Raw genomic sequence first — 115,343 nt, 5'->3', positions numbered from 1 at the left:
GGCGGTGGACTGCTGCCTGATGGTTATCGATGCGGCAAAAGGTGTTGAAGATCGCACCCGTAAACTGATGGAAGTTACCCGTCTGCGCGATACGCCGATCCTGACCTTTATGAACAAACTCGACCGTGACATCCGCGATCCAATGGAATTGCTGGATGAAGTGGAAAACGAGCTGAAGATCGCCTGCGCGCCCATCACCTGGCCGATTGGCTGCGGTAAGTTATTTAAAGGTGTTTACCATCTTTATAAAGATGAAACCTATCTTTATCAGACCGGGCAGGGCCATACGATTCAGGAAGTGCGTATCGTTAAAGGGCTGAACAACCCGGATCTCGACAAAGCGGTGGGTGAAGATCTGGCGCAGCAACTGCGTGATGAGCTGGAACTGGTACAGGGCGCGTCCAACGAGTTCGATAAAGAGCTGTTCCTGAGCGGTGAAATCACCCCGGTCTTCTTCGGCACCGCGCTGGGTAACTTCGGCGTTGACCATATGCTGGACGGCCTGGTTGAGTGGGCGCCAGCGCCAATGCCGCGTCAAACGGATCTGCGCGAAGTGAAAGCAGACGACAGCAAATTTACCGGCTTCGTCTTCAAGATCCAGGCGAACATGGATCCGAAACACCGCGACCGCGTCGCATTTATGCGCGTGGTGTCAGGCAAATACGAAAAAGGGATGAAGCTGCGTCAGGTGCGCACCGGTAAAGATGTGGTTATCTCTGACGCGCTGACTTTTATGGCCGGCGACCGTTCTCACGTTGAAGAAGCTTATCCTGGCGACATTATCGGGCTGCACAACCACGGCACCATTCAGATTGGCGATACCTTTACTCAGGGCGAAATGATGAAGTTCACCGGTATTCCGAACTTCGCCCCGGAGCTGTTCCGCCGTATCCGTCTGCGCGATCCGCTGAAGCAGAAACAGTTGCTGAAAGGCCTGGTACAGCTTTCGGAAGAGGGCGCGGTGCAGGTATTCCGACCCATCGCCAACAACGATCTGATTGTGGGTGCAGTCGGTGTGTTGCAGTTTGACGTGGTCGTGTCGCGCCTGAAGAGCGAGTACAACGTAGAAGCGGTGTATGAATCCGTTAACGTGGCGACAGCGCGCTGGGTTGAAAGCAGTGACGTGAAGAAATTCGAAGAGTTTAAGCGTAAGAACGAGATCCAGCTGGCGCTGGATGGCGGCGATAACCTGACCTATATCGCGCCGACGATGGTGAACCTGAACCTGACACAGGAACGCTATCCGGAAGTGACTTTCCATAAAACTCGCGAGCATTAATCCCCCACGGAGCACGGTATTCGCCGTGCTCCGGCACTTTTCCTGTCTTTTTAGCCCCTTGCGGAATGTTCTTAAAACCCACCCTTTTTCCCCTCTCTGCTCGTTTTTTAACCTGTGAGCCAGGATTTTTGTCGATAGTGTTCTATATTTAACAAAGTGATGACATTTCTGGTGGATAAAAGTCCTGTTCATTGCGTGTTTAATGGTCTTTTATCCACCAAAATCTCACTAATGGAGATTAATAACTGCCTCAGCCAGATAAGTAGCGGCATTGTATCCGCGACTATCCGACGCTGGATTGGGTGATTTTTCGCCACGGCAGTTAAGCAGCCTGAGTTGCTGCAAGCGGCCCAAATTGTGGGCAAACCAACAGGAACGACATCGATGACTATGACAAAACTGAAGATTTCTAAAACTCTGCTGGCCGTCGTGCTGGGCTCTGTAGTGGCAAGTGGCTCCGCTTTTGCGGCAAACACCACCACTGACAAAGCGCAAAACGCCGCATCCAGCGCGGGGGAAAAAATCGACAGCTCGATGACTAAAGTCGGTGGATTCATGGATGACAGCTCCATCACTGCAAAAGTGAAAGCGGCGCTGGTGGATCATGAAAGCATTAAAAGCACCGATATTTCCGTCAAAACGGACAACAAAGTAGTCACGCTGAGCGGCTTCGTTGAAAGCCAGGCGCAGGCCGAACAGGCTGTCTCTGTGGCCAAAGGTGTGGAAGGCGTGGCTTCGGTAAGCGACAAGCTGCATGTCCGTGACGGGAAAAACCAGTCAATGAAAGGTTATGCGGGCGACACCGCTACAACCAGTGAAATCAAAGCCAAATTGCTGGCCGATGACCTTGTACCGTCTCGTAAGGTGAAAGTTGAAACCACCGACGGCGTCGTGCAGTTGTCCGGTACGGTTGATTCTCAGGCCCAAAGTGAACGCGCCGAAAGTATCGCAAAAGCGATTGAAGGCGTTAAAAGCGTCAAAAACGATCTAAAAGTTAAGTAACCATTCCTGAAAACGTCAGCGCCCGCGTGGACGGGCGCGACGAATACGTGCCGGGAAAACATCGCAGATGAGCAACCTGAGCGCTCATCGCAAGCGGTCGACATTAACTATGGTAAAGGAGAGTCTTATGTTTCGTTGGGGCATTATATTTCTGGTTATCGCGTTAATTGCCGCCGCTCTGGGCTTTGGTGGTCTGGCGGGGACGGCAGCAGGCGCAGCGAAAATCGTCTTTATCGTCGGTATCATCCTGTTCCTGGTCAGCCTGTTTATGGGCCGTCGGCGTCCATAGCATAGTTAGCGCTTAAATTTCGCTTACATTAAAGCCAGTCCTCGTGACTGGCTTTACTATTTCGGCCCGGCAGAAATTGCGTTACTTTGACAGATACAACGCAGCCAAAAGGAAAGCAGGGTGGGGCAATATATTCCAATAACGCTGGGCAATATTGCGCCCCTGGCGATAAAACCGTTTCGTCCGGGCCGTCTCGCACTGGTGTGTGAAGGCGGAGGTCAGCGTGGTATTTTCACCGCCGGGGTGCTTGACGAGTTTATGCAGGCAAACTTTAACCCCTTCGATCTCTACTTTGGTACCTCTGCGGGCGCGCAAAACCTTTCGGCTTATGTATGCAACCAGCCCGGCTACGCCCGCAAAGTGATCATGCGCTACACCACCACGCGTGACTTTTTTGATCCGGTGCGCTTTGTGCGCGGCGGTAACCTTATCGATCTTGACTGGTTGGTGGATTCGACATCCCGCCAGATGCCGCTGGCGATGGATTTTGCCGCGCGTTCTTTTGATGCCGGTAAGGCGTTCTATATGTGTGCCTGCCGCCAGGATGATTACACCGCGGAATATTTTGCGCCGACCCACCAGACATGGCTGGATCTGATCCGTGCCTCCAGCGCGATTCCGGGTTTTTACCGTTCTGGGGTGTCGCTCAATGGCGTGAACTATTTCGATGGCGGCGTCAGCGATGCGATCCCGGTTCAGGAAGCGGCTAAGCGCGGAGCAAAAACCATCGTGGTGATCCGCACCGTGCCTTCTCAGACGTACTACACGCCGCAGTGGTTTAAACGTATGGAACGCTGGCTGGGCGACAGCAGCTTGCAGCCGCTGGTTAATCTGGTACAGCACCACGAGAAAAGTTACTCGGCGATTCAGCGGTTTATCGAAACGCCGCCGGGAAAACTACGCATACTTGAAATCTATCCGCCGAAACTTTTGCATAGCATGGCGCTGGGCAGCCGGTTACCGGCGCTGCGTGATGATTATAAAATTGGTCGGCTGTGTGGACGTTATTTCCTGGCGACGGTAGGAAAACTGCTGGCGGAAACCCCGCCGCTGATTCGTCATACTGTGGTGCCGGCTCCCCTTATTGTGCCGCCCGAGGTCGTTGCCGCGCCCGTTCCTGCCACCCGCGTGGTTCCGCCTGCCGCCGTCGCCAATGATGTGCTGGATGCGCCGCTGGTTAACGCGGTACAAGCCAACGACTTACCCATTAATAAAGAGGATACGGCGTGAGTTTCCGCTTTATCGATACGCACTGTCATTTTGATTTTCCGCCCTTCACGGGCGATGAAGTCGCCAGTATTGCCCGCGCGGCAGACGCTGGCATCGGGCGCATTATCGTACCCGCCATCGCCGCGCGTTATTTTGATCGCGTTTGTTCTCTGGCGCGCGAGCATTCTGCGCTGTATGCCGCGCTGGGTCTGCATCCGATTGTGATTGAAGAACATACGGCACAAAGCCTTGAACGGCTTGAGCAGGCGCTGGCCACCAGGCCGGAAAAAGTGGTGGCAATTGGCGAGATTGGCCTTGATCTCTATCGCGATAATCCGCAGTTTGAGCGCCAGCAGCAGGTACTGGATGCGCAGCTAAAACTGGCGAAACGCTTTGATTTACCAGTGATCCTCCATTCGCGGCGCACGCATGACAAACTGGCGATGCACCTGAAAAAGCAGGCTTTGCCGCGCACCGGCGTGGTTCACGGCTTTTCCGGTAGCCTGCAACAGGCGCAGCGTTTTATCGAACTGGGGTATTACATTGGCGTCGGCGGAACGATCACTTATCCACGCGCCAGTAAAACCCGTGATGTAATGGCGCAGTTGCCGCTATCCGCATTGTTGCTGGAGACCGATGCGCCGGATATGCCGCTGAACGGCTTCCAGGGGCAGCCTAACCGGCCGGAACAGGCGGCGCGGGTTTTTGCCACGCTGTGTGAATTGCGCCCTGAAGCCCCGGATGTGATCGCCCAAACGTTGCTGGAGAATACGCAGCAGCTTTTCGCTTTACAGATATAGCGCCGGACGAAGCACAGTGGTGACGCCGCGTTGTTGCAGCGCTTCCGCCAGTGGTTCGATATCTTCCTCGGTTGCGCTGCGCCAGTTTTTTGCCTCGCCGTAAACGCCGTGAGCGTGGAATGCGTTGAGCCGCACCGGAATACGCCCAAGTTCACAGATAAACACCGCCAGCGCGTCGATATGCTGCAAATAGTCGCTATGTTGCGGGATCACCAGCAAACGCAATTCGGCCAGCTTGTTCTGTGCCGCCAGCAGGCGCAGGCTATTTTTCACCGGTGCATTATCCCGCCCGGTGAGAAAACGGTGATGTTCGCTGTTCCAGGCTTTAAGATCGATCATTGCCCCGTCGCAAACCGGCAGCAACTTATGCCAGCCTGTTTCGCTCAGCATTCCATTACTGTCGACAAGGCGGGTCAGATGGCGTAGCTGCGGATCGGCACGCAGCGCAGAAAACAGCGCGAGCAGAAACGGCAGTTGTAACGTGGCCTCGCCGCCGCTGACTGTGATGCCTTCAATGAATAACGCGGCTTTGCGGATCTTCGCCACCACCTCTTCTACAGACATCATTTGTGCCATCGGCGTTGCCTGTTGCGGACACATTTGCAGGCAGGTATCGCACTGCTGGCAGGTTACGGCGTTCCACTGTACTTGCCCGCCGTCAAACGCCAGCGCCTGATGCGGACAACCTGGCACGCAGTCGCCGCAGTGGTTGCAGCGGCCGATCGTCCACGGATTGTGGCAGCTCTTACAGCGCAGATTACAGCCCTGTAAAAACAGCGCCAGGCGGCTGCCCGGCCCGTCGACGCAAGAGAAGGGGATCAGGTTACTGACGAAAGCGCATCTGCTGCTCATGGCTTACCACTCGGGGTTGTCGCTCAAGAATATGCGTATTGCGCGCGGCTTCTTCACCCAGCCAGGTAGTGTTGGTGCGCGAACCTTCGGCGCGGAATTTCTCCAGGTCCGACAGGCGCACCATATAACCGGTAACGCGCACCAAATCATTGCCCGCGACGTTGGCGGTAAACTCGCGCATTCCGGCGTTAAACGCGCCAAGGCAGAGTTGCACCACGGCCTGCGGGTTGCGTTTAACGGTTTCGTCGAGGGTTAAAATATCGCTGATCCCGGCTTTGTACCAGGCGTGGTGCGGCGCAACGGCCAGCAAATGGGTAATCGGATCGGGTTCATCGCCATAAGGCAGACGCGCGCCCGGTGTGGTACCGATATCGGAACTGATGCCGGACTGCGCATGCAGCAACGCGCGTTGTTTCCATCCATGTTTGACCGGTGTGTTTTCAACAAACGCCGCCAGTTGCTCGCTGATGCGGTAGCCGAGAGCATTCGCCTGCTCATCTTTACCGTAACGTCCTGCAATGTTCGCTTTCTCGCACAGAATATTGACCGCTTCAGCCAGCCCGTAGATGCCGAACATTGGCGCAAAACGATCGGCGGCAATCAGCCCCTCCTGCACAAGGAAGCTATGCTCAAAGAAACCGGATTGTTGATACAGGAAGTCGCAGCGCGCATCGATAATGGCCAATTGTTGCTGGCAATAATGGGGCAGCCGCCGGGTAAAGAATTCCTCCAGAGAACGGCTGCCTTCAGCGATGACTTTCAGGTTCAGCCGTACCAGCGTACTGCCGCCACCACCCAGTGGCAGCGAGTTGTAACAACTGACAATGCCATAACCACCTTTTGTGAAAATATTATCATGCAAAGGTCCATTGGCGATATGCGGCTTGCTGCACGCGCAGATGTTACAAGCAACTTCCAGCAGCAGATCATCTGGCGTGATCTGCGGATCATAAATAAACGTCAGATTCGGCGCGACCTGCTTTAGCTCAGCATCGGCGCGTAAGATAGCCCGAGTGACTGGCGTGTCATAAGGGCCGATATTGGCGTGGACAAAGGCATCCGGTAAGGTTCTGTCGAGATAGCGCCAGAAGCGTTTTATTCGAATATCGATTTCTTCTTGTGTTAGAATTATAACATATGGTTGCAGTAACGCATCTAGTTGCCCGAGGTAAACCGGCAAGCCGGTAACAGAGGGAACATGGTGATAAAGAATGGTCAGCAAAGAGAGCGCATCATCGAGATCCTTTGCCCCTTCCAGCTCCAGCCATGCGGATCCGTTAGCCAGAAATTTGGCGTAATCCGGCAGGACATAGCGCGGTTTGTAGGGCGCGTGCCCTTCAAACATATCGCAAATTGCCCCTTCGTCGAGCGCCTCCTGCGCGGCTTGCGGCAGCGCCGGATAGGGGAGGCTATTTTCCGCCTCCAGCGCGAGAAAATGGTGTTTCTGCTGCGGCGTGAGCGTTGGGCTGGTAACAATCTGCTGGCAGCGTGTCTGTAATCCTGGATTAACCGGTATCGACATGATCTTCCTCTTTATCCCGTGCATTCAGGACGAAGAGTGTAAGACACCGGCGGATAACCACTTTTGATCCATGCGCACCTTAGCGGTAATCACGACCGCTTTTGCGTTTTAAAGTTTGATGAATGTCTCATTATTGTTTTGCAAACGTGAATTAAGTTTTCATTAACTGTGATGAGTATCGAAGTGTAATCGTGGGTTGATGTTAGAATATTAACAAGCCCGAACAGAAAATCGGCATTACGCCGTCGGAGAGAATATGAGTGATTTAACGGCAAGCAGCCTGCGCGCGTTGCAATTAATGGATCTGACCACCCTGAACGACGATGACACCAACGAGAAAGTCATTGCGCTGTGTCATCAGGCCAAAACCCCGGTAGGGAATACCGCTGCCATTTGCATCTATCCGCGTTTCATCCCGATTGCGCGTAAGACGTTGAACGCACAGGGAACACCGGACGTACGTATTGCGACGGTAACCAACTTCCCGCACGGTAACGATGATATCGACATTGCGCTGGCAGAAACCCGCGCGGCGATTGCCTACGGTGCTGATGAAGTTGACGCAGTATTCCCGTACCGTGCGCTGATCGCCGGTAACGAGCAGGTCGGTTTTGATCTGGTCAAAGCCTGTAAAGAGGCGTGTGCCGCAGCCAACGTGCTGTTGAAAGTGATCATCGAAACCGGCGAATTGAAAGAAGAAGCGCTGATCCGTAAGGCGTCAGAAATCGCGATTAAAGCGGGCGCTGACTTTATCAAGACCTCAACCGGAAAAGTACCGGTTAATGCCACGCCGGAAAGCGCGCGCATCATGCTGGAAGTGATCCGCGATATGGGCGTTGAGAAAACCGTGGGCTTTAAACCGGCGGGTGGCGTGCGCAGCGCGGAAGACGCGCAGCACTATCTGGCGATTGCCGATGAACTGTTTGGCGCTGACTGGGCCGATGCCCGTCATTATCGCTTTGGCGCATCCAGCCTGCTGGCAAGCCTGCTGAAAGCGCTGGGACACGGCGACGGTAAGAGCGCAAGCAGCTACTGATGGCTTCATTTACCGGGCCTGCACCTCTACCTCGCAGGCCGGGTAAGATATTGCCGCCATTCGGCGGTATGGGCCGATAACACCATGTTTTGCCGGGTCGCTTTGGTTGCCCGGCCGTATCATTCTTCAGGGGGTTACCTTGTTTCTCGCTCAAGAAATTATTCGTAAAAAACGCGATGGTCTCGCGCTGAGTGATGAAGAGATCCGTTTCTTTATCAACGGAATTCGCGATAACACCGTTTCTGAAGGCCAGATCGCCGCGCTTGCCATGACCATCTTTTTCCATGACATGACCATGCCAGAACGCGTGTCGTTGACCATGGCAATGCGCGATTCCGGTTCGGTTCTGGACTGGAAACACCTTAATCTCAATGGCCCGATTGTTGATAAACACTCTACTGGCGGCGTCGGGGATGTGACCTCATTAATGCTTGGCCCGATGGTTGCCGCCTGTGGTGGTTATATTCCGATGATTTCCGGGCGCGGCCTGGGGCATACCGGCGGCACACTCGATAAACTGGAGGCCATTCCTGGCTTCGACATTTTCCCGGACGATAGCCGCTTCCGCGACATTATTAAGGATGTTGGCGTGGCGATTATCGGCCAGACCAACTCACTGGCCCCGGCCGATAAACGTTTTTATGCCACCCGCGATATCACCGCGACGGTAGACTCGATTCCGCTGATCACCGCTTCCATTCTGGCGAAAAAACTGGCTGAAGGCCTTGATGCGTTGGTGATGGATGTGAAAGTTGGCAGCGGCGCGTTTATGCCGACTTATGCGCTCTCCGAACAACTGGCGGAGGCAATTGTGGGCGTGGCGAATGGCGCAGGCGTGCGCACGACCGCACTGCTGACCGATATGAATCAGGTGCTGGCTTCCAGCGCGGGCAATGCGGTGGAAGTGCGTGAAGCGGTGCAATTCCTCACCGGAGAATACCGTAACCCGCGCCTGTTTGATGTCACGATGGCGCTGTGCGTGGAGATGCTGATTTCCGGCAAACTGGCGAAAGATGACGCGGAAGCCCGGGCGAAACTGCAAGCGGTGCTGGATAACGGAAAAGCGGCAGAGATCTTTGGCCGCATGGTCGCGGCGCAGAAAGGGCCGACGGATTTCGTTGAGAACTACGCCAACTATCTGCCCTCCGCCACGTTGAGCAAAGCCGTTTACGCCGACGACGAAGGCTTTATTACCGCAATGGATACCCGTGCGCTGGGCATGGCGGTGGTGTCGATGGGCGGCGGCCGTCGCCAGGCGACGGACAGTATCGATTACAGCGTTGGTTTTACCGATATGGTGCGTCTGGGCGAGCGCGTGGATGGGCAGCGTCCGTTGGCCGTCATTCACGCGAAGGATGAAGCCAGCTGGCAGGACGCCGCGCAGGCGGTGAAGGCTGCCCTCGTTGTGGACGACATCGCAGCAAAAGAGACACCAACGGTCTATCGCCGTATTACTGAATAACGGTATACTGATCTGATCGCTTTTTTACAAAGCACAAGGTACGGAGAACATATGAAACGTGCATTTATTATGGTGCTGGACTCTTTCGGCATCGGCGCGACTGAAGACGCGGAGCGCTTCGGCGACGCGGGTTCTGACACGCTTGGCCACATTGCTGAAGCCTGTGCGAAAGGTGAAGCCGATACCGGGCGTAAAGGGCCGTTGCATCTCCCTAATCTGACCCGTCTGGGGCTGGCGAAAGCCCATGAAGGCGCGACCGGTTTTATCCCGGCCGGGATGGACGGTAACGCAGAAATCACTGGTGCTTACGCGTGGGCGCATGAGCTCTCTTCCGGCAAAGATACGCCGTCAGGCCACTGGGAAATCGCCGGTGTGCCGGTGCTGTTCGATTGGGGCTATTTTAGCGATACCGAAAACAGCTTCCCGCAGGCGCTGCTGGATAAACTGGTAGAACGCGCAAATCTGCCGGGTTATCTCGGCAACTGCCACTCTTCCGGGACGGTGATCCTCGATCAACTGGGCGAAGAGCATATGAAAACCGGTAAGCCGATTTTCTACACTTCTGCGGATTCTGTCTTCCAGATCGCCTGTCATGAAGAGACGTTTGGTCTCGATAAGCTGTATGAACTGTGCGAAATCGCCCGCGAAGAGCTGACCGAAGGGGGTTACAACATTGGTCGCGTGATTGCGCGTCCGTTTGTCGGTGATAAGGCGGGTAATTTCCAGCGCACCGGTAACCGCCATGACCTGGCCGTGGAGCCGCCGTCAGCCACCGTGCTGCAAAAACTGGTGGAAGAGAAAGACGGCCAAGTGGTTTCCGTGGGCAAAATCGCCGATATCTATGCCAACTGCGGCATCACCAAAAAAGTGAAGGCTACCGGGCTGGATGCGCTGTTTGACGCCACCGTGAAAGAGATGAAAGAAGCGGGCGATAAGACAATTGTCTTTACCAACTTCGTTGATTTTGACTCATCATGGGGCCATCGCCGCGATGTCGCCGGTTATGCGGGCGGGCTGGAGATGTTTGACCGCCGTCTACCGGAACTAATGGAACTGGTGGGCGAGGACGATATCCTGATCCTTACCGCCGATCATGGCTGCGATCCGACCTGGAAAGGCACTGATCATACCCGTGAGCACATTCCGGTGCTGGTTTACGGCCCGAAAGTAAAACCCGGTTCGCTTGGCCACCGTGAAACGTTCGCGGACATTGGCCAGACGCTGGCGAAATACTTTGGCGTTTCTGATATGGACTATGGCAAAGCCATGTTCTGATGATTTTGGGCGGGAGCTTCCCGCCCTTTCTGTTCTAACGACATAAAGGAATTAACGATGGCTACCCCACATATTAATGCAGAAATGGGTGATTTCGCGGATGTTGTGCTGATGCCGGGCGATCCGCTGCGTGCGAAGCACATTGCCGAAACATTCCTCGAAGATTACCGCGAAGTGAACAACGTGCGCGGCATGCTGGGTTACACCGGTACTTACAAAGGCCGCAAAATCTCGGTAATGGGCCACGGTATGGGCATTCCGTCCTGCTCCATCTATACCAAAGAGCTGATCACCGATTTCGGCGTGAAGAAAATCATTCGCGTCGGTTCCTGCGGTGCGGTGCGTATGGATGTGAAACTGCGTGATATCGTGATTGGTATGGGTGCCTGTACCGATTCCAAAGTAAACCGCATGCGCTTTAAAGATCACGACTTTGCGGCGATTGCTGATTTCGACATGGTGCGTAACGCGGTCGATGCGGCGAAAACGCTGGGCGTTGACGCGCGCGTGGGGAACCTGTTCTCTGCCGATCTGTTCTACTCTCCGGACGGCGAAATGTTCGATGTGATGGAGAAATACGGCATTCTCGGCGTGGAAATGGAAGCGGCGGGTATTTATGGCGTGGCGGCAGAATTCGGGGCGAAAGCGCTGACTATCTGCACCGTTTCCGACCATATCCGCACCCACGAGCAGACCACCTCTGCTGAGCGTCAGACGACGTTTAATGACATGATCAAAATTGCGCTGGAATCTGTCCTGCTGGGCGATAAAGCGTAACTCTTTGTTGTGCCGGGTGGAGGCGATGCCTTACCCGGCCTGCATTCCTCTGGCCTGATAAACGCAGCGCCATCAGGCATTTGAAGTTAACGCACCGCTTTGACAATCCACGCCGACAGCTCGCGCAGTTCCTGTTCCTGATCCGGAAAATCCACCAATAACGCATCGCACTCCTGCGCCAGCATATCCGCCCGGTACAGACAGCCCTGCAGACGCGCTGCTAGCGCTTCGAGCGGCGCCGGGTTCAGGCTGTCGGTAAACACCTGCGTGCGGGTGATATGGCCTTTCTCAACGTCAAAGTGCAGCTCCACGCCGCCCCAGGTAAAACGCTCATCCAGTAAATGGCTGAAGGCTGGCGCCTGACCGAAGTTCCACTCCCAACTGCTCTGGCGGGCAAAGGTTTCGGCGAAATTGGGCAGATCCGGCGTTTTCTCCGGCGAGATAATTTCGGCTGTAACGCGTTCGCCATAGTGGCTGAAGAAGGCCTCCGTTACCGCCTGGCAAATCTGCTCGTGGGTGATGCCCGGTAGTAATTCCACCAGGTTGGCGACGCGTCCGCGTACGGAGGTAATGCCTTTTGCTTGCAGTTTTTTCTTGTCCGGATTGAGGTAGTTAGCCAGACGGCTGAGATCGGCATTTAACAGCAGCGTGCCGTGGTGGAAGCCACGATCGCGGGTTTCACGGTAGGCAGAGCCAGACACTTTGCGGTCGCCTTCTGCGGTCTTCACGACCAGGTCGTTACGCCCGGAGGCTTCCGCCGTTACGCCGAGTGCATTCAGCGCCGCGAGCACAATACCCGTAGAGATGGTTTTGTCGTATTCGGGTTTCCCGGCCATAAAGGTAAAGCAGGTGTTACCGAGATCGTGGAAAACCGCGCCGCCGCCGCTGCTACGGCGAGCCAACCGCACGTTGTCTTCTTCCATGCGCCGCGTATTGCACTCTTTCCATGGGTTCTGCGCCCGGCCGATAACCACCGTATCGGCGTTACGCCATAAAAACAGCACGCGCTGTGTTGCGGGCATCTGGCGGAAAATACACTCCTCCACAGCCAGGTTGAACCACGGATCGTAAGATTCAGAGATAAGCAGACGAAGCGTCGACATAGCCGATTTCCTTTCTTTGACTTTTCAACAGATTACCATTAGCGGTAACTGCTACTCTTTCTTTTCGTGCTCTTCTTCTTCCGGCACGGATTTGTTAGCCGTCAGCAGGAACGGCGATTGTTGCCAGCGAGTGCGTTTGCCCTGCAGAAGCGTACGTGTTAGCACAACGCCAATGGCCAGCGACAGTAGCAGCATCAGGCGCAGAATATTGGTGGTGTTATCCACCTGGCGGGCTTCCGTCGCCAGCGTGTGGGTATCCAGCGTCAGGCGCAGATAACCCAGCGGGCCGCTTTTCCCCCGAATGGGTTCGACAATTTGTTGATTGAAATAGCCGCCGGCTTTCTTGCCGTCGAGCGCCAGCCGGTCGCGAACGTCAATGCTTTCGCCCGAACGTGCGATGAGATCGCCCTGCGCGTCATACACGCCGGCATCGAGGATCCGGCTCCCTTCCGTAAGCTGGCGTAACACGACACCAATACGTTTTTCATCCGGCGTTTCGGTACGCAGCAGCGGCGTAAGGTTGAGCGTCACCTGACGCGCCAGGGTTCTGGCCAGCTCTTCAAACTGTGGATTGCGCTGGCGTTGATGGTTCTGGCTGAACCAGGATGCGCCCTGCATCAGCGCGACCAGCAATGCCAGACAGATGAGGACTGTTACGGCGCGGTGCAGCCGAAATTTAAGTTTTGCGCGAGCCATATTCCACCTGTTGAAAATTTGAGGCTTAATGTTGCCAGAAGCGCTGGTTACAAGGTAGCCTCATGCGTTATTTTCCCCTCCGATGCTTTCTGGCGCGAACGTTTTTACAGGAGCTTTAATGCTTAACAGTTTGACCTGGTGCGATCTGCCCGACGATGTTTCTCAGTGGCCAGGATTGCCGCTCTCTTTAAGTGGTGATGAGGTCATGCCTCTGGACTATCACGCCGGTCGAAGCGGCTGGCTCCTGTATGGGCGCAATCTTGATAAAACGCGTCTTACGACCTACCAGCGCAAACTGGGCGCGGCAATGGTGATTGTGGCGGCCTGGTGCGTCGATGATTATCAGGTGATCCGTCTGGCCGGTTCGTTAACGCCGCGCGCTTCGCGTCTGGCGCATGACGAAGGCATGGATGTTGCGCCGCTGGGTAAAATCCCACATTTGCGCTCGCCAGGGCTGCTGGTGATGGATATGGATTCCACCGCGATTCAGATCGAGTGCATTGACGAGATTGCGAAGCTTGCCGGTACGGGCGAGATGGTGGCGGAAGTGACCGAACGCGCGATGCGCGGCGAGCTTGATTTCACCGCCAGCTTGCGCAGCCGCGTGGCAACGCTGAAAGGGGCGGATGCCAATATCCTGATGCAGGTGCGAGAATCGTTGCCGCTGATGCCGGGCCTGGTGCAACTGGTGTTGAAGCTGGAGACGCTGGGCTGGAAAGTGGCGATTGCCTCCGGCGGCTTTACCTTCTTTGCAGATTACCTGCGTGACAAGCTGCACCTCACAGCGGCAGTGGCGAATGAGCTGGAGATCATGGACGGCAAATTCACTGGCCAGGTGCTGGGCGATATCGTCGATGCCCAGTACAAAGCCAACACATTGAAAGCTCTGGCTGAGAAGTACGAGATTCCGGTCACGCAAACCGTCGCCATTGGCGATGGCGCGAATGACCTGCCAATGATCAAAGCCGCCGGGTTGGGGATCGCCTTCCACGCTAAACCTAAAGTTAATGAGAAAGCGGAAGTCTCCATTCGTCACGCCGACCTGATGGGCGTATTTTGTATTCTTTCCGGCAGTATCAATAAGAAGTAGAGGTGATTGTGGCGAAAGCTCCCAAACGTGCGTTTGTCTGTAATGAATGCGGCGCGGATTATCCGCGCTGGCAGGGGCAGTGCAGCGCCTGCCATGCATGGAATACCATTACTGAAATCCGTGTGGCCGCTTCGCCCACCGTGGCGCGTAATGAGCGCCTCTCTGGCTATGCCGGGAGCGCGGGCGTCTCGAAAGTGCAGAAACTTTCGGAAATCAGTCTGGAAGAGCTGCCGCGTTTTTCGACCGGTTTTAAAGAGTTTGACCGCGTGCTTGGCGGCGGTGTTGTGCCGGGGAGCGCCATTCTGATTGGCGGTAACCCGGGCGCAGGGAAATCAACGTTGCTGTTGCAGACGCTGTGTAAGCTCGCCGAACAGATGAAAACCCTGTATGTCACCGGTGAAGAGTCGTTGCAACAGGTGGCGATGCGCGCCCATCGCTTGGGGCTGCCGACGGCCAACCTGAATATGCTTTCGGAAACCAGCATCGAGCAAATCTGCATGATTGCCGATGAAGAACAACCTAAATTGATGGTGATCGATTCGATTCAGGTGATGCATATGGCGGACATTCAGTCGTCGCCCGGTAGCGTTGCCCAGGTGCGTGAGACGGCAGCATATCTGACGCGGTTCGCCAAAACCCGCGGCGTGGCGATTGTTATGGTCGGCCATGTTACGAAAGATGGTTCGCTGGCGGGGCCAAAAGTGCTGGAGCACTGTATCGACTGCTCGGTGCTGCTTGACGGCGATGCCGACTCCCGTTTTCGCACCTTGCGTAGCCACAAAAACCGCTTTGGCGCAGTGAATGAGCTCGGCGTGTTTGCGATGACCGAACAGGGACTGCGTGAAGTCAGCAACCCTTCGGCCATTTTTCTTAGCCGCGGGGATGAAGTGACCTCCGGTAGCTCGGTGATGGTGGTATGGGAAGGGACGCGCCCGCTACTGGTTGAGATCCAGGCGCTGGTGGATCACTCGATGATGTCGAACCCGCGCCGCGTGGCGGTTGGCCTGGAGCAGAACCGGCTGGCGATTCTGCTGGCGGTGTTGCATCGCCACGGCGGCTTGCAGATGGCGGATCAGGACGTATTCGTGAATGTTGTCGGCGGGGTGAAAGTAACCGAAACCAGTGCCGATCTGGCGCTGCTGCTGGCGATGGTTTCCAGCCTGCGCGACAGACCGCTGCCGCAGGACCTGGTAGTGTTTGGCGAAGTGGGGCTGGCCGGTGAGATCCGTCCGGTGCCGAGTGGCCAGGAGCGTATCTCCGAGGCGGCCAAACACGGTTTCCGCCGCGCGATTGTTCCGGCGGCAAACGTGCCGAAAAAAGTGCCGGAAGGAATGCAGATTTTCGGCGTGAAGAAGCTCTCGGATGCGCTAAACGTCTTTGACGACTTATAATTGGCTAAAGATTTTTGCAGGAGGCAACAATGTCGTCATTTGATTATTTAAAAACCGCGATTCGCCAGAAGGGCTGCACATTACAACAAGTGGCAGATGCCAGCGGTATGACCAAAGGCTATTTAAGCCAGCTGCTGAATGCCAAGATTAAAAGCCCCAGCGCGCAAAAGCTGGAGGCGTTGCACCGCTTCCTCGACCTTGAATTTCCCCGGCGGCAGAAAAATATTGGCGTGGTATTCGGTAAGTTTTATCCGCTGCATACCGGCCATATCTATTTGATCCAGCGCGCCTGTAGCCAGGTTGATGAATTGCACATTATCCTCGGTTACGACGAAACGCGCGATCGCGAGCTGTTTGAAGACAGCGCAATGTCGCAGCAGCCGACGGTCAGCGATCGGCTGCGCTGGCTGCTGCAAACCTTTAAGTATCAGAAAAATATTCGTATTCATGCTTTTAATGAAGAGGGCATGGAGCCATATCCGCACGGCTGGGATGTCTGGAGTAAAGGCATCAAAGCGTTTATGACAGAGAAAGGCATCACGCCAAACTGGATCTACACCTCGGAAGAGGCTGATGCGTCGCAGTATCTGCAACATTTGGGCATTGAGGCCGTGCTGGTGGATCCGCAGCGTACGTTTATGAATATCAGCGGCTCGCAGATCCGCGAAAATCCATTCCGCTACTGGGATTATATTCCGACGGAAGTAAAACCCTTCTTTGTCCGCACGGTGGCTATTCTGGGCGGTGAATCCAGCGGTAAATCGACGCTGGTGAATAAACTCGCCAATATTTTTAATACGACCAGTGCGTGGGAATATGGCCGGGACTACGTATTTTCTCATCTCGGCGGCGATGAGATGGCGCTGCAATATTCTGATTACGATAAAATTGCCTTAGGCCATGCGCAATATATCGATTTCGCGGTGAAATATGCGAATAAAGTGGCTTTTATCGATACGGATTTTGTTACCACGCAGGCGTTTTGCAAAAAATATGAGGGGCGTGAACATCCCTTCGTACAGGCGTTAATTGATGAATATCGCTTCGATTTAGTGATCCTGCTGGAAAATAATACGCCGTGGGTGAATGATGGCTTAAGAAGTCTGGGCAGTTCGGTTGACCGGAAAGAGTTTCAGGATCTGTTGGTTTCCATGCTACGGGAGAACCATATTGATTTTGTTCGCGTTGAATCGGCCGACTATGATTCGCGGTTTCTGCAGTGTGTCGAATTGGTTAAGAAGCTGATGGGCGCATAAGCGCGGCTACTGGCCGGGTATTTCACTTTACCCGGCAAGCGGATAACTGGTCGGCTGGTTACACAAACTTTCCCAGTGATAGTAAACCTGATTCAGCGTCGCGACAGAAGGCTGGTTCACTTTCTTCAGCATATTGTATTTATGAGTGCTGAACGTTTTCACATCCATTTCGCCGTTGCTGAATATATCGGTCTGCGCTTCTCTGTTAATAATATGTTTGAGCAGCACCCTTTCTTTTCGGGTTAGTGCTAATTTCCCTTCGCGCCTCTTTTTATTTCTCCAGGACTTCTGTTGTAAGGTTCGCTGGAAGACGTCGATTGGCAGGCTTTTACTTATTTTGAAAAAGGGATACAGCAGAAATTTTTCAAAAGAATTATCGCCTTCCGTAATTTCATTCAGCGTTGTCAAGGTGGTAATAACAAGCAGGTGATTATCAAAATCTATAATCACATCATCCGCATTCAGTTTTATCGCATGCTGCTGAATAAGCGTGCGCAGACCGCATTTTAAATATGCATTTTCCGTAATGATCTGCATTGAATATAACCACGTATTGATTCGGCTTAAAGGGTAATCAATGTTATCCGGTGGCTTTTTCGTTAAGCAAGAGCGTGGTTTTTTCATTAGTCATCAAAATATAAAACTATTTATTTGTATTTTTTGTATTTTTTATTCTGTATCTATGGTTTTTGGTGTGCTTTTGCTTTGATTGGCCGTGAGCGGTGAATGCACAAATGCCTGGGTTTGATGCGAATATTATGCAAAAACGAAAACACTTTTTTTGCTCAGCGTTGCAGATGAATTCTCTGCGCGTTTCGGGGGAAGCGTGGTAGGGAAGGGGGAAAAAGCGGATGGGAAATCCATCCGCTTTGACGGTGCTTATTTAGCGATACGTTTGTATTTAATACGTTTGGGCTCCAGCGCTTCAGCGCCAAGCGTACGTTTTTTATACTCTTCGTATTCGGTGAAGTTACCTTCGAAGAACTCGACTTTACCTTCATCCTGGTAATCCAGAATGTGGGTGGCGATACGGTCAAGGAACCAGCGGTCGTGCGAGATAACCATCGCGCAACCCGGGAATTCGAGCAGGGCGTTTTCCAGCGCGCGCAGCGTTTCGATATCCAGGTCGTTGGTTGGTTCATCGAGCAGCAATACGTTGCCGCCGACCTGCAGCAGCTTCGCCAGATGCAGACGGCCTCGCTCACCGCCAGAGAGTTCGCCAACGCGTTTACCCTGATCGGTGCCTTTAAAGTTAAAGCGACCCACATAAGCACGGCTCGGCATTTCGGTATTGCCGATGCGCATGATATCCAGCCCGCCGGAAACTTCTTCCCATACGGTTTTGCTGTTATCCATCGCGTCACGGAACTGGTCAACTGAGGCCAGTTTCACGGTATCACCCAGGGTGATGGAGCCGCTATCTGGCTGCTCCTGACCGGACATCATACGGAACAGCGTCGATTTACCCGCGCCGTTTGGACCGATGATGCCGACAATGGCGCCTTTCGGTACGGAGAAGGACAGATTATCAATCAACTGGCGATCGCCGTAGGATTTGCTGAGGTTGCTGACCTCAACCACTTTGTCACCCAGACGTGCTCCAGGCGGAATAAACAGTTCGTTGGTTTCGTTACGTTTCTGGTATTCCGTGTTGTTAAGTTCTTCAAAGCGCGCCAGACGGGCTTTGCCCTTCGACTGACGGCCTTTCGCACCCTGACGAACCCACTCCAGCTCTTTCTCAATGGATTTACGGCGAGCTGCTTCCTGAGAGGCTTCCTGCGCCAGACGCTGATCTTTTTGTTCCAGCCAGGAGGAGTAGTTGCCTTCCCACGGAATGCCTTCGCCACGGTCGAGCTCGAGGATCCAGCCTGCGACGTTATCAAGGAAGTAACGGTCGTGGGTGATTGCCACCACTGTGCCTTCGAAGTCGTGCAGGAAGCGTTCCAGCCACGCAACGGATTCAGCATCAAGGTGGTTAGTGGGTTCGTCGAGCAGCAGCATGTCCGGCTTTTCGAGCAGCAGACGGCACAGCGCGACGCGGCGGCGTTCACCACCGGAAAGATTCGCGACTTTGGCATCCCAGTCCGGCAGACGCAGGGCATCCGCCGCGCGCTCCAGCTGCACGTTCAGGTTGTGACCGTCGTGCGCCTGGATAATCTCTTCAAACTTACCTTGCTGCGCGGCCAGCTTGTCGAAGTCCGCATCCGGTTCCGCGTACTTCGCGTACACTTCATCCAGACCTTTCAGCGCGTTAACCACTTCGGAAACGGCTTCTTCAACCGATTCACGGACGGTATGTTCCGGGTTCAGTTGTGGTTCCTGCGGCAGATAACCAATTTTGATGCCGGGCTGCGGGCGGGCTTCACCTTCGATGTCTGTATCGATGCCGGCCATGATGCGCAGCAGGGTAGACTTACCGGCACCGTTAAGACCCAGCACGCCGATTTTTGCGCCCGGGAAGAAGCTTAGCGAGATATTTTTCAGAATATGACGTTTCGGCGGGACAACTTTGCCGACACGATGCATGGTATATACGAATTGAGCCACGTTGGACTTCGCCTCTTTGTCATGAGAGTAGTATTCAACAGCGGAGTGTAGCGGTTTTCGACGCTTAATCCCAGCCAACAGCGCCCACACTGTTAAATCACCACAAAAAGGTAAAAAAGTGTGCAGAACATGGCGCGTAGCGGCATGCCCGGTTAGCATTAACTCATTACGCGGCATGATGCTGCCAATAACGTGACAGAAAGAGGAAAGAGCTGTGCAGAGAGCTAAACATGCCGCCTGGCGATTTGCGGCGGCCTGCGTTTGTTTGCTGTCCCTCAGCAATATGGCGCGCGCAGATTCACTGGATGAACAACGTAACCGTTATGCGCAGATCAAAAGCGCATGGGATAACAAGCAAATGGATGTCGTGCAGCAACTGCTGCCCACGCTGACTAATTATCCGCTGTATCCCTATTTACAATATCGCCAGATTACCGACGATTTGATGAATCAACCGGCCATCACGGTGACCAACTTTGTGCAGCAGAACCCGACACTGCCGCCAGCTCGCACTCTTAAATCCCGTTTTGTTAACGAACTGGCGCGGCGTGAAGACTGGCGCGGGCTGCTGGCTTTCAGCCCGGAGAAACCCGCCACTACCGAAGCGCAATGTAACTACTATTTCGCCAAGTGGAACACCGGGCAGGCAGATGAGGCGTGGGCGGGAGCAAAAGAGCTCTGGTTGAGCGGTAAAAGCCAACCGAATGCCTGTGACCGGTTGTTTGGCGCCTGGCGCGCTTCCGGAAAGCAGGATCCGCTGGCATTTCTTGAACGCATCCGGCTGGCCATGAAAGCCGGTAATACGCAACTGGTGACGCTGCTGGCCGGGCAGATGCCCGCTGATTATCAAACTATCTCCCAGGCCATCATTAACCTTGCGAACAATCCCAACAGCGTCATGACGTTTGCCACTACCACCGGCGCGACCGACTTCACCCGGCAAATGGCGGCGGAAGCGTTTGAAAGTGTTGCCCGGCAGGATGTGGAAAATGCCCGTTTGATGATCCCTTCGCTGGCGCAGGCGCAGCAATTGACGGAGGATCAAATCCAGACGCTGCGTGACATTGTCGCCTGGCGTTTGATGGGGAATGACGTGACCAGCGAACAGGCGCGCTGGCGCGATGATGCGGTGATGCGCTCGCAATCCACATCGCTTCTGGAGCGGCGGGTGCGGATGGCGATCGGTGCCGGCGATCGTCGCGGTCTGAATACCTGGCTTTCCCGTTTGCCGATGGAGGCGAAAGAGAAAGATGAGTGGCGTTACTGGCAGGCTGATTTGTTGCTGGAGCGTGGCCGCGATGAAGAGGCCAAATCGATCCTGCATGCGCTGATGCAGCAGCGCGGTTTTTACCCGATGGCGGCGGCGCAACGCTTAGGGGAGGATTACCAACTTCAGATCGATAAAGTGCCTGGTAATCCCGATCCGGCGTTGGTTCAGGGCTCTGAAATGGCTCGCGTGCGCGAATTGATGTACTGGGGGCTGGATAATACCGCCCGCAGTGAATGGGCGAATCTGGTCACCAGCCGCTCGCAGCAAGAGCAGGCGCAACTGGCGCGCTATGCATTCAACCAGCACTGGTGGGATCTCAGCGTGCAGGCCACCATTGCCGGTAAATTGTGGGATCATCTGGAAGAGCGATTCCCGCTGGCCTACAGCGATTTGTATGCGCGTTACACCAACGGTAAAGCCATTAGCCAGAGCTATGCGATGGCGATTTCCCGCCAGGAGAGCGCGTGGAATCCAACGGCGCGTTCGCCGGTCGGCGCGAGCGGGTTAATGCAGATTATGCCCGGCACTGCCACCCATACAGTGAAGATGTTTAACATTGCCGGTTACCGCAATGCCAGCCAGCTTTTCGATCCGGAAACCAACATCAACATTGGCACCAGTTACCTGCAATATGTTTATCAGCAGTTCGGCAACAACCGGATTTTCTCCTCGGCGGCGTATAACGCCGGGCCGGGCAGGGTACGTAGCTGGTTGAACAACAGCGCCGGAAAACTGGACGCCGTGGCGTTTGTAGAAAGTATCCCGTTCTCGGAAACCCGCAGCTACGTGAAAAACGTCCTCGCTTACGATGCCTACTACCGTTATTTCCTCGATGGTGGCAAACCTGTCATCTTTACTGACGCCGAGTTGCAGCGCCGTTACTGATTTCTAAGGTTTATGCTATGCTGTGTACTCTTTAACGAGTACACTCTTTTCGGAAGCCTGTCTAAAGGGCTTCCGAAACCAACGAATGGCGGAAAACTATGACTCAGCAATCTCCTTATTCAGCAGCAATGGCCGAACAGCGTGACCAGGAGTGGCGACGCTTTGTCGAGTTGGTCAGGCAGTCATATGAAAAGGATCTGCATCTTCCGTTGCTTAATTTGATGCTTACGCCGGATGAGCGCGAGTCGTTGGGGACGCGGGTGCGAATTATCGAAGAGTTGTTGCGCGGCGAGATGAGCCAGCGCGAACTGAAGAGCGAACTGGGCGCGGGCATTGCGACCATTACCCGCGGCTCAAATAGCCTGAAAGCAGCGCCTGCCGATTTGCGCCTGTGGCTGGAGCAGACGCTGCTGAACGATCAGCGGTAAACCGCGTTATGAAACGGGCTTAGCGCCAGAATTACCGCCTGATGGTAAACGCTCTCGCGGGTGAGTTTACCGGCAGTGAAAACACCAATCGCCCCCTCTTTCCGGCCAATCTCATCAATGCCGGTGTAGTTTGACATCACCGGTCCGAGCGCTTCACCGGCACGCACTCTCTGCAAAATGATCTCTGGCAGCGGCAGCGTGGCTGAACGCGCTTCGCCCTGCATTTGAGGGTTTTCGATGACTACCCAGCTAAACGTACTGCCTTCATCAATACCTGCTTCAATGGCAACCCAGAAATCGGCGTCAGGCCGTAGCTTGCGGGCATTGTTCACGCGATTACGTGCGCCAGCCCGCGTTTCCTGACTGCCAAACGGCTGTTCAGGCACGCCGCTATCGACGGAGACAGATTCTATATGGCAGGATCCTTCGCCGAAGATCTCGTTAAAAGCGTGCAGAATAGCCCGAATTTTCGCGGGATTTGTGGTAGCTGAGACAACATGGTGCATAATCTATAATTGGCTTGTCCGAAACGAGACGCGTTCTTTATCCCGGACAAAGACCTTCCTCAGATAATAAATTCATCGCAGTATAATGGATAAAAAAGCATGTTACAGGTATACCTTGTTCGCCACGGTGAAACGCAGTGGAACGCCGAGCGTCGTATTCAAGGCCAGTCAGACAGTCCGTTAACCGACAAAGGGGAAACGCAGGCGTGGCAGGTGGCTGAACGCGCGAAAGCGCTGGGCATCACCCATATTATTGCCAGCGATCTGGGGCGTACCCGTCGCACGGCGGAGATCATCGCTGATGCCTGCGGTTGCGAAATTACGCTTGAGCCACGCCTGCGCGAGCTGGACATGGGCGTGCTCGAACGCCGCCATATCGATTCCCTGACGGAAGAAGAAGAGAGCTGGCGTCGCCAGTTAGTGAATGGCACGGCAGATGGCCGTATTCCTGACGGTGAGTCGATGCAGGAGCTGAGCGATCGTATGCACGCCGCGCTGGCTACTTGTCTGGAGCTACCGGAAGGAAGCCGCCCGATGCTGGTCAGTCACGGTATGGCGCTGGGCTGCCTGGTGAGTACCATTCTCGGGCTTCCGGCTTATGCTGAACGCCGTCTGCGTCTGCGCAACTGCTCCATCTCCCGCATCGATTACCAGCACAGCCCGTGGCTGGCATCCGGCTGGGTGGTGGAAACTGCAGGCGATGTTTCGCATCTCGACGCCCCTGCGCTGGATGAATTACAGCGTTAACGGCGGATAGGCACCAGATATTCGCAGCGAATGTGTAACGGCGGCTCACGATCGCGTGAGTCGTCATGCTGCGGGTAGAAATGCTCAATATCCTGACCTTTGCGGCGCGTAAGGTTGAGCATTGGCATGCACGTGCCATAAACGGTCAGAATAAAGTCCTGTAGCCCGTCCGGAGAGCCTTCAAAAGAGAAAGCCACGTAATCGCCGCCCTCCAGTAATACCGGCTGCGCATTGCTCAAATAACCATTCGCCATTTCCGGCGTCAGCGCCGTGGTGTAAAACACCTCCTGCTCATCATCTTTCTCGAGGCTGGGGCGCGGTTCGTGCAGCCCGTACAATTCCTGAGGAAGCGTCGGCGCATTGCTTAAAAATTCACGCCAGAACTGGATGCGCATTTGGTTGCGGAAATCGGAGATCTCCTCCAGCGAGCAGGTATAGCTCTGCGTTGTGCCGATCAGGTGCATTTGCGGCAGCGTTACAAATTCATGTTTAGGCAAGGTAAACTCGCCAAGACGCAGCGGCGGGCGGATGCCAAAGGCGCTCCAGTCCGGCGAACGGCGATAGAGCGCTGGCGTGACGGTAAACTGTTTTTTGAAAGCACGGGTGAACGTTTGCTGTGAATCGAAACGATACTGTAGCGCAATATCAAGAATAGGACGGGCGGTAAGCCGTAATGCGACTGCGGATTTTGACAGGCGACGAGCGCGGATGTAAGCACCAATGGCGTGGCCGGTGACGTCTTTGAACATCCGTTGCAAATGCCACTTGGAATAGCCCGCTTTTGCCGCCACATTATCTAATGAGAGCGGCTGATCCAGATGGCCTTCCAGCCAGGCGAGTAGGTCGCGAATGATCCCAGCCTGATCCATACAATATCCTCTTCCTTAATACAGCGATGAACACCTGATACCAGGGGACGGATAATAGCGGGTTTTTAAGGCTTTAGCATTCGGTGTTTTTTTTGTGCACAAATCCGCATTGTGACTGATTTTCATCATAAATTTTGTAAATCGGTGATCTGCAAACAGTTTCTCATTTGAAAACTGAATAGTTGCTAAACGTAATATTCAAAAATGGTAACAATATGAAATACACGAAGTTATGCATTCCTGCGTTGATATTGATGGCGTGGAGTTCAGCCCAGGCGGAACAGATTGGTTCTGTGGATACGGTATTTAAAATGTTTGGCCCGGATCACAAAATTGTAGTTGAGGCGTTTGACGACCCGGACGTTAAAAACGTGACCTGTTATATCAGCCGGGCGAAAACCGGCGGTATCAAAGGCGGGCTGGGGCTGGCGGAGGATACTTCAGATGCTGCCATTTCTTGCCAGCAGGTTGGGCCGGTTGAACTGAGCGATAAAATTAAAAACGGCAAGGCACAGGGCGATGTGGTCTTCCAGAAACGGACTTCGCTGGTATTTAAAAAATTGCAGGTGGTGCGTTTCTATGACGCAAAACGTAACACTTTGGCATATTTAGCCTACTCCGACAAAGTCGTCGAAGGTTCGCCGAAGAATGCCTTAAGCGCAGTTCCTATCATTCCGTGGAGCAAATAGTGGAAATAAAAAAGCGGCGCCTGAGCGCCGCTTTTTTTATCAATCTTCGCTTATTCCTGCAGGTCGCCGCAGAAACGGTAACCTTCACCGTGAATGGTGGCGATGATTTCCGGTGTGTCCGGCGTGGATTCAAAATGTTTGCGAATGCGGCGAATCGTCACGTCCACGGTACGGTCGTGTGGTTTCAGCTCGCGGCCTGTCATTTTTTTCAACAGTTCGGCACGGGACTGGATTTTCCCCGGATTTTCGCAGAAGTGCAGCATCGCGCGGAATTCACTGCGCGGCAGCTTATACTGTTCGCCGTTTGGGCTGATCAGTGAGCGGCTGTTGATATCCAACTCCCAACCGTTGAACTTGTAGCTGTCAACGCTGCGGCGTTCTTCGCTGACCGTGCCCAGATTCATGGTACGGGACAGCAGATTGCGTGCGCGAATAGTCAGTTCACGTGGGTTGAACGGCTTCGTGATGTAGTCGTCGGCACCAATTTCGAGGCCCAAAATCTTATCGACTTCGTTATCACGTCCGGTCAGGAACATCAGGGCGACGTTCGCCTGCTCACGCAGTTCGCGCGCCAGCAAAAGACCGTTTTTACCTGGCAGGTTAATATCCATAATCACCAGGTTGATATCATTTTCAGAAAGAATCTGATGCATTTCAGCGCCATCAGTCGCTTCAAAGACATCGTAGCCTTCTGCTTCGAAAATGCTTTTTAACGTGTTGCGTGTTACCAACTCGTCTTCAACAATAAGAATGTGCGGGGTCTGCATGTTTGCTACCTAAATTGCCAACTAAATCGAAACAGGAAGTACAAAAGTCCCTGACCAGCCTGGTGCATGTCGAAAATTAACATGACGGCATAACATGACTAAAGTACGTAATTGCGTTCTTGATGCACTTTCCATCAACGTCAACAACATCATTAGCTTGGTCGTGGGCACTTTCCCTCTGAACCCGACAGTGTCAAAAACGGCTGTCATCCTAACCATTTTAACAGCAACATAACAGGCTAAGACGTAAATGACACCCAATAAAACTACGCTTCGTTGACATATATCAAGTTCAATTGTAGCACGTTAACAGTCTGGCGAAATCCTCACAGCCAAATGCCAGCGCTTGCGACTATTTATCAATAAACCAACTAGTTGCGCATATTAATTGATAAATATGATGAATCCAATACAAGAACGAAATACTGTAATAAAATACTATGTATAAACATAGGGATAAGCCCCTTCTGTTAACATCTTAGCAGGTACGATTGCTGATAAACAGTTTAGCTTTTTTTAATTGTGCGTAATCTGAAAATCAGTGATTCGTGTTAGAAAATTGTAAATTCGCTCTGCGTAGTATGTTGATGTCTGTCACATTCTCCTGCGGAATCAGTAAGAAGAGAAAGTAAGATGCAATTGGCTGTTGTACTCGTTTGCCCCGCAAGGCCCGAAAATGTCGGCGCCGCTGCCCGGGCGATGAAAACCATGGGGTTTCATGACTTGCGCATTGTCGATAGCGATGCGCATTTACAGGAAGGTGCGCGCCGTGTTGCCCACGGTTCCGGCGATATCCTTGATAATGTTAAACGTTATGCGGCGCTTGCCGACGCGCTGGCGGATGTTCAGTTCACCATTGCGACCACGGCGCGTAGCCGGGCGAAGTTCCATTATTACGCGACGCCAGCAGAACTGGTGCCGCTATTGCAAGAGAAACGCACGTGGCTTGGCAGTGCTGCGCTGGTTTTTGGTCGCGAAGATTCCGGTTTAACCAATGAAGAGCTGGCGCTGGCGGACATCTTAACCGGCGTGCCGATGGCTGCGGATTATCCATCGCTGAATCTGGGGCAGGCAGTAATGGTTTTTTGCTATCAATTAGCGTCATTAATGCAACAAGCACCTCAGCAAGCGGCTCCGGTTGATGATAATCAGTTGCGCGCATTGCGTTTGCGGGCTCGTGAATTATTGGAGAAACTTGGCGTTGCGGACGATATAAAAATGGCGGACTGGTTGGATCAGCGTCTTGGTCTGCTTGAACAGCGCGACACGGCAATGTTGCACCGATTGCTGCATGATATTGAAAAAAAACTCTCCGAGTAAGTCACTGCGATAAGTTTGTTTTATAGTTAAAGCCGCTGAAATCTATTGTTGTAATGACCCTGTCGCGCTGAAATTAACTGTCGTTTCAGCGCAGCCGGGAAGGCGAATAAAAATGTAAAAAATAAAAATAAATTGACTTAAGCGGGCAGATACTTTAACCAATATAGGCATACAGCACAGACAGATAATATTACAGAGCACACAACATCTATGACACGCATCAGCACCATTACCATTATTACAACCATCACCATTACCACAGGTAACGGTGCGGGCTGACGCGTACAGGAAACACAGAAAAAAGCCCGCACCTGAACAGTGCGGGCTTTTTTTTCGACCAAAGATCAAGGGGTAAAACCATGCGAGTGTTGAAGTTCGGCGGTACATCAGTGGCAAATGCAGAACGTTTTCTGCGTGTTGCCGACATTCTGGAAAGCAATGCCAGGCAGGGGCAGGTAGCGACCGTACTTTCTGCCCCGGCGAAAATTACCAACCATCTGGTGGCGATGATCGAAAAGACCATCAGTGGCCAGGATGCAGTACCGAATATTAGCGATGCAGAACGTATTTTCGCTGACCTGCTGCAAGGGCTGGCCGATGCGCAACCTGGATTTCCCCTCACACAGTTAAAAAACTTCGTCGAACAAGAGTTCGCGCAGATCAAGCATGTCCTGCATGGTATCAGCCTGCTGGGCCAGTGCCCGGACAGTATCAATGCGGCGCTGATCTGTCGTGGTGAAAAACTCTCTATCGCCATCATGGCCGGTCTGCTGGAAGCGCGTGGTCATAAAGTCAGCGTTATCGATCCGGTGGAAAAATTACTCGCCGTTGGTCACTATCTGGAATCGACTGTTGATATTGCAGAATCAACTCGCCGCATCGCTGCCAGCCGCATTCCGCAAGATCATATGGTGCTGATGGCTGGTTTCACTGCCGGTAACGAAAAAGGTGAGCTGGTGGTGCTGGGGCGCAACGGTTCGGATTACTCTGCCGCTGTGCTGGCCGCCTGTTTACGCGCCGATTGTTGTGAGATCTGGACGGATGTCGATGGCGTTTATACTTGCGACCCGAGGCAGGTACCGGACGCCAGGCTGCTGAAGTCCATGTCGTATCAGGAAGCCATGGAGCTTTCCTACTTCGGCGCCAAAGTTCTTCACCCCCGCACAATTACCCCGATTGCCCAGTTCCAGATCCCTTGCCTGATTAAAAATACCGGTAACCCGCAAGCTCCCGGCACACTCATTGGTGCAACGTCGGACGAAGATGGTCTGCCGGTGAAAGGGATCTCCAACCTGAACAACATGGCGATGTTTAGCGTTTCAGGCCCGGGCATGAAAGGCATGGTCGGCATGGCTGCCCGCGTATTTGCGGCGATGTCACGCTCAGGGATTTCCGTCGTCTTGATCACCCAATCCTCCTCGGAATACAGCATCAGCTTCTGTGTGCCGCAGTCCGATTGTGTTCGCGCTCAGAAAGCGATGAATGAAGAGTTCTATCTGGAACTCAAAGAGGGGCTGCTGGAACCGCTGGCAGTGATGGAGCGTCTGGCGATCATCTCCGTGGTCGGCGATGGCATGCGTACCTTGCGTGGTATCTCGGCGAAATTCTTTGCCGCTCTGGCACGCGCCAATATCAACATTGTGGCGATTGCTCAGGGCTCCTCTGAACGCTCTATCTCGGTTGTGGTGAGCAATGATGATGCGACGACTGGGGTGCGCGTTACTCACCAGATGCTATTTAACACCGACCAGGTGATTGAAGTTTTTGTCATTGGCGTTGGCGGTGTCGGCGGCGCGCTGCTGGAGCAGTTGAAGCGTCAGCAAGGCTGGTTGAAAAACAAGCATATCGATCTGCGCGTCTGCGGCGTGGCGAATTCAAAAGCGTTGATGACCAATGTGCATGGCCTGAATCTGGAAAACTGGCAGGCCGAACTGGCGGAGGCGAAAGAACCTTTCAATCTGGGGCGCTTGATCCGTCTGGTGAAAGAGTATCATCTGCTTAACCCGGTGATTGTTGACTGTACCTCCAGCCAGGCGATGGCCGATCAATACGCGGATTTCCTGCGGGAAGGTTTCCACGTTGTCACGCCGAATAAGAAAGCCAACACCTCGTCGCTGGATTACTATCACCAGTTGCGTCGCGCAGCGGAGAAATCTCGCCGTAAATTCCTGTATGACACCAACGTTGGTGCCGGCCTGCCGGTGATTGAAAACCTGCAAAACCTGCTCAATGCCGGTGATGAGTTACAGCACTTCTCCGGGATCCTTTCTGGCTCACTGTCGTTTATTTTCGGCAAACTGGATGAGGGAATGAACCTCTCGGAAGCCACGGCACTGGCGCGCGAGTTGGGTTACACCGAACCGGACCCGCGAGACGATCTCTCCGGGATGGATGTCGCGCGTAAACTGTTGATTCTGGCTCGTGAAACCGGACGAGAACTGGAGCTTTCTGATATTGTCATTGAGCCCGTCTTACCCGCAACGTTTGATGCGTCCGGCGATGTTGAGAGCTTAATGGCGCGCCTGCCACAACTGGATGACGAGTTCGCCTCTCGCGTGGCGCAAGCCCGTGATGAAGGAAAAGTGCTGCGTTATGTCGGTAATATTGAGGAAGATGGCACCTGTCGGGTGAAGATCGCCGCTGTTGACGGTAATGATCCGCTCTACAAAGTGAAAAATGGTGAGAATGCGCTGGCGTTCTACAGCCACTATTATCAGCCGTTGCCGTTGGTATTACGCGGTTACGGCGCGGGTAACGATGTAACAGCAGCTGGCGTATTCGCAGACCTGCTGCGTACCCTGTCCTGGAAGTTAGGAGTCTGACATGGTGAAGGTGTATGCTCCGGCTTCAAGCGCCAATATGAGTGTTGGCTTTGATGTGCTGGGCGCGGCGGTGACGCCGGTAGATGGAACTTTGCTGGGCGATAATGTTTCGGTGGAAGCCGCTGAACATTTCAGCCTGAAGAATATTGGCCGTTTTGCCAGTAAATTACCGACTGAACCGCAGGAAAATATCGTTTATCAGTGCTGGGAACTGTTCTGCCAGACGATTGGCAAGCAGGTTCCGGTGGCAATGACGCTGGAAAAAAACATGCCGATTGGCTCGGGGCTCGGCTCCAGCGCGTGTTCCGTTGTTGCCGCGCTGGTGGCGATGAACGAGTATTGCGGTAAACCGCTGGATGATACGCGCATGCTGGCGCTGATGGGCGAGCTGGAAGGGCGTATTTCAGGCAGCGTGCATTACGATAACGTCGCGCCTTGTTTCCTCGGCGGTATGCAGTTGATGATCGAGGAAAGCGGCATTATCAGCCAGCAGGTGCCAGGCTTTGATGAATGGTTGTGGGTGCTGGCCTATCCGGGCATTAAAGTCTCAACGGCGGAAGCGCGCGCTATTTTGCCCGCGCAATATCGCCGTCAGGATTGCATCGCTCACGGGCGGCATCTGGCGGGCTTTATTCACGCCTGCTACACCCGCCAGCCCGCGCTGGCGGCAAAATTGATGAAAGACGTGATTGCCGAGCCGTACCGCATGAAATTGCTGCCGGGCTTTGGCGAAGCGCGTCAGGCAGTGGCCGATATTGGCGCGCTGGCCTGTGGGATCTCCGGTTCCGGGCCAACGCTGTTTGCTTTATGCGATAAGCCGGATACCGCTCAGCGCGTAGCCGACTGGCTTGGCAAACACTATCTGCAGAATCAGGAAGGCTTTGTTCATATTTGCCGGCTGGATACGGCGGGCGCACGAGTAGTGGGATAACCAATGAAACTCTACAACTTAAAAGATCACAACGAGCAGGTCAGCTTTGCGCAGGCCGTAACGCAGGGGCTTGGCAAAAATCAGGGCCTGTTTTTCCCGCACGAGCTGCCGGAATTTAACCTGACGGAAATCGACGCGATGCTGGAGCAGGATTTCGTCAGCCGCAGCGCGAAGATCCTAGCCGCTTTTATTGGCGACGAAATTCCGCAGGACGAACTGGAAGCGCGGGTACGCGCCGCGTTTGCTTTCCCGGCACCGGTTAAACCGGTAGAGAGCGATATCGGCTGTCTGGAGCTGTTCCATGGGCCAACGCTGGCATTTAAAGATTTCGGCGGACGTTTTATGGCGCAGATGCTGAGCGCCATCAGCGGCGATAAACCGGTGACCATCCTGACTGCTACCTCGGGCGATACCGGCGCTGCGGTTGCTCATGCCTTCTACGGCATGAAAAATGTGCGCGTGGTGATCCTCTATCCGCAAGGCAAAATCAGCCCGTTGCAGGAAAAACTGTTCTGTACGCTGGGCGGTAATATCGAAACTGTGGCGATTGATGCCGACTTCGATGCCTGCCAGGCGCTGGTGAAACAGGCCTTCGACGATGAAGAACTGAAGACCGCGCTGGGGTTGAACTCGGCGAACTCGATCAATATCAGCCGCTTGCTGGCGCAGATTTGTTACTACTTCGAAGCGGTTGCGCAGTTGCCACAGGAAGCGCGCAACCAGCTGGTGGTTTCCGTACCGAGCGGTAACTTCGGCGATCTGACCGCTGGTTTGCTGGCGAAATCGCTGGGGTTGCCGATCAAACGCTTTATCGCAGCAACCAATGCCAACGATACCGTGCCGCGTTTCCTCAAAGAGGGGCAATGGCAGCCAAAAGCAACGCAAGCGACGCTCTCAAACGCCATGGATGTTAGCCAGCCGAACAACTGGCCGCGCGTTGAAGAATTGTTCCGCCGTAAAATCTGGCGTCTGAATGAGCTGGGTTATGCTGCCGTGGACGATGAAACGACGAAAGCGGCCATGCGCGAGCTGAAGGATAAAGGTTACGTTTCTGAACCGCATGCCGCGATTGCATATCGCGCCCTGCGCGATCAGCTTAATCCGGGCGAGTACGGTCTGTTCCTCGGTACGGCTCATCCTGCGAAATTCAAAGAGAGCGTGGAAGAGATTTTGGGCGAACCGTTACCGTTGCCGAAGGAACTGGCGGATCGCGCGGATCTGCCGCTGCTTTCCCATCAGTTACCTGCGGATTTCGCGGCATTACGCCAGTTGATGATGCGTAACGCGTAATTTCTCTGCTTCCCCTGCCTGCAAGCGGGGGAATCAGGGAGAAATTATGTAGAAAAATGGCAGGGAAAACGGATGAATTCCCATTAAATGCGGGGGTTCAGAGATTAGGATTGCGGACAATAACAACATCATCTGGCGTTGCGTAATCTCCTGACATCGGCCCATAACGGGCAAGATGATGCGAAGGAGTAACCTATGTTGAAACCTGTGATGTTAGCGCTTTCCATGATGTTGGTGGCTCCTCTGGCTGTTCAGGCCGCAGAAATCACCCTTGTGCCGGCAGTGAAACTGCAAATCGGCGATCGCGACCGCGGTGGAAACTACTGGGATGGCGGGCACTGGCGCGATCATGGCTGGTGGCAGAGACACTACGAATGGCGTGAGAACCGCTGGCAGCCGCACGGCCACTTTGACGACCGGCATGATGATCGCCATGACGATCACCGTGGCGGGCCGGATGATGACTGGCATCGCCATCCATAGCCTTTCTGACCCTCTCCCGAGCAGGAGAGGGTTTTTCTTACTGTTCGTGCCGCTTAAACACCAACTCTTCCTGCGATGAAACTTCCCGATCAAAGAAATAGCCTTCGCTGTTAAACCCGGTTAATTGCTCCGGTTTCGTCAGGCGATTCTCAATAATAAAACGACTCATCAGGCCACGTGCTTTTTTGGCGTAGAAGCTAATGACTTTGAACTTGCCGTTTTTCTCGTCAAGAAACACCGGCTTAATGATCCGGGCGTTCAGCTTTTGCGTTTTGACCGATTTGAAATACTCATCAGAGGCCAGGTTGATAACGATCTCATCGCCTTGCGCCGCAATGGCTTCGTTGAGTTTGTGGGTGATCACATCGCCCCAGAATTGGTAGAGATCTTTCCCTTTAGCATTTTCCAGGCGAATGCCCATCTCCAGCCGGTACGGCTGCATCAGATCCAGCGGACGCAGCACGCCGTATAAACCGGAAAGCATACGCAGATGTTGCTGCGCGAAATCGAAATCCGCATCGCTAAAGGTTTCTGCCTGCAAGCCGGTATAGACATCTCCTTTAAATGCCAGGATAGCCTGGCGCGCATTTTCCGGAGTGAAATCAGGCTGCCAGTCGTGAAAACGCGTAGCGTTCAGATCGGCCAGCTTGTCGCTGATCCCCATCAGCGCTTTGATTTGCGGCGCGGAGAGCTTACGTGCGCTGTTAATCAGTTGCTGCGAGTGATCCAGCAGTTCCGGCTGGGTAAAACGCGTTGTCGCCAGCGGGCTTTGGTAATCGAGTGTTTTGGCAGGTGAAATCAGAATCAACATACTCAGTCCTTGCTGTGCGAGAAATTTCCGCTGACTTTAGCAAAAAAACCGACAGACTTGATCGATAGTTGCGATTAGCGCTACGAGCGGGGAATGTCATCCCAACTGCCTGGCGCCAGTTGACGCTCTATTTCCGGATAACGCTGCGGGTTGAAGACCGGCATGACTCCCAGTTTGCGCTGGCGCAGATAGTCGCGGGCCAGCACTCTGACAACCGGTGAAAGCAGCAAAATGGCGGTCAGGTTAATCATCGCCATTAGCGCCATCACGACATCGGCAATGTGCCAGATAAGCGGTACGCTGAGTATGGGACCTGCCACTACCATCAATAAAATACCGATGCGCAGCAGCCAGAGATTTCGATTACTGTTGCAGCGTAAAAAGATCAGATTATTTTCCGCATAAATATAATTCGCGACGATCGAAGTAAATGCGAAGAGCACGACGATACAGGCGACAAATCCCGCACCCCAGCCCCCGGTCAATGAAGCCATGGCTTGCTGAAGCTGTTGGATGCCACCAAATGCGTCGCTTAGCGGAACCGTACCCGCCAGCAACAATACCAGTGCGCTGGCGGTGCAGACCAGGAAGGTATCCGTCAGCACGCCGATCATTTGCACAATTCCCTGTGCTACCGGGTGCGGCGGCCATGAAGCGGCCATAGCGGCGGCGTTAGGCGACGATCCCAGTCCGGCTTCGTTGGCAAACATGCTGCGCTGAAAACCGCTGGTCATCGCCTGACTCAGGGTGTAAGCCATCGTGCCTGTCGCTGCTTCCTGCCAGCCGAAAGCGCTTTTGATGATGGTGGTAAAAATCCCTGGCAGTAAGTTGGCATGCCAAAGACTGAGGCACAGACTGACCAGGATCCAGACAAGCCCTATCACTGGCACCAACCACTGCATCAGCCGGGCGGCAGGTTTTAATCCCCGAACGATGAAAAAGAGTACGCAGAGCGCCAGTGCCATGGCGCTGGCGATTCCCGGAACGCCCCAGGCAAAGTGTATGGCCCGTGCGACGGCGCTGGACTGAATGGTATTAAACACCAGGCCATACGTAAGCAGCAGGAACACTGAGAAAAGTACGCCCATCCAGCGCATACCTAAACCGCGGGCCATATACCATGCCGGGCCGCCACGAAATTGATTTTCCGTATCACGCTCTTTATACAGCTGCGCCAGAGAGCATTCGGCAAAGCTGATCACCATGCCGATAAGCGCGGAGATCCACATCCAGAAAACGGCGCCAGGCCCGCCGGAGGTTAATGCAAAGGCCACGCCCGCCAGGTTGCCGCTGCCCAGCCGTGTTGCCAGGCTCAGACAGAGTGCCTGGTAAGCGGTGAGCGCGTTGGGTTGCGGGGTGCGGCTGCTTTTAAGGCTTTTCCTAAAGTCGCGCAGAAAACGAAAGGGGACAAACTGGCTGCGGACAGCAAACCAGATACCCGCCGCCGCCAGCAGGTACACCATGAATGAGCCCCAGAGTATTTCACTGATAAACGAGAAAAATTCAGGCATTAACATTCCTCTTGTTGATGCCGGGTTTGTAACCTGGGGCGAGGCTGTCATTGGAAGCACATCACTTCGCAGGCAATTAATTAGGAGAGTTTACCATACTATTTACACAGCATTGTCTGCGGTTGCGCTGGCAGGTCGTCGTGTTATCATCAGGGCAGACCGGTTACATCCCCCTAACAAGTATACTCGTCATACTTCACGTTCAGGTGCGCTGGCTGCGGTTGTGCTTCAGGGGCGCAAACGTGTCGTGAGCCTGACATGGATTATTCAGGGTATCTTTAAAGAGAAATACTATCATGACGGATAAATTGACCTCCCTGCGTCAGTACACAACAGTCGTGGCTGATACCGGAGATATTGCGGCAATGAAACTGTACCAGCCGCAGGATGCAACAACGAACCCTTCTCTGATCCTTGGCGCTGCGCAAATCCCGGAATACCGTAAGCTGATCGATGATGCCGTAACATGGGCTCGCGCTCAGAGCAGCGATCGCGCGCAGCAGATTGTTGACGCGACAGATCGCCTGGCGGTGAACATTGGTCTGGAAATCCTCAAACTGATCCCGGGCCGTATCTCTACCGAAGTTGATGCTCGTCTCTCTTACGACACCGAAGCCTCTATCGCCAAAGCGAAACGTCTGATCAAGATGTATAACGATGCCGGTATCAGCAACGATCGCATCCTGATCAAACTGGCCTCTACCTGGCAGGGTATTCGCGCTGCGGAACAGCTGGAAAAAGAGGGCATTAACTGTAACCTGACGCTGCTGTTCTCCTTCGCGCAGGCGCGCGCATGTGCCGAAGCGGGCGTATTCCTGATCTCCCCGTTTGTAGGCCGTATTCTTGACTGGTACAAAGCCAACACCGACAAGAAAGAGTACGCGCCGGCAGAAGATCCGGGTGTGGTTTCCGTAACCGAAATTTACCAGTACTACAAACAGCATGGTTATGAAACCGTGGTGATGGGCGCCAGCTTCCGTAATACCGGTGAAATCATCGAACTGGCAGGCTGCGACCGTCTGACCATCGCTCCGGCGCTGCTGAAAGAACTGTCTGAAAGTGCTGGTACCATTGAGCGCAAACTGGCGTATACCGGCGAAGTGAAAGCGCGTCCGGAACGCATCACCGAAGCGGAATTCCTGTGGCAGCATAACCAGGATCCGATGGCGGTGGATAAACTGGCGGATGGTATCCGTAAGTTTGCCGTTGACCAGGAAAAACTGGAAAAAATGATCGGCGATCTGCTGTAATCTTCAGGCGTGGCCGGTTTGCCGGCCACGCTTCTTCTCTCCCTACTGTCTGCCTTTCCCCTCAGCGTGTATCATTTCGTTAAATAGTTTTTTTGAACGGAATGAATATGGACACACTACGCATTGGTTTAGTTTCGGTTTCCGATCGTGCATCCAGCGGTATTTACCAGGATAAGGGCATTCCTGCACTTGAAGAGTGGCTGGCGAGCGCGCTGACCACCCCGTTTCAGATTGAGACCCGGTTGATCCCGGACGAGCAAAGCATCATCGAACAAACGCTGTGCGAGCTGGTGGACGAAATGAGCTGCCATCTGGTGCTGACAACCGGCGGCACGGGGCCTGCGCGACGCGACGTAACGCCGGACGCGACGCTGGCGGTTGCCGATCGCGAAATGCCGGGATTTGGTGAGCAGATGCGCCAAATCAGCCTCAATTTTGTACCGACGGCTATCCTCTCCCGCCAGGTCGGCGTGATCCGCAAACAGGCATTGATCCTGAATTTACCCGGCCAGCCCAAATCGATCAAAGAGACGCTGGAAGGATTAAAAAGCGCGGACGGCGAAGTGAAAGTGCCCGGTATTTTTGCCAGTGTACCGTATTGTGTACAGCTGCTTGACGGTCCTTACGTTGAAACCAACCCGCAAGTCGTAGCATCTTTCCGGCCTAAAAATGCAAGGCGCGAAACATTATCCTAAAAGTTAATCTTTTCTGAAATAAAGACGGCGAACCATGGCGTGTTGATTCATTTACGGTATAGTAAGTTTTAATTTACACAATTCGTAATAATTAAATCAGCACTCCCTATTTACAAATGGTTCGCTATGTCAAATCCCACTCGTCCTCTGAACAAACAGGATTATAAAACGCTGACGCTTGCTGCCCTCGGCGGTGCGCTGGAGTTTTACGATTTCATCATTTTCGTCTTCTTCGCCGCTGTCGTCGGCGAGCTTTTCTTCCCGGCGGATATTCCGGAATGGCTGCGCCAGGTGCAAACCTTTGGCATTTTTGCCGCCGGTTATCTGGCGCGTCCGCTCGGCGGTATTGTCATGGCGCACTTCGGCGATCTGGTCGGGCGCAAGAAAATGTTCACCCTGAGTATTCTGCTGATGGCGTTGCCGACGCTGGTGATTGGCTTGCTGCCAACGTACGCCTCAGCAGGCATTGTGGCACCGCTGTTGCTGCTATCAATGCGTGTTTTACAGGGCGCGGCCATCGGTGGCGAAGTGCCTGGCGCGTGGGTGTTTGTGGCGGAACATGTTCCGGCGCGTCGCATCGGTATTGCTTGCGGTACGTTGACTGCGGGCCTGACCGTAGGGATTTTGCTCGGTTCGGTGGTGGCGACGCTGGTTAATACCAGCATGACCCAGCAAGCTATTCATGATGGTGGCTGGCGTATTCCGTTCCTGCTGGGCGGCGCATTTGGCCTGGTGGCGATGTATCTGCGCCGCTGGTTGCAAGAAACACCGATCTTTCTTGAGATGCAGCAACGTAAAGCGCTGGCGCAGGAATTACCTGTTAAATCGGTCGTGCTGAAACATAAAAAAGCAGTGGTGATTTCCATGCTGCTGACCTGGCTGCTTTCCGCCGGGATTGTTGTGGTCATTTTGATGTCGCCGGTCTGGCTGCAAAAACAGTATGGCTTTGCTCCGGCCCTGACGTTGCAGGCCAACAGCATTGCGACCATTATGCTGTGCTTCGGTTGTCTGGCCGCCGGGCTGCTGGTCGATAAATTTGGTGCCAGTCGCACTTTTATCATTGGCAGCGTGCTGCTTGCCTGTACCAGTTGGTTCTTCTATCACCTGGTGGGCGCACACCCTGAGCAGCTTTTTGTCCTGTATGGCCTGGTGGGGTTGTGCGTTGGCGTGGTCGGCGCGGTTCCTTACGTGATGGTGCGGGCGTTTCCGGCGGAGGTTCGCTTCACGGGAATCTCATTCTCGTATAACGTTTCATACGCTATTTTCGGTGGCCTGACGCCGATTGCGGTGACCATGCTAATGGGCGTTTCGCCGATGGCGCCGGCCTGGTATGTACTGGCGTTGTCGCTGATTGGTCTGGCGCTGGGGATCTGGCTGCGCCAGGATCTCCATCATCAGGATAGCGTAGCGGAGCGACCGGTAGAGCAAGCATAAACAAACGGAGCCGCAGGCTCCGTTTTCAGTTTGAACGGCCGGGAATAATTAACAGCGAAATATCCTGTTTTTATGCGCCAATTTAATTAAGGACTGTAACGGCTGAGGGCGGGAAAATATCAGGAATAGTGGTATAGCAGAAATGCGAAGCCAGGCTTCGCATTTTAGAATTCAGCGTAGGAATTAATGCTTTTCACCAATTGGCAGAACTGTGCGTTCGAACTGTTCGTTCAGCACTTCGCCCATCGCCAGGTAGATGGCGCTCGCGCCGCAAACCAGACCGATCCAGCCCGCGACATGTACGATGCTTTCGTTATCAGCCAGATGACCTACCGCCAGCAGGGCGAACAGTATGGTCAGGCTCAGGAAAACGAACTGCAGCGCACGAGCGCCTTTCAGCGTGCCGAAGAACATAAACAGGGTGAAGACGCCCCAAATCCCCAGATAAACGCCAAGGAAGTGGCCGTTTGTCGCATCCGCAAGGCCCATTTTCGGAAACAGCAGAATAGCGACCAGCGTCAACCAGAAAGAACCGTAAGAGGTGAATGCAGTTAAACCAAAGGTGTTGCCTTTTTTATATTCAAGCAGGCCCGCGAGAATTTGTGCGATACCGCCATAGAAAATGCCCATCGCCAGAATAATGCCGTCCATTGGGAATAAACCAATATTGTGCAGGTTAAGCAGAATAGTGGTCATGCCGAAACCCATTAAGCCCAGCGGAGCCGGATTAGCCAACTTAGTGTTGCCCATAATTCCTCAAAATAAATCAATATGAAAAGGGAGAAATGAAAGTCCCCGCGCCCTGTTGAACTGGCGGGGCGCGGCATCATAAATAGCGGTAATGGGCCTGTCTATGATCTGAACAGGTGTAAATTAAAAAATTTTTTATCGTTTGCCCCTTGATGAGCCGCTTAGCGACCCCATCTTGTAGTCAACCGCAGTGTGTGGGCCTGAAAAAAAAACGATACAGGGTGGTTGAAACAGCACGTTTCGCCCTTATTACAGGTTCACAACCACATGATGACGAATTTTTAGTGGAGACGTTTAGATGGGTAAAATTATTGGTATCGACCTTGGGACAACCAACTCTTGTGTAGCCATTATGGATGGCACTCAGGCTCGTGTGCTGGAGAATGCTGAAGGCGATCGCACCACTCCTTCTATCATTGCTTACACACAGGATGGTGAAACTCTGGTAGGTCAGCCGGCTAAACGTCAGGCCGTGACGAACCCGCAAAACACCCTGTTTGCGATCAAACGCCTGATCGGCCGTCGCTTCCAGGACGAAGAAGTCCAGCGTGACGAAGCCATCATGCCGTACAAAATCATTGCTGCTGATAACGGCGATGCATGGCTTGATGTAAAAGGCACCAAAATGGCACCGCCGCAGATCTCTGCCGAAGTGCTGAAAAAAATGAAGAAAACTGCCGAAGATTACCTGGGCGAGCCGGTAACTGAAGCGGTTATCACCGTACCTGCTTACTTTAACGATGCTCAGCGTCAGGCAACCAAAGACGCCGGCCGTATCGCAGGTCTGGAAGTGAAACGTATCATTAACGAACCGACAGCGGCAGCGCTGGCCTACGGTCTGGATAAAGAAACCGGTAACCGCACCATCGCGGTTTACGACCTGGGCGGTGGTACGTTCGATATCTCTATCATCGAAATCGATGAAGTTGACGGCGAAAAAACCTTCGAAGTACTGGCTACTAACGGTGATACCCACCTGGGTGGTGAAGACTTCGATAGCCGCCTGATCAACTACCTGGTGGAAGAGTTCAAGAAAGATCAGGGTATCGATCTGCGTAACGATCCGCTGGCGATGCAGCGTCTGAAAGAAGCGGCAGAAAAAGCGAAAATCGAGCTTTCTTCCGCACAGCAGACCGACGTGAACCTGCCGTACATCACCGCAGACGCGACTGGTCCGAAACACATGAACATTAAAGTGACTCGCGCGAAACTGGAAAGCTTGGTGGAAGATCTGGTTAACCGTTCAATCGAGCCGCTGAAAGTTGCACTGCAGGATGCTGGCCTGTCCGTATCCGACATCAACGACGTGATCCTGGTCGGTGGCCAGACTCGTATGCCGATGGTGCAGAAAAAAGTGGCTGAGTTCTTCGGTAAAGAGCCGCGTAAAGACGTTAACCCGGATGAAGCCGTTGCTATCGGTGCTGCGGTTCAGGGCGGTGTTCTGACTGGTGAAGTTAAAGACGTTCTGTTGCTGGACGTTACCCCGCTGTCGCTGGGTATCGAAACCATGGGCGGCGTGATGACTGCGCTGATCAACAAAAACACCACCATCCCGACCAAGCACAGCCAGGTGTTCTCTACTGCGGAAGATAACCAGTCCGCTGTAACCATCCATGTGCTGCAGGGTGAACGTAAACGTGCGTCCGATAACAAATCTCTGGGTCAGTTCAACCTGGATGGTATCAACCCGGCGCCGCGCGGTATGCCGCAGATTGAAGTCACCTTCGATATCGATGCTGACGGTATCCTGCACGTTTCCGCGAAAGACAAAAACAGCGGTAAAGAGCAGAAGATCACCATCAAGGCTTCTTCGGGTCTGAACGAAGAAGAAATCGCGAAAATGGTTCGTGAAGCAGAAGCGAATGCGGAATCTGACCGTAAATTCGAAGAGCTGGTGCAAACCCGTAACCAGGGCGATCATCTGCTGCATAGCACGCGTAAGCAGGTTGAAGAAGCAGGCGATAAACTGCCGGCAGAAGACAAAACGGCTATCGAGTCTGCACTGAGCGAGCTGGAAGTTGCGCTGAAAGGCGAAGACAAAGCTGAAATCGAAGCGAAAATGCAGGCGCTGGCGCAGGCTTCTCAGAAACTGCTGGAAATCGCGCAACAGCAGCACGCACAGCAGCAAGCGGGCGCTGATGCTTCCGCGAACAACGCGAAAGATGACGATGTTGTCGACGCCGAGTTCGAAGAAGTCAAAGACAAAAAATAATCGCCCTGATGCAGGGTAGATAACCAGCACGGGCGTCGGAGTTTTCTCCACGCCCGTGCTCGTATGTTAAGGGGCAGATAAACCGATGGCGAAGCAAGATTATTACGAGATTTTAGGCGTTCCGAAAACAGCGGAAGAGCGTGAAATCAAAAAGGCGTATAAACGCCTGGCCATGAAATATCACCCGGACCGCAACCAGGGCGATAAAGAGGCTGAAGCCAAATTTAAAGAAATAAAAGAAGCCTACGAAGTCCTGACCGATGCCCAAAAACGTGCGGCTTACGATCAGTACGGCCATGCTGCATTTGAGCAGGGCGGAATGGGTGGCGGTGGATTCGGCGGCGGCGGTTTTGGCGGCGGCGCTGACTTCAGTGATATTTTCGGCGATGTGTTCGGCGATATCTTCGGCGGGGGGCGTGGCCGTCAGCGTGCAGCCCGTGGCGCAGACCTGCGCTACAACATGGATCTGACGCTGGAAGAAGCGGTTCGCGGCGTCACCAAAGAGATTCGCATTCCGACGCTGGAAGAGTGTGACGTTTGCCACGGCAGCGGCGCTAAACCCGGCACTCAGCCGCAAACCTGTCCGACCTGTCATGGTTCCGGCCAGGTACAGATGCGCCAGGGGTTCTTTGCCGTACAGCAGACATGTCCGCACTGTCAGGGGCGCGGTACGCTAATTAAAGATCCGTGCAACAAATGTCACGGTCATGGCCGCGTGGAGAAATCCAAAACCCTGTCCGTCAAAATCCCGGCAGGTGTGGACACCGGCGATCGCATCCGCCTGAGCGGCGAAGGCGAAGCGGGTGAGCATGGCGCACCGGCAGGCGATCTGTACGTTCAGGTGCAGGTGAAACAGCACCCTATCTTCGAGCGTGAAGGCAATAACCTGTACTGCGAAGTGCCGATCAACTTTGCTATGGCGGCGCTGGGCGGTGAAATCGAAGTGCCGACGCTGGATGGTCGCGTGAAGCTGAAAGTACCCAGCGAAACCCAGACCGGTAAACTGTTCCGCATGCGCGGTAAGGGCGTGAAGTCCGTCCGTGGTGGCGCGCAGGGCGATCTGTTGTGCCGCGTCGTTGTTGAGACGCCGGTTGGCCTGAACGAAAAGCAGAAGCAACTGCTGAAAGATCTGCAGGACAGCTTTGGTGGCCCGACGGGCGAGAACAACAGCCCGCGCTCCAAGAGTTTCTTCGACGGTGTGAAAAAATTCTTCGATGATTTGACGCGCTAAGCCTTCTGCACCGCGTACATCAGGCCCGGCTTTATGCCGGGCTTTTTTTATCGTTTTTGCCACTACTCGGAAAAAGAGAATCTATACCCAATTATAATCTGATTTTATCGAGGATTCGCGAGGGGTAAGATAGTCCGCACAACGGAATAGTGAACGAGAGAATAACATGAAGCTTTTACAGCGTTTCTTTAGCAGCGATGCCGCTGGGGGCATCGTACTTATCATTGCGGCAGTGCTCGCAATGCTGTGTGCCAACCTCGGAGTAACACAGGATCTTTACCACAACTTCCTGTCGACGCTCGTCGAATTCAAGTTTGGTTCGCTGGAAATCAATAAAAATATGCTGCTATGGATCAACGATGCGTTGATGGCCGTATTTTTCCTGATGATTGGCCTGGAAGTGAAATATGAACTGGTCCAGGGCGCACTTGCCAGCCGTCAACAGGCCGTATTTCCGGTGATTGCTGCCCTTGGCGGTATGGTTGCGCCCGCGTTGATCTTCCTGCTGTTCAATTTCCACGATCCACTGGCACGACACGGTTGGGCTATTCCAACCGCGACGGATATTGCCTTTGCTCTCGGTGTCCTTGCTTTGCTGGGTAATCGCGTGCCTGTGGTGCTGAAAGTGTTTCTGATGGCGCTGGCGATCATTGACGATCTGGGGGCGATTATCATTATTGCCTTGTTCTACACCAGCGATCTCTCAACCACAGCGCTGGGTGTGGCGGCGGCATCCATTGCCGTGCTGGCGATACTGAATGCCTGTAATGTGCGGCGCGTCGGCATCTATATGCTGGTTGGGATAGTGTTGTGGACGGCGGTGCTAAAATCTGGTGTCCACGCGACGCTCGCCGGGGTGGTTGTTGGTTTCTTTGTTCCGCTGCGCGAGCAGAACGGTGTTTCTCCGGCCCGCCAACTGGTCGATGCGATTCATCCGTGGGTTGGATGGCTGATCCTTCCATTATTTGCTTTTGCGAATGCAGGCGTATCGCTAAGCGGCATGTCTGTATCCGGGCTGGGAGATGTGCTGCCGTTAGGCATTATTGCCGGGCTGGTTCTTGGTAAGCCGCTGGGTATCACAATATTCTGCTGGCTGGCGTTACGTTTTAAGCTGGCGAAGTTACCGCAGGGCGCTGCATTTAAGCAGATTATGTCGGTAGGCGTGCTGTGCGGCATTGGCTTTACCATGTCGATTTTCATCGCTTCGCTGGCCTTTGGCGATGCCCATGAGGAGATGATTGCGTGGAGTAAATTGGGGATCCTCACCGGCTCGATTATCTCAGCAGTGGCGGGTTATTGCCTGCTGCGTACGCGGATCGTTCGCGCTTAGCGACGGGAGTGAGTAGAGGGCTATGTCGTATATCAATTACAACCATTTGTATTACTTCTGGCACGTCTACCGTGAAGGCTCCGTCGTTGGTGCGGCGGAGTCGCTCTTTCTGACGCCGCAGACTATTACCGGGCAAATTAAATCCCTCGAGGAGCGGCTACAAGGCAAGCTCTTCAAACGTAAGGGCAGGGGACTGGAACCGACAGAGTTGGGCGAACTGGTGTTCCGCTACGCGGATAAGATGTTCACGCTCAGTCAGGAGATGCTTGACATCATTAACTACCGCAAAGAGTCCAGCCTGTTATTTGATGTCGGCGTGGCGGACGCGCTCTCCAAGCGGCTGGTCAGCAATATCCTCAGTGCGGCGGTAAGCGAGGGCGAGCCGATCCATTTGCGCTGTTTTGAATCGACGCATGAACTTCTGCTGGAGCAGCTAAGCCAGCATAAACTCGACATGATTATCTCTGACTGCCCGATCGATTCCACTCAGCAAGAGGGGCTTTTTTCGGTGAAAATTGGCGAATGCAGCGTCAGTTTTTGGGGCAGTAATCCGCGGTCTCAAACGCCTTTTCCGTTTTGTTTGCAGGAACGGCGCTTATTGATCCCAGGGCGACGTTCAATGCTGGGGCGCAGGCTGCTGAACTGGTTCAATGCGCAAGGTTTGCAGGTGGAGATTCTGGGGGAGTTTGATGATGCCGCGCTGATGAAGGCGTTTGGCACCGCGCACAATGCTATTTTTGTTGCCCCGACACGTTACGCTCACGATCTTTTTGCCGATGAAAGCATGGTTGAAATTGGTCGGGTGGATAATGTAATGGAGGAGTATCACGCGATTTTTGCCGAGCGGATGATTCAGCATCCTGCAGTGCAGCGTATCTGCAATCAGGATTACTCGACACTTTTCGACCTGCCGCAGAAATAAAAAAACCCGCCGAAGCGGGTTTCTTCACAAAGCCAACAAACGTAGCGATTAAGCCAGTTTGTTGATCTGCGCGGTCAGGTTAGCCTTATGGCGCGCTGCTTTGTTTTTGTGGATCAGACCTTTAGCGGCCTGACGATCCACGATCGGTTGCATGTCGTTAAATGCTTTCTGCGCAGCCGCTTTGTCGCCTGATTCAATTGCTGCGTATACTTTCTTGATGAAAGTACGCATCATTGAGCGACGGCTTGCGTTGTGCTTGCGGGCCTTTTCAGACTGAACGGCACGCTTCTTAGCTGATTTGATATTAGCCAAGGTCCAACTCCCAAATATGATCTTTATGGACAATTCAAAGGCCGGGGAATATGCCCTTTTAGCCTTCTTTTGTCAATGGATTTGTGCAAATAAGCGCCGTTAAGATACAACGCTCGTTACGTAGTGATGGCGCAAGATTCTAACAGCTTGCTTGTCGCGAATACAGCTTTTCCACCAGAAAAATCGCTCACGGTGCCAGATTTTCATGCCAGCAGCGGGCAGCCTGATGAAATCCTTCTCCTTTCTGCTTTGTGAAGGCAATCGTCGGTTAACGTTGCCCGTTGTACAAGGTATAATTCGACGATTTTCACTGTTTTGAGCCAGACATGAAGCTGATACGCGGCATACATAACCTCAGCCAGGCCCCCCACGGGTGTGTGCTGACGATTGGTAATTTCGATGGCGTGCATCGTGGCCATCAGGCGCTTTTACAAGGGCTTGGCGCAGAAGGCCGGGCGCGTGGTTTGCCGGTGGTGGTGATGATCTTTGAACCGCAACCGCTGGAACTGTTCGCCGGGCAGAAAGCCCCTGCGCGTCTTACCCGGCTGCGTGAAAAGCTGCGCTGGCTGGCGGGTTGCGGCGTGGATTACGTGCTGTGCGTCCGTTTTGACCGCCGTTTTGCGGCGTTCACCGCACAAACCTTTGTCAGCGAACTGCTGGTTGACCGCCTTGGTGTGAAATTTCTCGCAGTGGGTGACGATTTCCGTTTTGGCGCTGGTCGCCAGGGGGATTTCTTGTTATTACAGAAGGCCGGTCAGAAATATGGCTTTGACGTCACCAGTACGCAAACTTTCTTTGATGGCGGCGTTCGTGTGAGCAGCACGGCGGTGCGTCAGGCGTTGGCTGACGACAATCTTGAGCTGGCTGAACAATTGCTCGGCCACCCATTCAGTATCTCCGGGCGCGTGGTGCACGGCGATGAACTGGGGCGCACCATTGGTTTCCCGACGGCGAATTTACCGCTGCGCCGTCAGGTCTCCCCGGTAAAAGGGGTATATGCGGTGGAAGTGGCTGGATTGGGCGATACGCTTTACCCGGGCGTTGCCAATATCGGCACGCGCCCGACGGTTGCAGGCGTGCGCCAGCAGCTGGAAGTGCATCTGTTGGATGTTGTAATAGACCTCTACGGGCGCCATATAGATGTCGTGTTGCGTAAAAAATTACGCAATGAACAGCGATTTGCCTCGCTCGATGAGCTGAAAGCGCAAATCGCCCGCGATGAGGTAGCGGCCCGCGAGTTTTTTGGGCTATCTAAACCGGCTTCTTAAGGCCTGGTGGTATTAATCAAACCGAAATACGGAACCGAGAATCTGATGAGTGACTATAAATCTACCCTGAATTTGCCGGAAACAGGGTTCCCGATGCGCGGCGATCTCGCCAAGCGTGAGCCGGGAATGCTGGCGCGTTGGACTGATGATGACCTGTACGGCATCATCCGTGCAGCGAAAAAAGGCAAAAAAACCTTCATTCTGCATGATGGCCCTCCATATGCGAATGGCAGCATTCATATTGGTCACTCGGTTAACAAGATTCTGAAAGACATTATTGTGAAGTCCAAAGGACTCGCAGGTTATGACTCTCCCTATGTTCCGGGTTGGGACTGCCACGGTCTGCCTATCGAGCTGAAAGTGGAGCAGGAGTTCGGCAAGCCGGGTGAGAAATTCACCGCTGCTGAGTTCCGCGCCAAATGCCGTGAATATGCCGCAACTCAGGTTGATGGTCAGCGCAAAGACTTTATCCGTCTCGGTGTGCTGGGCGACTGGTCGCACCCGTACCTGACCATGGATTTCAAAACCGAAGCCAATATTATCCGCGCGCTGGGCAAAATCATCGGCAATGGCCACCTGCTTAAAGGTGCCAAGCCGGTGCACTGGTGTGTTGACTGCCGTTCCGCGTTGGCGGAAGCAGAAGTGGAGTATTACGACAAAACGTCGCCGTCCATCGACGTGGCGTTCCACGCTGTTGACCAGGAGGCAGTAAAAGCCAAATTTGGCGTTGCATCAGTTAACGGCCCGGTTTCACTGGTTATCTGGACCACTACGCCGTGGACACTGCCGGCTAACCGCGCAATTTCTCTCGCGCCGGAATTTGAGTATGCGCTGGTGCAGATTGATGGTCAGGCGCTGATCCTGGCGAAAGATCTGGTCGAGAGCGTGATGAAACGCATCGGCACCGCAGAATACAACGTGCTGGGTACGGTGAAAGGCGCAGAGCTGGAGCTGATGCGCTTTAAGCATCCGTTCCTGGATTTTGATGTTCCTGCGATCCTCGGCGATCACGTTACGCTGGAAGCCGGTACCGGTGCGGTGCATACCGCTGGCGGTCACGGCCCGGACGACTACACCATCAGCCTGAAATACGGTCTGGAAATCGCCAACCCGGTTGGACCGGACGGTGCCTATCTGCCAGGTACTTACCCGACGCTGGATGGCGTAAATGTGTTCAAAGCAAACGACATCATCGTGGCGCTGCTGACGGAAAAAGGCGCGCTGCTGCACGTTGAAAAGATGCAGCACAGTTATCCGTGTTGCTGGCGTCATAAATCGCCGATTATCTTCCGTGCGACGCCGCAGTGGTTTGTCAGCATGGACCAGAAAGGTCTGCGTGCACAGTCGCTGAGCGAAATCAAAGGGGTGCAGTGGATCCCGGACTGGGGCCAGGCGCGCATCGAATCGATGGTCGCCAACCGTCCTGACTGGTGTATCTCCCGCCAGCGTACCTGGGGTGTTCCGATGTCGCTGTTCGTGCACAAAGACACCGAAGAGCTGCATCCGCGCACGCTGGAGCTGATCGAAGCCGTTGCCAAACGCGTTGAAGCCGACGGTATTCAGGCATGGTGGGATCTCGACCCGCGCGACATCATGGGCGATGACGCTGACAACTATGTCAAAGTGCCGGATACGCTGGACGTCTGGTTCGATTCTGGTTCAACTCATGCTTCCGTGGTTGATGTGCGTCCGGAGTTTGCTGGTCACGCAGCGGATATGTATCTGGAAGGTTCGGATCAGCATCGCGGCTGGTTTATGTCCTCGCTGATGATTTCCACGGCGATGAAGGGCAAAGCGCCGTATCGTCAGGTGCTGACTCACGGTTTCACCGTGGATGGTCAGGGCCGTAAGATGTCCAAATCCATCGGCAACACCGTTTCCCCGCAGGATGTGATGAACAAACTGGGCGCGGATATCCTGCGCCTGTGGGTCGCTTCCACTGATTACACCGGCGAAATGGCGGTTTCTGACGAGATCCTGAAACGCGCAGCGGACAGCTATCGTCGTATCCGTAACACAGCGCGCTTCTTGCTGGCGAACCTCAACGGCTTCGATCCGGTGAAAGACATGGTGAAACCGGAAGAGATGGTCGTGCTGGATCGCTGGGCGGTCGGCTGTGCGAAAGCGGCTCAGGAAGACATTGTTCAGGCCTATGATTCCTATGATTTCCACGAAGTGGTACAACGCCTGATGCGTTTCTGCTCCATCGAAATGGGGTCGTTCTACCTCGACATCATCAAAGACCGCCAGTACACCGCGAAAGCGGACAGCGTGGCGCGTCGCAGCTGCCAGACCGCGCTGTACCACATCGCGGAAGCGCTGGTGCGCTGGATGGCGCCAATCATGTCCTTTACCGCCGATGAAATCTGGGGCTACCTGCCGGGCGATCGCGAGAAGTATGTCTTTACCGGCGAGTGGTACGAAGGCCTGTTCGGCCTGGCGGAAAGCGAAGCGATGAACGACGTCTTCTGGGACGAGCTGTTGAAGGTGCGCGGTGAAGTGAACAAGGTGATTGAGCAGGCGCGCGCTGACAAGAAAGTCGGTGGCTCTCTGGAAGCAGCAGTTACGCTGTTCGCCGAGCCGGAACTGGCGGCGAAGCTGACTGCGCTGGGCGACGAATTGCGATTTGTCCTGTTGACCTCCGGAGCGAAAGTTGCGGATTATGCCAGCGCTTCAGCGGACGCTCAGCAGAGCGAACTGCTCAAAGGGCTGAAAGTCGCGCTGAGCAAAGCCGAAGGTGATAAGTGCCCGCGCTGCTGGCATTACACCAATGATGTCGGCCAGGTGGCGGAACACGCAGATATCTGCGGACGCTGTGTGAGCAACGTCGCCGGTGACGGCGAAAAACGTAAGTTTGCCTGATGAGTAAGCCTCTCTGTTCTACAGGACTGCGCTGGCTGTGGCTGGTTGTGGTTGTGCTGATTATCGATCTGGGCAGTAAGTACCTGATCCTCCAGAACTTTGCTCTGGGGGATACGGTGTCGCTGTTCCCATCGCTCAATCTGCACTATGCGCGTAACTATGGCGCGGCATTCAGTTTTATGGCGGACAGCGGCGGCTGGCAGCGCTGGTTCTTTGCCGGTATCGCTATCGGTATCTGCGTGGTGCTGACGGTGCTGATGTATCGTGGGAAAGCCGCGCAAAAGCTGAATAACATCGCTTATGCGCTGATTATCGGCGGTGCGCTCGGTAATCTCTTCGACCGCTTATGGCATGGCTTCGTCGTCGATATGATCGATTTCTACGTCGGCGACTGGCATTTTGCTACCTTTAACCTTGCCGATAGCGCAATTTGTATCGGCGCGGCGCTGATTGTGCTGGAAGGCTTTTTGCCTAAACCTGCAGCGAAAGAGCAGGTTTAAATGTAAATACCGGGCGGCGCTTTGCTTGCCCGGCCTACAGAATTTGTGGCCGCTTGTTTGCCCGGTAAGCAAAGCGCTACCGGGCAAACGGGTGAGTCAAAACAAGCGAGCAACCTGCATGTCTAAATCCGTACAGAGCGATAGCGCAGTGCTGGTGCACTTCACGCTCAAGCTCGAAGATGGCTCTCTTGCCGAGTCAACCCGCAACAACGGCAAACCGGCGCTGTTTCGTCTGGGCGACGGTTCGCTCTCCGAGGGGCTGGAGCAACATCTGCTGGGTCTGAAAGCCGGGGAGAAAAAGGTTTTCTCTCTCGAACCGGATGCCGCTTTCGGTACGCCGAGCCCGGATCTGATTCAGTACTTCTCCCGCCGTGAGTTTATGGATGCCGGGGAGCCTGAAATCGGGGCGATTATGCTCTTTACCGCAATGGATGGCAGCGAAATGCCGGGCGTGATCCGTGAAATTAACGGCGACTCTATCACCGTCGATTTCAACCATCCGCTGGCGGGCAGAACCGTCCACTTTGATGTCGATGTACTGGAAGTTGATCCGGTACTGGAGGAAACAAATGCAGATCCTGTTGGCTAACCCGCGCGGTTTTTGCGCCGGCGTTGACCGCGCTATCAGCATTGTTGAAAACGCGCTGGCTCTGTACGGCGCGCCAATTTATGTGCGTCACGAAGTGGTGCACAACCGTTATGTTGTTGATAGCCTGCGCGAGCGCGGGGCTATTTTCATTGAGCAGTTAAGTGAAGTGCCGGATGGCGCAATCCTGATTTTTTCTGCCCATGGTGTTTCCCAGGCGGTACGTAACGAAGCGAAAAGCCGCGATCTGACGGTTTTCGACGCCACCTGTCCGTTGGTGACAAAAGTGCATATGGAAGTGGCTCGCGCCAGCCGACGCGGTGAGGAAGCGATCCTGATCGGTCACGCAGGGCATCCTGAAGTAGAAGGTACAATGGGGCAGTACAGCAACCCGAAAGGGGGTATGTACCTGGTTGAATCGCCTGCCGATGTTGCTACGCTCAACATCAAAGATGCGGGTAAACTGTCATTTATGACGCAGACCACGCTCTCAGTGGACGATACTTCTGATGTTATTGACGCACTGCGCGCCCGCTTCCCGCAGATTGTTGGCCCGCGTAAAGATGACATCTGTTACGCCACGACTAACCGCCAGGAAGCGGTGCGGGCGCTGGCTGAACAGGCGGAAGTGGTGCTGGTAGTCGGCTCGAAAAACTCTTCCAACTCCAACCGTCTGGCCGAGCTGGCGCAGCGGATGGGGAAAAGCGCTTATTTGATTGATGACGCTTCTGATATCCAGGAAGCCTGGGTTAAAGACATCAAATGTGTAGGCGTAACCGCCGGTGCCTCCGCGCCGGACATTCTTGTGCAGAACGTGATTGCCCGCCTGCAGGAGCTGGGCGGCGGTGAAGCCATCCCGCTGGAAGGTCGTGAAGAAAACATTGTCTTTGAAGTGCCAAAAGAGCTAAGGGTTGATGTTCGCGAGGTCGAATAACATTTTGCCCTAAACTTTATGCGAAGATGCCAGACTGAGTCTGGCATTTTTTATGGATTTCACTTCAGGAGGCACTATGCGTTTGCCAATGATTCTTGACACCGATCCGGGCATTGACGATGCCGTTGCCATTGCTGCCGCGCTGTATGCGCCGCAGTGCGAACTTAAACTGATTACCACCGTCGCCGGTAATGTCTCGCTGGAAAAAACTACTCGCAACGCCCTGCAACTGCTCAACTTCTGGCAGGCCGATATCCCGCTGGCGCAAGGGGCGTCGACGCCCTTATTGCGCCAGCTGCACAGCGCCGCCGAAGTGCACGGGGAGTCCGGCATGGATGGCTACGACTTTGTCGAGCATCAACGCCAGCCTCTGGCTAAACCGGCATTTCAGGCAATACGCGATACGCTGATGGCGTCTGCTGAACCCGTTACGCTGGTGACCATCGGCCCGTTAACCAATATCGCGCTGCTGCTGTCACACTACCCGGAGTGCCAGTTCAATATCCGTCGTCTGGTGATGATGGGGGGCTCCGCCGGGCGGGGTAACTTCACACCAAACGCTGAATTCAATATTGCTATCGATCCCGAAGCTGCTGCCCGTGTTTTTCAGAGCGGCCTTGAGATCGTGATGTGCGGGCTGGATGTCACGAATCGGGCGACGTTGACGCCTGAGTTCCTCGCGACGCTGCCCGCGCTCAACAAAACCGGGCATATGCTGCATGCGCTGTTTAGTCACTATCGTAGCGGTAGCATGACCACCGGGCTGCGTATGCACGATCTCTGCGCGATTGCCTGGCTGGCCCGTCCGGAACTGTTTACGCTGAAATCCTGTTTTGTGGCGGTGGAGACGCAGGGGCAATACACCTCCGGCACAACGGTGGTGGATATCGACGACAAGCTGAAGCAGAAGCCGAATGCGCAGGTTGCGCTGGATATTGATGTTGAGGGTTTTCGTCACTGGGTGGCAGAAGTGCTGGCACTCGCGCCCTGATGAATCATGCCTTTTACTGATATTTCCGGCTGTATATCATTAATTTCTAATTATCGGTGTTTTCGGCTGGTGGCCCCGGCGTGGGCTGGTTAATCTGGAAATGATTCTTACGCATTTTTTTAACAAAAGAGTACAACTATGCATGATGCACCAATCCGCGTAGCCATCGCGGGTGCTGGCGGGCGTATGGGCCGCCAATTGATTCAGGCCACACTGGCTATGGACGGCGTGGCGCTTGGCGCGGTTCTGGAACGTGAAGGGTCCTCTCTGGCAGGTGTCGACGCGGGTGAACTGGCCGGTATGGCGAAAACCGGTGTGACGGTACAGAGCAGCCTTGATGCAGTGAAAGACGATTTCGACGTATTTATCGACTTTACTCGCCCGGAAGGGACGCTGGCGCATCTGGCCTTTTGCCGCCAGCAGCTCAAAAGCATGGTCATTGGCACGACCGGGTTTGACGACGCGGGCAAACAGGCAATTAGCGATGCCTCGCAAGACATCGCGATTGTCTTTGCGGCGAACTTTAGCGTTGGCGTAAACGTGATGCTGAAGCTGCTGGAGAAAGCGGCGAAAGTGATGGGTGATTACACCGATATCGAAATCGTTGAAGCGCATCACCGCTATAAAGTTGATGCGCCGTCGGGCACGGCGCTGGCGATGGGAGAAGCCATCGCGAAGTCTCTGAATAAAGATTTAAAAGAGTGTGCGGTTTATTCACGTGAAGGGCATACCGGTGAGCGTGTCCCTGGCACGATTGGCTTTGCCACGGTGCGTGCAGGTGACATCGTCGGCGAACATACGGCGATGTTCGCCGATATTGGCGAACGTGTAGAAATTACGCATAAAGCCTCCAGCCGCATGACTTTTGCCAATGGTGCCGTGCGTTCTGCTTTGTGGCTGAAAGGAAAGCATAATGGACTTTTTGATATGCGAGATGTGCTTGATCTCAACAATTTGTAAGAGTTATTACCCATCGTGATGTGGTTGTTGCAGTCGTAATTACTTGATTGCAAAGGGCAGTATTTTATTGCCCTTTTATTTTCTCTTTTTTCCTCTATTTTTCATGCCTGAGTGGTCTAATCTTTACTTATCTTCTGTTTTTTTCGCGCTGAAATGTAAATTTTGACCGTTTGGTCCACTTTCTTGTGCCAGGATCGCCTATCCCGAAGTTTTCTTGCTACGAAAGCGTTTTCGTGGCTGGTTTTTTTGATCTTTTTGTCTGTTAAATCCAGTAATGAAGGGCAGTGGCGTAAAAGACTAAGAAAAATATGTGAGAAAAGTTGACTTTTAACCTACATCTCTCCAGAATGCCGCCGTTTGCCAAAAATCCACGGCCAGCAAATTTGCATTGATTCATCATCTCGATATGAATTAATATGCAAATAAAGTGAGTGAATATTCTCTGGAGGACGTTTTGATTAAGTCAGCGCTATTGGTTCTGGAAGACGGAACCCAGTTTCACGGTCGGGCCATTGGGGCAACGGGCACGGCAGTTGGGGAAGTCGTTTTCAATACTTCAATGACCGGTTATCAAGAAATCCTCACTGATCCTTCCTATTCCCGCCAAATCGTCACTCTTACTTATCCTCATATCGGCAATGTCGGCACCAACTCCGCTGACGAAGAATCCTCTCAGGTACATGCGCAAGGCCTGGTCATTCGCGACCTGCCGCTGATTGCCAGCAACTATCGCAATACTGAAGATCTCTCTTCTTACCTGAAGCGCCATAACATTGTGGCGATTGCCGATATCGATACCCGTAAGTTGACGCGTTTGCTGCGCGAAAAAGGCGCGCAAAACGGCTGCATTATCGCTGGCGATAATGTCGATGCCGCAGTGGCGCTGGAGAAAGCGAAAGCATTCCCGGGCCTGAACGGAATGGATCTGGCAAAAGAAGTGACGACAGCGGAAACCTACAGCTGGACGCAAGGCAGCTGGACGCTGGCAGGCGAACTGCCACAGGCGAAAGCGGCGAGCGAATTACCGTTCCACGTTGTCGCTTACGACTACGGCGCGAAACGTAATATTCTGCGTATGCTGGTCGATCGCGGTTGCCGTTTAACGGTCGTACCGGCGAAAACCCCGGCGGCAGACGTACTGAAACTCAATCCGGACGGTATCTTCCTTTCCAACGGTCCTGGCGACCCGGCGCCGTGTGATTACGCGATTGAGGCGATTAAAACCTTCCTCGAAACGGATATTCCGGTGTTCGGCATCTGTCTTGGCCATCAACTGCTGGCACTGGCGAGCGGCGCGAAAACCATGAAGATGAAATTCGGCCACCACGGCGGCAACCATCCGGTAAAAGATATTGATAACAATACTGTGATGATCACTGCGCAGAACCACGGTTTTGCCGTAGATGAAGCCTCAATGCCTGCCAATTTGCGGGTGACGCACAAATCGCTGTTCGACGGAACGCTGCAAGGCATCCATCGCACCGACAAACCGGCGTTCAGTTTCCAGGGCCACCCGGAAGCCAGCCCGGGGCCGCACGATGCCGCACCGCTGTTTGACCACTTTATTGAGCTCATTGAGCAGTATCGCAACACCGCCAAATAATCAGGAGAAGAAGAGCCATGCCAAAACGTACAGACATAAAAAGTATCCTGATCCTTGGCGCTGGTCCGATTGTTATCGGCCAGGCGTGTGAGTTCGACTACTCCGGCGCGCAGGCGTGTAAAGCGCTGCGTGAAGAGGGTTACCGCGTTATCCTGGTGAACTCCAACCCGGCGACGATCATGACCGACCCGGAGATGGCGGACGCCACTTATATCGAGCCTATCCACTGGGAAGTGGTACGCAAAATCATCGAAAAAGAGCGCCCGGATGCCGTGCTGCCAACCATGGGCGGTCAAACCGCGCTGAACTGTGCGCTGGAACTGGAACGTCAGGGCGTGCTGGAAGAGTTCGGCGTCACCATGATTGGCGCGACCGCTGATGCGATTGATAAAGCCGAAGATCGCCGTCGTTTCGACATCGCGATGAAGAAAATCGGTCTCGACACCGCGCGTTCCGGTATCGCACATACCATGGACGAAGCGCTGGCCGTCGCGGCTGACGTGGGTTTCCCGTGCATCATCCGTCCTTCCTTTACCATGGGTGGCACCGGTGGCGGCATCGCCTATAACCGTGAAGAGTTTGAAGAGATTTGCGCCCGCGGGCTGGATCTCTCGCCAACCAATGAGTTGCTGATTGATGAATCGCTGATTGGCTGGAAAGAGTACGAGATGGAAGTGGTGCGTGATAAAAACGACAACTGCATCATTGTCTGCTCCATTGAAAACTTCGACGCCATGGGGATCCACACCGGTGACTCCATCACCGTGGCGCCAGCACAGACCCTGACCGATAAAGAGTACCAGATCATGCGTAACGCCTCGATGGCGGTACTGCGTGAAATCGGGGTGGAAACCGGCGGCTCCAACGTACAGTTCGCGGTGAACCCGAAAAACGGTCGTCTGATTGTGATTGAAATGAACCCGCGCGTATCCCGCTCTTCTGCGCTGGCCTCGAAAGCGACCGGCTTCCCGATTGCGAAAGTGGCGGCCAAGCTGGCGGTAGGTTATACGCTGGATGAATTGATGAACGACATCACTGGCGGCCGTACTCCAGCGTCGTTCGAACCGTCTATCGACTACGTTGTGACCAAGATTCCGCGCTTCAACTTCGAGAAATTTGTCGGTGCCAATGACCGTCTGACCACGCAGATGAAATCTGTCGGTGAAGTGATGGCCATTGGCCGCACGCAGCAGGAATCAATGCAGAAAGCGCTGCGCGGTCTGGAAGTGGGCGCAACCGGTTTTGACCCGAAAGTGAGCCTTGACGATCCGGAAGCGCTGACTAAAATCCGCCGCGAACTGAAAGATGCAGGCGCAGAGCGTATCTGGTACATCGCTGATGCATTCCGTGCTGGTCTCTCCATCGACGGTGTGTTCAACCTGACCAATATTGACCGCTGGTTCCTGGTGCAGATTGAAGAGCTGGTGCGTCTGGAAGAGCAGGTTGCTTCGGTGGGCATTAACGGTCTGGACGCTGACTTCCTGCGCACCCTGAAACGTAAAGGCTTTGCCGATGCGCGTCTGGCGAAACTGGTTGGCGTGCGCGAAGCGGAAATCCGCAAACTGCGCGATCAGTACGATCTGCACCCGGTCTACAAACGTGTGGATACCTGTGCGGCAGAGTTCGCCACGGATACGGCCTATATGTACTCCACTTATGAAGATGAGTGCGAAGCTAACCCGAGCCAGGATCGCGAAAAAATCATGGTGCTGGGCGGCGGTCCAAACCGTATCGGCCAGGGCATTGAATTCGACTACTGCTGCGTACATGCATCGCTGGCGCTGCGTGAAGACGGTTACGAAACCATCATGGTTAACTGTAACCCGGAAACCGTTTCGACCGATTACGACACCTCTGATCGCCTCTACTTTGAGCCGGTGACCTTCGAAGACGTGCTGGAAATCGTTCGCGTTGAGAAGCCGAAAGGCGTCATCGTGCAGTATGGCGGACAGACACCGCTGAAACTGGCGCGTGCGCTGGAAGCTGCAGGCGTGCCGGTTATCGGTACCAGCCCGGATGCGATTGACCGTGCGGAAGACCGTGAGCGCTTCCAGCAGGCGGTTGACCGCCTGAAGCTGAAACAGCCAGCGAACGCCACCGTCACGGCGATTGAGCAGGCTATAGAAAAGGCGAAAGAGATTGGTTACCCGCTGGTGGTGCGCCCATCCTACGTGCTGGGCGGCCGCGCGATGGAAATCGTCTATGACGAAGTCGACCTGCGTCGCTACTTTATGACGGCAGTCAGTGTTTCCAACGATGCGCCGGTTCTGCTTGACCGTTTCCTCGATGATGCGGTGGAAGTGGATGTCGATGCCATCTGCGATGGTGAAATGGTGCTGATTGGCGGCATCATGGAGCACATCGAACAAGCGGGCGTTCACTCCGGCGACTCCGCCTGCTCTCTGCCGGCTTACACACTGAGCCAGGAAATTCAGGACGTCATGCGCCAGCAGGTGCAGAAACTGGCGTTCGAGTTGCAGGTGCGCGGTCTGATGAACGTGCAGTTCGCGGTGAAAGACAACGAAGTTTACCTGATTGAGGTGAACCCGCGTGCGGCGCGTACCGTACCGTTCGTCTCCAAAGCGACCGGCGTGCAGTTAGCGAAAGTGGCGGCGCGCGTGATGACAGGCAAAACGCTGGCGCAGCAGGGTCACACCAAAGAGATTATCCCGCCGTACTACTCAGTGAAAGAAGTGGTGCTGCCGTTTAACAAGTTCCCTGGCGTTGACCCGCTGTTAGGGCCAGAAATGCGCTCTACCGGTGAAGTGATGGGCGTCGGGCGCACCTTCGCTGAAGCCTTTGCCAAAGCGCAGCTCGGCAGCAACTCGACGATGAAGAAATACGGCCGCGCACTGCTCTCTGTTCGCGAAGGCGATAAAGAGCGCGTGGTGGATCTGGCGGCTAAGCTGCTGAAACAAGGCTTCGAGCTGGATGCAACCCACGGCACAGCGATTGTGCTGGGCGAAGCCGGTATCAACCCGCGCCTGGTGAACAAAGTGCATGAAGGCCGTCCGCACATTCAGGATCGTATCAAGAATGGCGAGTACACCTACATCATCAACACCACGGCAGGCCGTCAGGCGATTGAGGATTCCAAACTGATTCGCCGCAGCGCGCTGCAATACAAAGTGCATTACGACACCACGCTGAACGGCGGCTTCGCCACCGCGATGGCGCTGAATGCGGATGCCACCGAGAAAGTGATTTCCGTGCAGGAAATGCACGCGCAAATCCGCAAGTAAGCCTGACACCGGCCCGTTTCGCGGGCCGGTTTCCTTTCCTGACTTCTAAGTTCTGTAGGCCTGATAAGCGAAGCACCATCAGACCTGCAATCTTCAGAGTGTTCTGCATTTTCCCACGCTTACAGAGCGTTAACCTAAAATGGGTTAACAGACGAATGAAATTCACTGAAAAGCAGGGAGATAACCATGCAAATGAACAAACTTCTGATGACGTCGATTTTTACTGCCGCAACGCTGTTTACCGTGGCTGGTTGTTCTTCAAATCAGGCTGTTCGCACCACGGATGGCCGCACCATTGTGACCGATGGTAAACCGAAGGTGGATGATGACACCGGGATGGTTTCCTATAAAAATGCCGAAACCGGTAAAACCGAGCAGATTAACCGCGACCAGGTGAAAAACATGAGTGAGCTGGATAACTGATCCGGCTTGCTGTGAGAAAGAGTCCCGCTACGGCGGGACTTTTTTTATGCGTTTATTTTCAGCAGCGCCGCGTCGATTTTCACCACGATTTTACGTAGCGGGGCGGGCGACGTCAGGCTGCACATCGGGCGGTGCAGCTCCAGCGGGAAGATAATTGCCAGTTCTTCAGGCTGTAAATGGATCAGTGTCTCGCTGGCAATGTGCTGACAAAAACCGAGATCGTAGGCGTCATTAAACGGCTCGCTAAGTTCAAGCGGCAAGCCGTCCACACCCGCGCCAACCACCTCTTCACCGTCTAATACAATATGGATATCAATATATTGGCGATGAAATTCCGGGCGCTGCTCAGCCAGCGGCTTGGTATGTCCTTCAACCACTGAGAAGAAAACGCTGTCGCCCTGCAACGGATATTTTCCCGCCGCCAGCGAGTGCGGTTTCTTATCGAGAATGGCCTGGAGCGTCTGGCGAATAATCGCCGGATAGAGTGGATTCACCGCGCCAGCGGATAAGGTATCAATGATCATGCGGGAACATCCTGGTTAACGTAGTTTTGTAACAGGGAAAGGCTTTGCGAAACGATCGTAGCTACCGGCGGTGCGATATCCACCGCCAGAATGTCGGGTTCGTCATCAGCGGGAACTTCCAGCGCGGCGAACTGACTTTGCAGCAGCGCTTCGGGCATAAAATGCCCCTGACGCTGGCGCATTCTCTCCAGCACGCAGGTGTAATCGCCCCTGAGCCAGAGAAAACAGAGATTGTTGTTCCCCTGGCGAAGCTGGTCGCGATAGCGTTTTTTCAGCGCAGAGCAGACCAGCACACCAGATTCATTTTTCTGTTCCAGACTAAAAATAACGTCGGAAACGCGTTCCAGCCACGGCAGGCGATCGTCATCATCCAATGCCTGGCCCGAGGCCATTTTACGAATGTTCTGTCGGGGATGCAGATCGTCACCATCGATAAACTTCGCCTGCATTGCCTGCGCAAGCGCCAGACCTACCGTGCTTTTCCCGGTACCGGAGACGCCCATTAAAATCACGCACTGACCAGCCATCATGCGCTCCTTATACCGCGACCAGCATACCGCCATCGACGAACAGTAAATGCCCGTTAACGAAGTCGGAGGCTTTAGAGGAGAGAAACACCGCAGCGCCAACCAGCTCCTGCGGATCGCCCCAGCGTGCGGCAGGGGTGCGTTTGCATAACCAGTCGGTGAACGCTTTGTCATCCACTAACGCCTGCGTCATGGCAGTTTTGAAATAGCCTGGCGCAATACCGTTAACCTGAATATTGTGGCGCGCCAGTTCAACGCACATGCCGCGCGTCAGCATTTTCACTGCGCCTTTCGCGGCGGCATATGGCGTAATGGTGTCGCGGCCCAGTTCACTTTGCATTGAGCAGATATTGACGATTTTGCCCTGCTGGCGCGCCATCATGCGTTTAGCGACGGCCTGCGAAACCAGGAAAACAGCAGTCTGGTTGACGGCGATAACCGCGTTCCACTCATCCACCGGAAACTCGGTAAAAGGATGACGGCGCTGGATGCCCGCGTTATTGAACAGCACGTCGATGGCGCCGATATGGCATTCAATATTGTCAATCGCCTGCTCGACGGATTCGGCATCGGTCACGTTGAATACCGCGACATGCGCGGTTGCGCCTTCATCGCGCAGTTTCATCGCGGCCTGTTCGGCGCGTTCCGCCGAGATATCGTTAATAATGATTTCCGCGCCGTACTGCGCCAGCCCCTGCGCCATAACAAAACCGATCCCCTGACCTGAGCCGGTAATTAAAACGCGTTTGCCGTTTAAACTGAAAAGATCGTTCATTGGTATTTCCTGAGCGAATGATGTGGCCTCTATCTCACGGTTTTTACCCTGGCTGAACTGTGACGCAGATCACTCAAATCCATGTTACGAAAAGGGGTTACTTTTAGTGTGAAGCAAGGCGGAAAACTGAGGGCAATCCGGCGGTTAACCGCGCGTTGCAGCGCGGTTGGGCAATTCTCTTTTCCGGCGACAAGGGGCATAATAACGGGCTCGGGCTGGCGTCAGGACAGGTAGCAACCATGAAGGCACAACGTATTACTTTGCATGATATCGCTGCGCTGGCGGGCGTAACTAAAATGACGGTCAGCCGCTATCTGCGCACGCCGGAGAAGGTGAAGCCCGACACGGCCGAGCGTATCGCCAGCGTCATTGCTGAAGTGGGTTACCAACCCGACCCGGATAACCCGGCGATGTCTGCCAACGTGCTGCCGCGCATCGGCGTGCTGATCCCCTCTTTTAATAATCAAATCTTTGCCGACTTGCTCGCCGGGATTGAATCGGTCACTTCTGCGCAGGGCTACCAGACGCTGGTGGTCAATTATGACTACGACAGTCAGCGCGAGGAGGAGCAAATTGCTACGGTTTTAGCCTTTAATGTCAAAGGGTTGCTGCTTACTGAGTCGGTTCATAGTCTGCGGGCGGAAAAGTATCTGAAAGCGGCCAAAATTCCGATTGCCGAAGTGATGGGGCTGTCGTCGAATGCCGATCGGATCAATGTCGGTTTCGACAATATGAAGGCCGGTTTTGATATGACCACGATGCTGCTGGCCAGCGGCAAGCGGCGCATTATCTACTTCGGCTCGATGTCTGATGTGCGCGACGAGCAGCGTTATACCGGTTACTGCCAGGCGATGGAAGCGCAGGGTTTACCGGTCGGACGCATTGCGCCAAATAAGGTGTCCTCGATTTCTATCGGCACCGGCATGATGACACTGGCGCGGCAAATGTACCCGGATATGGACGGTATTTTATGTACTAACGACGACCTTGCCGTTGGGGTGTTACAGGAGTGCCTTACTTCCGGGATAAAAGTGCCTGCTGAGATCGCGATTGCCGGGTTCCACGGCCTGGAGATTGGGCAGGTTATCAGCCCGCGTCTGGCCAGCGTTTTGACCCCGCGATTCGAGATGGGAAAGGTCGCGACCGAAATCCTGCTCAAGAAAATCAAAGGCTTGCCAACCATTGAACACGTCGATTTGCACTATCGCCTGTCGATGGGCGAAACCATCTGAACCTTTCAGTCGCGCAGGCTGTTGTTAGTATTTTGTTGTGCTTATGTCGCCCCTTTTCAGGGGGAATGCGGCATTTTACCCGCGCCGATCACGAAGAAGGTAACACGCTTTTTTAACACCATTCAGCGTGATGAAGATCGCAAAAATACCCGCCGAAAACCCGTTTGATAAGACCCAGGACGTACTGAAACTTTCAAACAGGTATCACGATGAATACAAAAACTAACCAGACCGTACTGCTGATCGCTCCTGTTGTAGACAGCCTGCTCGATCGCCTTTCCACTGCTTTCACGGTGCATCGCCTTTATGAACAAGCTGACGCAGAGGCTTTTCTGCAACGTGTTGGCGCCGACATTCAGGTCGTCGTGACGCGGGGCGATATCGGCGTTACTCATCAGGTGCTGGAAGCCTTGCCGCAGGTGGGGCTGGTGGCGCTGTTCGGGGTAGGCACCGATGCAGTTGATCTGAACTACACCCGCAAACGCAATATTGCTGTCACCATCACTTCTGGCGTGTTAACGCAAGGAGTAGCCGATCTGGCGATGGGGCTGCTGCTGGCGGGGGCGCGTCAGCTCTGTCAGGGCGATCGCTTTGTCCGTGAGGGACACTGGTTAACCTCCGCGCCAGCGCTGGCAACGCAGGTCAGCGGCAAACGCATTGGCATCTTCGGTATGGGCAATATCGGCCAGGCCATCGCCCGTCGGGCCAGCGGTTTCGATATGGAGATCCTCTACAACGACCGGCAGCCGATTGCCGGGCTGGATTACCACTGGTGCGCAGATCTGCATACTCTCGCTCATGAGAGCGATTTTCTGGTGATTGCGGCTTCTGCCGGAGCAGCAAACCACAAACTGATCGACGCCTCGGTATTTAATGTGATGCCGAAACATGCCTGGTTAATTAACATCGCGCGCGGTTCACTGGTCGATGAAACGGCATTGATCCACGCGTTACAAAACGGTGTTATCGCCGGTGCTGGCCTGGACGTTTATGAAGATGAACCGAATGTCCCGGCAGCGCTGATCGCGCTCGACAACGTTGTACTGCAACCGCACGTTGCCAGCGCAACGCATGAAACCCGACAAAAAATGAGCGATGTAGTGTACGCCAACGTTGCTGCTTATTTTGCTCAGGCGCCGCTGCCCAATGTGATTGCCTGATCTTCACCTCTGCCTCAGAGAGAAAACATATGAACACTAAAATACCCGGCACGCGCTGGTGGCGGATCATTGCGCCTGTGCTTATTGCCTGCATTATTTCGTTTATGGACAGGGTTAATATCAGCTTCGCGCTGCCAGGCGGTATGGAAGCGGATTTAGGCATCACCAGCCAGATGGCTGGCGTCGCCAGCGGGATCTTTTTTATCGGTTATCTGTTCTTGCAAATTCCCGGCGGGCGTAGCGCGGTAAACGGCAGCGGCAAGCGTTTTATCGCCTGGTCGCTGCTGGCGTGGGCGGTGGTTTCTGTCGCCACCGGATTCGTAACGCATGAGTATCAACTGCTGGTACTGCGCTTTATCCTCGGCGTTTCCGAAGGGGGAATGTTGCCGGTGGTGCTGACGATGGTCAGCAACTGGTTCCCGGAAAAAGAGGTGGGCCGGGCGAATGCGTTTGTCATGATGTTTGCCCCGCTTGGCGGCATGCTGACTGCGCCGGTTTCCGGGGCGATCATCGCGGCGCTCGACTGGCGCTGGCTGTTTATCATCGAAGGGCTGCTTTCACTGGTGGTGCTGCTGGTGTGGTGGCGGCTGATCAGCGATCGGCCGGAAGAGGCGCACTGGCTGCCAGCCAGCGAACGCGAATATCTGGTCACCACGCTGGCGCGCGAGCGTGAAGCGCGGCTGGCGGAAGAGGCGGTCAGCAATGCGCCGGTAAAAGATGTGTTCCGCAATGCCGGCCTGATGAAGCTGGTGGTGCTCAACTTCTTCTACCAGACCGGGGATTATGGCTACACACTGTGGTTGCCGACGATCCTGAAAAATCTGACTGGCGCCAATATGGCCGGGGTCGGAGTTCTGGCGATCTTACCTTTTGTTGCCACGCTTGCCGGGATCTATACCATCTCGCTATTCAGCGATCGCAGCGGTAAACGTCGCGCCTGGGTGCGTCTCTCCCTGTACTGTTTCGCTGCCTCACTGCTAGCTTCGGTATTGTTACGCGAACATGTGGTGGCGGCTTATATTGCGCTGGTGATGTGCGGTTTCTTCCTCAAGGCGGCGACCAGCCCGTTCTGGTCTATTCCCGGAAGGATTGCCTCGCCGGAAGTGGCCGGTAGCGCGCGTGGCGTGATCAACGGTCTGGGCAATCTGGGTGGTTTCTGCGGCCCGTATCTGGTCGGCGTGATGATCTACTTTTACGGGCAGAATGTGGCCGTCTGCGCCCTGGCGGGTTCACTGATTATCGCCGGGACGATCACCTTCCTGTTGCCGAAGAAATGCGATCTGCAAGCCGATGATCGGGTTCTGGCCAGCACCGACGATCAGCCGCATCGCGCATAGCGGAGGGCACTATGACACTGGAACAACAGATCGCATTATGCGAAAGCCACCACGCCACGTTGCGCTTTGCGGCCTTCGATTATGCGGATGCCTGGACGCTGGGGAATGCGTTATACCAGGAGGCACTGCGCAACGATTATGCGCTGGCGATTGAGGTTCGTGTCAATCAACTGTGCCTGTTCAGCGCGCTAATGCCCGGCGCGACGGCAGAAAATGTGGATTGGGTGCGGCGTAAGCGTAATCTGGTGGATTTTCTCGGTATCAGCTCCTGGGCTGCAGGGTTGATGCTGCAATCCCGTGGTACGACGCTGAGTGAACGTTATGGCGTAGGTGCGCGAGACTATGCAGCATTTGGCGGCAGTTATCCGCTTTATCTGACCAGCGGTTGCCTGATTGGTACGGTGACGGTCTCCGGCGCGCCGCAGCGTGATGATCATAACCTTGTGCTGAGTACGCTGGCACAGACGCTGAATGTCGCGCCACTGACGCTCGTCCCTCCGATGTAACTCCCTTCACTGGCAGGCGCGCGGGTTGCGTCTGCCATTCCCGCACAGATTGTCGCTTTAAGCCTGATGATTAACTGTCTACACTCTCAAGCAAAAGAACGCAGTGAAAAACAGGTTGATCGATGATCCTTATAATTTATGCCCATCCTTATCCGCAGCATTCGCATGCGAATAAGCGAATGATTGAGCAGGCAAGGACGCTGGAAGGCGTCGAAATCCGTTCTCTCTATGAGCTATACCCTGACTTTAATATTGATGTGGCCGCCGAGCAGGAGGCGCTTTCTCGCGCTTCGCTGGTTATCTGGCAGCATCCGATGCAGTGGTACAGCGTTCCGCCGTTGCTGAAACTCTGGCTGGATAAAGTGTTGTCGCATGGCTGGGCCTATGGTCATGAGGGCACTGCGCTTAAAGGAAAAAACGTGATGTGGGCTGTGACCACTGGCGGCGGCGACCACCATTTTGATATCGGATCGCACCCCGGCTTTGATGTGCTTTCGCAGCCATTGCAGGCAACAGCGATTTACTGCGGGATGAACTGGTTACCGCCTTTTGCCGTGCACTGTACCTTTATTTGCGACGATGAAACCCTGCAGGCGCAGGCGCGTCATTACAAACAACGTTTGCTGGAGTGGCAGGAGGCGGCACATGGATAGCCATTCATTAATACAGGCGCTGATCTACCTGGGGTCGGCCGCGCTGGTTGTTCCCATCGCTGTACGATTGGGGCTGGGGTCGGTGCTTGGCTACCTGATTGCCGGTGGCATTATTGGGCCGTGGGGATTGCGCCTGGTCACCGATGCCGAATCCATTCTCCATTTCGCCGAAATTGGCGTGGTGCTGATGCTTTTCGTGATTGGTCTTGAGCTGGATCCGCAACGATTGTGGAAGTTGCGCGCCTCGGTGTTTGGCGGCGGCGCGCTGCAAATGGTGAGTTGTGGCCTGCTGCTTGGCGTGTTTTGCGCCCTGCTGGGGCTGGCGTGGCCGGTGGCGCTGCTGATTGGTCTGACGCTGGCGCTCTCTTCCACCGCGATTGCCATGCAGGCGATGAATGAACGCAACCTGACAGTTTCGCAGATGGGGCGCAGCGCCTTCTCGGTGCTGCTGTTCCAGGATATCGCGGCAATCCCGCTGGTGGCGATGATTCCGCTGCTGGCGGCCAGCGGCGGTGCGATGACGTTGAGCGCGTTTACCCTTTCGGCGCTGAAAGTGGTGGGCGCACTGGCGCTGGTGGTGTTGATTGGGCGTTATGTCGCGCGTCCGGCGCTACGCTTTGTCGCTCGCTCCGGGCTGCGGGAAGTGTTCTGCGCCGTGGCGCTGTTTCTGGTGTTCGGCTTTGGGTTATTGCTGGAAGAGGCGGGATTGTCGATGGCGATGGGCGCCTTCCTTGCCGGGGTGTTACTGGCCAGCTCTGAATACCGTCACGCGCTGGAAAGCGACATCGAACCGTTTAAAGGCCTGCTGCTTGGATTGTTCTTTATTGGCGTCGGCATGTCCATCGACTTCGGTACGCTGGTGACGCACCCGCTGCGTATCCTGCTGTTGCTGGTGGGTTTCCTGGTGATTAAAAGCGTGGTGCTGTGGCTGATCGCCCGTCCGTTACGTGTGCCGGGTAAACAGCGGATGTGGTTTGCCGCGCTGCTGGGGCAGGGGAGTGAATTCGCCTTTGTGGTGTTTGGCGCCGCGCAAACTGCACAGGTGCTCGATCCAGAATGGGCGAAAGCGCTAACGCTGACGGTTGCGTTATCAATGGCGGCGACGCCAGTCCTGCTGGTACTGCTGGCGCGGCTGGAAACTGCCGGTTCACAGCAGGAGCGCGAAGCCGATGAGATCGATGAAGAAGAGGCGCGGGTGATCATCGCCGGATTTGGTCGTTTTGGTCAGATCGCCGGGCGTCTGTTACTTTCCAGCGGCGTGAAAATGGTGGTGCTTGACCACGATCCCGATCATATCGAAACGCTGCGTAAATTCGGCATGAAAGTTTTCTACGGTGATGCCACGCGCGTCGATCTGCTGGAGTCCGCCGGTGCCGGGCGTGCTGAGGTGTTGATTAATGCGATTGACGATCCGCAGGCCAGCCTGCAATTGACTGAGCTGGCAAAAGAGCACTTCCCGGATCTGCGCATTATTGCCCGCGCTCGCGATGTCGATCACTATATTCGCCTGCGACAGGCTGGCGTCGACAGACCGGAACGTGAAACCTTCGAAGCGGCGCTGAAAACCGGGCGTCTGGCGCTGGAAGGGTTAGGATTAGGCCCCTATGAAGCCCGCGAGCGCGCCGACCATTTCCGCCGTTTCAATACGTCGATGGTGGAAGAGATGGCGCAGGTCGAGAATGATGCGCAGGCGCGCGCTGCCGTGTTTAAGCGCACCAGCGCCATGTTGACGGAAATCATCTCAGAGGATCGCGCACATCTTTCGTTAACGCAGCGTCATGGCTGGCAGGGAACGGAAGAGGGGCGGCATACGGACGATCCGGCAGACGAACCGGCGGTGAAACCGCAGGCGTGAACCTGTTCAGAGTGGTTTACGGGTAACGTTTTGAATTAAAGCGAGTGGAAAGCTGGCGGTGCAGCAACAGGTTGCGGTATCGCCAGCAGAATGAAAAATTTTCTTATCCTTTGCCTTGCCCCCCATCGACGAAAGATTGTGCTTTCCGTATAGTGGCGACAATTTTTTTGCATCCAGGAATGAATGAATGATCAGTCTGATTGCCGCGCTAGCCGTGGATCGCGTGATTGGTATGGAGAACGCCATGCCGTGGAATTTACCGGCCGATCTCGCCTGGTTTAAGCGCAATACCTTAAACAAACCGGTGGTGATGGGGCGTCTGACGTGGGAATCCATCGGCCGTCCGTTACCGGGGCGCAAGAACATTGTGATCAGTAGCCAGCCGGGTACTGACGATCGTGTCGAATGGGTGAAATCCGTGGATGAAGCTATTGCTGCCTGCGGTGATGTGGAAGAGATCATGGTGATCGGCGGCGGGCGTGTTTACGAACAGTGTCTGCCGAAGGCGCAGCGCCTCTACCTGACGCACATTGATGCTGAAGTGGAAGGCGATACCCACTTCCCGGATTACGACCCGGACGACTGGGAATCGGTATTTAGCGAATTCCATGATGCTGATGCGCAGAACTCGCATAGCTACTGCTTTGAGATCCTCGAGCGCCGCTAAGATGTCCCCCGGCGGGTCGCCGCCGGGGAGTCCTTTAAGAGGCTATCGCCTCACCATCCCCTAAATCCATCTGGCGATTTGACGGTTGCGTGAAGTACATTTTGTCTTCCCAGCGCAGGCAGGTCAGTACGCCGCCCCAGCAGCAGCCGGTATCCAGCGCGTAAATCCCTTCCGGTGTGCCAGCGCCTTCCAGCGATGCCCAGTGGCCAAAGACGATGCTGTACTCCTGAGAAACCGGTCCCGGAATCGAGAACCACGGTTTAAGCGGTGCAGGAGCACGTTCGGGAATATCCTTGCAGTACATATCCAGCTGCCCGTTCGGGAAGCAATAACGCATACGTGTGAAGGCATTAGTGATAAAGCGCAGGCGGGCAAGCCCACTGAGTTCCGGCGTCCAGTGGTTTGGCAGATCGCCATACATTGCATCCAGGAATAGCGGATAGGAATCGCTGGAGAGCACCGCTTCGATATCGCGCGCGCAGTGTATCGCCGTCGGCAAATCCCACTGCGGGGTGATCCCGGCGTGCGCCATCACCAGCTTTTTCTCTTCGTCGATTTGCAGCAGCGGCTGACGACGCAGCCAGTTGATCAGTTCGTCGGCGTCGGGCGCTTCCAGCAATAAATTGAGCCGGTCTTTGGGTTTATTGCGGCTGATACCGGCAAAGACGGCCAGCAGATGCAGATCGTGATTGCCCAGTACGATACGTACGCTGTCGCCCAATGATTTTACGTAACGCAGTACATCCAGCGACCCCGGCCCACGGGCAACTAAATCGCCGGTAAGCCATAGGGTGTCTTGCTCTGGTGAAAATTCAACCTGTTTTAACAGCGCGATCAGTTCATCATAGCAACCATGAACGTCACCAATCAGATATGTAGCCATTGGATTAATGAATCAGTATTGGAACAGCGAGTCGGAAGACAGGGACGGCGATGCGAAACGCAGTGCCCTGCGCGTCGATCATTTCGTAGTGGCCCTGCATGGTGCCCATCGGCGTCTCAATAACCGCGCCGCTGGTGTATTGATATTCGCCGCCCGGCTCAATGTGCGGCTGTTCACCGACGACACCTTCGCCCTGTACTTCCGTTTCGCGGCCATTTCCATTGGTGATCAGCCAGTAGCGTTTCAACAACTGGACAGGGGTTCGCCCCAGGTTCCGGATGGTGATGGTGTAAGCAAACACATAACGTTCATCGTCGGGGGTTGACTGAGACTCAATGTAGACGCTTTGTACCTGAACACAAACTCGGGGCGAATTGATCATGAGTTAACTCTCCTTCGGCGGCGCATTTTCCGTCAGGTAGTTGGCTAACTGACAGTACTGCGCAACAGAGATATTTTCCGCGCGCATCGTCGGGTCGATCCCCAGCGATGCCAGCACCTCAACCGTAAACACATTGCCGAGGCTATTGCGGATGGTTTTACGACGCTGGTTAAAGGCTTCGGTGGTAATGCGGCTCAGCGTGCGAATCTCTTTGACCGGATGCGGCAACGTAGTATGCGGCACCAGACGAACCACGGCAGAATCCACCTTCGGCGGCGGCGCGAACGCTGTCGGCGGCACTTCCAGCACCGGAATAACCTGACAGTAGTACTGCGCCATCACGCTTAACCGACCATACGCCTTACTGTTTGGTCCTGCAACCAGACGATTTACCACCTCTTTCTGCAACATAAAGTGCATATCGGCAATGGCATCAGTATAGCTAAACAGATGGAACATCAATGGTGTGGAGATGTTATACGGCAGGTTGCCGAAAACACGCAGCGGCTGGCCGAGCGTCTGTGAAAGCTCGCCAAAATTCATGGTCATCGCATCTTGCTGATAAATTGTCAGTTTTGGCGCGAGGAACGGATGTGTTTGCAGGCGTGCAGCCAGATCGCGGTCAAGTTCGATAACTGTCAGCTTATCCAGACGTTCGCCAACCGGTTCGGTCAGTGCGCCAAGGCCTGGGCCGATTTCAACCATCGCCTGACCCTTTTGCGGGTTGATGGCCGATACGATGCTGTCGATCACGAACTGGTCGTGGAGAAAGTTTTGCCCGAAGCGTTTACGGGCTAAGTGGCCCTGATGGACTCGATTAGTCATTGAGTATTAACAATCATTTTGATGGCGAGGTTAAGCGCCGTAATAAAACTGCCGACATCTGCTGTTCCATGGCCCGCCAGTTCCAGCGCGGTGCCGTGGTCAACGGATGTGCGAATAAAAGGTAAACCGAGAGTGATATTCACGCCGCGGCCAAATCCCTGGTATTTTAGCACGGGCAGGCCCTGATCGTGGTACATCGCCAGTACGGCGTCGGCATTATCAAGGTATTTGGGCTGAAACAGCGTATCGGCAGGCAATGGACCGCTCAAATTCATACCGCTGGCCCGCATTTCTTCCAGCACAGGAATGATCGTCTCGATCTCTTCCGTCCCCATGTGCCCGCCTTCACCTGCGTGTGGATTCAGCCCGCAGACCAGAATGTGCGGATGGCGGATACCAAATTTCTGCTGTAAATCCCCGTGCAGAATGTGAATAACCTCGCGTAACAGTGTTGGCGTAATGGCCTGTGCTACGTCTTTGAGCGGCAAATGGGTGGTTGCCAGCGCAACGCGTAACTCTTCGGTGGCCAGCATCATCACCACTTTGGCGGCGTGCGAGCGCTCCTCGAAAAACTCTGTGTGCCCGGTAAACGGCGTACCCGCGTCGTTGATCACCCCTTTATGTACCGGGCCGGTTACCAGCGCAGCAAATTCACCGTTCAGGCAGCCGTCGCAGGCGCGGGCAAGGGTTTCCACAACATAAGGGCCATTAAGAGGGTTGAGTACGCCCGGCGTTACCGGCGCATGCAGAGCGAGGGGCAGCACGGTTAACGTACCGGCTTGCTGCGCAACCGCAGCAGTTGCGGGATCGTAATCCCGAAACTGCAACGGCAGACCGAGCAGGGCTGCCCGGTCGGCTAACAGCGTCGCGTCTGCACAGATAACCAGTTCAACCGGCCAGTCACGCTGGGCGAGCTGAACCACCAGATCCGGACCAATCCCGGCGGGCTCGCCGGGAGTGATAACGACACGCTGTGTTTTCATTTAGTTGCTCAGGATTTTCACGTAGGCGCTGGCGCGTTGTTCCTGCATCCAGGTCGCTGCTTCTTCAGAGAATTTGCGGTTCATCAGCATGCGATACGCTCTGTCTTTCTGCGCGGCGTCTGTTTTATCAACGTTACGCGAATCAAGCATTTCGATCAGGTGCCAGCCGAAGGAGGAGTGCACCGGGCCGCTCATCTGGCCGCGTTTCAGCTTCATCAGCGCATCGCGGAATGCCGGATCATAAATATCCGCTGCCGCCCAGCCCAGATCGCCGCCCTGGTTTGCAGAACCTGGATCCTGTGAGAACTCTTTCGCTGCATTAGCAAACGTGGTTTTACCGCTCTTAATATCCGCTGCGATCTCTTCCAGTTTCACGCGAGCCTGATCGTCGCTCATGATGGGTGACGGTTTCAGCAGGATGTGACGAGCGTGAACTTCCGTCACGGAGATGTTCTGAGACTGGCCGCGCAAATCGTTAACTTTCAGGATATGGAAACCGACGCCGGAACGAATCGGCCCGATAATGTCGCCTTTTTTCGCCGTGCTCAGCGCCTGAGCGAAGATGCTTGGCAGCTCCTGGATGCGTCCCCAACCCATCTGTCCGCCTTTCAGCGCTTGCTGATCGGCAGAGTAGGTGATCGCCAGCTTGCCGAAATCACTACCTTTACGCGCCTGATCGACAATGGAACGTGCCTGGTTTTCAGCTTCGTTAACCTGATCTGATGTCGGGTTTTCCGGCAGCGGGATCAGAATGTGGCTCAGGTTCAGTTCGGTGCTGGCATCGTTCTGGTTTCCCATCTGCTGCGCCAGGGCATCCACTTCCTGCGGCAGGACAGTCACACGACGGCGCACTTCACCGTTGCGCACTTCAGAGATGATCATCTCTTTGCGGATCTGGTTGCGATAGGTGTTGTAATTCACCCCATCGTAAGCCAGACGGCTGCGCAATTGATCCATAGACATATTGTTCTGTTTGGCAATGTCGGCGATGGCGGCATCAAGCTGCTCGTCCGTCACTTTGACACCCATTTTGGTGCCCATCTGCAGAATGATTTGATCCATGATCAGACGTTCAAGGATCTGATGGCGCAGCGTGGCGTCGTCCGGCAGTTGCTGACCCGCCTGGCCTGCATTGGCCTTTACGGACTGCATCATGCTATCAACGTCACTTTCAAGCACTACGCCGTTATTGACGACAGCAGCGACTTTATCAACAACCTGAGGCGCAGCAAAACTGGTATTCGCAACCATAGCGATACCGAGAAGCAGCGTTTTCCAGTTCTTCATACCTTTTCCATTTCAATTAACCGCAATGCGGATTACGTTGCAAATCAAACAGATCACATTGAACTACGGTACGGCAGAATGTTTGAACGCAGCATTTGTTGCGTACCCAAACCGTAGTTAGAACTCAGACCGCGCAGCTCAATGTTGAAACCGATGACGTTGTCATACTTGCTTTGGTCATTTTGCCAGCCGTTAATTTTCCGCTCATAGCCGACGCGGAGAGCATAACAGCAGGAGTTGTACTGCAAGCCAACCATCTGGTCAGCGGATTTGTGTGTATTGGTGTCGAAATAGTAAGCCCCGACGATCGACCAGCGGTCGGCAATCGGCCAGCTTCCGGCAGCGCCCACCTGCGAAATACCATCTTTATACTGCGCGGAAGTCGCGTAGCTTGGCAGCGTTGCCTGAATGTATTCCGGGCTGGCGTAACGGTAGCTCAGTTGCAGCATACGGTCTTCATCACGACGGTATTCCAGTGACGAGCTGCTGTTGGCGATGGCATTCAGACGCGTGTCGTACTGCACGCCACCGCGCAGACCCCAGCGATCTGAGATACGCCAGTAGGTATCACCCGCCCAAACCAACGACCCCGTTTTGTTGTCTTTCTCCCAGTTAATGTTGTCATCACCGGTGCGAGACTCGGTGAAATAGTAGATTTGACCAACAGAAACGTTAAAACGTTCAACTGCCGCATCATCATAAATGCGCGTTGTGACGCCGGTGGTAACCTGGTTTGCAGAGGCGATGCGGTCAAGCCCGCCGTAGGTGCGATCGCGGAACAGCCCACTGTAGTCGGATTGTAAGAGCGTTGAGTCGTAGTTGTTGATATGGCTCTGATCGCGATACGGCACATACAGGTATTGCGCGCGTGGCTCCAGCGTTTGGGTATAACCTTCCGCCCAGTTCATATCACGTTCAAACACCATCTTGCCGTCCATCTTAAATTGCGGCATGACGCGGTTGACTGTCTCTTTGTAATCCGTGTTATTACTTGCGTTGTAATCATCCAGATTGCTCTGCTGGTAGTGGGTCGCCAGCATTTTCACTTCGGTATTCAGGCTGCTCCAGTCGTTGGAGACGGGCAGACTTAACGTCGGCTCCAGATGAACACGCGTCGCTTCCGGATAGTTAGCGTTAGTATTGGTGAAATGAACCGCCTGGCCATACACGCTCAAGTCAAACGGCCCAAGGTCATTGTGATACCAGTTCACATCCAACTGGGGTTCAGCGGCATAGGAGTTACTGTTTTCGCGGTTAAATACCTGGAACTGTTTTGTCGATACCGTGGCGTTAAAGTTTTCCACTGCGTAACCCACGCTGAAGATCTGGGTCGCGTAACCATCGGTACTGGAACCATATTTTGATGTGAAGTCATTAAAATAGTAAGGATCGCTGACTTTGGTGTAGTTGGCATTAAAACGCCACACCTGATCCATTACGCCAGAGTGCTGCCAGTAGAATAACCAGCGGTGGCGGTTGCTCTCCGTCGGATACTCATCTTCGTAGACTTTGTCGGACGGCAGATAGTCAAATTCAACCAGGCCAGCCCCGGCCTGTGTCAGATAGCGGAATTCGTTTTGCCACTGAATATTGCCACGTTTATGGATGTAGTGCGGCGTGATGGTCGCATCCATATTTGGCGCAATGTTCCAGTAGTACGGCAGGTAAAACTCGAAGTAGTTACTGGTGCTGTACTTGGCATTCGGGATCAAGAAACCGGAACGGCGTTTGTCACCGATCGGCAACTGTAAGTACGGGCTATAGAACACCGGTACGGGGCCGAGTTTAAAGCGCGCGTTCCAGATCTCCGCGACCTGCTCCTGGCGATCCTGAATCACTTCGCTACCCACGACGCTCCAGGTATCAGAACCCGGCAAGCAGGAGGTAAAGGAGCCGTTATCCAGAATCGTATAGCGGTTTTGCCCGCGCTGTTTCATCAGGTCGGCGGTGCCACGCCCCTGGCGACCCACCATCTGGTAATCACCCTGCCAGACGTTGGTATCTTTGGTGTTCAGGTTTGACCAGGCTTTAGGACCTTTCAGGATGACCTGGTTATCGTCATAGTGCACATTACCCAGTGCATCCACTGTGCGTACCGGGTCTGTCTGACCTTCCGGCTGCTGCTGATGAAGCTGCACCTCATCGGCCTGTAAACGGCTATTCCCTTGATTAATATCGACATTGCCGGTAAAAACGGCATCGTCAGGGTAGTTGCCTTTTGCGTGATCGGCATTGATCGTCACCGGCAGGTTATTGGTATCACCCTGTACCAGCGGGCGATTGTAGCTGGGGACGCCAAGCATACACTGCGAGGCAAGATCGGCTGCCATTCCCTGCTGACTATAAAGGGCGGAGCCAATCATGGTGGCCAGGAGGGTGGGGATACGTTTTTTCATACGTTGTATTTGTTGTTCCGTCATCTGTGGCTTTACGCTGGCAAACGGTCTGAGACTAACTTACTCGCCTTTGCAACGCTAGTTTTAATCCTGCCCGCGTTCGAGCCAGGGAGAGAAGACTGCGCCTGTGCATGGCATAGAATGACGGGTATGATAAAGCAAATTTTAGCCGACGGCATGACGATTTGGGGAGTATATGCAGTATTGGGGAAAAGTGGTTGGTGTGGTCATCGCTCTTTTCATGGGCGGCGGCTTTTGGGGCGCGGTTCTGGGGCTGATTATCGGTCATATGTTTGATAAGGCGCGCAGCCGTAAAATGGCCTGGTTTGCTAACCAGCGTGAACGTCAGTCGCTCTTCTTCGCCACCACCTTTGAGGTGATGGGGCATCTGACCAAATCGAAAGGCCGTGTCACCGAAGCTGACATCCAGGTCGCCAGCCTTTTTATGGATCGCATGAATCTGCATGGCGAGTCGCGTATGGCGGCACAACGCGCGTTTCGCGACGGTAAAGCGGATAATTACCCGCTTCGCGACAAGATGCGGCAGTTCCGCAGCGTCTGTTTTGGCCGCTTCGATTTGATTCGGATGTTTCTGGAAATTCAAATCCAGGCTGCTTTTGCCGATGGCTCCCTGCACCCCAGTGAACGCGAAGTGTTGTATGTGATTGCTGAGGAGTTGGGCATCTCGCGCCTGCAATTCGATCAGTTCCTGCGCATGATGCAGGGCGGCGCGCAGTTTGGCGGCGGTTACCATTATCAGCAGCAGGCAGGTGGTAACGGCGGCGGCTGGCAGCAGGCGCAGCGTGGTCCGACGCTGGAAGATGCCTGTAATGTGCTGGGCGTGAAACCGACAGACGATGCGACAACCATCAAGCGCGCTTACCGTAAATTGATGGGCGAACACCATCCGGACAAACTGGTGGCAAAAGGTTTGCCGCCGGAGATGATGGAAATGGCAAAACAAAAAGCGCAGGAAATTCAGAAAGCTTACGAACTGATTCGCGAGCAGAAGGGTTTTCGCTAAGCGTAATACTCCCCCGGCGCGCGGTCGGGGGAGAGTATTAAAAATCTACCGGTGCTTTGAACGTCATGCTATTGCCGAATTCCGGATGAGTAATCGTCAGTGTTTCGGCATGCAACTGTAAACGCGGCGCCAGCGCCAGCGCTTGCGGCGGTGCATAAAAGCGATCGCCGAGAATCGGATGACCAATAGCCAGCATATGCACGCGCAGTTGATGCGAGCGACCCGTAATCGGCTTCAGCCGTACGCGGGCGTTGCCATCATCATCCAGCGACAACACTTCATACTCGGTCTGCGCCGCTTTGCCGGTTTCGTAACACACTTTCTGCTTCGGGCGATTCGGCCAGTCGCAAATCAGCGGTAAATCCACCAGCCCTTCCGCTTTCTCCGGGTGACCCCAGATGCGCGCCAGATACTGCTTTTTCGGCTCGCGCTCGCGGAACTGGCGCTTTAGTTCACGTTCGGCATTTTTGGTAAGAGCCACCACAATCACACCGCTGGTGGCCATATCCAGGCGATGCACGGATTCAGCCTGCGGAAAGTCGCGCTGAATACGTGTCATCACACTGTCTTTATGCTCATCAAGACGACCCGGAACCGACAACAAGCCGCTGGGCTTGTTGACGACCATAATGTGCTCATCCTGATAGAGAATAACCAGCCAGGGATCCTGCGGCGGATTGTAAGGCTCCATCACTATAAACGGCTCCGTTATTGATGCGTCACAACGATCAGACGCAGCGCGTCCAGTCGCCAGCTCGCCTGATCCAGGCTTTCCAGCACGTGCTGGCGATTACTTTCAATAGCGGCCACTTCATCGTCACGAATGTTAGGGTTAACCGCACGCAGCGCTTCCAGACGCGACAGTTCAGCAGAGAGTTTCTCGTCTGCTTCGCTGCGGGCGGCATCAATCAGCGCGCGCGCTGCGCTCTCAACCTGCATTTCTCCTTTTTGCAGAATGTTGTGTACATCCTGATGCACCGCATTCACCAGCTTACTGCCGGTATGGCGGTTCACGGCGCTGAGCTGACGGTTGAAACTTTCAAACTCAACCTGTCCGGCCAGGTTAGTGCCGTTTTTATCCACCAGCAGGCGGATCGGCGTCGGCGGCAGGAAGCGGTTAAGCTGCAGATGTTTCGGTGCCTGCGCTTCGACGACATAGATCAGCTCCAGCAACAGCGTACCGACCGGCAGCGCTTTGTTTTTCAGTAGCGAAATGGTACTGCTGCCGGTATCGCCGGAGAGGATCAGATCCAGACCGTTGCGGATCAGCGGATGTTCCCAGGTGATGAACTGCGCATCCTCGCGGGAGAGCGCGACATCGCGATCGAAAGTGATGGTACAGCCATCTTCCGGCAGGCCCGGGAAATCCGGCACCAGCATATGATCGGACGGCGTCAGAACGATCATGTTTTCGCCGCGATCGTCCTGGTTAATCCCCACGATATCAAACAGGTTCATGGCGAAGGTGATAAGCGCGGTGTCATCATCCTGCTCTGCAATGCTTTCTGCCAGGGCTTGCGCTTTTTCGCCGCCATTAGAGTGGATCTCCAGCAGACGGTCACGCCCTTGTTCCAGTTGCGTTTTCAGCGCGTCATGCTGCTCGCGGCAGGATTTGATCAGCTCTTCAAACCCGTCGGTGTTTTCCGGTGCGGCCAGATAGTTAATCAGCTCGCCGTGGACGCTGTCGTAAATCGTGCGACCGGTCGGGCAGGTATGTTCAAAGGCATCCAGCCCTTCGTGATACCAGCGAACCAGTACGGACTGCGCGGTTTTCTCCAGATACGGCACATGGATCTGAATATCATGCGCCTGACCGATACGATCCAGACGACCGATACGCTGCTCCAGCAGATCCGGGTTAAATGGCAGATCGAACATCACCAGATGGCTGGCGAACTGGAAGTTACGGCCTTCAGAGCCGATCTCCGAGCACAGCAGTACCTGCGCGCCGCTGTCTTCTTCGCCAAACCACGCGGCTGCACGGTCGCGTTCGATAATCGACATGCCTTCATGGAACACGGCCGCGCGAATGCCTTCGCGTTCACGCAGAACCTGTTCCAGTTGCAGCGCGGTTGCCGCTTTGGCGCAGATCACCAGGATTTTCCGGGAACGGTGGCTGGTCAGGTAGCCCATTAACCACTCTACGCGAGGGTCGAAGTTCCACCAGGTACCGCTATCGCCTTCGAATTCCTGATAAATCTGTTCCGGATAGAGCATGTCGCGGGCGCGTTCTTCCAGACTCTTACGCGCGCCCATAATGCCGGAAACTTTGATGGCGGTTTGATACTGGGTCGGCAGCGGCAATTTAACCGTGTGCAGTTCGCGTTTCGGAAAGCCTTTCACGCCGTTGCGGGTGTTACGGAACAGCACGCGGCTGGTGCCGTGTCTGTCCATCAGCATGGCGATCAGCTCCTGGCGCGCATCGGCTGCACCGTCGCGGTCGCTGTTGGCGGTTTGCAGCAGCGGTTCGATATCCTGCTCACCCACCAGATCGCTCAGCGTATTCAGATCATCATTGCTAAGCCGTTCGCCTGCCAGCAGTAGCGCTACTGCATCGGCGACAGGCCGATAGTTTTTCTGCTCTTCGACAAACTGGGCGAAGTCATGGAAACGGTTTGGATCAAGCAGGCGCAGACGGGCAAAGTGGCTCTCCATGCCCAGCTGTTCCGGCGTGGCGGTCAGCAGCAAAATGCCGGGTACGCGCTCGGCCAGCTGCTCGATGGCGAGATATTCACGGCTGGCTTCGTTTTCGCTCCACACCAGGTGATGCGCTTCGTCCACCACCAGCAGATCCCACTCCGCATCGCAAAGATGCTCAAGGCGCTGCTTGTTGCGGCGTACAAAATCGAGGGAGCAGATCACCAGTTGTTCGGTCTCAAACGGGTTATCTGCGTCGTGTTGCGCTTCCGCATAGCGTTCATCGTCGAACAGGGCGAAGCGCAGGTTGAAGCGACGCAGCATCTCCACCAGCCACTGGTGTTGCAGGGTTTCCGGCACCACAATCAGCACGCGTTCCGCTGCGCCAGAGAGCAGTTGTTGATGCAGGATCATCCCGGCTTCAATAGTTTTCCCGAGACCGACTTCATCGGCCAGCAGCACACGCGGCGCATAGCGGCGACCCACATCGTGAGCGATGTGCAACTGATGCGGGATCAGATTCGTGCGCTGGCCACGCAGGCCGCTCCACGGCATACGGTATTGCGCGCTTTGATAATTGCGGGCACGAAAACGCAGCGCAAAACGGTCCATACGGTCGATCTGCCCGGCAAACAGGCGATCCTGTGGTTTGCTGAATACCAGTTTGCTGTCGAGCAGCACTTCGCGCAGGATGACGTCGTTTTCCTGGGTATCCAGACGCGTTCCGGTGTAGGCAAGCAGTCCGTTTTCTTCTTTTACGTCTTCAATCGTTAACTGCCAGCCTTCATGGCTGGTAACCGTATCACCGGGGTTGAACATGACGCGGGTAACCGGGGAATCGCTACGGGCATACAGGCGATTTTCTCCAGTGGCAGGGAAAAGGAGCGTAACCGTGCGTGCATCGATGGCAACGACTGTACCAAGTCCGAGTTCGCTTTCCGTGTCGCTAATCCAGCGTTGACCAAGTGTAAAGGGCATAAATGAACTCTATATCTCAAATTGCAGGCAATAGCTCGTCGCCGCCTGAAGGGAGGCGGGGGCGAACAAAATTGGGACCAGAAAAAGGAAGGGCGCTATGGTACTGGATGACGTCACATTCGTATAGCCTGAAAAGTGCAGCTTTAATGCAAATGCGCCATTAAAACAGCCCCAGTTGCCCCGTAAGAAGTGTAGCAAAATCGTCGTCAATGAAAGGGAGAATTCCGTCGGCGACCGGCTGTAGCTGTTTACTGAGATAGTGATCGTAATCGAGCGGCGAGCGCTGATAATCCACTGGCTCAGGGCCGCTGGTGGTCCAGACGTATTTAATGGTGCCGCGATTCTGATATTGCGCCGGGCGGCCGCGTTTTACGTTCTCTTCATCGGCCAGGCGGGCAGCGCGCACATGCGGCGGCACATTACGCTCATACTCGCCCAGCGCGCGGCGCAGACGCTTACGGTAGACCAGTTGCTCATCCAGTTCGCCCGCCATCAGGCTGGCGATCGTCTCCCGTACGTAATCCTGATACGGTTCATTACGAAATACGCGCAGATAGAGCGTTTGTTGAAACTGCTGTGCCAGCGGCGTCCAGTCGGTACGCACCGTTTCCAGCCCCTTAAACACCATGCGCTGGTTGTCGCCTTCCTGAATCAGCCCGGCGTAGCGTTTTTTACTGCCCTGCTCAGTACCGCGAATGGTCGGCATCAGAAAACGGCAGAAATGGGTTTCAAACTCCAGCTCCAGCGCGCTCTCCAGCCCCTCATTTTGCAAATACGCGGCCCACCAGGCGTTGACGTGTTCCACCAGGGATTGACCGATGCGCGCTGCCGCTTCTTCGCTGTGCGCCTTCTTCAGCCAGACGAAGGTTGAATCGGTATCGCCGTAAATGACATCAAAACCCTGTTCTTCAATCAGCGCTTTGGTCTGGCGCATGATCTGATGGCCGCGCATGGTGATCGATGACGCCAGACGGGGATCGAAAAAGCGACACGCGCTGGTGCCGAGCACGCCGTAAAAGGCGTTCATGATGATCTTTAATGCCTGCGACAGCGGTTTATTTCCCTGTCGTTTGGCATCATCGCGCCCGTGCCAGATTTGGCCGACAATCTCCGGCAGGCAATGTTTCTCGCGGGAAAACCACGCACCAAGAAAGCCTTCGGTGCTGTGTGCGGGCTCCGGTCGTGCCATACCTTCCACCAGACCGACCGGATCGATAAGAAAGGTACGGATAATCGAGGGATAAAGACTTTTGTAATCCAGCACCAGCACCGAATCGTAAAGCCCTGGACGGGAATCCATCACATAGCCGCCAGGGCTTGCCTGCGGTGGCACCTCGCCGAGATTCGGCGCCACGAAACCTGCGCGGTGCATGCGCGGAAAATAGAGATGGCTGAATGCGGCGACCGACCCGCCGTGCCGGTCTACCGGCAAGCCGTTGACCGTGGCGCGCTCCAGCAGAAACGGCATGATCTCCGTTTTATGGAAGATGCGCGTCACCAGCTCGCAATCCTTCAGGTTATAGGTGGCGAGCGCCGGTTTATTTTCGGCGAACCGGCGGTCGATTTCGTCCATTCGATCCCACGGGTTGTCGATGGCTTTACCTTCGCCGAGTAGCTCCTGTGATACTGCTTCCAGCGAGAAAGAGGAGAAATTCCAGAAAGCGGACTTCAGCGCTTCGATGCCGTCGATAATCAGCCGACCAGTGGCCTGTGCGAAGAAGACGCCATTTTTAAAACCGTGCTCGCGCCACTCCAGCTCGCTGCCGTGCCGTCCAAGGGTGAGCGGCACGCGGTAACGCTCGGCGCTTTTTTGCAGTACGCGCAGATCGAACTGCACCACGTTCCAGCCGATGATGACATCCGGATCGTGCGTGGCGAACCAGGCGTTGAGTTTTTCCAGCAGTTGCGGGCGGTTGGCAACATATTCCAGATCGAAATCCAGCCCCTGCGCGCTGCCGTTTTCCGGCCCCAGCATATAGACCGTACGCTGTCCGCAGCCTTCCAGACCGATGCAGTAAAGCTCGCCGTGGCGGCTGGTTTCGATATCCAGCGACACCCATTTCAGCGGCGGGCGATAGTGGGGATTAGGTTTGAGACGCGCATTGATCAGCGCGTCGCCCTGCGGTTCGCCATCTACCCATACCGGCGCGGTGATAAAGCGCTCCATCAGAAAGCGCTCCGGCGGGCGAACATCGGCTTCGTAGAGCGTTACGCCGCCTTCGCGCAGCAGCTTTTCCAGGCGCATCAGCTGGCGATGAGCGCGGCAATAGAGACCGAATACAGGCTGGCGGTGGAAATCGCACAGTTCGAGCGGCGTGAGCCGCCACTGTTTTTCATTGCTTAACAGGCGACGGGCCATTTCTGCCTGCGCAGCGGGGATAAAGGCCACCGACTCCTGCGGCGGTAGCACAACGCGCAAGGGGCCGTTATCCGTCGCCAGCCAGAATTCCACCTCGGTGCCGCCAGGAGTATCCCGCCAGTGACGGGTTAATAAAAAGCCTTCTTGCGCCTGCGCCACAGCGTTCTCTCATAAAATAAAACCAGGCGATATTATAGCCTGGTTTATACAGGTATGCTGTGGTTTTATACAGTTATTGGCCGTAGTAAGCTTTGGCGCCGTGTTTGCGCAGGTAGTGTTTATCCAGCAGCGTTTGCTGCATGGCGGGCAGACGCGGGTCGAGCTGGCGACAGAAGATGCCCATATAAGCCACTTCTTCCAGCACAATCGCGTTATGCACTGCGTCATCGGCGTTTTTCCCCCAGGCGAAAGGCCCGTGAGAATGCACCAGCACGCCGGGCATTTGGGCGGGATCAATACCCTGTTTTTCAAAGGTTTCGACAATCACATTACCGGTTTCCCACTCGTATTCTCCGTTGATTTCCTCATCGGTCATCTTACGTGTGCAGGGGATCTCGCCGTAAAAATAGTCCGCATGCGTGGTACCGGTTGCCGGAATCGGCTGACCAGCCTGTGCCCAGATGGTGGCATGGCGGGAATGGGTATGCACGATGCCGCCAATGCCAGGAAAAGCCTGGTACAACAAGCGGTGCGTTGGGGTGTCCGAGGAGGGTTTTTTGTTGCCTTCCACCACTTCACCGGTCGTGATATTGACGACCACCATATCGTCGGCGGTCATCACACTGTAATCGACGCCAGAAGGTTTGATCACCAGCACGCCGCGCGCGCGATCAACTGCGCTGACATTACCCCAGGTCAGCGTCACCAGATTGTGTTTCGGCAGCGCGAGGTTAGCTTCCAGCACCTGACGTTTAAGATCTTCGAGCATTTCTTTCTCCTGCTATTGCCGGATGGCACTAGCGTTTACCCGACCAGGGATAACCGCAGGCCCGGTAAACGAAGTGCCACCGGGCGCGGGCATCTGGCGTTAGCGTTTTGAACCGTAATAGACTTCGTTCCAGCGCAGCGCATCTTTAAACGCAGGCAGGCGGGTATCGTTGTCGATAACCGTCAGCTCGATGTCATGCAGCTCGCTGAACTGGCGCATATCGTCCAGCGTCAGGGCATGGCTAAAGACGGTGTGGTGCGCGCCGCCCGCCAGGATCCAGGCTTCGGAAGCGGTTGGCAGATCCGGCTGCGCTTTCCACAGCGCGTTCGCCACCGGCAGTTTCGGCAGATCGTGCGGGGTTTTGACCGCATCGACGCAGTTCACCAGCAGGCGGAAGCGATCGCCCAGATCGATCAGGCTGGCATTGATCGCCGGTCCTGTTTTGGTCGAGAAGATCAGACGTGCCGGATCGGCTTTACCGCCGATACCCAGGTACTGCACATCCAGCGTCGGTTTCTCATCAAGGGCGATAGACGGGCACACTTCCAGCATATGAGAACCCAGCACCAGGTCGTTGCCTTTCTCAAAGTGGTAGGTGTAATCCTCCATAAAGGAGGTGCCGCCGCTTAAACCGCCGGACATCACTTTCATGATGCGCAGCAGCGCGGCGGTCTTCCAGTCGCCTTCACCGGCAAAGCCGTAGCCCTGCTGCATCAGACGCTGCACCGCCAGACCCGGCAGTTGTTTCAGACCGTGAAGATCTTCGAAGGTGGTGGTAAAAGCATGGAAACCACCCTCTTCAAGGAAGCGTTTCATCCCCAGTTCGATGCGCGCGGCATCCAGCACGTTCTGGCGTTTGTCGCCGTGAACCTGCGCCGCAGGTGTCAGGCGGTAGCTGCTTTCATACTCATCCACCAGCGCGTTGACATCACCATCGCTAACCGCGTTCACCACCTGCACCAGATCGCCAACGCCCCAGGTATTCACCGAGAAGCCAAATTTGATCTGTGCAGCGACTTTATCGCCGTCCGTCACCGCCACTTCGCGCATGTTGTCGCCAAAGCGCACCACTTTCAGATGGCGGGTATCCTGTTTGGAAACCGCCTGACGCATCCACGCGCCAATGCGCGCATGGGCATGGCGATCCTGCCAGTGGCCGGTGACCACGCTGTGCTGCAGGCGCATGCGCGCGCCGATAAAACCGAACTCGCGGCCGCCGTGCGCGGTCTGGTTCAGGTTCATAAAGTCCATATCGATGCTGTCCCACGGCAGGGACGCGTTGAATTGAGTGTGGAATTGCAGCAGCGGTTTATTGAGGATGGTCAGGCCGTTAATCCACATTTTGGCTGGAGAGAAGGTGTGCAGCCACACCACCATCCCGGCGCACTTGTCATCGTAGTTGGCGTCGCGGCAGATTGCGGTGATCTCATCTGGCGAGGTTCCCAGCGGCTTCAGCACCAGCTTACAGGGCAGTTTCGCTTCTGCATTAAGGGCGTTGACCACCTGATCGGCATGCTTTGTCACCTGCTTCAGGGCTTCCGGGCCGTACAGGTGCTGGCTGCCAATAACGAACCATACTTCATAATTGTCGAAAATAGTCATGATCTTGTCCTTAATGAGTTAACGCGGCCTGCGAGGTTGTCGCGGCGGAAGGGAGATAGTGCTGTTCGGCGCTTTTTGCCCACTGTTGGTAGCGGCGGTAGAGCCGTTCAAACTGTGGTGCCTGCGCCGAAGGCTGTAGGGTTTTCTCGATGGCGCTGGCCATCGAGCGCTGTGCTGCCGGGATATCCGCATGAACCTCTGCCGCTACGGCGGCGAAAATCGCGGCACCCAGCGCGCAGCACTGTTCAGAGGCCACGACCTGTAATGGGCGGTTAAGTACGTCGCAGCAGGCCTGCATCACGCCGAGGTTTTTACGGGCAATACCGCCGAGCGCCATCACGTTATCCACGGCGATACCTTGTTCGGTGAAGCACTCCATAATGGCGCGCGCGCCAAAGGCGGTGGCGGCGATCAGGCCGCCGAACAGCGCGGGCGCATCGGTCGCCAGATTGAGATCGGTGATCACCCCTTTCAGACGCTGGTTGGCGTTGGGTGTGCGACGGCCGTTAAACCAGTCGAGCACGACCGGCAGATGTTCGAGTGACGGGTTTTTAACCCAGGCATCAGTCAGGGCTGGCAGCAACTGTTTCTGCTGCGCTTTGATTTGTGCTTTCAGTTCCGGATGCTGCTGCGCCAGTTGTTCCAGCGGCCAGCCGAGGACGCGACCAAACCAGGCATAGATATCGCCAAAGGCGGATTGCCCGGCTTCAAGGCCGATAAAATCGGGCACGACGCTGCCATCCACCTGACCGCAAATCCCTTTCACCGCGCGAGTGCCAACGCTCTGCTTATCGGCAATCAGGATGTCGCAGGTCGAGGTGCCAATCACTTTCACCAGCGTGTTGGGCTGTGCGCCCGCGCCGACGGCACCCATATGGCAGTCGAATGCGCCGCCGGAAATCACCACCGATTCGGAAAGCCCCAGACGCTGAGCCCATTCCGCGGTTAGCGTGCCAACCGGCAGGTCTGCGGTGTACGTGTCGGTAAACAGCGGCCAGCGCAGGTGTTTATTGATAATCGGATCCAGCTCGTCAAAGAACGCCGCCGGAGGCAGGCCGCCCCAGCTTTCATGCCACAACGATTTGTGCCCGGCGCTGCAACGTCCGCGACGAATCGCTTCCGGACGCGTCGTGCCGGAGAGCAGGGCTGGCACCCAGTCGCACAGCTCAATCCAGGAAACGGCCGCCTGAGCAACGGCGCTGTCGGCGCGGGTGACATGCAGGATTTTGGCCCAGAACCATTCGCTGGAATAAATGCCGCCAATGTAGCGCGAGTAGTCAGTTTTACCGGCGCTATGGCACAACAGGGTGATGGCTTCTGCCTCTTCGACGGCGGTGTGATCTTTCCACAACACAAACATGGCGTTCGGGTTGTCGGCGAACTCCGGGCGTAACGCCAGCACGCGTCCTTCCGCGTCTATCGGCGCTGGCGTCGAGCCGGTACTGTCCACACCGATGCCTTTAATCGATGCGCGCTGTTCGACGCTGAGTTCAGCCAGCACGCTTTTTAGTGCGGCTTCCATCGACTCGATGTAGTCGCGCGGGTGGTGGCGAAACTGATTGTTTGGCGCATCGCAATAACGCCCCTCCTGCCAGCGCGGATACCACTCAACGCTGGTGGCGATCTCCGCCCCGGATGTGCAGTCTACCGCCAGCGCACGTACTGAATCGCTGCCGAAATCGAGGCCAATTGTGATTGCCATGTATGTTGCTCCATGAAAAATAACCGTTAGGAAAACCATAGTGAGCGGCGCTTAAAACCGTCAGGCAGGATTCGCTAATCTTATGGATAAAAATGCTATGGCAATGCAAAGTGTGACGCCGTGCAAAAATTCGATGTGGACATTTCTGCCACCTTTATAGACACTTTCGTTATCCCTTTTCAGCCCATTTCAGGGCGAAAAAAAGGCGTAATTGCTTTCGTCTGGCGGGATTAATCCGTAACAGTGTGCTGTGCCTCAGGGCGGCGGGCTGCCGCAGGATGAGGGTTTTATCAATATGGACAATTGGTTTCCTTACCGGGTATGGGAGTATTGCGTTTATGGCTGAATCACAAAACGATCCACTGCTGCCTGGGTACTCGTTTAACGCGCATCTGGTTGCGGGTTTAACGCCGATTGATTCGGAAGGCTATCTCGACTTTTTCATCGATCGTCCGCTGGGGATGAAGGGCTATATCCTCAACCTGACGGTGAAGGGAGAAGGGGTGGTCAAAAACGGCGGTAAGCAGTTTATCTGCCGTCCTGGCGATATTTTGCTGTTTCCACCGGGGGAAATTCACCACTACGGTCGTCATCCCGATGCGTCGGAGTGGTATCACCAGTGGGTTTACTTCCGACCGCGCGCCTACTGGCACGAGTGGCTTAACTGGCCGACGTTGTTTTCCCAGACAGGATTTTACCGTCCTGATGACGGCAATATGCAATGTTTTCGCGATCTTTTCGCGCAAATTATCGATGCCGGGCAAAGTGGCGGGCGTTACGCTGAACTGCTGGCAATCAACCTGCTGGAGCAGCTATTGCTGCGGCGCATGGAGGCGATCAACGAATCGTTGCATCCACCGCTGGATAACCGCGTGCGCGACGCTTGCCAGTACATCAGCGATCACCTGGCAGACAACCATTTTGATATCGCCAGCGTAGCGCAACATGTCTGTCTTTCACCGTCGCGGCTGTCGCACCTTTTTCGTCAGCAACTGGGCGTGAGTGTCCTGAGCTGGCGCGAGGATCAGCGCATCAGCCAGGCAAAATTGCTGCTTAGCACCACGCGAATGCCGATAGCCAGCGTTGGGCGCAATGTTGGCTTTGACGATCAGCTTTATTTTTCCCGGGTATTTAAGAAATGCACTGGCGCCAGCCCCAGCGAATTCCGCGCGGGGTGCGAATAAAACGTAAAGTTTGGCAATAAAGGGTTCGGCAATACGACATAACCTGTAAAACTTTCAGATAATTGAAAGGTTGACGTTCACGGAGTCGCTCCGGAGAATCCAGCCTTCATGCTGAACAGGATGGGTTATGGAAGCACTGCTGGATCATTTTATTACGCAATCGGCAATATACTCGCTGACGGCCATTGCGCTGGTGGCATTTTTTGAGTCGCTGGCGCTGGTCGGGTTGATTCTGCCCGGTACGGTGATGATGGCCGGACTGGGCGCGCTGATTGGCAGCGGCGAAGTTAATTTCTGGCAGGCGTGGCTGGCGGGCATTATTGGCTGCCTGCTGGGCGACTGGATCTCGTTCTGGTTGGGCTGGCGCTTCAAAGCGCCGCTGCACCACTGGTCCTTTATGAGAAAGAACAAAGCGCTGCTGGATAAGACCGAGCACGCGCTGCATCAACACAGCATGTTTACCATTCTGGTTGGGCGTTTTGTCGGGCCAACCCGTCCGCTGGTGCCGATGGTCGCAGGTATGCTCGATCTGCCGGTACGTAAATTCCTGCCGCCGAATATTATTGGCTGCCTGTTCTGGCCGCCGTTCTATTTCCTGCCTGGTATTCTGGCTGGTGCGGCGATTGATATTCCTGCCGATATGCAAAGCGGCAACTTCAAATGGTTGCTGCTGCTGACCGCCGTGCTGTTGTGGCTGGCGTGCTGGCTGTGCTGGCGTCTGTGGCGTTCCGGCAAGGCGGGCGTGGATAAGTTAACCCGTTACCTGCCGCGGCAGCGTTTGCTGTTGCTGGCACCGGGAATGCTGGTGGCGGGCGTCGCGGCTGCGGTGACGTTGATTAATCACCCGTTGATGCCAGTGTATCTCTCGATTCTGGGGAAAGTGATCCGCGGTCACTGACCGCGAATACCCAGTAGCCCAGAGGCCGATGATTTGCCGCTCAGCAGGTCATCCGTTTTCCCGTCCCAGGCAATGCGCCCATCGGCAACCACCAGCGAGCGTTCAGCGATGCGAGCTGCATCTTCAACGCTGTGCGAAACCATCAACAATGTCAGTTGCTGGCGGCGGCACACCTCCTGCACCAGCAATAACATCTCCTGGCGCAGCGCCGGATCGAGCGCGGAGAATGGCTCATCCAGCAGTAGCACCGGCTGCTCACGCACCAGGCAGCGGGCGAGGGCGACACGCTGGCGCTGGCCGCCGGACAACTGTTCCGGCAGGCGATCCAGTAATTCTTCCAGCCCCATGGTTTCGGCGATCTGGCGCAGCGTTTGCTGCTGTTCGCTGTTTAACTTCAGTCCCGGATTAAGCCCCAGCCCAATGTTCTGCCGCACCGTGAGATGCGTGAACAGATTGTTCTCCTGAAACAACATGGATACCGGGCGCTGCGACGGCGGCGTATGGGTATGATCGTTGCCTGCAATGGTTATTGTGCCGCTCGCCGGGGTAAGAAAACCGGCAATCAGATTCAGCAAGGTGCTTTTCCCCGCGCCGCTCGGCCCGAGAATGGCTATCTGCTCGCCCGCTTTCACCGTCAGGGTGAAACGCATCGGCAGATGCTGATAAAGCCAGGTGACATCAATCAGTCTTAGCATGGCGGCCCGGAAGTTTTTCAATCACAGTGAATAAGATAAAGCAGAGCAGCAGCAGGATCAGTGCCGTTACCGCACCGTCCTGGCTGCGATAGGAACCAATTTGCTGATAAAGATAAAACGGTAGCGTGCGGAAGTCGTCATTACCAAACAGCGCCACCACACCGAAATCGCCAATCGACAATACGCAGGCGAATGCCAGCGCCTGCGCCAGCGGGCGTTGCAGCGCGCGCAGCTCCACCACCCGAAGACGGCGGAAACCCTGCATTCCGAGCGACTGGCACAGCATACTGTAGCGGGCGGTAATGTCGCGCATCGGGTTTTCCAGCACTTTTAATGCGTAAGGGATGGCCATCAGCGCATTGGTGAAAATCACGATGCCGTCGGCGGAAGCGGGCAACCCGATACTGTTATTGAGCAGCAGGAAGAAGCCGGTTGCCAGCACAATCCCCGGCATCGCAAGGATCAACATACCGCTCAGCTCCAGCGCCTGGCCAGCCATTGTCTGCTGGCGGGCGCGCAGCTCGCGGCTGCTCCACAGCAGCATCATCGTCAACACGACACACAGCAACCCGGCGGCCAGCGCGATGCGCAGCGATGTGGCTGTTGCCTGCCAGAGAACCGGTTCGCCCAGCACTTTCAGCAGACTCATATTGAGACCATCAACAATCACCGCCAGCAGCGGCGGCAGTAGTAACAGCAGTGCCAGTACAATCAGGGCGATATCTGTTATTCGGCTGAATAAGCGATCTTCCGGATTGCGCCAGCCCTGGATCTGGTGGTTGCCGACAGCAATGGCTTTACTCATGCGCTGGCTTAACAGCACCAGGCCAAGGCAGCAAATCATCTGCATCAGCGCCAGCAGTGCGGCGCGGGCCGGATCAAAATCAAAACTCAGCGCCTGATAGATCGCCAGCTCAATGGTGGTGGCCTGCGGTCCGCCGCCCAGCGACAGCACCGTGGCGAAGCTGGCGAAACAGAGCATAAAGATCAGCGCTGCGGTTGGTGGAATCTGGCGGCGCAGCCACGGCCATTCAACAAAGCGGAAAAACGCCCAGCCGCGCATGCCTAATTGCGCGGCAAGCTGGCGCTGCTCGCCGGGGATCTGCTCCAGTGCTTGTAGCAGCAAACGCGCTGCCATCGGCAGGTTGAAGAACACATGCGCCAGCAAGATGCCTTGCAGGCCATAGGGCGAGAAATGCCACTCCAGCCCGAAAATATGCCACAGCGAGGCCAGCCAGCCCTGGCGGCCATACACGCTGAGAATGCCGAATACTGCCACCAGCACTGGCAGAATCAGCGTCATGGCGCACAGACGCAGCAGCGCAAGGCGGCCTGGGAAACGCCGTCGGTACAGGGCGCGAGCGAGGAAAATCGCCGGAAAAACGGAGAGCAGGGCAGAGAGAAAGGCCTGCCAGAAGGAGAAACGCACCACATGCCACAGATAGCTGTCGTGCCAGAAGGCCGACAGATCGGTCAGCGGTGCGTTTTGCCACAGCGCCAGAAAAGCGGCCAGCGCCACCGCCACCATCAGCGTGGCGGCGGTGAGGCCAGGGAGCAGCCAGCCGGCAATCAGCGGCTGACGGCGCGTTGCCATGCATTAATCCATGATGCGCGTTGAGTCGCGACTTCTTGCGGCGTGAATTCAAGCGAGGTTTGCGGTTTTTGCAGCATATCAAACCCTGCCGGTAGCGGTACGTTGCTGACCGGGTACATCCAGTTGCCGGTGGCGATGGTGTTCTGGAAGGCCGGAGACACCATAAATTTCAAAAATTTTTCCGCCAGCTCCGGCTGCTTGCTGGCGGCAGTGCGGGCGGCAACTTCGACCTGCAAGTAGTGCCCTTCGCTGAAATTCGCCGCTGCGTAGTTGTCTTTTTTCTCTTCAATCAGATGGTAGGCGGGCGAGGTGGTGTAACTCAGCACCAGATCGCTTTCCCCTTTCAGGAACAAGCCGTAGGCTTCGCTCCAGCCTTTGGTGACAGTCACCGTTTTGGCTGCCAGCTTCTGCCAGGCGTCCGGGGCTTTGTCGCCGTACACTTTTTGCATCCACAGCAGCAGACCAAGGCCCGGCGTACTGGTACGGGGATCTTCGTAGATCACGCGCCATTTCTGATCGCTTTCCACCAGTTCTTTCAGGCTTTTCGGCGGATTTTTCAGTTTGTTTTTATCGTAAACGAAGGCGAACCAGCCGTAGTCGAACGGCACAAAGGTGTCGTTTTTCCAGCCGCCAGGCACGTTGACGGCATCCGTCACCACGCCGCTTTTGGCGAACAGTTTGGTTTGCGTTGCCGCTTCCAGCAGATTGTTATCCAGCCCAAGCACCACATCCGCTTTGCTGTTTTTGCCTTCCATACGCAGACGATTGAGCAGCGAGACGCCATCTTCCAGCGCCACAAATTTCAGTTCGCAGTTGCAGTCGCTTTCAAAGGCTTTCTTCACTGCCGGGCCGGGGCCCCAGTCTGCGGAGAAGGAGTCATAGGTGTAGACGGTGAGTACGGGTTTGGCAAAAACGGGAGCGGCAATCAACAGCAGTAATGGCAATGATTTTTTTAACACTTTGCACCTCAAAAAATGGGTGGCAAAGGATTTTGAGAGGCAGCCTCAAATCCCTTCGCCGGCGTTATCCGGATCAGGTTCGACGGGTATTTTCTCAGCACACGCCATTGGCGCAGCACCCCGTTGAGAACGCCGCTATTGTAATGATTTGGTAAAAAATGCGAAAGCGTTATGGATCGGGCGGCGCATACCAGGCCGATTTAAAGTCAAACCAGCCCAGCGTGTTCATGCGCAGCCCGCGCATACTGCGTTGCCCCTGGATCCTTAGCCAGTGGTGGATTAACGGCACCATTGCTTTACTGGCCAATAACTGCTGAGACCAGGCGGCGAGGTTCATCTTTCCGGCGCGCCACTCGGTAGCCGCGGCCTGCCAGTCGATCGGAATACAGTGCTGCAACAACGGCACTTCATACAGGTTGGCAAAGACCGAGAAGTTGAGCGGCAGGGTAAAGTTGGCGCTGTTAAGCCACAGATCGCTGGTTGCTTCACCCCGATGCCACTCGGCGTACTCCACCCTTTGTACGTGAAGTTTTACCCCCTGTTCTGCCAGTAAGTCGCTCATGATACGGGAGAGCGCCTCGTGCTCGTTGTGTTCACGGTAAAAGGTGAGCGTCAGGGATTCCAGCCCGGCAGGCTTCTCGCCGACGCCTGTACGGGCATGATGCCAGCGCGGCAACAGGCCGTAGGCCGGGAACCAGTAACGTTGATAGCGCTCGTCGGCATGCCATAACAGGCTGGCGGGGGAGAGGATCTGGCTTACCCACTCTCTGACCGCCGGGCTGGCGCCGCGGCTGGAACGCGCGTCAAACAGCAGATAGTAGCAGCCCTCTTCCAGTCGGCTTTCGACCGCTTTTTCATCGCCGGTTGGCCCTTCCAGCGTCAGCCCGCAGGTCGGGTCGTCGCTGAGATCCGGCAGCACCCAGACATTCACTTCATCAATCAGGGCGCGGAAGCCGAAATAGTCATCAAAAGCGTGAATCTTCAATTGGTTACTGGTATTGCGTACCACGGAATACGGACCGGTACCAACCGGCTGGCTGGCGAAATGGTGCTGGGTGTTCCACTCCTGCGGCAAGATCATGGAGGGCACATGCCCCATCAGCCAGGGGAGCCAGTTATCCGGCTGCCAGAGATGAATATCCAGCGTCCAGGGGGTTGGAGAGACAACCTCGCGGATATGCGAATAGAGCGGCAGGGCGGTCGCCCGTTGCAGGGAAGCAATCACATCGCTCATTTCCAGCTCGCGGCCATTATGAAAGTGGATGCCGGGGCGTAAATAAAAGCGCCAGTGTAAAGGGGAAATCGCCTTCCAGTGATGAGCGATATCCGCTTCCAGTTCCCCATTTTCCTCATTTATGCGCGTCAACGCACTAAAGATTTGCCGCGCCATATGGGTTTCAGAGCGTCGTAATGGCGTGCCCGGCAGCAGGTTGCGCAGCGGGCGATAATAGAGCACGCGCAGGATATGTCGCCCCTGGCGAAAGGTGCGTCCAAGATGGGAGACCAGCATCTGGCGGACGGCTTCTTTATCGCCCACCAGTTGAACCAACTGATCGATACGATCCTGCTCCAGCAGATCCTCCGCCCGCTGCTGCTGGAGCGCCAGCCCGGTATAGAGGAACGTCAGACGCGAACGCTTGCCGCGCCCCGCTTCTGCGTCCCATGTCAGCCAGCCGCGCTCCTGCATGGTATTTAGCAGCGTGCGCATATGACGGCGCGAGCAACTGAGCAGCTCGGCCAGCTCATTGAGCGTGGTTTCTTGAGATTTTCCGTCGCAGCATTGCCACAAACGGATGAACTGCTGTTGCAGGCGGCCAGAAGACATAAAAGGGGAACTCCTGATAAAAACTCAGCAATTTATTTCTCCCTATATTAAGCCAATACTTCTCTTCGATGAAAGCGAGGAGGTGGTATGCAGAGATCATCCATACGACGGTTTTATCTGGCTTATTTTCGCGCCACGCAGGATGTGTGCTGGCTCGCCCGTCAGAGTGCAGGGCAGCGCCTGAAAATGCTGGAAGAACTGATGCAGTGGGAAGTGACAACGCCGATCTCGAAGGACTGAATCGCGGCCATCATGTGTGACTGAGTATTAAGTGCGAATGCACCCGCCAGCAAAATATTTTTTGCTGGCTTTTTTCGTTTATGATTTCAGCGGCTTTTGCCGCTTTTGAAAAGGAAACGTTCATGCTCTGGTTAATGACGATGGGACGCCGTCTCAACGGTGTTTACATCGCTTTTATGATCGTTGCGTTTATGATGGGGGTTGCCGGCGCGGTGCAGGCACCGACGCTAAGCCTGTTTCTCAGCCGCGAAGTGGGGGCGCAGCCTTTCTGGATCGGGCTGTTTTATACCGTCAACGCGGTAGCCGGGATCCTGGTCAGCCTGTGGCTGGCAAAACGTTCCGATAACCAGGGCGATCGCCGCAAGCTGATCCTCTTTTGTTGCCTGATGGCGGTGGGTAACGCGCTGCTGTTTGCCTTCAACCGTCACTATCTGACGCTTATCACCTGCGGCGTGCTGCTGGCCTCGCTCGCCAATACCGCGATGCCGCAACTCTTTGCACTGGCGCGCGAATATGCCGACAGTTCTGCGCGGGAAGTGGTGATGTTTAGTTCGGTGATGCGTGCGCAGCTCTCGCTGGCGTGGGTGATTGGCCCGCCGCTGGCGTTTATGCTGGCGCTCAATTACGGCTTTACCGCTATGTTCACCATTGCCGCCGGGCTTTTTGTGATAAGCCTGGTGATGATTGCCTTCTGGCTGCCCTCGGTGCCGCGCGTGGCGCAGCCCGCCGTCGCAGTCACGGAAGTGAGTGGCTGGGGCGATAAGAACGTGCGTATGCTGTTTATCGCCTCAACGCTGATGTGGACCTGCAACACCATGTACATCATCGACATGCCGCTGTGGATTAGCCAGGAGCTGGGGCTGCCGGATAAACTCGCCGGGATCCTGATGGGCACCGCTGCTGGTCTGGAGATCCCGGCGATGATCCTGGCCGGATATTTTGTCAAACATTTGGGCAAGCGGCGGATGATGGTGACAGCCGTCGCCGCGGGCGTGGTGTTCTATCTGGGGTTGATCTTCTTCCACAGCCAGACGGCGCTGCTGGTGCTGCAACTGTTCAATGCGATCTTTATCGGCATCGTCGCCGGTATCGGCATGCTGTGGTTTCAGGATTTAATGCCGGGGCGTGCCGGTTCGGCGACCACGCTGTTTACCAACAGCATTTCAACCGGGGTGATTCTTGCCGGGGTGATTCAGGGCGCGCTGGCGCAAAGTTTTAGTCACGGGGCGGTATACGTGGGGATTGCGGTGATTTCCGTGGCGGCGCTGCTGCTGACCAGCCGCGTGAAGGATGTGTGAGTTTTTATTTGCCTGCCGGATAAGCGTTAGCGCCATCCGGCAAGCAGTCTGCTTTTGTTAGCTCATAAACGCCGGTTGCTTGCTTTCGTAAGCGGCAATCGCGTCTTCATGCTGAAGCGTCAGGCCAATGCTGTCCAGACCGTTCAGCATGCAGTGACGGCGGAAGGCGTCAATGTTAAAGCTGTAGGATTTCCCGCCCGCTTTTACCACCTGCGCTTCCAGATCCACCTCAAAGGTCGTGCCCGGGTTGTTCTGTACCAGCGTGAACAGCGCATCAACATCCTCTTCGCTCAGCGTCACCGGCAGCAACTGGTTGTTAAAGCTGTTGCCATAGAAGATATCGGCGAAGCTCGGCGCAATCACCACTTTGAAGCCGTAATCGGTCAGCGCCCACGGCGCATGCTCGCGTGAGGAGCCGCAGCCAAAGTTTTCGCGCGCCAGCAAAATCGATGCGCCTTTGTATTGCGGAAAGTTCAGTACGAACTCAGGGTTCGGCTGCTCGCCTTTATCATCAAGGAAGCGCCAGTCATTAAACAGATGGGCGCCAAAACCGGTACGCGTAACCTTTTGCAGGAACTGTTTCGGGATAATCGCGTCCGTATCGACGTTGGCGGCATCCAGCGGAACAACCAGGCCGGTGTGTTGGGTAAATTTCTCTGCCATGGTGATCTCCTTACAGGCTACGAATATCGGCGAAATGACCGGTTACCGCCGCAGCGGCAGCCATTGCCGGGCTGACCAGATGCGTGCGTCCGCCGCGGCCCTGACGGCCTTCAAAGTTACGGTTACTGGTGGATGCACAACGTTCGCCGGGGTTCAGGCGGTCGTTGTTCATTGCCAGGCACATAGAGCAGCCAGGCAAACGCCATTCGAAACCGGCTTCGATAAAGATCTTATCCAGACCTTCCGCTTCCGCCTGCGCTTTCACCGGACCAGAGCCAGGTACTACCAGCGCCTGTACGCCCGGCGCAACTTTGCGGCCTTTAGCGATCTCCGCTGCGGCGCGTAAATCTTCGATACGCGAGTTTGTGCAGGAACCGATAAACACTTTATCAATCGCCACTTCAGTCAGTGGAATTCCCGGTTTCAGGCCCATATAAGCCAGCGCTTTTTCTGCTGAGGCGCGCTCAACCGGATCGGCGAACGATGCCGGATCGGGGATGATATCCGTCACCGAAATCACCTGGCCCGGGTTGGTGCCCCAGGTTACTTGCGGCGCGATATCTTCTGCCTGCAAGGTTACAACGGTGTCGAAAGTTGCCCCTTCGTCGGTGTGCAGGGTTTTCCAGTAAGCAACAGCCTCATCAAAATCTTTACCTTTCGGCGCATGCAGACGGCCTTTCACGTAGTTAAAGGTGGTCTCGTCCGGTGCGACAAGACCGGCTTTCGCGCCCATCTCAATGGCCATGTTGCACAGCGTCATGCGGCCTTCCATGCTCAGCGCACGAATTGCATCACCGCAGAATTCCACCACATGACCAGTACCGCCTGCGCTACCGGTTTTGCCAATGATCGCTAACACGATATCTTTGGCGGTGATCCCCGGAGCCGCAGTGCCTTTCACCTCGATCTTCATGGTTTTGGCGCGGCCCTGTTTCAGGGTCTGCGTTGCCAGCACATGCTCAACTTCCGACGTGCCGATACCGAAGGCCAGCGCGCCAAACGCGCCGTGGGTTGCGGTGTGCGAGTCGCCACAAACAATGGTCATACCCGGCAGGGTGATGCCCTGTTCTGGCCCCATCACGTGGACAATCCCCTGGTACGGGTGATTCAGGTCATACAGCTCAACGCCGAATTCGTTGCAGTTTTTGATCAATTCCTGCATCTGGATACGCGCCATTTCGCCGGAAGCGTTAATGTCTTTGGTCTGCGTGGAGACGTTATGATCCATGGTGGCGAAGGTTTTACCCGGTTGGCGCACCGGGCGTTTGTGTGCGCGCAGGCCGTCAAACGCCTGCGGCGAGGTCACTTCGTGCACCAGATGGCGATCGATATACAGCAATGGGGTTTCGTTTGGCGCTTCATACACAACGTGCGCATCAAACAATTTTTCGTACAAACTCTTAGCCATGATTACACCCCTTCGGCGACATAACGGGCAATGATGTCGCCCATTTCATCGGTACTGACAGCCGCAGCGCCACGGGCTAAATCACCGGTACGCACGCCTTCTTCTAATGCACGGTTGATTGCGCTTTCGATCGCGGAAGCCGCTTCACCCGCGTCCAGGCTGTAGCGCAGCAGCAGCGCCAGCGACAGGATCTGCGCAATCGGGTTCGCAATATTTTTACCGGCGATATCCGGCGCGGAGCCACCCGCCGGTTCGTACAGACCAAAACCTTGTTCGTTCAGGCTTGCTGAAGGCAGCATACCCATCGAGCCGGTGATCATCGCACACTCATCGGAGAGGATGTCGCCGAACAGGTTAGAGCACAGCAGCACGTCAAACTGGGACGGATCTTTAATCAGCTGCATGGTGGCGTTGTCGATATACATATGCGCCAGTTCAACATCCTGATATTCGCTGGCGATTTCGTTGACGATTTCGCGCCACAGCAGAGAAGTTTGCAGAACGTTGGCTTTATCAATCGAGTGCACTTTTTTACGGCGTTTACGCGCCGATTCAAACGCAATACGCGCGATACGCTCGATTTCAAAACGGTGATAGACCTCGGTATCGAAGGCCTTCTCGTGCTGGCCGCTGCCTTCACGGCCCTTCGGCTGGCCGAAGTAGATGCCGCCAGTCAGTTCACGTACGCACAGAATATCGAAGCCGTTAGCGGCGATATCTTCACGCAGCGGGCAGAAAGCTTCCAGCCCCTGGTACAGTTTGGCCGGGCGCAGGTTGCTGAATAATTTGAAGTGCTTACGCAGCGGCAGCAGCGCACCGCGCTCCGGTTGCTGTGCCGGCGGCAGATTTTCCCATTTCGGGCCGCCAACGGAGCCAAACAGAATGGCATCGGCCTGCTCGCAGCCTTCAACGGTTGCCTGTGGCAGCGGGTTGCCATGGCGGTCGATGGCGATACCGCCCACGTCATAATGGCTGGTGGTAATGTGCATGCCAAAACGGCTACGCACGGCTTCCAGTACTTTCAGGGCTTGCGCCATGACTTCCGGGCCGATACCGTCGCCCGGTAACACAGCAATATGATAATTCTTCGACATCACACGGTTTCCTTGTTGTTCTCTTTGTTCTGCGCTTTGCGTTGCAACTCTTTTTCGACTTCGGCTGCGCGCCAGATATTGTTCAGCACGTGCACCATGGCTTTGGCTGAGGACTCAACGATATCGGTCGCCAGACCTACACCGTGGAAGCGGCGGCCATTGTAATTGGCAACGATATCAACCTGCCCCAGCGCATCTTTGCCGTGGCCTTTGGCGCTGAGACCATATTTCACCAGCTCGATGTCGTACTCGGTGACGCGGTTAATGGCCTGGTAGATGGCATCAACCGGGCCGTTACCATTGGCGGCTTCGGTTTTAATTTCATCGCCACAGGCCAGCTTAATAGAGGCGGTTGCGATGTCGTTGGAGCCGGACTGCACGCTGAAGTAGTCCAGACGGAAATGTTCTGGCTCTTCCTGCTGTTTGTTAATGAATGCCAGCGCTTCCAGGTCGTAATCGAAGACCTGGCCTTTTTTATCCGCCAGTTTCAGGAACGCTTCGTACAGGTTATCCAGGTTGTAATCGGCTTCCTGGTAACCCATCTCTTCCATCCGATGTTTCACCGCCGCACGGCCGGAACGGGAAGTCAGGTTTAACTGCACCTGATTCAGGCCAATGGATTCCGGAGTCATGATTTCGTAGTTTTCGCGGTTTTTCAGCACGCCATCCTGGTGAATACCGGAGGAGTGGGCGAAAGCGCCGGTGCCGACAATCGCTTTGTTCGCCGGAATCGGCATATTGCAGATCTGGCTGACGGTCTGGCTTGTACGCCAGATTTCATTGTGATTGATGCGGGTGTGCACGTTCATAATGTCTTTGCGCACCTTAATCGCCATGATCACCTCTTCCAGCGAACAGTTACCGGCACGTTCGCCGATACCGTTCATCGCACCTTCAACCTGGCGCGCACCGGCGTGTACCGCTGCGATGGCGTTGCCAACGGCCAGGCCTAAATCATCATGGGTATGTACGGAGATAATGGCTTTATCGATGTTCGGTACGCGGTCATACAAACCGGTGATGATATTGGCGAATTCAAACGGCATGGTGTAGCCGACGGTATCCGGGATGTTGATGGTTTTTGCCCCGGCGTTGATCGCGGCTTCGACCACTCGCGCCAGATCGTCGATTGGCGTGCGGCCTGCATCTTCGCAAGAGAACTCTACGTCATCGGTATAGTTACGTGCGCGTTTGACCATGTAAACTGCGCGTTCAATCACTTCATCCAGCGTACTGCGCAGCTTGGTGGCGATGTGCATCGGCGAGGTGGCGATAAACGTATGGATGCGGAACGCTTCAGCGACTTTCAGGGATTCTGCGGCGACATCAATATCTTTTTCAACACAGCGGGCGAGGGCGCAAACGCGGCTGTTTTTCACCTGGCGCGCGATGGTTTGTACGGATTCAAAGTCACCCGGGGACGAAACCGGAAAGCCGACTTCCATCACATCGACGCCCATACGTTCCAGCGCCAGGGCGATTTGCAGCTTCTCTTTCACGCTCAGGCTTGCCTGTAACGCCTGTTCACCATCACGTAATGTGGTATCGAAAATAACGACTTGCTGGCTCATGGTTTAGGTCCTTGTTATCTGAGGTCGCCTCGCTACGAGCATAAAAAAACCCGCGCCAAGGCGCGGGTTTTCTGTCTTAACTGGCAGACAATTCAGCTCTGAATGTCGTCCACCGGTCTACCGCGCACAAGAGATGCGTTTAGTAGTAGTAGACCAGCGAAACCGACGTTGCGAATCATGAATCAAGCTCCAGGAAAAACGATATGCTTTTAGTGGTACTGGATACGCTTGTTAAAGTCAACCCCTGCTCCTGAAAACCATCCTCAGAACAGGTGGGTTGTATGGCTGCTTTTCAGTTAATTATTCTGTACCGTAGAATGAAATGCGTATTTCGTGCGAATTACTATTGAAGTATTTTTTAGTGGACAATCACTAATTTAAAGATAAATTTACAGAACAACCCTTTTACGCTTTGCGTTATGGAATGGATGGCTGTTATCTTTATCATCAGATGAGTTGCGGAATGTTTGATAAAGTAAAAATATATTAATCCGTCACTGGTTATCGCATTATTTATCGGCGCAATTATCCTTGAAAAAAATATAAAAAGGGAGCTTTAAATATTCCTAATTTTTCACGCCATGCTTCTAATAATGCTATATGCATGATAAATCATCTTCCTGAATATTATTATTACACAGTTAAGGGAGTTTTATCATGACGACGGATTGCAATGTTCCAGGGGAAACTATTGATAATCATCAGATTGTCGATGTGGACAAACCACAGTTGCGTTCAGTAGATCTTAATTTGCTTACCGTTTTTGATGCGGTGATGCAGGAACAAAACATTACCCGTGCGGCGCACGCGCTGGGAATGTCTCAACCCGCAGTGAGTAATGCCGTTGCGCGGCTTAAAGTCATGTTTAATGACGAGCTCTTTGTCCGCTACGGCCGTGGGATTCAACCCACTGCGCGTTCATATCAGCTGTTTGGCTCAATCCGTCAGGCATTGCAGTTGGTACAAAATGAGTTGCCCGGCTCGGGATTTGATCCACTGAGCAGTGAGCGTGTATTTAATCTTTGTGTATGCAGTCCGCTGGATAATCTCTTAACGTCAATTATTTACAATAGCGTTGAAAAGGCTGCGCCTAATATTAATCTGGTGTTTAAAGCCGATCTTAATCACAGTACTGAGCATCAATTGCGTTACCAGGAAATTGAATTTGTGATCGGCTACGAAGAGTTTCGTCGTCCGGAATTCTCTTGCGTTCCATTATTTAAAGACGAAATGGTACTGGTGACCAGTAAAGAACATCCGCGCATGGCGAATCTTGTTACGGAAGCTGATGTATTCAATGAACAACATGCAGTGGTCTCGCTGGACCGTTATGCTTCCTTTAGTCAGCCCTGGTATGATACGGCGGAAAAGAAGAGCCGTATTGCCTATCAGGGAATGGCAGTCACCAGCGTATTAAACATTGTCGCGCAAACGCATTTGGTGACGATTGCGCCGCGTTGGTTGGTTGAACGATTTACTCATGGCTTGCCATTGCAGGTATTACCTTTGCCGCTGGCGCTTAATACTCGTACCTGCTATCTCTCGTGGCATGAAGCGGCAGGCCGCGATAAAGGCCACCAGTGGATGGAAGAGTTACTGACTTCGGTTTGTACGCTGTAATCCGCTCGCAGAATAGATCGGGCTTGTTTAGTAGGTTTATTCTGCTTAATCCTGAATGGGGAGTATTTTATTTCAATTTCGGTCGTGAGCGACTTCCCGTGTCGTGCGAAAAATGCATGATTTTCTGTACAACATGCCATTTGGATGATGAATGGTCATCGTCTTTCCTTATCACAGATGTTTTCACCAAATCTGCAGCTCTCGCATTGTTTTTCCTCTTTTGTACGCCGTTGACGTCTGCGGTTTGCTAATTGCCTGCCAGATTTTGAGCGGTTATGGTAACTGCCATTCATAATCAGAATGCAGGGTTTCCTGCTCTGAACAGAGCGACAGCGTGGAAATGAATTCCGCCCAGTCGACAAATATAAGCCTGGAGGCAAAGCATGGAGATGTTGTCTGGAGCCGAGATGGTCGTCCGATCGCTTATCGATCAAGGCGTAAAGAAAGTATTCGGCTACCCCGGAGGCGCAGTCCTGGATATCTACGATGCCCTGCATACTGTTGGCGGTATTGAACATGTGTTGGTACGTCATGAGCAGGCTGCAGTGCATATGGCCGATGGGCTGGCGCGGGCAACGGGTGAGGTTGGGGTGGTACTGGTCACGTCTGGCCCTGGTGCGACGAATGCAATCACGGGTATCGCCACCGCTTATATGGATTCTATCCCGCTGGTGGTGCTTTCCGGGCAGGTTGCAACGTCGCTGATTGGCTATGACGCGTTTCAGGAGTGCGACATGGTGGGGATTTCCCGCCCGGTGGTGAAGCACAGCTTCCTGGTCAAACAAACCGAAGATATTCCCGGCGTATTAAAGAAAGCGTTCTGGCTGGCTGCCAGTGGGCGTCCGGGGCCGGTGGTGGTGGATCTGCCGAAAGATATTATGAACCCGGCCAACAAGCTGCCCTATTTCTGGCCGGAATCGGTCAGCATGCGATCTTATAACCCGACGACACAGGGCCACAAAGGGCAAATCAAGCGCGCTTTGCAAACGCTGGTGGCGGCGAAGAGGCCGGTGGTCTATGTGGGCGGCGGTGCGATTAACTCCGCGTGCGAAACTCAGTTGCGTCAGTTGGCTGAAAAACTGAATTTGCCAGTGGTCTCCTCCTTAATGGGGCTGGGCGCGTTTCCGGCATCGCATCGTCAGGCGCTGGGCATGCTGGGCATGCACGGGACTTACGAAGCCAATATGACGATGCACCACTCCGATGTCATTTTCGCGGTTGGCGTGCGTTTTGACGATCGCACTACCAATAATCTGGCGAAGTACTGTCCGGATGCGACGGTTCTGCATATCGATATCGACCCCACTTCCATTTCCAAGACCGTACAGGCGGATGTGCCTATTGTCGGCGATGCGCGGCTGGTTCTGGAACAAATGCTCGAACTGCTGGAGCAGGAAGAGCAGCCGCAGCCACTGGATGAGATCCGTGACTGGTGGTTGCGCATTGAACAGTGGCGCGCGCGTCAGTGCCTGAAATATGACACCCAGAGTGAAAAGATCAAACCGCAGGCAGTGATTGAAGCTATCTGGCGTTTGACGAATGGCGACGCTTACGTTACTTCCGATGTTGGCCAGCATCAGATGTTTGCCGCGCTCTACTACCGTTTTGATAAACCGCGCCGCTGGATCAACTCCGGTGGGCTGGGCACGATGGGTTTTGGTTTACCCGCTGCGCTCGGTGTGAAGATGGCACTGCCCGAGGAGACGGTTATCTGCGTGACCGGCGATGGCAGTATCCAGATGAACATTCAGGAACTCTCTACGGCCTTGCAGTATGAACTACCGGTGCTGGTATTGAACCTCAATAACCGCTATCTGGGGATGGTGAAGCAGTGGCAGGACATGATCTATTCCGGCCGCCATTCACAATCTTATATGGAGTCGTTGCCTGATTTTGCGCGCCTGGCAGAAGCTTATGGCCATGTGGGAATTCGTATTACGCGTCCGGATGAGCTGGAGGCGAAGCTGGCGGAAGCGCTGGAGCAGGTGAAAAACAATCGCCTGGTGTTTGTTGACGTTACCGTTGACGGTAGTGAACACGTTTATCCGATGCAGATCCGCGGCGGCGGCATGGATGAGATGTGGTTAAGCAAAACGGAGAGAACCTGATTATGCGCCGGATACTGTCTGTATTACTGGAAAATGAATCGGGCGCGTTATCGCGCGTGATTGGCCTGTTCTCTCAGCGCGGTTACAACATAGAAAGCCTGACCGTTGCGCCGACTGACGATCCTACCTTATCGCGGATGACGATCCAGACTGTCGGCGATCAAAAAGTGCTGGAGCAGATCGAAAAGCAACTGCACAAGCTGGTCGATGTGTTACGCGTAAACGAGCTGGGGCAGGGGGCATATGTTGAGCGTGAAATCATGCTGGTGAAGATTCAGGCCAGCGGTTACGGTCGCGAAGAGGTGAAACGCAACGCTGAGATCTTCCGCGGACAGATCATTGACGTTACGCCATCGATTTACACGGTTCAGCTCGCAGGCACCAGTGACAAGCTGGATGCGTTTTTAGCCACCATTCGTGATGTGGCGAAAATTGTTGAAGTTGCGCGCTCCGGTGTGGTGGGGTTGTCGCGCGGCGATAAAATCATGCGCTGAATAGAATAACCTTCCATATTTACAGGCCCGGTGTTCTACGCCGGGCTTTTTTTTGCGAAATCCGCCGGAACCAGACACGAAAGCGGTTGCCGGAGTGAGTATTCTGCGCTTAGATGTTAAGGATTTTAACCTATATCCCTAAAAAGGTTATGGAGTACATTAATTTAAGGGGCAATTGTGAAACTGGATGAAATCGCCCGGCTAGCCGGCGTCTCACGAACCACGGCAAGCTACGTCATCAATGGTAAGGCGAAGCAGTATCGTGTCAGCGACAAAACCGTTGAGAAAGTGATGGCGGTTGTTCGTGAGCATAACTACCACCCAAATGCGGTGGCAGCTGGCCTGCGCGCAGGACGCACTCGTTCGATTGGGCTGGTGATCCCCGATCTTGAAAACACAAGCTACACCCGCATTGCCAACTATCTGGAGCGTCAGGCGCGTCAGCGCGGTTACCAGTTACTGATCGCCTGCTCGGAAGATCAACCCGATAATGAAATGCGCTGTATCGAGCACCTGTTGCAGCGGCAGGTGGACGCTATTATTGTCTCCACCTCATTGCCGCCAGAGCATCCGTTCTATCAGCGCTGGGCTAATGATTCGTTCCCGATTGTCGCGTTGGATCGCGCGCTGGATCGTGAACACTTCACCAGCGTTGTTGGTGCCGATCAGGATGATTCGGAGATGCTGGCCGCAGAGCTGCGTAAGTTTCCGGCGGAGCGCGTGCTTTACCTTGGGGCGTTACCTGAACTCTCTGTTAGTTTCCTGCGTGAGCAAGGTTTCCGCACGGCGTGGAAAGACGATCCGCGTGAAGTGCAGTATCTCTATGCCAATAGCTACGAGCGTGAAGCAGCCGCCCAGCTATTTGATAAATGGCTGGAAACTAACCCAATGCCGCAGGCGATGTTTATAACCTCGTTTGCATTATTGCAGGGCGTGCTTGACGTTACGTTACGTCGCGACGGTAAATTGCCGTCGGATCTGGCGATCGCGACTTTTGGCGATCACGAACTGCTCGATTTCCTGCAATGTCCTGTACTGGCGGTGGCGCAGCGCCATCGCGATGTTGCGGAGCGGGTTCTGGAAATTGTGCTGGCAAGCCTCGACGAACCGCGTAAGCCGAAAGCGGGTCTTAGCCGTATCCGGCGTAATCTCTATCGTCGCGGGATATTAAGCCGCGTATAAGTTCAGCTAAAGGCAGCGTAAGCTGCCTTTTTGTTTTGTCTTACCTTGAATCAAATTATTCCCTGTTGGCTCCTAAGATAAATCCTTAATTTTTAAACGGGACGTGATAAGTTAATTCTAATTGCTTCTTTAAATCGGGTTTTAAAAGGATATTTTTAAAGCAGTAATTATGATTTCTGTCTTAAATTGTTACATCTCAGAAAAGTGTTACCTTTCTTCTATAGCATCCATTATCAGCGTAGGGCTATTTCCTTAGTGGCTCTGCCGTCGCGCTGAGTGTGAACGGATGCAACTGGTGCTGTTCAGTTGGGTTGATATGTCTTAAAATGCCGCCCGCGTCGCAAACTGACACTTTATATTTCGCGCGCAGAAATCAAATGGTTTTAAACGCGGATACGCATATTCTGTTTTTTTTCTTGCAAATATTCATGACGTTAATTTGCCTCGTAAGTTGAGCACTATTTCACCTTTGCAGATATTCGCTGCAAATAAGAGATCTTTTGTTCTGGTTAGCCTTTGTGCTGGCTTGACAAGCTTTTCCTCCGCTCCGTAAACTCCCTTGGTGGGGATTTGTGGGATAAAGTGGTGAAAATGGTCACTTGGGGGTGAATCGGACATGTTCCGTGGCGCGACGTTAGTCAATCTCGACAGCAAAGGGCGGTTAGCCGTTCCGACCCGTTATCGGGATTTGCTGCTGGAGAATGCCTCCGGTCAGATGGTGTGTACCATCGACATTCGCCATTCATGTCTGCTGCTTTATCCCCTTCCTGAATGGGAAATTATTGAGCAAAAACTGGCGCGCCTGTCGAGCATGAATCCGCTTGAACGACGCGTACAACGTTTATTGCTGGGGCATGCCAGCGAGTGCCAGATGGATAGCGCCGGGCGTTTATTGATTGCGCCTGTTTTACGGCAGCATGCCGGGCTAACCAAAGAAGTGATGCTGGTCGGGCAGTTCAATAAATTTGAGCTGTGGGACGAAACGACCTGGTATCAACAGGTCAGGGAAGATATCGACGCTGAGCAATCGGGTTCTGAAGCACTTTCAGATCGGTTGCAGGATTTGTCTCTGTAATGATGATGGAAAATTTTAAACATACGACGGTGCTGCTGGATGAGGCCGTTAATGGCCTGAATATTCGTCCGGATGGCATCTACATCGATGGCACTTTTGGTCGCGGTGGTCACTCGCGCCTGATCCTCTCCCGTTTGGGTGCGGAAGGACGCTTGCTGGCGATCGATCGCGATCCACAGGCAATTGCTGTAGCCCAAACCATTGATGATCCCCGCTTCTCCATCATTCATGGTCCTTTCTCTGCGCTTGCTGATTATGTCAGCGAGCGCGAACTTGTTGGCAAGATCGACGGTATTCTTCTCGATCTTGGTGTCTCTTCACCGCAGCTTGACGATCCTGAGCGCGGCTTCTCCTTTATGCGCGATGGTCCGCTTGATATGCGGATGGATCCCACTCGCGGCCAGTCTGCTGCCGAATGGCTGCAAACAGCTGAAGAAGCAGACATTGCCTGGGTGCTGAAAACCTTTGGCGAGGAGCGTTTTGCTAAACGTATCGCGCGCGCAATTGTAGAGCGTAACCGCCTCGATCCGATGACCCGCACTAAAGAGCTGGCGGAAGTCGTTGCGGCGGCAACACCGGTGAAAGACAAGTTCAAACATCCCGCGACCCGTACCTTCCAGGCGGTGCGCATTTGGGTAAACAGTGAACTGGAGGAAATAGAGCTGGCGCTAAAAAACTCGCTCGGCGTGCTTGCCCCGGGAGGGCGGCTTTCGGTAATCAGCTTCCATTCTCTGGAAGATCGCATTGTGAAACGCTTCATGCGTGAGCAAAGCCGCGGCCCGCAGGTTCCTGCCGGGCTGCCGATGACCGAAGAGCAACTCAGGAAACTGGGTGGCCGTCAGTTGCGAGCCTTAGGAAAGTTGATGCCGGGCGAAGAAGAAGTGGCTGAAAACCCACGTGCCCGTAGTTCAGTTCTGCGCATTGCAGAGAGGACGAACGCATGATCGGCAGAGTGACAGAAACCCTAAGCAAAGTGAAAGGATCGTTAGGAAGCAACGAGCGCCATGCCTTGCCTGGCGTGATCGGCGACGATCTTTTGCGATTTGGGAAACTGCCACTCTGTCTGTTCATTTGCATCATCATGACGGCAGTGACGGTTGTCACTACCTCTCACCACACACGTTTATTAACCGCGCAGCGTGAACAACTTGTTCTCGAGCGCGACGCGCTGGATATCGAATGGCGCAACCTGATTCTTGAAGAGAATGCGCTCGGCGATCACAGCCGGGTTGAACGGATTGCGACGGAAAAGCTGCAAATGCAGCACGTGGATCCCTCTCAGGAAAATATCGTAGTGCAGAAATAGAAATGAATAAGGAATTACGCGACGCATGAAAGCAGCGGCGAAAACGCTTAAACCGAAACGCCAGGAAGAACAGGCCAACTTTGTGAGTTGGCGTTTTGCGTTGCTTTGCGGTTGCATTCTGCTGGCGATGGCGTTTCTGCTTGGGCGTGTCGCCTGGCTGCAGGTTATCAATCCGGAAATGCTGGTGCGCGAAGGGGATATGCGTTCCTTGCGCGTGCAGGAAGTCGCAACGTCGCGTGGAATGATTACCGACCGCTCCGGGCGTCCGCTGGCTGTTAGTGTGCCGGTGAAAGCGATTTGGGCCGATCCAAAAGAGTTACATGATGCTGGCGGCGTCACGCTGGATAACCGCTGGAAAGCGCTCTCTGACGCGCTGAACATGCCATTGGATCAGCTGGCTTCCCGCATTAATGCCAACCCGAAGATGCGTTTCATCTATCTGGCGCGCCAGGTGAACCCCGATCTCGGGGAGTATATTAAAAAGCTCAAGTTGCCGGGGATTCATCTGCGTGAGGAATCCCGCCGTTACTATCCTTCCGGGGAAGTGACCGCTCACCTTATCGGTTTTACTAACGTAGATAGTCAGGGGATCGAAGGCGTTGAGAAGAGCTTTGACAAATGGCTTACCGGCCAACCTGGCGAACGTATTGTGCGTAAAGATCGCTACGGGCGCGTTATTGAAGATATCTCTTCCACCGACAGCCAGGCTGCGCATAACCTGGCGCTGAGCATTGATGAACGCTTGCAGGCGCTGGTTTATCGCGAGCTGAATAACGCGGTGGCGTTTAATAAGGCTGAATCCGGAAGCGCAGTGCTGGTTGATGTGAACACCGGCGAAGTGTTGGCAATGGCCAATAGCCCTTCCTACAACCCGAACAACTTCACCGGCACGTCGAAGGATGCAATGCGTAACCGCGCGATCACCGACGTTTTTGAACCGGGTTCGACGGTGAAACCCATGGTGGTAATGACGGCGCTGCAGCGCGGTGTCGTCACGCCAAATACGGTGCTGAACACCGTGCCTTACCGAATTAACGGCCACGAAATCAAAGACGTGGCGCGCTACAGCGAATTGACCCTTACCGGGGTGCTACAAAAGTCGAGTAACGTCGGTGTTTCGAAGTTGGCGTTAGCGATGCCCTCCTCAGCGTTAGTAGATACTTACTCACGTTTTGGACTGGGAAAAACGACCAATTTGGGGATGGTCGGGGAACGCAGTGGCTTATTTCCTCAAAAACAACGGTGGTCTGACATAGAGAGGGCCACCTTCTCTTTCGGCTATGGGCTAATGGTAACGCCGTTACAGTTAGCGCGAGTCTACGCAACGATTGGCAGTTACGGTATCTACCGTCCTCTGTCGATTACCAAAGTTGACCCGCCCGTGCCGGGCGAACGCATTTTCAATGAGTCTATCGTGCGCACCGTGGTGCATATGATGGAGAGCGTTGCGCTGCCGGGCGGCGGCGGGGTGAAAGCAGCCATCAAAGGCTATCGCATTGCTATAAAAACCGGGACGGCGAAAAAAGTCGGCCCAGATGGTCGTTATATCAACAAATATATTGCTTACACCGCTGGCGTCGCGCCTGCCAGCCGCCCGCGCTTTGCGCTGGTGGTGGTGATTAACGATCCGCAAGCGGGTAAATACTACGGTGGTGCCGTGTCCGCACCGGTCTTCGGTGCCATCATGGGCGGCGTTCTGCGCACCATGAACATTGAGCCGGACGCGCTGACCACGGGCGAAAAAAGTGAGTTTGTAATTAATCAAGGCGAGGGTACAGGTGGCAGATCGTAATTTGCGCGACCTTCTCGCTCCGTGGGTGCCAGGCGCACCGGAGCGAGCACTGCGGGAGATGACACTCGACAGCCGTGCGGCTGCATCGGGCGATCTCTTTGTGGCGGTGGTCGGTCATCAGGCGGACGGGCGTCGATATATCCCGCAGGCGATTGCGCAAGGTGTTGCTGCCATTATTGCTGAAGCGAAAGACGAAGCAAATGACGGTGAAATTCGTGAAATGCACGGTGTTCCGGTCATTTACCTCAGCCAGTTGAATGAGCGCCTTTCCGCGTTGGCGGGCCGTTTTTACGGTGAACCCTCTGAACAATTGCGCCTGATTGGCGTAACCGGCACCAACGGCAAAACAACGACCACGCAGCTGCTGGCGCAGTGGAGCCAATTGGTGGGCGAAACCAGCGCAGTGATGGGGACGGTCGGAAATGGTCTGCTGGGTAAAGTCATCCCGACTGAAAATACCACCGGCTCTGCGGTGGATGTTCAGCATGTGATTGCCGGGCTGGTTGCGCAGAAAGCGACGTTTGCCGCGATGGAAGTCTCTTCCCACGGTCTGGTGCAGCATCGCGTGGCGGCGCTGAAGTTTGCCGCTGGCGTATTTACCAATTTAAGCCGCGATCACCTCGATTATCACGGCGATATGGCGCATTACGAAGCGGCGAAATGGCTGCTGTTCTCCTCTCACCACTACGGGCAGGCGATTATCAATGCCGATGACGAAGTGGGCCGCCGCTGGTTAGCGAATCTGCCGGATGCGGTTGCGGTATCGATGGAAGACCATATCAACCCGGATTGTCACGGCCGCTGGCTCAAGGCTACCGGCGTGGAGTACCACGATAGCGGGGCGACTATTCGTTTTGACTCTTCATGGGGTCAAGGCGAAATCGAAAGCCGTCTGATGGGCGCGTTTAACGTCAGTAACCTGCTGCTGGCGCTGGCCACGCTGCTGGCGCTGGGGTATCCGTTAAGCGATTTGCTGGAAACCGCTTCACAGTTGCAGCCGGTTTGCGGACGCATGGAAGTATTTAGTGCGCCGGGTAAACCGACGGTGGTGGTGGATTATGCCCATACGCCGGATGCGCTGGAAAAGGCCTTACAGGCCGCACGCCTGCACTGCACCGGTCAACTGTGGTGCGTGTTTGGTTGCGGTGGCGATCGCGATAAAGGTAAACGTCCGCTCATGGGCGCAATTGCTGAGCAGTTCGCCGATGTGCCGGTGGTTACGGACGATAACCCGCGCACCGAAGAGCCGCGCGCCATTATCAACGATATTCTCGCCGGTATGCTGGATGCCGGGCGTGCGCATGTGGTGGAAGGGCGTGCCGAAGCCGTAACCAACACCATTATGCAGGCGAAAGAGAATGATGTGGTTCTGCTGGCTGGCAAAGGCCATGAAGATTATCAGATTGTCGGGACGCACCGACTGGATTACTCCGATCGCGTCACCGCGGCACGTTTGCTGGGGGTAGTGGCATGATTAGCGTAACTCTAAGCCAGCTTGCCGACATTCTGCAGGGTGAATTACATGGTCAGGATGCGACGATTGATGCGGTAACCAGCGATACCCGCAAACTAACGCCGGGCTGCCTGTTTGTGGCGCTGAAAGGCGAGCGTTTCGATGCCCATGATTTTGCCGAACAGGCTAAAGCGGGCGGCGCAGGCGCGCTACTGGTTAGCCGTAAGCTGGACTGCGATCTGCCGCAACTGCTGGTCAAAGACACTCGCCAGGCGTTCGGCGAGCTGGGCGCCTGGGTACGTCAGCAGGTGCCGACGCGTGTGGTTGCGTTAACCGGTTCTTCCGGCAAAACCTCGGTGAAAGAGATGACGGCCGCCATTCTGAGTGAATGTGGCAACACGCTTTATACCGCAGGAAACCTGAACAACGACATCGGCGTGCCGATGACGCTCCTGCGTTTAACCAAAGAACATCAATACGCGGTGATTGAGCTGGGCGCGAACCACCAGGGGGAAATCGCCTGGACCGTCGGGCTTACCCGCCCGGAAGCGGCTCTGGTCAATAACCTGGCGGCGGCGCACCTGGAAGGCTTCGGATCGCTTGCGGGCGTGGCGAAAGCCAAAGGAGAAATCTATACCGGGTTGCCTGCCAACGGTGTGGCAATCATGAATGCTGACAATAATGACTGGCTGAACTGGCAGAGCATTATTGGCGCTCGCAAAGTGTGGCGCTTCTCGCCAAATGCGACGAACAGTGATTTTACGGCCACCAACATTCATGTGACCTCGCACGGAACTGAGTTCACGCTGCAAACCCCGATGGGCAATGTGGATGTGACGCTGCCGCTGCCGGGACGACACAATATTGCCAATGCGCTGGCAGCGACCTCGCTGGCGATGGCGGTGGGCGCTAGCCTGGCGGCAGTGAAAAAAGGGTTGGCAAACCTGAAAGCGGTGCCGGGGCGTCTGTTCCCGGTGCAACTGGGCGAAAATAAATTGCTGCTCGATGACACGTACAACGCTAACGTCGGTTCAATGACCGCCGCCGCACATGTGCTGGCGGAAATGCCGGGTTACCGGGTGATGGTGGTGGGCGATATGGCAGAGCTAGGCGATGAGAGCGAAGCCTGCCACATTCAGGTGGGTGAAGCGGCTAAAGGCGTTGGCATCGATAAAGTGCTGAGCGTCGGTAAGCTGAGCAAGGCTCTGAGCGCTGCCAGCGGTGTTGGCGAACATTTTAACGATAAAGCAGCAGTGGTGGCGCGGTTGAAGGCGCTGATCGCTGAACAGCAGATTATTACCATTTTGGTGAAAGGTTCACGTAGTTCCGCCATGGAAGAGGTGGTACGCGAATTACAGGAGAATGGAACATGTTAGTGTGGCTGGCCGAACATTTGGTCAAATATTATTCCGGCTTTAACGTCTTTTCCTACCTGACGTTTCGCGCCATTGTCAGCCTGCTGACCGCGCTCTTCATCTCTCTGTGGATGGGGCCGCGCATGATTGCCCGTCTGCAAAAACTCTCTTTCGGCCAGGTTGTGCGTAACGACGGTCCGGAGTCGCATTTCAGTAAACGCGGTACGCCAACGATGGGGGGGATTATGATCCTCACGGCAATCGTTGTTTCCGTACTGCTGTGGGCTTATCCCTCTAACCCGTATGTCTGGTGCGTGCTGGTTGTACTGGTAGGTTACGGTGCGATTGGTTTCGTTGACGATTACCGCAAAGTGGTGCGTAAAGATACCAAGGGCCTGATTGCTCGCTGGAAATATTTCTGGATGTCACTGATTGCGCTGGGCGTAGCGTTTGCGCTTTACCTGGCGGGGAAAGATACGCCAGCGACAGAACTGGTGGTGCCTTTCTTTAAAGATGTGATGCCGCAACTGGGCCTTTTCTACATTCTGCTGGCTTACTTTGTGATTGTCGGCACCGGCAACGCCGTTAACCTGACGGACGGTCTTGACGGTCTGGCGATTATGCCGACGGTGTTTGTCGCCGCGGGCTTTGCGTTGGTGGCCTGGGCTACCGGTAACATGAATTTTGCTAACTACCTGCATATCCCTTATCTGCGTCACGCGGGAGAGCTGGTGATCGTCTGCACGGCGATTGTCGGCGCAGGGTTGGGCTTTTTGTGGTTCAACACCTATCCGGCGCAGGTTTTCATGGGGGATGTGGGTTCACTGGCTCTCGGCGGCGCGTTGGGGATCATTGCCGTGTTGCTGCGTCAGGAGTTCTTGCTGGTGATTATGGGCGGGGTGTTTGTGGTGGAAACCCTGTCGGTGATTTTGCAGGTGGGGTCGTTTAAATTGCGCGGCCAGCGTATTTTCCGCATGGCGCCGATTCACCATCACTATGAACTGAAAGGCTGGCCGGAACCGCGCGTGATCGTGCGCTTCTGGATTATTTCGCTGATGCTGGTGCTGATTGGCCTGGCAACGCTGAAGGTACGTTAATTATGGCAGATTACCAGGGTAAAAAAGTCGTCATTATCGGTCTGGGTCTGACAGGTCTTTCCTGCGTTGACTTTTTCCTCGCGCGCGGCGTTACGCCACGCGTTATGGACACGCGCGTTTCGCGACCGGGGCTGGATAAGCTGCCGGAGACGGTAGAGCGCCATCTTGGTAGTCTCAATGATGACTGGTTGCTGGCGGCTGACCTGATTGTCGCAAGCCCTGGCATCGCACTGGCGCATCCTTCTCTGAGCGCGGCAGCCGATGCTGGCGTTGAGATCGTCGGCGATATCGAACTCTTCTGTCGCGAAGCACAAGCGCCCGTCATTGCGATTACCGGTTCAAACGGTAAAAGCACCGTCACCAAACTGGTGGGTGAAATGGCAGAGGCGGCAGGCGTTAATGTAGGCGTTGGCGGCAATATTGGCCTGCCTGCGTTGATGCTGCTTGATGAAGCCCGCGAGCTCTATGTGCTGGAGCTTTCCAGCTTCCAACTGGAAACCACTTTCAGCCTGCACGCGGCGGCGGCAACCATCCTGAACGTGACGGAAGATCATATGGATCGTTATCCGTTCGGGCTGCAACAGTATCGCGCCGCAAAACTGCGCGTTTACGAAAACGCGAAAGTATGTGTGGTCAACGCGGATGATGCGCTGACCATGCCGGTGCGGGGTGCTGATGAGCGCTGCGTGAGTTTCGGCGTTGACGTCGGCGACTATCACCTGAACCGCCAGCAGGGCGAAACCTGGCTGCGTGTAAAAGGTGAAAAGGTTCTGAACGTTAAAGAGATGAAGCTGAGTGGCCAGCACAACTATACCAACGCGCTGGCGGCGTTGGCGCTAGCAGATGCCGCTGGTTTACCGCGGGCAAGCAGCCTGAAGGCGCTGACGACCTTCACCGGGCTGGCGCACCGCTTCCAGTTGGCGCTGGATCATAACGGGGTGCGCTGGATCAACGACTCGAAAGCGACCAACGTCGGCAGCACTGAGGCGGCGCTGAACGGCTTGCAGGTTGACGGTACGCTGCATCTTTTGTTGGGCGGGCACGGTAAATCTGCCGATTTCTCACCGCTGAAGCGCTATCTCGGCGGCGATCGTATTCGTCTTTATTGCTTTGGTCGCGATGGTGGGGAGCTGGCGGATTTACGTCCGGAAATTGCCGATCAGGTTGAAACGATGGAAGAGGCAATGCGTCTGATCGCCACGCGCGTGCAGCCGGGCGATATGGTGCTGCTGTCGCCAGCCTGCGCCAGCCTCGATCAGTTCAAGAATTTCGAACAACGGGGTGATGTCTTTACCCGTCTGGCGCAGGAGTTAGGCTGATGCGTTTAACGCTCCCACGCCCGAGAATGCCGCGCCTGCCAGGATTTAGCCTCCTGGCATGGCTGTTTACGGCATTGAAAGGCTGGGTTATGGGATCACGGCAAAAAGATTCCGACAGTCTGGTGATGTACGACCGCACGTTGTTGTGGTTGACGCTGGGCCTGGCGGCGATCGGTTTCATTATGGTGACCTCGGCTTCGATGCCGGTAGGGCAACGCCTGACGGACGATCCTTTCTTCTTTGCCAAGCGTCATGCGCTGTATCTGTTCCTGGCGTTTTGTATGTCGATGATCACGCTGCGTTTGCCGATGGATTTCTGGCAGAAATACAGCTCGGCGATGTTGATCGCCGCGATCATTATGCTGCTGGTGGTACTGGTGGTTGGTAGCTCGATCAACGGAGCCTCTCGCTGGATCGACCTCGGAGTCATGCGCTTTCAGCCAGCGGAGTTCACCAAGTTGTCGCTGTTCTGTTACCTGGCTAACTACCTGGTACGTAAGGTGGACGAAGTGCGTAATAACCTGCGCGGCTTCCTCAAACCGATGGGCGTGATCCTGGTGCTGGCGGTTCTGCTGTTGGCGCAGCCGGACCTCGGTACGGTGGTGGTGCTGTTTATCACCACGCTGGCGATGTTGTTCCTTGCCGGGGCGAAACTGTGGCAGTTCATCGCCATCATCGGTATGGGGATTTCAGCGGTTGTGCTGCTGATCCTCGCCGAACCGTATCGTATTCGCCGCGTAACCTCTTTCTGGAACCCGTGGGAAGATCCCTTCGGTAGCGGTTATCAGTTAACACAGTCGCTGATGGCATTTGGTCGCGGTGAGCTGTGGGGGCAAGGGCTTGGAAATTCGATACAGAAGCTGGAGTATCTGCCTGAAGCACATACGGACTTTATCTTCTCCATTATCGGGGAGGAACTCGGTTATATCGGTGTGGTAGTGGCACTTTTAATGGTATTCTTCGTCGCTTTCCGCGCCATGTCCATCGGGCGAAAAGCGCTGGAAATCGATCATCGTTTCTCTGGTTTCCTGGCCTGCTCGATTGGTATCTGGTTTAGCTTCCAGGCTCTGGTTAATGTCGGTGCGGCGGCAGGTATGCTGCCGACCAAAGGGCTGACTCTGCCGCTTATCAGTTACGGTGGTTCCAGCTTACTGATTATGTCAGTGGCGATTACGCTGCTGCTACGCATAGATTATGAAACGCGTCTGGAAAAAGCCCAGGCGTTTACACGAGGTTTGTGATGAGTGGTCAACCAAAGCGGTTAATGGTGATGGCGGGCGGTACCGGCGGGCATGTCTTCCCCGGGCTTGCAGTTGCGCACCATTTGATGGATCAGGGCTGGCAAGTGCGCTGGCTCGGAACCGCCGATCGCATGGAAGCCGATCTGGTGCCCAAACACGGTATCGAGATCGATTTTATCCGTATCTCCGGCCTGCGTGGCAAAGGGATCAAAGCGCAGTTGTTGGCTCCG

Annotated in this window: 104 protein-coding genes, 1 pseudogene, 1 riboswitch and 1 other annotated feature (2 of these 107 cut by a window edge); of the genes and pseudogenes, 68 read left to right on the top strand and 37 right to left on the bottom strand. The window is 54.7% G+C overall.

Features of this window, described 5'->3' with window-relative positions:
• From prfC to CWM66_RS16160, 5 genes are all read left to right on the top strand, one after another.
• Positions 1-1,279: the 3' portion of a peptide chain release factor 3 gene (gene prfC, locus CWM66_RS16180; RefSeq protein ID WP_090132666.1), read on the top strand. 311 nt of this gene lie to the left of the window's left edge; the window shows 1,279 of its 1,590 coding nt (coding positions 312-1,590); its start codon lies beyond the left edge, outside the window; it ends in the stop codon at positions 1,277-1,279.
• 384 nt (positions 1,280-1,663) lie between these two features.
• Positions 1,664-2,281, top strand: a complete 618-nt coding sequence (gene osmY / locus CWM66_RS16175) for a molecular chaperone OsmY (protein ID WP_007373036.1) — start codon at positions 1,664-1,666, stop codon at positions 2,279-2,281.
• Positions 2,282-2,408: 127 nt separating this feature from the next.
• Positions 2,409-2,570 (top strand): DUF1328 domain-containing protein, encoded by a 162-nt coding sequence (locus CWM66_RS16170; RefSeq protein ID WP_007373037.1) that lies wholly within the window; start codon positions 2,409-2,411, stop codon positions 2,568-2,570.
• A 120-nt stretch (positions 2,571-2,690) separates the two neighbouring features.
• The gene (locus CWM66_RS16165; protein ID WP_107146895.1) at positions 2,691-3,800 is read left to right on the top strand and encodes a patatin family protein; all 1,110 of its coding nucleotides are present in this window, start codon (positions 2,691-2,693) and stop codon (positions 3,798-3,800) included.
• Positions 3,797-4,579 (top strand): metal-dependent hydrolase, encoded by a 783-nt coding sequence (locus CWM66_RS16160; RefSeq protein ID WP_007373039.1) that lies wholly within the window; start codon positions 3,797-3,799, stop codon positions 4,577-4,579. The genes CWM66_RS16165 and CWM66_RS16160 overlap by 4 nt, the downstream gene beginning before the upstream one ends.
• Here CWM66_RS16160 and CWM66_RS16155 read toward each other — a convergent pair.
• On the bottom strand, positions 4,568-5,431 hold the full coding sequence (locus CWM66_RS16155) for a YjjW family glycine radical enzyme activase (RefSeq protein ID WP_035886567.1): 864 nt from the start codon (positions 5,429-5,431) through the stop codon (positions 4,568-4,570). The genes CWM66_RS16160 and CWM66_RS16155 overlap by 12 nt on opposite strands.
• Positions 5,403-6,953 (bottom strand): YjjI family glycine radical enzyme, encoded by a 1,551-nt coding sequence (locus CWM66_RS16150; RefSeq protein WP_107146894.1) that lies wholly within the window; start codon positions 6,951-6,953, stop codon positions 5,403-5,405. The genes CWM66_RS16155 and CWM66_RS16150 overlap by 29 nt, the downstream gene beginning before the upstream one ends.
• 256 nt (positions 6,954-7,209) lie before the next feature.
• Here CWM66_RS16150 and deoC point away from each other — a divergent pair, with 256 nt between their 5' ends.
• The 4 genes from deoC to deoD all read left to right on the top strand — a co-directional run bounded on the left by deoC (position 7,210) and on the right by deoD (position 11,503).
• The gene (deoC, locus tag CWM66_RS16145) at positions 7,210-7,989 is read left to right on the top strand and encodes a deoxyribose-phosphate aldolase (protein WP_107146893.1); all 780 of its coding nucleotides are present in this window, start codon (positions 7,210-7,212) and stop codon (positions 7,987-7,989) included.
• Between the two features lie 139 nt (positions 7,990-8,128).
• On the top strand, positions 8,129-9,451 hold the full coding sequence (gene deoA, locus CWM66_RS16140) for a thymidine phosphorylase (RefSeq protein WP_007373043.1): 1,323 nt from the start codon (positions 8,129-8,131) through the stop codon (positions 9,449-9,451).
• A 51-nt stretch (positions 9,452-9,502) separates the two neighbouring features.
• On the top strand, positions 9,503-10,726 hold the full coding sequence (deoB, locus tag CWM66_RS16135) for a phosphopentomutase (protein WP_107146892.1): 1,224 nt from the start codon (positions 9,503-9,505) through the stop codon (positions 10,724-10,726).
• Positions 10,727-10,783: 57 nt separating this feature from the next.
• The gene (deoD, locus tag CWM66_RS16130; protein WP_007373045.1) at positions 10,784-11,503 is read left to right on the top strand and encodes a purine-nucleoside phosphorylase; all 720 of its coding nucleotides are present in this window, start codon (positions 10,784-10,786) and stop codon (positions 11,501-11,503) included.
• 86 nt (positions 11,504-11,589) lie between these two features.
• On the opposite strand, the gene lplA is transcribed toward deoD, so the two are convergent.
• Together lplA and CWM66_RS16120 are read right to left on the bottom strand one after the other, a co-directional pair.
• Positions 11,590-12,606, bottom strand: a complete 1,017-nt coding sequence (lplA, locus tag CWM66_RS16125; RefSeq protein ID WP_007373046.1) for a lipoate--protein ligase LplA — start codon at positions 12,604-12,606, stop codon at positions 11,590-11,592.
• A 51-nt stretch (positions 12,607-12,657) separates the two neighbouring features.
• The gene (locus CWM66_RS16120) at positions 12,658-13,302 is read right to left on the bottom strand and encodes a YtjB family periplasmic protein (protein WP_107146891.1); all 645 of its coding nucleotides are present in this window, start codon (positions 13,300-13,302) and stop codon (positions 12,658-12,660) included.
• Positions 13,303-13,420: 118 nt separating this feature from the next.
• Between CWM66_RS16120 and serB the strand changes: the two genes are divergently transcribed.
• Genes serB through nadR form a run of 3 tightly spaced genes read left to right on the top strand, consistent with a single transcriptional unit; the run spans position 13,421 to position 17,039 of the window.
• A complete protein-coding gene (gene serB / locus CWM66_RS16115; RefSeq protein ID WP_007373048.1) occupies positions 13,421-14,392 on the top strand; it encodes a phosphoserine phosphatase in 972 nt (323 codons plus the stop codon).
• A gap of 8 nt (positions 14,393-14,400) precedes the next feature.
• Positions 14,401-15,783, top strand: coding sequence for a DNA repair protein RadA (radA, locus tag CWM66_RS16110; protein WP_035886666.1), 1,383 nt, complete (start codon positions 14,401-14,403; stop codon positions 15,781-15,783).
• A 29-nt stretch (positions 15,784-15,812) separates the two neighbouring features.
• Positions 15,813-17,039 carry a multifunctional transcriptional regulator/nicotinamide-nucleotide adenylyltransferase/ribosylnicotinamide kinase NadR gene (nadR, locus tag CWM66_RS16105; protein ID WP_035886562.1) on the top strand — a complete coding sequence of 409 codons (1,227 nt, stop codon included), beginning with the start codon at positions 15,813-15,815 and terminating at the stop codon, positions 17,037-17,039.
• A 27-nt stretch (positions 17,040-17,066) separates the two neighbouring features.
• Here nadR and CWM66_RS16100 read toward each other — a convergent pair whose 3' ends face one another.
• Together CWM66_RS16100 and ettA are read right to left on the bottom strand one after the other, a co-directional pair.
• Positions 17,067-17,576, bottom strand: a complete 510-nt coding sequence (locus CWM66_RS16100) for a hypothetical protein (RefSeq protein ID WP_007373051.1) — start codon at positions 17,574-17,576, stop codon at positions 17,067-17,069.
• 342 nt (positions 17,577-17,918) lie between these two features.
• Positions 17,919-19,586, bottom strand: a complete 1,668-nt coding sequence (ettA, locus tag CWM66_RS16095) for an energy-dependent translational throttle protein EttA (protein ID WP_035886665.1) — start codon at positions 19,584-19,586, stop codon at positions 17,919-17,921.
• 214 nt (positions 19,587-19,800) lie between these two features.
• On the opposite strand from ettA, the gene sltY reads away from it, so the two are divergent.
• Both sltY and trpR read left to right on the top strand, forming a co-directional pair.
• A complete protein-coding gene (gene sltY, locus CWM66_RS16085; protein ID WP_107146890.1) occupies positions 19,801-21,741 on the top strand; it encodes a murein transglycosylase in 1,941 nt (646 codons plus the stop codon).
• Positions 21,742-21,839: 98 nt separating this feature from the next.
• Entirely contained in the window at positions 21,840-22,169 is a 330-nt protein-coding gene (trpR, locus tag CWM66_RS16080; protein WP_007373056.1) for a trp operon repressor, read from the top strand.
• Here trpR and yjjX read toward each other — a convergent pair.
• Positions 22,160-22,675: an inosine/xanthosine triphosphatase gene (gene yjjX / locus CWM66_RS16075; protein ID WP_071920191.1), complete on the bottom strand. Its 516-nt coding sequence runs from the start codon at positions 22,673-22,675 to the stop codon at positions 22,160-22,162. The two genes, trpR and yjjX, sit on opposite strands and share 10 nt — an antisense overlap.
• Before the next feature lie 99 nt (positions 22,676-22,774).
• On the opposite strand from yjjX, the gene gpmB reads away from it, so the two are divergent.
• The gene (gene gpmB / locus CWM66_RS16070) at positions 22,775-23,422 is read left to right on the top strand and encodes a 2,3-diphosphoglycerate-dependent phosphoglycerate mutase GpmB (protein WP_007373058.1); all 648 of its coding nucleotides are present in this window, start codon (positions 22,775-22,777) and stop codon (positions 23,420-23,422) included.
• Here gpmB and robA read toward each other — a convergent pair.
• Positions 23,419-24,291 (bottom strand): MDR efflux pump AcrAB transcriptional activator RobA, encoded by an 873-nt coding sequence (gene robA / locus CWM66_RS16065; RefSeq protein ID WP_007373059.1) that lies wholly within the window; start codon positions 24,289-24,291, stop codon positions 23,419-23,421. The two genes, gpmB and robA, sit on opposite strands and share 4 nt — an antisense overlap.
• Positions 24,292-24,506: 215 nt before the next feature.
• Between robA and creA the strand changes: the two genes are divergently transcribed.
• Positions 24,507-24,980, top strand: coding sequence for a protein CreA (gene creA, locus CWM66_RS16060; protein ID WP_071920192.1), 474 nt, complete (start codon positions 24,507-24,509; stop codon positions 24,978-24,980).
• 50 nt (positions 24,981-25,030) lie between these two features.
• Here creA and arcA read toward each other — a convergent pair whose 3' ends face one another.
• Positions 25,031-25,747: a two-component system response regulator ArcA gene (arcA, locus tag CWM66_RS16055; protein WP_003856501.1), complete on the bottom strand. Its 717-nt coding sequence runs from the start codon at positions 25,745-25,747 to the stop codon at positions 25,031-25,033.
• A gap of 94 nt (positions 25,748-25,841) precedes the next feature.
• On the opposite strand from arcA, the gene yjjY reads away from it, so the two are divergent.
• From yjjY to CWM66_RS16020, 7 genes are all read left to right on the top strand, one after another.
• The gene (yjjY, locus tag CWM66_RS16050; protein WP_086870418.1) at positions 25,842-25,982 is read left to right on the top strand and encodes a protein YjjY; all 141 of its coding nucleotides are present in this window, start codon (positions 25,842-25,844) and stop codon (positions 25,980-25,982) included.
• Between the two features lie 398 nt (positions 25,983-26,380).
• Positions 26,381-27,067 carry a tRNA/rRNA methyltransferase gene (locus CWM66_RS16045; protein WP_107146889.1) on the top strand — a complete coding sequence of 229 codons (687 nt, stop codon included), beginning with the start codon at positions 26,381-26,383 and terminating at the stop codon, positions 27,065-27,067.
• 210 nt (positions 27,068-27,277) lie between these two features.
• Positions 27,278-27,346, top strand: coding sequence for a thr operon leader peptide (gene thrL / locus CWM66_RS16040; protein ID WP_071532065.1), 69 nt, complete (start codon positions 27,278-27,280; stop codon positions 27,344-27,346).
• Positions 27,285-27,402: a sequence feature (Thr leader region), on the top strand. It overlaps the preceding gene by 62 nt.
• A gap of 24 nt (positions 27,403-27,426) precedes the next feature.
• Positions 27,427-29,889 carry a bifunctional aspartate kinase/homoserine dehydrogenase I gene (gene thrA / locus CWM66_RS16035; RefSeq protein ID WP_035886558.1) on the top strand — a complete coding sequence of 821 codons (2,463 nt, stop codon included), beginning with the start codon at positions 27,427-27,429 and terminating at the stop codon, positions 29,887-29,889.
• A 1-nt stretch (position 29,890) separates the two neighbouring features.
• Positions 29,891-30,820, top strand: coding sequence for a homoserine kinase (gene thrB, locus CWM66_RS16030; RefSeq protein WP_007373064.1), 930 nt, complete (start codon positions 29,891-29,893; stop codon positions 30,818-30,820).
• A 3-nt stretch (positions 30,821-30,823) separates the two neighbouring features.
• Positions 30,824-32,110 (top strand): threonine synthase, encoded by a 1,287-nt coding sequence (gene thrC / locus CWM66_RS16025; protein ID WP_007373065.1) that lies wholly within the window; start codon positions 30,824-30,826, stop codon positions 32,108-32,110.
• Positions 32,111-32,305: 195 nt separating this feature from the next.
• Positions 32,306-32,593 (top strand): DUF2502 domain-containing protein, encoded by a 288-nt coding sequence (locus CWM66_RS16020; RefSeq protein WP_007373066.1) that lies wholly within the window; start codon positions 32,306-32,308, stop codon positions 32,591-32,593.
• A 37-nt stretch (positions 32,594-32,630) separates the two neighbouring features.
• On the opposite strand, the gene yaaA is transcribed toward CWM66_RS16020, so the two are convergent.
• Together yaaA and CWM66_RS16010 are read right to left on the bottom strand one after the other, a co-directional pair.
• On the bottom strand, positions 32,631-33,404 hold the full coding sequence (gene yaaA / locus CWM66_RS16015; protein WP_007373067.1) for a peroxide stress protein YaaA: 774 nt from the start codon (positions 33,402-33,404) through the stop codon (positions 32,631-32,633).
• Positions 33,405-33,484: 80 nt separating this feature from the next.
• On the bottom strand, positions 33,485-34,915 hold the full coding sequence (locus tag CWM66_RS16010; protein ID WP_107146888.1) for a sodium:alanine symporter family protein: 1,431 nt from the start codon (positions 34,913-34,915) through the stop codon (positions 33,485-33,487).
• Here CWM66_RS16010 and CWM66_RS29105 point away from each other — a divergent pair.
• The 4 genes from CWM66_RS29105 to CWM66_RS15995 all read left to right on the top strand — a co-directional run bounded on the left by CWM66_RS29105 (position 34,866) and on the right by CWM66_RS15995 (position 38,294).
• On the top strand, positions 34,866-35,222 hold the full coding sequence (locus CWM66_RS29105) for a hypothetical protein (protein ID WP_167290016.1): 357 nt from the start codon (positions 34,866-34,868) through the stop codon (positions 35,220-35,222). The genes CWM66_RS16010 and CWM66_RS29105 overlap by 50 nt on opposite strands.
• Positions 35,212-36,165, top strand: coding sequence for a transaldolase (gene tal, locus CWM66_RS16005; RefSeq protein WP_007373069.1), 954 nt, complete (start codon positions 35,212-35,214; stop codon positions 36,163-36,165). Before CWM66_RS29105 ends, tal begins: the two co-directional genes overlap by 11 nt.
• Before the next feature lie 107 nt (positions 36,166-36,272).
• Positions 36,273-36,860: a molybdopterin adenylyltransferase gene (mog, locus tag CWM66_RS16000; protein ID WP_007373070.1), complete on the top strand. Its 588-nt coding sequence runs from the start codon at positions 36,273-36,275 to the stop codon at positions 36,858-36,860.
• A gap of 126 nt (positions 36,861-36,986) precedes the next feature.
• Positions 36,987-38,294, top strand: coding sequence for an MFS transporter (locus tag CWM66_RS15995; RefSeq protein WP_107146887.1), 1,308 nt, complete (start codon positions 36,987-36,989; stop codon positions 38,292-38,294).
• A gap of 183 nt (positions 38,295-38,477) precedes the next feature.
• Here the strand turns inward: CWM66_RS15995 and satP are convergent, their stop codons facing one another.
• The gene (satP, locus tag CWM66_RS15990) at positions 38,478-39,044 is read right to left on the bottom strand and encodes an acetate uptake transporter (protein ID WP_007373072.1); all 567 of its coding nucleotides are present in this window, start codon (positions 39,042-39,044) and stop codon (positions 38,478-38,480) included.
• 298 nt (positions 39,045-39,342) lie between these two features.
• Between satP and dnaK the strand changes: the two genes are divergently transcribed.
• From dnaK to nhaR, 4 genes are all read left to right on the top strand, one after another.
• Positions 39,343-41,256, top strand: a complete 1,914-nt coding sequence (gene dnaK, locus CWM66_RS15985; protein ID WP_007373080.1) for a molecular chaperone DnaK — start codon at positions 39,343-39,345, stop codon at positions 41,254-41,256.
• A gap of 85 nt (positions 41,257-41,341) precedes the next feature.
• Positions 41,342-42,487 (top strand): molecular chaperone DnaJ, encoded by a 1,146-nt coding sequence (dnaJ, locus tag CWM66_RS15980; RefSeq protein ID WP_007373081.1) that lies wholly within the window; start codon positions 41,342-41,344, stop codon positions 42,485-42,487.
• A 166-nt stretch (positions 42,488-42,653) separates the two neighbouring features.
• Positions 42,654-43,817 (top strand): Na+/H+ antiporter NhaA, encoded by a 1,164-nt coding sequence (gene nhaA / locus CWM66_RS15975; protein ID WP_107146886.1) that lies wholly within the window; start codon positions 42,654-42,656, stop codon positions 43,815-43,817.
• Between the two features lie 22 nt (positions 43,818-43,839).
• Positions 43,840-44,739: a transcriptional activator NhaR gene (nhaR, locus tag CWM66_RS15970; RefSeq protein WP_007373083.1), complete on the top strand. Its 900-nt coding sequence runs from the start codon at positions 43,840-43,842 to the stop codon at positions 44,737-44,739.
• A 48-nt stretch (positions 44,740-44,787) separates the two neighbouring features.
• On the opposite strand, the gene rpsT is transcribed toward nhaR, so the two are convergent.
• Positions 44,788-45,051, bottom strand: a complete 264-nt coding sequence (rpsT, locus tag CWM66_RS15965; protein ID WP_035886553.1) for a 30S ribosomal protein S20 — start codon at positions 45,049-45,051, stop codon at positions 44,788-44,790.
• A 104-nt stretch (positions 45,052-45,155) separates the two neighbouring features.
• Here rpsT and CWM66_RS29540 point away from each other — a divergent pair.
• The 11 genes and pseudogenes from CWM66_RS29540 (at position 45,156) to CWM66_RS15905 (ending at position 58,420) form a co-directional block, all read left to right on the top strand.
• A pseudogene (locus tag CWM66_RS29540) lies at positions 45,156-45,370 on the top strand (DUF2575 domain-containing protein).
• 7 nt (positions 45,371-45,377) lie between these two features.
• Positions 45,378-46,319, top strand: a complete 942-nt coding sequence (ribF, locus tag CWM66_RS15955) for a bifunctional riboflavin kinase/FAD synthetase (protein WP_071920194.1) — start codon at positions 45,378-45,380, stop codon at positions 46,317-46,319.
• 45 nt (positions 46,320-46,364) lie between these two features.
• The gene (gene ileS, locus CWM66_RS15950) at positions 46,365-49,181 is read left to right on the top strand and encodes an isoleucine--tRNA ligase (RefSeq protein WP_007373087.1); all 2,817 of its coding nucleotides are present in this window, start codon (positions 46,365-46,367) and stop codon (positions 49,179-49,181) included.
• Positions 49,181-49,681 (top strand): signal peptidase II, encoded by a 501-nt coding sequence (gene lspA, locus CWM66_RS15945; RefSeq protein WP_007373088.1) that lies wholly within the window; start codon positions 49,181-49,183, stop codon positions 49,679-49,681. Before ileS ends, lspA begins: the two co-directional genes overlap by 1 nt.
• Before the next feature lie 118 nt (positions 49,682-49,799).
• Positions 49,800-50,270: an FKBP-type peptidyl-prolyl cis-trans isomerase gene (gene fkpB, locus CWM66_RS15940; protein ID WP_007373089.1), complete on the top strand. Its 471-nt coding sequence runs from the start codon at positions 49,800-49,802 to the stop codon at positions 50,268-50,270.
• The gene (gene ispH, locus CWM66_RS15935; RefSeq protein ID WP_007373090.1) at positions 50,251-51,201 is read left to right on the top strand and encodes a 4-hydroxy-3-methylbut-2-enyl diphosphate reductase; all 951 of its coding nucleotides are present in this window, start codon (positions 50,251-50,253) and stop codon (positions 51,199-51,201) included. The genes fkpB and ispH overlap by 20 nt, the downstream gene beginning before the upstream one ends.
• 76 nt (positions 51,202-51,277) lie before the next feature.
• The gene (gene rihC / locus CWM66_RS15930) at positions 51,278-52,192 is read left to right on the top strand and encodes a ribonucleoside hydrolase RihC (RefSeq protein WP_107146885.1); all 915 of its coding nucleotides are present in this window, start codon (positions 51,278-51,280) and stop codon (positions 52,190-52,192) included.
• Positions 52,193-52,330: 138 nt separating this feature from the next.
• Positions 52,331-53,152 carry a 4-hydroxy-tetrahydrodipicolinate reductase gene (dapB, locus tag CWM66_RS15925; protein WP_035886546.1) on the top strand — a complete coding sequence of 274 codons (822 nt, stop codon included), beginning with the start codon at positions 52,331-52,333 and terminating at the stop codon, positions 53,150-53,152.
• A 454-nt stretch (positions 53,153-53,606) separates the two neighbouring features.
• Positions 53,607-54,755: a glutamine-hydrolyzing carbamoyl-phosphate synthase small subunit gene (gene carA / locus CWM66_RS15915; protein ID WP_035886544.1), complete on the top strand. Its 1,149-nt coding sequence runs from the start codon at positions 53,607-53,609 to the stop codon at positions 54,753-54,755.
• A 17-nt stretch (positions 54,756-54,772) separates the two neighbouring features.
• Positions 54,773-57,997 carry a carbamoyl-phosphate synthase large subunit gene (gene carB / locus CWM66_RS15910; RefSeq protein WP_007373094.1) on the top strand — a complete coding sequence of 1,075 codons (3,225 nt, stop codon included), beginning with the start codon at positions 54,773-54,775 and terminating at the stop codon, positions 57,995-57,997.
• Between the two features lie 192 nt (positions 57,998-58,189).
• Positions 58,190-58,420 (top strand): YgdI/YgdR family lipoprotein, encoded by a 231-nt coding sequence (locus tag CWM66_RS15905; RefSeq protein WP_035886663.1) that lies wholly within the window; start codon positions 58,190-58,192, stop codon positions 58,418-58,420.
• A gap of 44 nt (positions 58,421-58,464) precedes the next feature.
• Here the strand turns inward: CWM66_RS15905 and CWM66_RS15900 are convergent, their stop codons facing one another.
• The 3 genes from CWM66_RS15900 to idnO are packed head-to-tail and all read right to left on the bottom strand — an operon-like array spanning position 58,465 to position 60,246.
• On the bottom strand, positions 58,465-58,944 hold the full coding sequence (locus CWM66_RS15900) for a YhcH/YjgK/YiaL family protein (protein WP_007373096.1): 480 nt from the start codon (positions 58,942-58,944) through the stop codon (positions 58,465-58,467).
• Complete coding sequence (locus tag CWM66_RS15895) at positions 58,941-59,471, bottom strand: gluconokinase (RefSeq protein ID WP_007373097.1); 531 nt, start codon at positions 59,469-59,471, stop codon at positions 58,941-58,943. The genes CWM66_RS15900 and CWM66_RS15895 overlap by 4 nt, the downstream gene beginning before the upstream one ends.
• A 10-nt stretch (positions 59,472-59,481) precedes the next feature.
• The gene (gene idnO, locus CWM66_RS15890) at positions 59,482-60,246 is read right to left on the bottom strand and encodes a gluconate 5-dehydrogenase (protein WP_035886542.1); all 765 of its coding nucleotides are present in this window, start codon (positions 60,244-60,246) and stop codon (positions 59,482-59,484) included.
• A 239-nt stretch (positions 60,247-60,485) separates the two neighbouring features.
• Here idnO and CWM66_RS15885 point away from each other — a divergent pair, with 239 nt between their 5' ends.
• From CWM66_RS15885 to folA, 7 genes are all read left to right on the top strand, one after another.
• Positions 60,486-61,478 carry a LacI family DNA-binding transcriptional regulator gene (locus CWM66_RS15885; protein ID WP_007373099.1) on the top strand — a complete coding sequence of 331 codons (993 nt, stop codon included), beginning with the start codon at positions 60,486-60,488 and terminating at the stop codon, positions 61,476-61,478.
• Between the two features lie 209 nt (positions 61,479-61,687).
• Positions 61,688-62,638: a 2-hydroxyacid dehydrogenase gene (locus CWM66_RS15880; protein WP_035886541.1), complete on the top strand. Its 951-nt coding sequence runs from the start codon at positions 61,688-61,690 to the stop codon at positions 62,636-62,638.
• 29 nt (positions 62,639-62,667) lie between these two features.
• Complete coding sequence (locus tag CWM66_RS15875) at positions 62,668-63,975, top strand: MFS transporter (RefSeq protein WP_007373102.1); 1,308 nt, start codon at positions 62,668-62,670, stop codon at positions 63,973-63,975.
• 11 nt (positions 63,976-63,986) lie between these two features.
• Positions 63,987-64,481 (top strand): heme-degrading domain-containing protein, encoded by a 495-nt coding sequence (locus tag CWM66_RS15870; RefSeq protein ID WP_007373103.1) that lies wholly within the window; start codon positions 63,987-63,989, stop codon positions 64,479-64,481.
• A gap of 122 nt (positions 64,482-64,603) precedes the next feature.
• Entirely contained in the window at positions 64,604-65,134 is a 531-nt protein-coding gene (kefF, locus tag CWM66_RS15865; protein ID WP_007373104.1) for a glutathione-regulated potassium-efflux system oxidoreductase KefF, read from the top strand.
• Positions 65,127-66,989, top strand: coding sequence for a glutathione-regulated potassium-efflux system protein KefC (gene kefC, locus CWM66_RS15860; RefSeq protein ID WP_007373105.1), 1,863 nt, complete (start codon positions 65,127-65,129; stop codon positions 66,987-66,989). Before kefF ends, kefC begins: the two co-directional genes overlap by 8 nt.
• Positions 66,990-67,176: 187 nt before the next feature.
• On the top strand, positions 67,177-67,656 hold the full coding sequence (gene folA, locus CWM66_RS15850; RefSeq protein WP_007373107.1) for a type 3 dihydrofolate reductase: 480 nt from the start codon (positions 67,177-67,179) through the stop codon (positions 67,654-67,656).
• A gap of 34 nt (positions 67,657-67,690) precedes the next feature.
• On the opposite strand, the gene apaH is transcribed toward folA, so the two are convergent.
• From apaH to lptD, 6 genes are read right to left on the bottom strand one after another with little or no spacing between them, the layout of a single operon-like run.
• Positions 67,691-68,539 (bottom strand): bis(5'-nucleosyl)-tetraphosphatase (symmetrical) ApaH, encoded by an 849-nt coding sequence (gene apaH / locus CWM66_RS15845; protein WP_007373108.1) that lies wholly within the window; start codon positions 68,537-68,539, stop codon positions 67,691-67,693.
• Positions 68,540-68,543: 4 nt separating this feature from the next.
• Positions 68,544-68,921 (bottom strand): Co2+/Mg2+ efflux protein ApaG, encoded by a 378-nt coding sequence (gene apaG / locus CWM66_RS15840; RefSeq protein ID WP_035886540.1) that lies wholly within the window; start codon positions 68,919-68,921, stop codon positions 68,544-68,546.
• A gap of 3 nt (positions 68,922-68,924) precedes the next feature.
• On the bottom strand, positions 68,925-69,746 hold the full coding sequence (rsmA, locus tag CWM66_RS15835; protein ID WP_035886538.1) for a 16S rRNA (adenine(1518)-N(6)/adenine(1519)-N(6))-dimethyltransferase RsmA: 822 nt from the start codon (positions 69,744-69,746) through the stop codon (positions 68,925-68,927).
• Positions 69,743-70,729 carry a 4-hydroxythreonine-4-phosphate dehydrogenase PdxA gene (gene pdxA / locus CWM66_RS15830; protein WP_107146884.1) on the bottom strand — a complete coding sequence of 329 codons (987 nt, stop codon included), beginning with the start codon at positions 70,727-70,729 and terminating at the stop codon, positions 69,743-69,745. The genes rsmA and pdxA overlap by 4 nt, the downstream gene beginning before the upstream one ends.
• Positions 70,730-72,016 carry a peptidylprolyl isomerase SurA gene (gene surA, locus CWM66_RS15825; RefSeq protein ID WP_007373112.1) on the bottom strand — a complete coding sequence of 429 codons (1,287 nt, stop codon included), beginning with the start codon at positions 72,014-72,016 and terminating at the stop codon, positions 70,730-70,732.
• 53 nt (positions 72,017-72,069) lie between these two features.
• Positions 72,070-74,412 carry an LPS assembly protein LptD gene (lptD, locus tag CWM66_RS15820; protein WP_071920202.1) on the bottom strand — a complete coding sequence of 781 codons (2,343 nt, stop codon included), beginning with the start codon at positions 74,410-74,412 and terminating at the stop codon, positions 72,070-72,072.
• A 196-nt stretch (positions 74,413-74,608) separates the two neighbouring features.
• On the opposite strand from lptD, the gene djlA reads away from it, so the two are divergent.
• Complete coding sequence (gene djlA, locus CWM66_RS15815; RefSeq protein ID WP_007373114.1) at positions 74,609-75,436, top strand: co-chaperone DjlA; 828 nt, start codon at positions 74,609-74,611, stop codon at positions 75,434-75,436.
• A gap of 37 nt (positions 75,437-75,473) precedes the next feature.
• Here djlA and rluA read toward each other — a convergent pair whose 3' ends face one another.
• The 6 genes from rluA to araB form a co-directional block, all read right to left on the bottom strand.
• On the bottom strand, positions 75,474-76,133 hold the full coding sequence (gene rluA, locus CWM66_RS15810) for a bifunctional tRNA pseudouridine(32) synthase/23S rRNA pseudouridine(746) synthase RluA (RefSeq protein ID WP_035886536.1): 660 nt from the start codon (positions 76,131-76,133) through the stop codon (positions 75,474-75,476).
• Positions 76,134-76,144: 11 nt separating this feature from the next.
• On the bottom strand, positions 76,145-79,051 hold the full coding sequence (gene rapA, locus CWM66_RS15805; protein WP_107146883.1) for an RNA polymerase-associated protein RapA: 2,907 nt from the start codon (positions 79,049-79,051) through the stop codon (positions 76,145-76,147).
• 160 nt (positions 79,052-79,211) lie between these two features.
• Positions 79,212-81,569 (bottom strand): DNA polymerase II, encoded by a 2,358-nt coding sequence (polB, locus tag CWM66_RS15800; protein WP_107146882.1) that lies wholly within the window; start codon positions 81,567-81,569, stop codon positions 79,212-79,214.
• 73 nt (positions 81,570-81,642) lie between these two features.
• A complete protein-coding gene (araD, locus tag CWM66_RS15795; RefSeq protein ID WP_064568449.1) occupies positions 81,643-82,338 on the bottom strand; it encodes an L-ribulose-5-phosphate 4-epimerase in 696 nt (231 codons plus the stop codon).
• A gap of 99 nt (positions 82,339-82,437) precedes the next feature.
• On the bottom strand, positions 82,438-83,940 hold the full coding sequence (araA, locus tag CWM66_RS15790) for an L-arabinose isomerase (RefSeq protein ID WP_007373119.1): 1,503 nt from the start codon (positions 83,938-83,940) through the stop codon (positions 82,438-82,440).
• 10 nt (positions 83,941-83,950) lie between these two features.
• Positions 83,951-85,642 (bottom strand): ribulokinase, encoded by a 1,692-nt coding sequence (gene araB, locus CWM66_RS15785; RefSeq protein WP_007373120.1) that lies wholly within the window; start codon positions 85,640-85,642, stop codon positions 83,951-83,953.
• Between the two features lie 338 nt (positions 85,643-85,980).
• Here araB and araC point away from each other — a divergent pair, with 338 nt between their 5' ends.
• Positions 85,981-86,826, top strand: coding sequence for an arabinose operon transcriptional regulator AraC (gene araC / locus CWM66_RS15780; RefSeq protein ID WP_007373122.1), 846 nt, complete (start codon positions 85,981-85,983; stop codon positions 86,824-86,826).
• Between the two features lie 127 nt (positions 86,827-86,953).
• Positions 86,954-87,724 (top strand): DedA family protein, encoded by a 771-nt coding sequence (locus CWM66_RS15775; RefSeq protein ID WP_107146881.1) that lies wholly within the window; start codon positions 86,954-86,956, stop codon positions 87,722-87,724.
• On the opposite strand, the gene thiQ is transcribed toward CWM66_RS15775, so the two are convergent.
• The 4 genes from thiQ to sgrR all read right to left on the bottom strand — a co-directional run bounded on the left by thiQ (position 87,718) and on the right by sgrR (position 92,797).
• Positions 87,718-88,419 (bottom strand): thiamine ABC transporter ATP-binding protein ThiQ, encoded by a 702-nt coding sequence (gene thiQ, locus CWM66_RS15770; protein ID WP_007373124.1) that lies wholly within the window; start codon positions 88,417-88,419, stop codon positions 87,718-87,720. The genes CWM66_RS15775 and thiQ overlap by 7 nt on opposite strands.
• Entirely contained in the window at positions 88,403-90,013 is a 1,611-nt protein-coding gene (thiP, locus tag CWM66_RS15765; protein WP_107146880.1) for a thiamine/thiamine pyrophosphate ABC transporter permease ThiP, read from the bottom strand. The genes thiQ and thiP overlap by 17 nt, the downstream gene beginning before the upstream one ends.
• A complete protein-coding gene (thiB, locus tag CWM66_RS15760) occupies positions 89,989-90,972 on the bottom strand; it encodes a thiamine ABC transporter substrate binding subunit (RefSeq protein WP_035886531.1) in 984 nt (327 codons plus the stop codon). Before thiB ends, thiP begins: the two co-directional genes overlap by 25 nt.
• Positions 90,973-91,004: 32 nt before the next feature.
• Positions 91,005-91,105, bottom strand: a riboswitch (TPP riboswitch).
• Between the two features lie 36 nt (positions 91,106-91,141).
• The gene (sgrR, locus tag CWM66_RS15755) at positions 91,142-92,797 is read right to left on the bottom strand and encodes an HTH-type transcriptional regulator SgrR (RefSeq protein ID WP_107146879.1); all 1,656 of its coding nucleotides are present in this window, start codon (positions 92,795-92,797) and stop codon (positions 91,142-91,144) included.
• 87 nt (positions 92,798-92,884) lie between these two features.
• Between sgrR and sgrT the strand changes: the two genes are divergently transcribed.
• Together sgrT and CWM66_RS15745 are read left to right on the top strand one after the other, a co-directional pair.
• A complete protein-coding gene (gene sgrT / locus CWM66_RS15750) occupies positions 92,885-93,037 on the top strand; it encodes a glucose uptake inhibitor SgrT (protein ID WP_007373128.1) in 153 nt (50 codons plus the stop codon).
• Positions 93,038-93,159: 122 nt separating this feature from the next.
• Entirely contained in the window at positions 93,160-94,335 is a 1,176-nt protein-coding gene (locus CWM66_RS15745; protein ID WP_007373130.1) for a sugar efflux transporter, read from the top strand.
• Positions 94,336-94,392: 57 nt separating this feature from the next.
• On the opposite strand, the gene leuD is transcribed toward CWM66_RS15745, so the two are convergent.
• The 5 genes from leuD to leuL form a co-directional block, all read right to left on the bottom strand.
• A complete protein-coding gene (gene leuD / locus CWM66_RS15740; RefSeq protein ID WP_007373131.1) occupies positions 94,393-94,998 on the bottom strand; it encodes a 3-isopropylmalate dehydratase small subunit in 606 nt (201 codons plus the stop codon).
• 10 nt (positions 94,999-95,008) lie between these two features.
• A complete protein-coding gene (leuC, locus tag CWM66_RS15735) occupies positions 95,009-96,406 on the bottom strand; it encodes a 3-isopropylmalate dehydratase large subunit (protein WP_007373132.1) in 1,398 nt (465 codons plus the stop codon).
• A 2-nt stretch (positions 96,407-96,408) separates the two neighbouring features.
• Positions 96,409-97,500 (bottom strand): 3-isopropylmalate dehydrogenase, encoded by a 1,092-nt coding sequence (gene leuB, locus CWM66_RS15730; protein WP_007373133.1) that lies wholly within the window; start codon positions 97,498-97,500, stop codon positions 96,409-96,411.
• Positions 97,500-99,071, bottom strand: a complete 1,572-nt coding sequence (leuA, locus tag CWM66_RS15725; RefSeq protein ID WP_007373134.1) for a 2-isopropylmalate synthase — start codon at positions 99,069-99,071, stop codon at positions 97,500-97,502. Before leuA ends, leuB begins: the two co-directional genes overlap by 1 nt.
• Positions 99,072-99,163: 92 nt before the next feature.
• Positions 99,164-99,250, bottom strand: a complete 87-nt coding sequence (gene leuL / locus CWM66_RS29535) for a leu operon leader peptide (protein WP_107146878.1) — start codon at positions 99,248-99,250, stop codon at positions 99,164-99,166.
• A 478-nt stretch (positions 99,251-99,728) separates the two neighbouring features.
• On the opposite strand from leuL, the gene leuO reads away from it, so the two are divergent.
• The 14 genes from leuO to murG form a co-directional block, all read left to right on the top strand.
• Positions 99,729-100,691, top strand: coding sequence for a transcriptional regulator LeuO (gene leuO / locus CWM66_RS15715; protein WP_007373135.1), 963 nt, complete (start codon positions 99,729-99,731; stop codon positions 100,689-100,691).
• Between the two features lie 383 nt (positions 100,692-101,074).
• Positions 101,075-102,799 carry an acetolactate synthase 3 large subunit gene (gene ilvI, locus CWM66_RS15710; protein WP_007373136.1) on the top strand — a complete coding sequence of 575 codons (1,725 nt, stop codon included), beginning with the start codon at positions 101,075-101,077 and terminating at the stop codon, positions 102,797-102,799.
• A gap of 2 nt (positions 102,800-102,801) precedes the next feature.
• On the top strand, positions 102,802-103,293 hold the full coding sequence (gene ilvN, locus CWM66_RS15705; RefSeq protein WP_007373137.1) for an acetolactate synthase small subunit: 492 nt from the start codon (positions 102,802-102,804) through the stop codon (positions 103,291-103,293).
• Between the two features lie 177 nt (positions 103,294-103,470).
• A complete protein-coding gene (cra, locus tag CWM66_RS15700; RefSeq protein ID WP_043955019.1) occupies positions 103,471-104,475 on the top strand; it encodes a catabolite repressor/activator in 1,005 nt (334 codons plus the stop codon).
• 616 nt (positions 104,476-105,091) lie between these two features.
• The gene (gene mraZ, locus CWM66_RS15695) at positions 105,092-105,550 is read left to right on the top strand and encodes a division/cell wall cluster transcriptional repressor MraZ (protein WP_007373139.1); all 459 of its coding nucleotides are present in this window, start codon (positions 105,092-105,094) and stop codon (positions 105,548-105,550) included.
• Positions 105,551-105,552: 2 nt separating this feature from the next.
• Positions 105,553-106,494: a 16S rRNA (cytosine(1402)-N(4))-methyltransferase RsmH gene (gene rsmH / locus CWM66_RS15690; protein WP_007373140.1), complete on the top strand. Its 942-nt coding sequence runs from the start codon at positions 105,553-105,555 to the stop codon at positions 106,492-106,494.
• Positions 106,491-106,856, top strand: coding sequence for a cell division protein FtsL (gene ftsL / locus CWM66_RS15685; RefSeq protein ID WP_007373141.1), 366 nt, complete (start codon positions 106,491-106,493; stop codon positions 106,854-106,856). The genes rsmH and ftsL overlap by 4 nt, the downstream gene beginning before the upstream one ends.
• Positions 106,857-106,881: 25 nt before the next feature.
• Positions 106,882-108,648 (top strand): peptidoglycan glycosyltransferase FtsI, encoded by a 1,767-nt coding sequence (locus CWM66_RS15680; protein WP_007373142.1) that lies wholly within the window; start codon positions 106,882-106,884, stop codon positions 108,646-108,648.
• The gene (murE, locus tag CWM66_RS15675; RefSeq protein WP_107146877.1) at positions 108,635-110,122 is read left to right on the top strand and encodes a UDP-N-acetylmuramoyl-L-alanyl-D-glutamate--2,6-diaminopimelate ligase; all 1,488 of its coding nucleotides are present in this window, start codon (positions 108,635-108,637) and stop codon (positions 110,120-110,122) included. Before CWM66_RS15680 ends, murE begins: the two co-directional genes overlap by 14 nt.
• A complete protein-coding gene (gene murF, locus CWM66_RS15670) occupies positions 110,119-111,477 on the top strand; it encodes a UDP-N-acetylmuramoyl-tripeptide--D-alanyl-D-alanine ligase (protein WP_107146876.1) in 1,359 nt (452 codons plus the stop codon). The genes murE and murF overlap by 4 nt, the downstream gene beginning before the upstream one ends.
• Positions 111,471-112,553 carry a phospho-N-acetylmuramoyl-pentapeptide-transferase gene (mraY, locus tag CWM66_RS15665; protein WP_007373145.1) on the top strand — a complete coding sequence of 361 codons (1,083 nt, stop codon included), beginning with the start codon at positions 111,471-111,473 and terminating at the stop codon, positions 112,551-112,553. The genes murF and mraY overlap by 7 nt, the downstream gene beginning before the upstream one ends.
• Before the next feature lie 2 nt (positions 112,554-112,555).
• Positions 112,556-113,872, top strand: coding sequence for a UDP-N-acetylmuramoyl-L-alanine--D-glutamate ligase (gene murD / locus CWM66_RS15660; protein ID WP_107146875.1), 1,317 nt, complete (start codon positions 112,556-112,558; stop codon positions 113,870-113,872).
• On the top strand, positions 113,872-115,113 hold the full coding sequence (ftsW, locus tag CWM66_RS15655; RefSeq protein ID WP_007373147.1) for a cell division protein FtsW: 1,242 nt from the start codon (positions 113,872-113,874) through the stop codon (positions 115,111-115,113). Before murD ends, ftsW begins: the two co-directional genes overlap by 1 nt.
• Positions 115,113-115,343, top strand: partial view of an undecaprenyldiphospho-muramoylpentapeptide beta-N-acetylglucosaminyltransferase gene (murG, locus tag CWM66_RS15650; RefSeq protein WP_071920212.1) — the beginning only. Its footprint extends 837 nt past the window's final position; 231 of the gene's 1,068 nt are visible here — the first part of the coding sequence; its start codon is at positions 115,113-115,115; its stop codon lies off the right edge, out of view. Before ftsW ends, murG begins: the two co-directional genes overlap by 1 nt.

The sequence above is a fragment of the Kosakonia sp. H7A genome (genome assembly GCF_003028445.1).
GTDB lineage: Bacteria > Pseudomonadota > Gammaproteobacteria > Enterobacterales > Enterobacteriaceae > Kosakonia > Kosakonia radicincitans.
The sequence above is the reverse complement of the archived record's forward strand: the minus strand, read 5'-3'. Positions and strand labels throughout refer to the sequence as shown.

Excerpts from the sequence above, each read along its gene's own strand:
- ilvI (WP_007373136.1), top strand. The coding sequence starts at position 101,075 with ATGGAGATGTTGTCTGGAGCCGAGATGGTCGTCCGATCGCTTATCGAT.
- satP (WP_007373072.1), bottom strand. The coding sequence starts at position 39,044 with ATGGGCAACACTAAGTTGGCTAATCCGGCTCCGCTGGGCTTAATGGGT.
- sgrR (WP_107146879.1), bottom strand. The coding sequence starts at position 92,797 with ATGTCTTCTGGCCGCCTGCAACAGCAGTTCATCCGTTTGTGGCAATGC.
- dapB (WP_035886546.1), top strand. The coding sequence starts at position 52,331 with ATGCATGATGCACCAATCCGCGTAGCCATCGCGGGTGCTGGCGGGCGT.
- creA (WP_071920192.1), top strand. The coding sequence starts at position 24,507 with ATGAAATACACGAAGTTATGCATTCCTGCGTTGATATTGATGGCGTGG.
- lptD (WP_071920202.1), bottom strand. The coding sequence starts at position 74,412 with ATGAAAAAACGTATCCCCACCCTCCTGGCCACCATGATTGGCTCCGCC.
- nhaA (WP_107146886.1), top strand. The coding sequence starts at position 42,654 with ATGAAGCTTTTACAGCGTTTCTTTAGCAGCGATGCCGCTGGGGGCATC.
- fkpB (WP_007373089.1), top strand. The coding sequence starts at position 49,800 with ATGTCTAAATCCGTACAGAGCGATAGCGCAGTGCTGGTGCACTTCACG.
- CWM66_RS16170 (WP_007373037.1), top strand. The coding sequence starts at position 2,409 with ATGTTTCGTTGGGGCATTATATTTCTGGTTATCGCGTTAATTGCCGCC.
- leuD (WP_007373131.1), bottom strand. The coding sequence starts at position 94,998 with ATGGCAGAGAAATTTACCCAACACACCGGCCTGGTTGTTCCGCTGGAT.
- mog (WP_007373070.1), top strand. The coding sequence starts at position 36,273 with ATGGACACACTACGCATTGGTTTAGTTTCGGTTTCCGATCGTGCATCC.
- CWM66_RS15995 (WP_107146887.1), top strand. The coding sequence starts at position 36,987 with ATGTCAAATCCCACTCGTCCTCTGAACAAACAGGATTATAAAACGCTG.
- thrB (WP_007373064.1), top strand. The coding sequence starts at position 29,891 with ATGGTGAAGGTGTATGCTCCGGCTTCAAGCGCCAATATGAGTGTTGGC.
- murD (WP_107146875.1), top strand. The coding sequence starts at position 112,556 with ATGGCAGATTACCAGGGTAAAAAAGTCGTCATTATCGGTCTGGGTCTG.
- leuL (WP_107146878.1), bottom strand. The coding sequence starts at position 99,250 with ATGATTCGCAACGTCGGTTTCGCTGGTCTACTACTACTAAACGCATCT.
- kefF (WP_007373104.1), top strand. The coding sequence starts at position 64,604 with ATGATCCTTATAATTTATGCCCATCCTTATCCGCAGCATTCGCATGCG.
- CWM66_RS16120 (WP_107146891.1), bottom strand. The coding sequence starts at position 13,302 with ATGGCTCGCGCAAAACTTAAATTTCGGCTGCACCGCGCCGTAACAGTC.
- idnO (WP_035886542.1), bottom strand. The coding sequence starts at position 60,246 with ATGAACGATCTTTTCAGTTTAAACGGCAAACGCGTTTTAATTACCGGC.
- rapA (WP_107146883.1), bottom strand. The coding sequence starts at position 79,051 with ATGCCCTTTACACTTGGTCAACGCTGGATTAGCGACACGGAAAGCGAA.
- dnaJ (WP_007373081.1), top strand. The coding sequence starts at position 41,342 with ATGGCGAAGCAAGATTATTACGAGATTTTAGGCGTTCCGAAAACAGCG.
- araD (WP_064568449.1), bottom strand. The coding sequence starts at position 82,338 with ATGCTCGAAGATCTTAAACGTCAGGTGCTGGAAGCTAACCTCGCGCTG.
- apaG (WP_035886540.1), bottom strand. The coding sequence starts at position 68,921 with ATGATCAATTCGCCCCGAGTTTGTGTTCAGGTACAAAGCGTCTACATT.
- rsmA (WP_035886538.1), bottom strand. The coding sequence starts at position 69,746 with ATGACTAATCGAGTCCATCAGGGCCACTTAGCCCGTAAACGCTTCGGG.
- araC (WP_007373122.1), top strand. The coding sequence starts at position 85,981 with ATGGCTGAATCACAAAACGATCCACTGCTGCCTGGGTACTCGTTTAAC.
- ftsW (WP_007373147.1), top strand. The coding sequence starts at position 113,872 with ATGCGTTTAACGCTCCCACGCCCGAGAATGCCGCGCCTGCCAGGATTT.
- yjjX (WP_071920191.1), bottom strand. The coding sequence starts at position 22,675 with ATGCACCATGTTGTCTCAGCTACCACAAATCCCGCGAAAATTCGGGCT.
- osmY (WP_007373036.1), top strand. The coding sequence starts at position 1,664 with ATGACTATGACAAAACTGAAGATTTCTAAAACTCTGCTGGCCGTCGTG.
- CWM66_RS15870 (WP_007373103.1), top strand. The coding sequence starts at position 63,987 with ATGACACTGGAACAACAGATCGCATTATGCGAAAGCCACCACGCCACG.
- arcA (WP_003856501.1), bottom strand. The coding sequence starts at position 25,747 with ATGCAGACCCCGCACATTCTTATTGTTGAAGACGAGTTGGTAACACGC.
- sgrT (WP_007373128.1), top strand. The coding sequence starts at position 92,885 with ATGCAGAGATCATCCATACGACGGTTTTATCTGGCTTATTTTCGCGCC.
- CWM66_RS15885 (WP_007373099.1), top strand. The coding sequence starts at position 60,486 with ATGAAGGCACAACGTATTACTTTGCATGATATCGCTGCGCTGGCGGGC.
- robA (WP_007373059.1), bottom strand. The coding sequence starts at position 24,291 with ATGGATCAGGCTGGGATCATTCGCGACCTACTCGCCTGGCTGGAAGGC.
- tal (WP_007373069.1), top strand. The coding sequence starts at position 35,212 with ATGACGGATAAATTGACCTCCCTGCGTCAGTACACAACAGTCGTGGCT.
- CWM66_RS15880 (WP_035886541.1), top strand. The coding sequence starts at position 61,688 with ATGAATACAAAAACTAACCAGACCGTACTGCTGATCGCTCCTGTTGTA.
- CWM66_RS16155 (WP_035886567.1), bottom strand. The coding sequence starts at position 5,431 with ATGAGCAGCAGATGCGCTTTCGTCAGTAACCTGATCCCCTTCTCTTGC.
- trpR (WP_007373056.1), top strand. The coding sequence starts at position 21,840 with ATGACTCAGCAATCTCCTTATTCAGCAGCAATGGCCGAACAGCGTGAC.
- nhaR (WP_007373083.1), top strand. The coding sequence starts at position 43,840 with ATGTCGTATATCAATTACAACCATTTGTATTACTTCTGGCACGTCTAC.
- thiP (WP_107146880.1), bottom strand. The coding sequence starts at position 90,013 with ATGGCAACGCGCCGTCAGCCGCTGATTGCCGGCTGGCTGCTCCCTGGC.
- thrC (WP_007373065.1), top strand. The coding sequence starts at position 30,824 with ATGAAACTCTACAACTTAAAAGATCACAACGAGCAGGTCAGCTTTGCG.
- ileS (WP_007373087.1), top strand. The coding sequence starts at position 46,365 with ATGAGTGACTATAAATCTACCCTGAATTTGCCGGAAACAGGGTTCCCG.
- CWM66_RS16150 (WP_107146894.1), bottom strand. The coding sequence starts at position 6,953 with ATGTCGATACCGGTTAATCCAGGATTACAGACACGCTGCCAGCAGATT.
- leuO (WP_007373135.1), top strand. The coding sequence starts at position 99,729 with ATGACGACGGATTGCAATGTTCCAGGGGAAACTATTGATAATCATCAG.
- thiQ (WP_007373124.1), bottom strand. The coding sequence starts at position 88,419 with ATGCTAAGACTGATTGATGTCACCTGGCTTTATCAGCATCTGCCGATG.
- ispH (WP_007373090.1), top strand. The coding sequence starts at position 50,251 with ATGCAGATCCTGTTGGCTAACCCGCGCGGTTTTTGCGCCGGCGTTGAC.
- pdxA (WP_107146884.1), bottom strand. The coding sequence starts at position 70,729 with ATGAAAACACAGCGTGTCGTTATCACTCCCGGCGAGCCCGCCGGGATT.
- leuA (WP_007373134.1), bottom strand. The coding sequence starts at position 99,071 with ATGAGCCAGCAAGTCGTTATTTTCGATACCACATTACGTGATGGTGAA.
- CWM66_RS16045 (WP_107146889.1), top strand. The coding sequence starts at position 26,381 with ATGCAATTGGCTGTTGTACTCGTTTGCCCCGCAAGGCCCGAAAATGTC.
- folA (WP_007373107.1), top strand. The coding sequence starts at position 67,177 with ATGATCAGTCTGATTGCCGCGCTAGCCGTGGATCGCGTGATTGGTATG.
- CWM66_RS15875 (WP_007373102.1), top strand. The coding sequence starts at position 62,668 with ATGAACACTAAAATACCCGGCACGCGCTGGTGGCGGATCATTGCGCCT.
- yjjY (WP_086870418.1), top strand. The coding sequence starts at position 25,842 with ATGACTAAAGTACGTAATTGCGTTCTTGATGCACTTTCCATCAACGTC.
- carB (WP_007373094.1), top strand. The coding sequence starts at position 54,773 with ATGCCAAAACGTACAGACATAAAAAGTATCCTGATCCTTGGCGCTGGT.
- deoC (WP_107146893.1), top strand. The coding sequence starts at position 7,210 with ATGAGTGATTTAACGGCAAGCAGCCTGCGCGCGTTGCAATTAATGGAT.
- CWM66_RS29105 (WP_167290016.1), top strand. The coding sequence starts at position 34,866 with ATGAATGAGCCCCAGAGTATTTCACTGATAAACGAGAAAAATTCAGGC.
- djlA (WP_007373114.1), top strand. The coding sequence starts at position 74,609 with ATGCAGTATTGGGGAAAAGTGGTTGGTGTGGTCATCGCTCTTTTCATG.
- surA (WP_007373112.1), bottom strand. The coding sequence starts at position 72,016 with ATGAAGAACTGGAAAACGCTGCTTCTCGGTATCGCTATGGTTGCGAAT.
- mraY (WP_007373145.1), top strand. The coding sequence starts at position 111,471 with ATGTTAGTGTGGCTGGCCGAACATTTGGTCAAATATTATTCCGGCTTT.
- murF (WP_107146876.1), top strand. The coding sequence starts at position 110,119 with ATGATTAGCGTAACTCTAAGCCAGCTTGCCGACATTCTGCAGGGTGAA.
- nadR (WP_035886562.1), top strand. The coding sequence starts at position 15,813 with ATGTCGTCATTTGATTATTTAAAAACCGCGATTCGCCAGAAGGGCTGC.
- leuC (WP_007373132.1), bottom strand. The coding sequence starts at position 96,406 with ATGGCTAAGAGTTTGTACGAAAAATTGTTTGATGCGCACGTTGTGTAT.
- deoB (WP_107146892.1), top strand. The coding sequence starts at position 9,503 with ATGAAACGTGCATTTATTATGGTGCTGGACTCTTTCGGCATCGGCGCG.
- dnaK (WP_007373080.1), top strand. The coding sequence starts at position 39,343 with ATGGGTAAAATTATTGGTATCGACCTTGGGACAACCAACTCTTGTGTA.
- CWM66_RS15775 (WP_107146881.1), top strand. The coding sequence starts at position 86,954 with ATGGAAGCACTGCTGGATCATTTTATTACGCAATCGGCAATATACTCG.
- araA (WP_007373119.1), bottom strand. The coding sequence starts at position 83,940 with ATGACTATTTTCGACAATTATGAAGTATGGTTCGTTATTGGCAGCCAG.
- lplA (WP_007373046.1), bottom strand. The coding sequence starts at position 12,606 with ATGTCGACGCTTCGTCTGCTTATCTCTGAATCTTACGATCCGTGGTTC.
- CWM66_RS15745 (WP_007373130.1), top strand. The coding sequence starts at position 93,160 with ATGCTCTGGTTAATGACGATGGGACGCCGTCTCAACGGTGTTTACATC.
- gpmB (WP_007373058.1), top strand. The coding sequence starts at position 22,775 with ATGTTACAGGTATACCTTGTTCGCCACGGTGAAACGCAGTGGAACGCC.
- CWM66_RS16010 (WP_107146888.1), bottom strand. The coding sequence starts at position 34,915 with ATGCCTGAATTTTTCTCGTTTATCAGTGAAATACTCTGGGGCTCATTC.
- CWM66_RS16100 (WP_007373051.1), bottom strand. The coding sequence starts at position 17,576 with ATGCAGATCATTACGGAAAATGCATATTTAAAATGCGGTCTGCGCACG.
- CWM66_RS15895 (WP_007373097.1), bottom strand. The coding sequence starts at position 59,471 with ATGGCTGGTCAGTGCGTGATTTTAATGGGCGTCTCCGGTACCGGGAAA.
- kefC (WP_007373105.1), top strand. The coding sequence starts at position 65,127 with ATGGATAGCCATTCATTAATACAGGCGCTGATCTACCTGGGGTCGGCC.
- mraZ (WP_007373139.1), top strand. The coding sequence starts at position 105,092 with ATGTTCCGTGGCGCGACGTTAGTCAATCTCGACAGCAAAGGGCGGTTA.
- rihC (WP_107146885.1), top strand. The coding sequence starts at position 51,278 with ATGCGTTTGCCAATGATTCTTGACACCGATCCGGGCATTGACGATGCC.
- rsmH (WP_007373140.1), top strand. The coding sequence starts at position 105,553 with ATGATGGAAAATTTTAAACATACGACGGTGCTGCTGGATGAGGCCGTT.
- ribF (WP_071920194.1), top strand. The coding sequence starts at position 45,378 with ATGAAGCTGATACGCGGCATACATAACCTCAGCCAGGCCCCCCACGGG.
- araB (WP_007373120.1), bottom strand. The coding sequence starts at position 85,642 with ATGGCAATCACAATTGGCCTCGATTTCGGCAGCGATTCAGTACGTGCG.
- serB (WP_007373048.1), top strand. The coding sequence starts at position 13,421 with ATGCTTAACAGTTTGACCTGGTGCGATCTGCCCGACGATGTTTCTCAG.
- CWM66_RS15680 (WP_007373142.1), top strand. The coding sequence starts at position 106,882 with ATGAAAGCAGCGGCGAAAACGCTTAAACCGAAACGCCAGGAAGAACAG.
- yaaA (WP_007373067.1), bottom strand. The coding sequence starts at position 33,404 with ATGTTGATTCTGATTTCACCTGCCAAAACACTCGATTACCAAAGCCCG.
- CWM66_RS15905 (WP_035886663.1), top strand. The coding sequence starts at position 58,190 with ATGAACAAACTTCTGATGACGTCGATTTTTACTGCCGCAACGCTGTTT.
- CWM66_RS16020 (WP_007373066.1), top strand. The coding sequence starts at position 32,306 with ATGTTGAAACCTGTGATGTTAGCGCTTTCCATGATGTTGGTGGCTCCT.
- CWM66_RS15900 (WP_007373096.1), bottom strand. The coding sequence starts at position 58,944 with ATGATCATTGATACCTTATCCGCTGGCGCGGTGAATCCACTCTATCCG.
- deoD (WP_007373045.1), top strand. The coding sequence starts at position 10,784 with ATGGCTACCCCACATATTAATGCAGAAATGGGTGATTTCGCGGATGTT.
- ilvN (WP_007373137.1), top strand. The coding sequence starts at position 102,802 with ATGCGCCGGATACTGTCTGTATTACTGGAAAATGAATCGGGCGCGTTA.
- apaH (WP_007373108.1), bottom strand. The coding sequence starts at position 68,539 with ATGGCTACATATCTGATTGGTGACGTTCATGGTTGCTATGATGAACTG.
- thrA (WP_035886558.1), top strand. The coding sequence starts at position 27,427 with ATGCGAGTGTTGAAGTTCGGCGGTACATCAGTGGCAAATGCAGAACGT.
- lspA (WP_007373088.1), top strand. The coding sequence starts at position 49,181 with ATGAGTAAGCCTCTCTGTTCTACAGGACTGCGCTGGCTGTGGCTGGTT.
- ftsL (WP_007373141.1), top strand. The coding sequence starts at position 106,491 with ATGATCGGCAGAGTGACAGAAACCCTAAGCAAAGTGAAAGGATCGTTA.
- leuB (WP_007373133.1), bottom strand. The coding sequence starts at position 97,500 with ATGTCGAAGAATTATCATATTGCTGTGTTACCGGGCGACGGTATCGGC.